General features: G+C 41.8%; 79 protein-coding genes and 5 tRNA genes. 50 read left to right on the top strand and 34 right to left on the bottom strand.

Annotated features, from left to right (window positions below; all coding sequences use genetic code 11):
• Window positions 1–1,276 precede the first annotated feature (1,276 nt).
• The 10 genes from FXV77_RS11080 to FXV77_RS11035 all read right to left on the bottom strand — a co-directional run bounded on the left by FXV77_RS11080 (window position 1,277) and on the right by FXV77_RS11035 (window position 19,438).
• A complete protein-coding gene (locus FXV77_RS11080; protein WP_148919294.1) occupies window positions 1,277–3,121 on the bottom strand; it encodes an ABC transporter permease in 1,845 nt (614 codons plus the stop codon).
• A 24-nt stretch (window positions 3,122–3,145) separates the two neighbouring features.
• Window positions 3,146–3,649, bottom strand: coding sequence for an ABC transporter permease (locus FXV77_RS11075; RefSeq protein WP_148919293.1), 504 nt, complete (start codon window positions 3,647–3,649; stop codon window positions 3,146–3,148).
• 160 nt (window positions 3,650–3,809) lie between these two features.
• Complete coding sequence (locus tag FXV77_RS11070; RefSeq protein ID WP_148919292.1) at window positions 3,810–5,006, bottom strand: ATP-binding protein; 1,197 nt, start codon at window positions 5,004–5,006, stop codon at window positions 3,810–3,812.
• A 258-nt stretch (window positions 5,007–5,264) separates the two neighbouring features.
• Complete coding sequence (locus FXV77_RS11065; protein WP_148919291.1) at window positions 5,265–7,670, bottom strand: ABC transporter permease; 2,406 nt, start codon at window positions 7,668–7,670, stop codon at window positions 5,265–5,267.
• Between the two features lie 11 nt (window positions 7,671–7,681).
• The gene (locus FXV77_RS11060) at window positions 7,682–10,096 is read right to left on the bottom strand and encodes an ABC transporter permease (RefSeq protein ID WP_148919290.1); all 2,415 of its coding nucleotides are present in this window, start codon (window positions 10,094–10,096) and stop codon (window positions 7,682–7,684) included.
• A gap of 34 nt (window positions 10,097–10,130) precedes the next feature.
• Window positions 10,131–12,515: an ABC transporter permease gene (locus FXV77_RS11055; protein WP_148919289.1), complete on the bottom strand. Its 2,385-nt coding sequence runs from the start codon at window positions 12,513–12,515 to the stop codon at window positions 10,131–10,133.
• Window positions 12,516–12,549: 34 nt separating this feature from the next.
• Window positions 12,550–14,931: an ABC transporter permease gene (locus FXV77_RS11050; protein WP_148919288.1), complete on the bottom strand. Its 2,382-nt coding sequence runs from the start codon at window positions 14,929–14,931 to the stop codon at window positions 12,550–12,552.
• A gap of 46 nt (window positions 14,932–14,977) precedes the next feature.
• On the bottom strand, window positions 14,978–17,404 hold the full coding sequence (locus tag FXV77_RS11045) for an ABC transporter permease (RefSeq protein WP_148919287.1): 2,427 nt from the start codon (window positions 17,402–17,404) through the stop codon (window positions 14,978–14,980).
• A 47-nt stretch (window positions 17,405–17,451) separates the two neighbouring features.
• Window positions 17,452–18,129: an ABC transporter ATP-binding protein gene (locus FXV77_RS11040; protein ID WP_148919286.1), complete on the bottom strand. Its 678-nt coding sequence runs from the start codon at window positions 18,127–18,129 to the stop codon at window positions 17,452–17,454.
• 58 nt (window positions 18,130–18,187) lie between these two features.
• Window positions 18,188–19,438, bottom strand: a complete 1,251-nt coding sequence (locus FXV77_RS11035; RefSeq protein WP_148919285.1) for an efflux RND transporter periplasmic adaptor subunit — start codon at window positions 19,436–19,438, stop codon at window positions 18,188–18,190.
• 909 nt (window positions 19,439–20,347) lie between these two features.
• Here FXV77_RS11035 and FXV77_RS11030 point away from each other — a divergent pair.
• From FXV77_RS11030 to FXV77_RS11015, 4 genes are read left to right on the top strand one after another with little or no spacing between them, the layout of a single operon-like run.
• Window positions 20,348–21,673 (top strand): TolC family protein, encoded by a 1,326-nt coding sequence (locus tag FXV77_RS11030; RefSeq protein ID WP_187444099.1) that lies wholly within the window; start codon window positions 20,348–20,350, stop codon window positions 21,671–21,673.
• 30 nt (window positions 21,674–21,703) lie between these two features.
• The gene (locus tag FXV77_RS11025; RefSeq protein WP_148919360.1) at window positions 21,704–23,071 is read left to right on the top strand and encodes a sigma-54-dependent transcriptional regulator; all 1,368 of its coding nucleotides are present in this window, start codon (window positions 21,704–21,706) and stop codon (window positions 23,069–23,071) included.
• Window positions 23,072–23,074: 3 nt separating this feature from the next.
• Window positions 23,075–24,400 (top strand): sensor histidine kinase, encoded by a 1,326-nt coding sequence (locus FXV77_RS11020; RefSeq protein ID WP_148919283.1) that lies wholly within the window; start codon window positions 23,075–23,077, stop codon window positions 24,398–24,400.
• Window positions 24,401–24,427: 27 nt separating this feature from the next.
• Window positions 24,428–24,907: a hypothetical protein gene (locus FXV77_RS11015; protein ID WP_148919282.1), complete on the top strand. Its 480-nt coding sequence runs from the start codon at window positions 24,428–24,430 to the stop codon at window positions 24,905–24,907.
• A gap of 14 nt (window positions 24,908–24,921) precedes the next feature.
• Here FXV77_RS11015 and FXV77_RS11010 read toward each other — a convergent pair whose 3' ends face one another.
• Complete coding sequence (locus FXV77_RS11010) at window positions 24,922–26,088, bottom strand: BamA/TamA family outer membrane protein (protein ID WP_246162424.1); 1,167 nt, start codon at window positions 26,086–26,088, stop codon at window positions 24,922–24,924.
• 295 nt (window positions 26,089–26,383) lie between these two features.
• On the opposite strand from FXV77_RS11010, the gene FXV77_RS11005 reads away from it, so the two are divergent.
• From FXV77_RS11005 to nusG, 8 genes are all read left to right on the top strand, one after another.
• Window positions 26,384–26,456, top strand: a tRNA-Thr gene (locus FXV77_RS11005).
• 26 nt (window positions 26,457–26,482) lie between these two features.
• Window positions 26,483–26,566 (top strand) — tRNA-Tyr (locus FXV77_RS11000).
• Window positions 26,567–26,633: 67 nt separating this feature from the next.
• Window positions 26,634–26,706: transfer RNA gene (locus tag FXV77_RS10995), tRNA-Gly, on the top strand.
• Between the two features lie 90 nt (window positions 26,707–26,796).
• A tRNA-Thr gene (locus FXV77_RS10990) sits at window positions 26,797–26,868 on the top strand.
• A 76-nt stretch (window positions 26,869–26,944) separates the two neighbouring features.
• The gene (gene tuf, locus FXV77_RS10985) at window positions 26,945–28,132 is read left to right on the top strand and encodes an elongation factor Tu (RefSeq protein ID WP_148919281.1); all 1,188 of its coding nucleotides are present in this window, start codon (window positions 26,945–26,947) and stop codon (window positions 28,130–28,132) included.
• A 161-nt stretch (window positions 28,133–28,293) separates the two neighbouring features.
• Window positions 28,294–28,365, top strand: a tRNA-Trp gene (locus tag FXV77_RS10980).
• A gap of 26 nt (window positions 28,366–28,391) precedes the next feature.
• Entirely contained in the window at window positions 28,392–28,586 is a 195-nt protein-coding gene (gene secE / locus FXV77_RS10975; RefSeq protein ID WP_105717076.1) for a preprotein translocase subunit SecE, read from the top strand.
• Between the two features lie 19 nt (window positions 28,587–28,605).
• Window positions 28,606–29,151, top strand: a complete 546-nt coding sequence (gene nusG / locus FXV77_RS10970; RefSeq protein ID WP_130143186.1) for a transcription termination/antitermination protein NusG — start codon at window positions 28,606–28,608, stop codon at window positions 29,149–29,151.
• 59 nt (window positions 29,152–29,210) lie between these two features.
• Here nusG and katG read toward each other — a convergent pair whose 3' ends face one another.
• On the bottom strand, window positions 29,211–31,508 hold the full coding sequence (gene katG / locus FXV77_RS10965; RefSeq protein WP_148919280.1) for a catalase/peroxidase HPI: 2,298 nt from the start codon (window positions 31,506–31,508) through the stop codon (window positions 29,211–29,213).
• Window positions 31,509–31,785: 277 nt separating this feature from the next.
• Here katG and rplK point away from each other — a divergent pair, with 277 nt between their 5' ends.
• The 7 genes from rplK (at window position 31,786) to FXV77_RS10930 (ending at window position 43,565) form a co-directional block, all read left to right on the top strand.
• A complete protein-coding gene (rplK, locus tag FXV77_RS10960) occupies window positions 31,786–32,229 on the top strand; it encodes a 50S ribosomal protein L11 (RefSeq protein WP_105717079.1) in 444 nt (147 codons plus the stop codon).
• Between the two features lie 22 nt (window positions 32,230–32,251).
• Window positions 32,252–32,950: a 50S ribosomal protein L1 gene (rplA, locus tag FXV77_RS10955; protein WP_148919279.1), complete on the top strand. Its 699-nt coding sequence runs from the start codon at window positions 32,252–32,254 to the stop codon at window positions 32,948–32,950.
• Window positions 32,951–32,952: 2 nt separating this feature from the next.
• Window positions 32,953–33,471, top strand: a complete 519-nt coding sequence (rplJ, locus tag FXV77_RS10950) for a 50S ribosomal protein L10 (protein ID WP_148919278.1) — start codon at window positions 32,953–32,955, stop codon at window positions 33,469–33,471.
• Window positions 33,472–33,547: 76 nt separating this feature from the next.
• Complete coding sequence (rplL, locus tag FXV77_RS10945; protein ID WP_148919277.1) at window positions 33,548–33,925, top strand: 50S ribosomal protein L7/L12; 378 nt, start codon at window positions 33,548–33,550, stop codon at window positions 33,923–33,925.
• Window positions 33,926–34,087: 162 nt separating this feature from the next.
• On the top strand, window positions 34,088–37,897 hold the full coding sequence (gene rpoB / locus FXV77_RS10940) for a DNA-directed RNA polymerase subunit beta (protein ID WP_148919276.1): 3,810 nt from the start codon (window positions 34,088–34,090) through the stop codon (window positions 37,895–37,897).
• Window positions 37,898–37,963: 66 nt separating this feature from the next.
• A complete protein-coding gene (rpoC, locus tag FXV77_RS10935) occupies window positions 37,964–42,241 on the top strand; it encodes a DNA-directed RNA polymerase subunit beta' (RefSeq protein WP_148919275.1) in 4,278 nt (1,425 codons plus the stop codon).
• A gap of 88 nt (window positions 42,242–42,329) precedes the next feature.
• The gene (locus FXV77_RS10930; protein WP_148919274.1) at window positions 42,330–43,565 is read left to right on the top strand and encodes a dicarboxylate/amino acid:cation symporter; all 1,236 of its coding nucleotides are present in this window, start codon (window positions 42,330–42,332) and stop codon (window positions 43,563–43,565) included.
• A gap of 2 nt (window positions 43,566–43,567) precedes the next feature.
• Here the strand turns inward: FXV77_RS10930 and FXV77_RS10925 are convergent, their stop codons facing one another.
• Window positions 43,568–44,560, bottom strand: coding sequence for a sugar kinase (locus tag FXV77_RS10925; protein WP_148919273.1), 993 nt, complete (start codon window positions 44,558–44,560; stop codon window positions 43,568–43,570).
• A gap of 217 nt (window positions 44,561–44,777) precedes the next feature.
• On the opposite strand from FXV77_RS10925, the gene FXV77_RS10920 reads away from it, so the two are divergent.
• The 6 genes from FXV77_RS10920 to FXV77_RS10895 all read left to right on the top strand — a co-directional run bounded on the left by FXV77_RS10920 (window position 44,778) and on the right by FXV77_RS10895 (window position 53,835).
• A complete protein-coding gene (locus FXV77_RS10920) occupies window positions 44,778–45,383 on the top strand; it encodes an RNA polymerase sigma factor (RefSeq protein ID WP_148919272.1) in 606 nt (201 codons plus the stop codon).
• A 131-nt stretch (window positions 45,384–45,514) separates the two neighbouring features.
• A complete protein-coding gene (locus FXV77_RS10915) occupies window positions 45,515–46,594 on the top strand; it encodes a FecR family protein (protein WP_148919271.1) in 1,080 nt (359 codons plus the stop codon).
• Between the two features lie 97 nt (window positions 46,595–46,691).
• Window positions 46,692–49,784, top strand: a complete 3,093-nt coding sequence (locus tag FXV77_RS10910) for a SusC/RagA family TonB-linked outer membrane protein (protein WP_148919270.1) — start codon at window positions 46,692–46,694, stop codon at window positions 49,782–49,784.
• Between the two features lie 11 nt (window positions 49,785–49,795).
• Window positions 49,796–51,061: a RagB/SusD family nutrient uptake outer membrane protein gene (locus tag FXV77_RS10905; RefSeq protein WP_148919269.1), complete on the top strand. Its 1,266-nt coding sequence runs from the start codon at window positions 49,796–49,798 to the stop codon at window positions 51,059–51,061.
• 41 nt (window positions 51,062–51,102) lie between these two features.
• Window positions 51,103–52,041, top strand: coding sequence for a phosphodiester glycosidase family protein (locus FXV77_RS10900; protein WP_246162422.1), 939 nt, complete (start codon window positions 51,103–51,105; stop codon window positions 52,039–52,041).
• 21 nt (window positions 52,042–52,062) lie between these two features.
• Window positions 52,063–53,835 (top strand): BACON domain-containing protein, encoded by a 1,773-nt coding sequence (locus FXV77_RS10895; protein ID WP_148919268.1) that lies wholly within the window; start codon window positions 52,063–52,065, stop codon window positions 53,833–53,835.
• A 78-nt stretch (window positions 53,836–53,913) separates the two neighbouring features.
• Here FXV77_RS10895 and FXV77_RS10890 read toward each other — a convergent pair whose 3' ends face one another.
• From FXV77_RS10890 to FXV77_RS10830, 13 genes are all read right to left on the bottom strand, one after another.
• A complete protein-coding gene (locus tag FXV77_RS10890; RefSeq protein WP_148919267.1) occupies window positions 53,914–55,113 on the bottom strand; it encodes a polysaccharide lyase 6 family protein in 1,200 nt (399 codons plus the stop codon).
• A complete protein-coding gene (locus FXV77_RS10885; RefSeq protein ID WP_148919266.1) occupies window positions 55,100–57,289 on the bottom strand; it encodes a chondroitinase-B domain-containing protein in 2,190 nt (729 codons plus the stop codon). Before FXV77_RS10885 ends, FXV77_RS10890 begins: the two co-directional genes overlap by 14 nt.
• A gap of 27 nt (window positions 57,290–57,316) precedes the next feature.
• Window positions 57,317–58,021 (bottom strand): hypothetical protein, encoded by a 705-nt coding sequence (locus FXV77_RS10880; protein WP_148919265.1) that lies wholly within the window; start codon window positions 58,019–58,021, stop codon window positions 57,317–57,319.
• A 26-nt stretch (window positions 58,022–58,047) separates the two neighbouring features.
• Entirely contained in the window at window positions 58,048–59,334 is a 1,287-nt protein-coding gene (locus FXV77_RS10875; RefSeq protein WP_148919264.1) for a hypothetical protein, read from the bottom strand.
• A gap of 12 nt (window positions 59,335–59,346) precedes the next feature.
• A complete protein-coding gene (locus FXV77_RS10870; protein WP_148919263.1) occupies window positions 59,347–60,924 on the bottom strand; it encodes a RagB/SusD family nutrient uptake outer membrane protein in 1,578 nt (525 codons plus the stop codon).
• Between the two features lie 12 nt (window positions 60,925–60,936).
• Window positions 60,937–64,131: a SusC/RagA family TonB-linked outer membrane protein gene (locus tag FXV77_RS10865; RefSeq protein WP_148919262.1), complete on the bottom strand. Its 3,195-nt coding sequence runs from the start codon at window positions 64,129–64,131 to the stop codon at window positions 60,937–60,939.
• A gap of 73 nt (window positions 64,132–64,204) precedes the next feature.
• Window positions 64,205–64,957, bottom strand: a complete 753-nt coding sequence (locus FXV77_RS10860) for an SDR family NAD(P)-dependent oxidoreductase (protein ID WP_148919261.1) — start codon at window positions 64,955–64,957, stop codon at window positions 64,205–64,207.
• A gap of 9 nt (window positions 64,958–64,966) precedes the next feature.
• Entirely contained in the window at window positions 64,967–66,235 is a 1,269-nt protein-coding gene (locus FXV77_RS10855) for an MFS transporter (protein WP_148919260.1), read from the bottom strand.
• Between the two features lie 13 nt (window positions 66,236–66,248).
• On the bottom strand, window positions 66,249–67,277 hold the full coding sequence (locus tag FXV77_RS10850; protein WP_148919259.1) for a chondroitinase-B domain-containing protein: 1,029 nt from the start codon (window positions 67,275–67,277) through the stop codon (window positions 66,249–66,251).
• A gap of 10 nt (window positions 67,278–67,287) precedes the next feature.
• On the bottom strand, window positions 67,288–68,142 hold the full coding sequence (locus FXV77_RS10845) for an alpha/beta hydrolase (RefSeq protein WP_148919258.1): 855 nt from the start codon (window positions 68,140–68,142) through the stop codon (window positions 67,288–67,290).
• A gap of 4 nt (window positions 68,143–68,146) precedes the next feature.
• On the bottom strand, window positions 68,147–68,491 hold the full coding sequence (locus FXV77_RS10840; protein ID WP_148919257.1) for a cupin domain-containing protein: 345 nt from the start codon (window positions 68,489–68,491) through the stop codon (window positions 68,147–68,149).
• Entirely contained in the window at window positions 68,488–70,641 is a 2,154-nt protein-coding gene (locus tag FXV77_RS10835; RefSeq protein WP_148919256.1) for a heparinase II/III domain-containing protein, read from the bottom strand. Before FXV77_RS10835 ends, FXV77_RS10840 begins: the two co-directional genes overlap by 4 nt.
• A gap of 25 nt (window positions 70,642–70,666) precedes the next feature.
• Window positions 70,667–71,392: a FadR/GntR family transcriptional regulator gene (locus FXV77_RS10830; RefSeq protein ID WP_148919255.1), complete on the bottom strand. Its 726-nt coding sequence runs from the start codon at window positions 71,390–71,392 to the stop codon at window positions 70,667–70,669.
• A 200-nt stretch (window positions 71,393–71,592) separates the two neighbouring features.
• Between FXV77_RS10830 and FXV77_RS10825 the strand changes: the two genes are divergently transcribed.
• Both FXV77_RS10825 and uxuA read left to right on the top strand, forming a co-directional pair.
• Complete coding sequence (locus FXV77_RS10825; RefSeq protein WP_148919254.1) at window positions 71,593–72,414, top strand: SDR family oxidoreductase; 822 nt, start codon at window positions 71,593–71,595, stop codon at window positions 72,412–72,414.
• 12 nt (window positions 72,415–72,426) lie between these two features.
• Window positions 72,427–73,596 (top strand): mannonate dehydratase, encoded by a 1,170-nt coding sequence (gene uxuA, locus FXV77_RS10820; protein ID WP_148919253.1) that lies wholly within the window; start codon window positions 72,427–72,429, stop codon window positions 73,594–73,596.
• Window positions 73,597–73,600: 4 nt separating this feature from the next.
• On the opposite strand, the gene FXV77_RS10815 is transcribed toward uxuA, so the two are convergent.
• From FXV77_RS10815 to tyrS, 4 genes are all read right to left on the bottom strand, one after another.
• The gene (locus tag FXV77_RS10815) at window positions 73,601–74,626 is read right to left on the bottom strand and encodes a LacI family DNA-binding transcriptional regulator (RefSeq protein WP_148919252.1); all 1,026 of its coding nucleotides are present in this window, start codon (window positions 74,624–74,626) and stop codon (window positions 73,601–73,603) included.
• 7 nt (window positions 74,627–74,633) lie between these two features.
• Entirely contained in the window at window positions 74,634–75,278 is a 645-nt protein-coding gene (locus FXV77_RS10810; RefSeq protein WP_148919251.1) for a LolA family protein, read from the bottom strand.
• Between the two features lies 1 nt (window position 75,279).
• Complete coding sequence (locus FXV77_RS10805; protein ID WP_148919250.1) at window positions 75,280–77,883, bottom strand: FtsK/SpoIIIE family DNA translocase; 2,604 nt, start codon at window positions 77,881–77,883, stop codon at window positions 75,280–75,282.
• A 62-nt stretch (window positions 77,884–77,945) separates the two neighbouring features.
• On the bottom strand, window positions 77,946–79,229 hold the full coding sequence (gene tyrS, locus FXV77_RS10800; protein WP_148919249.1) for a tyrosine--tRNA ligase: 1,284 nt from the start codon (window positions 79,227–79,229) through the stop codon (window positions 77,946–77,948).
• A gap of 83 nt (window positions 79,230–79,312) precedes the next feature.
• On the opposite strand from tyrS, the gene FXV77_RS10795 reads away from it, so the two are divergent.
• From FXV77_RS10795 to FXV77_RS10730, 14 genes are all read left to right on the top strand, one after another.
• Window positions 79,313–79,987: a hypothetical protein gene (locus tag FXV77_RS10795; protein ID WP_148919248.1), complete on the top strand. Its 675-nt coding sequence runs from the start codon at window positions 79,313–79,315 to the stop codon at window positions 79,985–79,987.
• Window positions 79,988–80,065: 78 nt separating this feature from the next.
• Window positions 80,066–81,757 (top strand): amino acid permease, encoded by a 1,692-nt coding sequence (locus tag FXV77_RS10790; protein WP_148919247.1) that lies wholly within the window; start codon window positions 80,066–80,068, stop codon window positions 81,755–81,757.
• 633 nt (window positions 81,758–82,390) lie between these two features.
• Window positions 82,391–84,172 carry a DUF1800 domain-containing protein gene (locus tag FXV77_RS10785; RefSeq protein ID WP_148919246.1) on the top strand — a complete coding sequence of 594 codons (1,782 nt, stop codon included), beginning with the start codon at window positions 82,391–82,393 and terminating at the stop codon, window positions 84,170–84,172.
• A 2-nt stretch (window positions 84,173–84,174) separates the two neighbouring features.
• Window positions 84,175–85,440 (top strand): DUF1501 domain-containing protein, encoded by a 1,266-nt coding sequence (locus FXV77_RS10780; RefSeq protein WP_148919245.1) that lies wholly within the window; start codon window positions 84,175–84,177, stop codon window positions 85,438–85,440.
• Between the two features lie 90 nt (window positions 85,441–85,530).
• Window positions 85,531–85,968: a hypothetical protein gene (locus FXV77_RS10775; protein ID WP_148919244.1), complete on the top strand. Its 438-nt coding sequence runs from the start codon at window positions 85,531–85,533 to the stop codon at window positions 85,966–85,968.
• Window positions 85,969–86,226: 258 nt separating this feature from the next.
• Window positions 86,227–88,068: a glutamine--fructose-6-phosphate transaminase (isomerizing) gene (gene glmS / locus FXV77_RS10770; protein WP_148919243.1), complete on the top strand. Its 1,842-nt coding sequence runs from the start codon at window positions 86,227–86,229 to the stop codon at window positions 88,066–88,068.
• A gap of 6 nt (window positions 88,069–88,074) precedes the next feature.
• Window positions 88,075–90,258 carry a DUF4954 family protein gene (locus tag FXV77_RS10765; RefSeq protein WP_148919242.1) on the top strand — a complete coding sequence of 728 codons (2,184 nt, stop codon included), beginning with the start codon at window positions 88,075–88,077 and terminating at the stop codon, window positions 90,256–90,258.
• Between the two features lie 557 nt (window positions 90,259–90,815).
• On the top strand, window positions 90,816–92,192 hold the full coding sequence (locus tag FXV77_RS10760; protein ID WP_246162420.1) for an IPT/TIG domain-containing protein: 1,377 nt from the start codon (window positions 90,816–90,818) through the stop codon (window positions 92,190–92,192).
• A gap of 19 nt (window positions 92,193–92,211) precedes the next feature.
• Complete coding sequence (locus FXV77_RS10755; protein ID WP_148919241.1) at window positions 92,212–95,370, top strand: SusC/RagA family TonB-linked outer membrane protein; 3,159 nt, start codon at window positions 92,212–92,214, stop codon at window positions 95,368–95,370.
• 19 nt (window positions 95,371–95,389) lie between these two features.
• On the top strand, window positions 95,390–97,411 hold the full coding sequence (locus FXV77_RS10750) for a RagB/SusD family nutrient uptake outer membrane protein (protein ID WP_148919240.1): 2,022 nt from the start codon (window positions 95,390–95,392) through the stop codon (window positions 97,409–97,411).
• A 23-nt stretch (window positions 97,412–97,434) separates the two neighbouring features.
• Complete coding sequence (locus tag FXV77_RS10745) at window positions 97,435–98,343, top strand: BT_3044 domain-containing protein (RefSeq protein ID WP_148919239.1); 909 nt, start codon at window positions 97,435–97,437, stop codon at window positions 98,341–98,343.
• A gap of 3 nt (window positions 98,344–98,346) precedes the next feature.
• Window positions 98,347–99,597 (top strand): BACON domain-containing protein, encoded by a 1,251-nt coding sequence (locus FXV77_RS10740; RefSeq protein WP_148919238.1) that lies wholly within the window; start codon window positions 98,347–98,349, stop codon window positions 99,595–99,597.
• A gap of 84 nt (window positions 99,598–99,681) precedes the next feature.
• Complete coding sequence (locus FXV77_RS10735) at window positions 99,682–101,673, top strand: calcineurin-like phosphoesterase C-terminal domain-containing protein (protein WP_148919237.1); 1,992 nt, start codon at window positions 99,682–99,684, stop codon at window positions 101,671–101,673.
• 207 nt (window positions 101,674–101,880) lie between these two features.
• The gene (locus FXV77_RS10730; protein WP_148919236.1) at window positions 101,881–102,642 is read left to right on the top strand and encodes a hypothetical protein; all 762 of its coding nucleotides are present in this window, start codon (window positions 101,881–101,883) and stop codon (window positions 102,640–102,642) included.
• A gap of 249 nt (window positions 102,643–102,891) precedes the next feature.
• On the opposite strand, the gene FXV77_RS10725 is transcribed toward FXV77_RS10730, so the two are convergent.
• Window positions 102,892–103,755, bottom strand: coding sequence for a DUF4886 domain-containing protein (locus FXV77_RS10725; RefSeq protein ID WP_148919235.1), 864 nt, complete (start codon window positions 103,753–103,755; stop codon window positions 102,892–102,894).
• A gap of 153 nt (window positions 103,756–103,908) precedes the next feature.
• Here FXV77_RS10725 and FXV77_RS10720 point away from each other — a divergent pair, with 153 nt between their 5' ends.
• The 3 genes from FXV77_RS10720 to FXV77_RS10710 are packed head-to-tail and all read left to right on the top strand — an operon-like array spanning window position 103,909 to window position 106,825.
• On the top strand, window positions 103,909–104,565 hold the full coding sequence (locus FXV77_RS10720; protein ID WP_148919234.1) for a protein-L-isoaspartate(D-aspartate) O-methyltransferase: 657 nt from the start codon (window positions 103,909–103,911) through the stop codon (window positions 104,563–104,565).
• A 33-nt stretch (window positions 104,566–104,598) separates the two neighbouring features.
• A complete protein-coding gene (locus tag FXV77_RS10715; RefSeq protein WP_148919233.1) occupies window positions 104,599–106,407 on the top strand; it encodes a MutS-related protein in 1,809 nt (602 codons plus the stop codon).
• Between the two features lie 16 nt (window positions 106,408–106,423).
• Window positions 106,424–106,825 carry an acyl-CoA thioesterase gene (locus tag FXV77_RS10710; protein ID WP_148919232.1) on the top strand — a complete coding sequence of 134 codons (402 nt, stop codon included), beginning with the start codon at window positions 106,424–106,426 and terminating at the stop codon, window positions 106,823–106,825.
• 24 nt (window positions 106,826–106,849) lie between these two features.
• Here FXV77_RS10710 and FXV77_RS10705 read toward each other — a convergent pair whose 3' ends face one another.
• Window positions 106,850–107,224 (bottom strand): DUF779 domain-containing protein, encoded by a 375-nt coding sequence (locus FXV77_RS10705; protein ID WP_148919231.1) that lies wholly within the window; start codon window positions 107,222–107,224, stop codon window positions 106,850–106,852.
• Between the two features lie 141 nt (window positions 107,225–107,365).
• On the bottom strand, window positions 107,366–108,868 hold the full coding sequence (locus FXV77_RS10700; protein WP_148919230.1) for an aldehyde dehydrogenase family protein: 1,503 nt from the start codon (window positions 108,866–108,868) through the stop codon (window positions 107,366–107,368).
• Between the two features lie 228 nt (window positions 108,869–109,096).
• Between FXV77_RS10700 and FXV77_RS10695 the strand changes: the two genes are divergently transcribed.
• Window positions 109,097–110,002, top strand: a complete 906-nt coding sequence (locus FXV77_RS10695) for a helix-turn-helix domain-containing protein (RefSeq protein WP_246162418.1) — start codon at window positions 109,097–109,099, stop codon at window positions 110,000–110,002.
• 12 nt (window positions 110,003–110,014) lie between these two features.
• Here the strand turns inward: FXV77_RS10695 and smpB are convergent, their stop codons facing one another.
• Window positions 110,015–110,470 (bottom strand): SsrA-binding protein SmpB, encoded by a 456-nt coding sequence (smpB, locus tag FXV77_RS10690; protein WP_148919229.1) that lies wholly within the window; start codon window positions 110,468–110,470, stop codon window positions 110,015–110,017.
• A gap of 356 nt (window positions 110,471–110,826) precedes the next feature.
• Between smpB and spt the strand changes: the two genes are divergently transcribed.
• Genes spt through FXV77_RS10665 form a run of 5 tightly spaced genes read left to right on the top strand, consistent with a single transcriptional unit; the run spans window position 110,827 to window position 115,259 of the window.
• The gene (spt, locus tag FXV77_RS10685) at window positions 110,827–112,035 is read left to right on the top strand and encodes a serine palmitoyltransferase (RefSeq protein ID WP_148919228.1); all 1,209 of its coding nucleotides are present in this window, start codon (window positions 110,827–110,829) and stop codon (window positions 112,033–112,035) included.
• A gap of 4 nt (window positions 112,036–112,039) precedes the next feature.
• Entirely contained in the window at window positions 112,040–113,161 is a 1,122-nt protein-coding gene (locus FXV77_RS10680) for a hypothetical protein (RefSeq protein ID WP_148919227.1), read from the top strand.
• Window positions 113,158–114,156, top strand: a complete 999-nt coding sequence (locus FXV77_RS10675; RefSeq protein WP_148919226.1) for an NAD-dependent epimerase/dehydratase family protein — start codon at window positions 113,158–113,160, stop codon at window positions 114,154–114,156. Before FXV77_RS10680 ends, FXV77_RS10675 begins: the two co-directional genes overlap by 4 nt.
• A gap of 7 nt (window positions 114,157–114,163) precedes the next feature.
• The gene (locus tag FXV77_RS10670) at window positions 114,164–114,865 is read left to right on the top strand and encodes a CDP-alcohol phosphatidyltransferase family protein (RefSeq protein ID WP_148919225.1); all 702 of its coding nucleotides are present in this window, start codon (window positions 114,164–114,166) and stop codon (window positions 114,863–114,865) included.
• On the top strand, window positions 114,849–115,259 hold the full coding sequence (locus FXV77_RS10665) for a GtrA family protein (protein ID WP_148919224.1): 411 nt from the start codon (window positions 114,849–114,851) through the stop codon (window positions 115,257–115,259). Before FXV77_RS10670 ends, FXV77_RS10665 begins: the two co-directional genes overlap by 17 nt.
• Window positions 115,260–115,343: the final 84 nt, after the last annotated feature.

Raw genomic sequence — 115,343 nt, 5'->3', positions numbered from 1 at the left:
CACAAGGAGCCTCATTTTGATATTATGTCTTGCTTTCGCGTACTACCAGCGTGCTCTCTGAGCACAAAAAAATGTAACGGTATAATATTGCACAACTGCAAATATAATATACAGCATTAGCAAACAGGGGGTCAAATCGCGCCATTTTTTTGCGCTTTTGCCAATATTTTTGTCGCAATTTGACCCCTTCATCAACCAAAAAGAGTGATTTTGTGGCTTTAGAGCGCAGAAACGCAGATTTTAAAAGTTCGGCAAATTTACTTTTTTCACCACAAAAATTACTTTTTTCACTAACAAAACTTCTTTATTGTCCACAAAAATGTTCTTTTGCTTTAACAAATGAATGTGATGGCATGTAAAGTGAACCTTATGCCACAAACAAAAACGCAATGGGCTAACAAAACTTCTATTCCGCCTACAAACATATTCTTTTGGTTCAACAAATAAACGTAATGCCATATAAACAGCATTATATGCCAGAAATAGAAACAAAATGCCCTAACAAAATCTCTATTCCACCCACAAAAAGATCTTTTTGGTTTAATAGATAAATGTAATGGTTTATAAAACACCAATACGTCAAAGAACAAAGTGATTCCAGACCAAGCTTTTGCGTAAAGAAGCAAACCGGTACTACGCCACTTTATGCAGCAAGGGAATCGAAATAAATATGTTATGGAATCCTATATGTTTCTAATTGGTTTTCTACTACTTATATGCGCTTTGCAAGCATATAGGATAAAATGCTGAAACCGGCTGTTGTTATTAATCCGGAGACTTGATAATATTTCTGTAACTAAACTTAGCTGTCATACAATAAAGTTAGTTGGTTCATGGTCAAATATACAACAGTTTTTATTTTTAAACAAATAATACATTAATATTTTTATATATTTTGTTTGCGCAAATATCTATTTGGGTGTTATTTGCTATGCTCAATAAAGATTTTGATGCGGATAATAATAGTATCCCAAATTAATTTTGAAGCATCTCGGCAGGGCTATTCGATAATACGGGTATATTGCCTTATCCATGTGTCACTAGTGCTTCGCCTACAATAGAAGGTGTACGGATCATGCTGGGGAAATCTATCCACCTTGTTACATGTTGTGCGTGGACTCAACATGGATTAAAGATGGAGAGAACATGGACTCACCTGCTCTCATTATTTAAGCATGTGCGAATCACCTGTGAATCGTTGCCGATGTATAGCCGCATCGTCTGCTGGAGATATCACATACAAAAACGTATATAGGAGCTTTGTATTGTCGAGAGACTACTCATCCCTTAAACTATCCACCGGATTAGTTTTTGCCGCCCGGACGGTTTGAACACTGATGGTTATCAATGTAATGAATAGACCGATAAAGCCCGTAAGCGCAAACATCCACCATTGCAATTCTATTCGATAAACGAAACCATCCAGCCATCTACCCAGGAGATACCACCCTATGGGAATGGCAAAAAGAAACGCCAAACAAACCCACCTAACAAAATCTTTTGATAATAAAAGGGTAATACCCGTTATGCTAGCACCTAGTACTTTCCGGATACCTATTTCTTTGGTACGTTTCACAACCATAATGGATAATAATCCCAGAAAGCCTAAGAAACTTATGATAATGGAAATAGCCGCCGCTATCCATATCAATTTTTCCAATAAGGCTTCTTTTTGATACAGATTGCCGATCTGTTCATCATAAAATTTATCATCAAAAAGCTCGTTTGGATACCACTGCTTCCACTCGTTTTCCAAATCACGGAGCAATTGATCGGGATGATTTCCGCTATATTTTATTGCGAGATTTTTGATACGTATCTTATTATACCCTATAACGGTGGGTGATACACCTTCTTTTAGAGAATTGGTATTGAAATCCCGGACTACGCCAACGATTTTTCCCTGCGATTTATCATTTAGGCCGCCTGCAAGTAAATCTTTTCCGATGATTTCATGATAATCTTGATAGCCTAGGTTCTTTGCCATCTTTTCGTTCACTAAAAACTCTGGATGCTGTTCGTTGTCTTTAAAATTATGACCGGCTAACAATTGAATACCAAATGTTTTTATATAGGAGGAATCCCCGATAGCATAACGTGGCGCCCAAGTCTCCCATTCTGCCCTGTTGTCAAACTTAAAAGTTCCTCCCCAAACTTTATCGTATGATGGGGGATTATCACAAAATGTGAAAGCAAGTATATCATGGCGATGTTGGAGATAGGCGGTTATTTTTTCCGTGTTGTCCCGCATTTCGCTCTTCAGGGGAAAGATAAGTACCGTTTCCCTGTCAAAACCCATGTCGGTGTTTTTGAGATAACGAACCTGGCTAACGATAACAATGGTAGCGGCGATTAAGATTAACGCAAGTACATTTTGAAAGACAATCAATGTTTTCCGTCCTAATCCCCAGTTGTCCGCGACCTGTTTTTTTAGTGCAATCTGAATCCGCGTTTTATGAAGAAAAAATACGGGAAAGATGCTTGTTATCGCACAGATGGAAAACCAAATGGTAATCGAAGTGAAAAATAATTTCGGGATCGATAATACCTGTAAGGGTTCGTTGGTGAACAGATAATGGTTGCTCCAGTCAATTGCTATCCACAGAAAGAACCAGGCCAATAACAACGCCAAAAAGGAGACCAATAACGATTCGATCAGGAACTGCAGGAACATTTGTCGTTTTGAACCTCCCAGTACCTTTCTTATTCCCATTTCCTTGCTTCTATAGAGCTGTTGGGCGGACACCATATTTGTGTAGTTAATGGCGGCCATAAACAAGATGCCAATAGCGATCACGGTCAGGACCCCTAAAAGAGAAAATTGCGTAGCCTTTCCATAATCCATATCGAAATGGAAAGCCGTCAACGGCAGCAGTTTATAGGAGTAGTATTCCAGTACATCCTTATGCCAGTGCTGCGCTATCAGCTCCCGGATACTATTTTCTACACCCACTTTTTCATCGGCATGGTGTAAGGTCAGCAGGATATTATTGGCCGAGTTGGTATAACCCCAATTATGAAAGAAGGCGCTCTCCCGGAATTCATTTACAGAGGCGAGTGAAAAATATAGTTCTGACCGGAAATCGGAGTTCTTCCGGCTATCGTCAATAATACCGACCACCGTTACAGGGAATTTGCTTTCTACTCATATTGTTTGTCCGATGGCTTCCTCGTCACCAAAGAAATTTTTTGCCATGGTCTTTGTTAAAGCTACTGTTGCCGGCTCGTCCAGCTGCTGCGGACTCCCGGCTATCCATCGAAAATCCATGATTTCAAAATAATCAGCAGAGGTAAAACACGCTTTACCTTCTGTTTTTCGAAGTTTATCGCCAATTTTTAGTGTAAAATCCTGCTTGTCTATGTACAGCGCCGCTTTTTCCACTTGGGGGAGTTCTTGTCGGATAGCATCATACATTGCATAAGAACCACCCTTGTTGTGTTCCGTATGGTCGAGATGCAAATCTTCCACCACAATAAAGGTGCGCCCGGCGTGGGGATGAAAGCGGTCAAAACTCAGTTGGTAAGTATTGAACGCATAGATAAACAAGCAAGTAGCAATAGCCAGACCAAGACCCACTACATTGAGTATAGAATGAAACCGATATTTTGTGATTTGGCGCAGCGCTGTTTTAAAATATATCTTTATCATTTTTATTTATGATTATAGATGTCCTCCTTTTCTATCCCACATTGTTCCTTATACAATTGATAAGCCATAATTGCAAGTTATTGTTTTTTAATGATTTAGATCAATTGTTTTTTGTAGGTGTTCGATATTGAACAGTGATCGTTCGGTGGCGGACAGGCGGTTAGTACAAAAAACCAAAAAGCCAAAGCGGAATTTTGTTTTCAACTCCTACCTCAAGATCATCTGCCGCAATGAAAGCATTTTCAACTCCCTCGATTTGCTTTCGGCCTTTGGCTTTACCCCCGACTTCGATTGTTATCCTGCGGTCCACTAAAAAATCACCGGTAGCGGGTAGTGAAACTTCATGTTTGGCATTGCGAAGCTGATTGAGCAAAAACGATTCCCTACGACTACCTTGATTGGCTTCGCCGGAAGCGATAGCGCGGTGTAGGTTCGGATTTTCTAAATACACCTTTTCCGGTTTTTGTAAGGTGCTTATGCTCGCACCTGCGGCATTCAACAGATTAATCAGCCGAGCTTTTTCCAAATAATGTAAGTATTGGGTCACCGTTTGACGGCTGATGCCTATCTTGTCACTTAATTTGCTGATGTTGGGCTTGAAAGGAACATTTTCGGCGAGTATGGCAAGCAATTGCATTACTTTATTGCTGTTGTTAATATCAAATCCGTCAACAAAACGTAGTTCCGTTTCGACGATCAATCGGATAACCTGCTCGATGCGTAAGAAATAGGTACGAAGGTTTTCCTTAAAAAATGGATAATAACCGTGGTCGAGGTAAGCCTCGAAATGTAGGATCGGTTTGAAGGCTTTGCTTAATTTTAACGCGATTTGCGTATGATGATCTAGTATATCCGATAAACCTATTGTCTCTGCAGCATAAACATCCGCAAAACGTAAATATTCCCGAAAGGAAAGCCCTGTTAACTCGTAGAAAACCGTCCGTCGGCTAAGGTCGGCTTCTTGTTGGTAAATGTCAATGACGGAAGACCCCGTAAATACAATATAAATATCTTTATAAGTATCATAAATGTTCTTGATCTCCCTTGCCCAGCCGTTGTACTTATGTACCTCATCCATAAATAGTATTTTACCTCCTCGTAACCTAAAATTTTCTACTAACGCAATAAGGCTGTTGCTTGCGAAGTAGATGTCGTCTAGAGAGATATACAACGCAGCGTCATCGTCCGGGAAGTTCAACTTCAGCCGTTGAAGTAAAAGAGTTGTTTTTCCTGTTCCTCTTGCGCCTAATATCCCTACCAGCCGATCCGACCAATCAATTTGATAATAGAGGTGGCGAATGTGTATAGTTTCCACTTCTTCGCGAAGAAAGATGGATTTGATCTTTAATTTTTCCATTTTGTAAGCTCTTGTTTACAAAAATAATAAATAAATGTTAACTAAGCTTAACAAAACAATGTAAATTTTGCTAAATGAAGTTAGCATTTTATGTACGTCACCATGACCGAATTTTGTACAGTGGGTTTCATTTCCCCTGTTATGGTGAAATCATGCCACTCACCTGCAAAGTTACGGATAGTAAATCTTTTAGTGCTTTGCGAAAAGCTCCAACGGAAGTCAATTCTAACCCTATACCTTTATCATTTTGTTAGTTTTTTACTCATCCCTCAAACTATCCACCGGATTGGCGCGGGCGGCCTGTGCAGCTTTGAAGCTGACCGTAAGCAATGCGGTGATAACGGTTGCTACACCGGCTAATACCAGCATCCACCATTGCAAATCTATGTGATAGGCAAAATTTTGAAGCCAACGCTTCATCATCCACCAGGATAGTGGTGCGGCAACAACGAAAGCCAATATAACTAATTTCACAAAGTCTTTCGAAAGCAGTAGAACAATACTCGAAACGGAGGAACCGAGTACCTTTCGGATACCGATTTCTTTTACACGCTGGTTAATCGTTAGCAACGCCAAGGCAAAAAGTCCTAAACAGGATATGGCAATAGCAACCAAAGCACCACCAATAATGATCTGCGCAAAGCGCTTTTCATCCTTATACATGTTTTGCGTATTCTCATCGAGGTAAGATGCTGCGATGTCTGCTTTGGGGTTTATTTCCCTCCATATATTTTCCACCTGTGCCAGCGTTTCACGTAAATTGCTCGTCTTTACATGTACAAAAATATACTCCACGTTGAAGATACGCGGATTGATCGAAAGTGTCAATGGTCCTACTTTATTGCGTAGATCCTTAAAGTTAAAATCATCGATGATGCCGATGATTTGTGGGGCGCCATCCATCGATAAAGTCTTTCCCAACACCTTTTCTGGACCGCCAAGCTGTGCCGCCATCTGTTTATTAATTAATACAGCCGCGGTATCCGACGAAAACGAACGATCGAAATCACGGCCGGCAATTAATTTAATGTGCAAAGTTTTTAGGTAGTCGTAATCCACACGCATGAAGTTTGTCGATATCTGCCTCCCGTCATAATCAAAGCCAAATCTGCTGTTCGAGTTATTGCCATCCCGACCAAGACCCAAGTTGATATCTGAAGCACTTACGCCCTGCACCCAAGGTTGTGATGCTAATTTGACGCGCATTTTTTGTAAGGCGGACTCCGGATCGACACCGTCGCCAATCGGAATACTGATCACCTCCGACTTGTTGAAACCCAATGGACGTTCACTGATATAGTGTAATTGCGTACTGATGACGATGGTCGCTGTAATCAGGACGATGGCTATCGCAAATTGCACGACGGTTAAACTATTGCGTAAGCCACCGCCTTTGACGGTCGCTGTACCCTTCAAGCTATGGATAATATTAATGCGGGCCAGCCGCCATGCTGGATATCCGCCGGCAAAAAGCGTGAGCAGTACAAACATTAAGATGAAAAAGAGTAGATTGATTGGAGAAAACAGCTGCAATAGGCTCAGCTGAGCGTTCATAGCGGCATTGTATTCGGGTAGGAGTACGGCGGCTAGTCCAAGACCAACTACCAAGGCGATCACGCAAAGCATCAACGACTCTGTCCACAGTTGTCCGATGAGTTGAATGGTAGAACCTCCCAGTGTTTTCCGCGTACCGATCACCTTGGTGCGCGTGATGGAATTTGCCAGCGACAAGTTGATGAAATTAGAACAGGCGATAAATAGTATGAGTGCGGCGATTATTAATAATATCCAGGGGAATAGGGTGGATTTCGCTTGTCCCAATCCCAGATCATTTCGGTGATATTGGTCTAGGGGTAACAGGTGCAAGGAAATATAGGCACCATTTTTATCGACCTTTGCCCCGTCTCGTTTCAGCATATTGCTGTTGTCTTTATAATAACGATCTATAAACGATTTTGTCTGCTGCGTAAAAGCAGCATCGTTTATTTTGCCGGTCATTTTTACGAACACTGAATGATCCTCGTGCCCCCAATCGTCGATGCGACTTTGGTAATCTGCTTTTTGCTCAAAACGCTGTAAACTGGTAAACGTCAGGCTAGAATTAGAAGGAAGAGGCGCAATGACTGCCGTAATGGTTCGGGGTACCCACCCTTCTCCTCGGGAAATCTCTACTTGTTTACCCACAACATCCGTCGTCCCAAAGAGGTTATTCGCCATAGTTCCGTCTATCACGATTCCATTTAAATTTTCCAATGCTTTTTGATGCCCATGGAGTAGGGGAAAACTGAATATAGAGAGAAAATCGGCATCTACGTATTTATTACTGGATGCAAATTGTTTATCGCCATGACGCAGGATGACGCTGGTGTTGTAATAACGACTGATAAGCTCTATGCTTGGCAATTCCGACTTCAGCGATGTGGCGAAAGGTGCGGGCATGGTTGCACTATGCGTTATCCCTTCTTCCGGCTCACTTGTGGTATACGCTAAACCTATGCGCTCGCGCTCGGGATAAAAATTGTCGTATGACAGTTCGAACATGGCTGTGAGATAGAGCAATGTAGCCGTAGCGATGGCGAAGGACAATCCAAAAATATGGATCCCGCTTAATACTTTGCTTTTTCTAATATTCCGCCAAGCGATTTTTATATGGTTCTTGATCATGATGTTAGTTTTTACTCATCTCGTAAACTGTCTACTGGATTGGCACTTGCGGCCCTAAAAGCTTGTGTACATATAGTCAGAATAGCAATAGTAAAAGCGACTCCGCTTGCTAACGCAAACATCCACCATGCTAAATCGATACGATACGCAAAATTCTCGAGCCAGCTATTCATGGCCCACCACGCCACAGGAAATGCAATAACTGACGCAATTAAGATAGGTTTCAAAAAATCGTTGACCAACATTTGCGTAACCCGTATGGCAGAGGCCCCTAATACTTTTCTTATCCCGATTTCTTTAGTGCGCTGCTCTGCGGTATGGGTGGCTAAGCCGAATAGGCCAAGACAGGCAACAAGTATGGTCAGTACAGCGAAAATATGAAGGATAACGGATGTTTTTTGCTCTGCGGTATAAGCCTTGGTAAAAAGATCATCCATAAAGGCATATGTAAAGGGTTCCTCGGTTTGATAACTGTCCCAATGTTCTTTCATGGTTGATAGTAGACCCGCAACGTCTGTTGTTTTTATCTTAAATATTAGTCCACCTTCCGGGTGTAGGGTCATGTACAAAGGGCTGATCGTTTCATGTAACGATTTGAAATTAAAATTCTTTACAACGGCAATGACACGAAAAGGGACATGATCACCTTTAGCACTGTTTTGCCTGATAATCGTTTTACCTATTGCTGTCGATGCATTCCAACCAAATGCTTGGGTTGCCGTTTCGTTTAAAATAATAGCGGTGGAGTCCGTCGCAAAATCTTTCGAAAAGTTCCTGCCGCTAAGAATATGCATGCCCATGGTCGGTATATAATCCTCATCCACGTGGTAATCTACACCGTTTACAACATTTTTATCGTTGCCTTGCGCATAGGCTAGCGCATTGTTGTAGTGACTCGGTCCTGCCGGTTTATACCATGACGCCGTTGCATTTACGATTCTTGAATCTTGCAATAGTTGCTGCTTAAACACTTGCTCATTCCTACCTAATGCGTATGAATTTGGAATAGTGAGGAGTTGCTCCTTATCAAATCCAAGGTCTTTGTTTTGTATGTATTTCATCTGCTGATAGACGACAATCGTACCAATAATTAACACCACAGAAATGGTAAACTGGAAAACAACCAAGCGGCTTCTTAAATTAAAATTTTTGAAACGGGTTGTGGGCTTTCCTTTTAGAACGGCGATTGGTTTGAAGGAGGATAAGTAAAAAGCCGGATATATACCGGCGACAATGCCGACCAACATGCCCAAACCGATAAAGGCAAAAATAGGTTTAGCATCAAAACTTAAATCTTTTGCTGCGATATTGTTAAATATAGGTAAAGCCAGCTGTATCCAGACAAACGCAATGAACAGTGATAAACATGTAATGAAGATAGATTCTGATAAAAATTGTTTGACGAGCTGAAGTTTGTCTGAGCCTACGACTTTTCGTATGCCTATTTCTTTAGCCCTTTTAGATGCATTGGCGGTAGAAAGGTTAACAAAATTGACGCAGGCCACTACGACCATAAAAAGTGCAATCCCTCCAAAGATATACACATACATTTTATTGCCACCTGACTCAAATTCGGTCGTTGTGAAGGCGTTGAGATGAATATCGGTTAGGGGTTGCAAGGCGAATCCAAGCCTATTGCCTTTCGTCGTGAATTGTTCCAAGCTCAATCCCATCTGTTGTTGTATTTGTGGTCCCATGTATTTTCTTACCATTTCTGGGAATCGGGCTTCCATCTTTTTTATTTCACTGCCCGGTTTTAATAGGAGATAGGTGTGAAATCCACCATACATCCACGAATCGGATTTGGCATCTGCAAAACCCGTCATCGAGCCAAATAAGTCAAAATGAAAATGTGAATTGGAAGGTATGTCTTTTATAACACCCGTTACTTGATAGGGTTGGTCATCGTCTGCGGTCAATAAAATAGTTTTTCCTATCGCATTTTCCGCTCCAAAATATTTCTTCGCAGTCGATTGGGTGATAACGACGGTGTGCGGTTCGAGTAAAGCGGTTTCCGGATTTCCTTCTATCATGGGCAACGTGAAAATGTCAAAGATATTAGGATCAGCGAATGCAAGCCGAAGGTCTTTAAACACGATGTTTTTGTAAGATATTTTTGGATGACCATAGTCGAGTAGCCTCGTTGCATCGTTGACCTCAGGGAAATCATTCTTCAAAGTCTGCGCAACGGGTGCCATCGTTACGCTCTCGTTTATTTTGCCGCCATTTATATCTGCACGGAAGACTATTCTGACTATATTCGTTGCGTTCTCGTGAAACTTGTCGTAGCTCAGCTCGTCTTGCACATATAGCATAATGATGAAACATGTCGATATACCGAGAGATAAGCCCAAAATGTTAATCAATGAAAACAACTTGTTCCTTTTGAGGTTTCTCCAGGCGATTTTTATATAATTTCGTATCATCTTTTTAGTCTTAAGTATACATCGTTATATTATTTCACTCATCCCTTAAACTGTCTACTGGATTAGTTCGGGCGGCTTTCCAAGCCTGATAACTTGTTGTTACCATTGCGGTTGTGGTGGCTACGCCAGCAGCTAGTATAAAGATACTCCAGTGGACGTCTATTCTGTAGGCAAAGGATGCCAGCCACGTGTTGCCAGCATACCACGAAAGCGGTAGCGCAATACAGATTGCTATCGCCACTAAAGCCAAAAAGCTCTTAGATAATAAATAGAAAATGCTAACCGACGAAGAACCCATTATCTTTCGAATGCCAATTTCTTTAGCGCGTCGTTCGGCAATATAAGATGATAGGCCATATAGACCGAGACAGGAAACGAAAATCGCCAACATGGCAAAGAAATTGAACAAGTTGCTCAAGCGTTGTTCACCGAGATAGAGCCTTTCCAAATCCTGATTCACAAAGCCATAAGAGAATGGGAAGTTTGGATTTAACTTCGTGTTGATTTCTTCTAATGCGTTGCGTGTAGCCACTAGCTGTTGTGACGAGGTCTTCACGACCACCATTCCTCCCCAGTCGTTGTATTTGAGGACGATGGGCTCGATAACTTGACTCGCAGGTTTAAAATTAAAATCTTTCACCACCCCTATAATCATTCCTTTCTTGTCCCAAAGTGTAAAAGGTTTGCCTAAGGCTTCCTGAGGTGATAAGCCCATGATGTTTACCAAAGTTTCGTTAACCACATAATTGCTCGAATCGTTTCCAAATTGATGAGAAAAGCTGCGACCAGCTACTAATTTCATGTCGAAAACATCCAGAAAGTGCTCATCTACATCCATCGTTGGTAGAATAAGGGAAGAGTTAGGTTCTTTACCCTCAAAATGATAATCAATGGTGCCACTACGCAGATTGGTAGGCACATCGTCCGTCACGGAGAAATTTGCTGTTAGCGGATTATCGCGTAGTGCATTTCTGTAGGCTTGTTGCTGTCCCCAGATATTACCGACCATCGGAACGTATAGCAGGCCCGATTTATCGAATCCAAGATTTCTGTTCTTGAGGTAATTCAATTGCTGATAAGCCAATATGGTACCCATTAGTAGCGTGATGGAAACGACGAACTGCACAACGACAAGTGTATTGCGAAATACTAGATTCCCGTTTCCTGTACCGGAGAATACGCCTTTTAGCGCTTTTGCAGGTACAAATCCTGATAAATATACGGCGGGATAAATGCCGGCTACTAAACCAGTAATTGTGGCAACGCTCACAGCAAGAAAGAGGAATGTGGGATGAAAAAAAACAGCGTCAAGGGTGGTGTTTGCAAGTTCGTTAAATAGGGGAAGGGAGATCCATACCAAGCCGATAGCCAGGATAAAGGAAAAATAAACAATCATTAACGCTTCACCCAAGAACTGTAAAATAAGCTGCAGACGGTTCGCGCCGATGACTTTACGCAAGCCTACTTCTTTGGCGCGTCGGGCGGAACGGGCCGTCGCTAAATTCATGAAATTAATACAAGCTACGGCAAGTATGAAAATAGCGACAAAAAACAGGGTATTAACATATTGATAGTTTCCCCGTTCAGCCAATTCCACCTGCAAGTTTTGGGAATGAAGATGTATATCTTTTAAGGACTGTAATTGGTAGCTTGTTTTCAATAAAGAACCCTCTACATGTTCCCGGTAAATTTCGGTAATACGCTGTTCTAAAACTGGAAGCCCGGTATCCATGGCGGAACGATGTGGCTGGAGCCGAAGATAACTATAGTATATGAAATGCCCCCAATCGTCATTAGGATAGAGATAATGGTCTTTGTTTAGAAAAGTTAGCGGAAGAACATAATCAAATTGGAGATGAGAATGAGATGGGATGTCCGCTAATACACCTGTTACGGTGACTTGTTGTGTGTGATCAAATTTTAAGACTTTTCCAATAGGATTTTCCTTGTTGAAGTACTTTTTAGCAATACGTTCTGTAATGACAATCCCATCGGGGCGTTGCAAAGCAGCGGTTATATCGCCAGAAACAAACGGGAAAGTGAATACCTTAAAGAAATTGGTATCGGCGTAGATAACGGCTTTTTCTTCATATCGGTCATCGTTGTATTCGAAATAATGGGTTCGAGGCACGGTTATGCGTACGAAGTCCGCTACTTCGGATATTCTTTCTTTGAGTTCAGGTGCTAAAGGGGAAGGGGAGACAGCAGCCTTAAAATTTTCTCGATCCAGCTTTGCTGTTATACGGTATAGCTGATCTGCATGCACGTGGAAGCTGTCGTAACTGCGCTCATGCTGTACCCAAGATAATATGAGCATGCTCGCAGCGAGACCGACAGCAAGACCCACAATGTTTAAGAAGGCAAAAGATCGTTGCCGTATTATATTTCTCCAAGCGACTATTATATAATTTCGTATCATCTTTTTCATCTTAGTTATGCATCGTCATACTATTTTATTCGTCCCTCAACGAATCCACGGGATTCGCCCGTGCGGCCTTAATGGCTAACGTACTCACCGTAAATAAGGCAATTAAAATAGCTAGAGCTCCGGCAAAGAAAAATGTCCACCATTGTATGTCTATCCGATAAACAAAATCCTGCAACCATTGATGCATAATCCACCAGGCAATAGGGGAGGCGACGACGATGGCCAAGACAACCAACTTTAAGAAGTCTTTCGACAGCATCGCGGCAATCGCGGCGACCGAAGCACCCAATACTTTTCGAATGCCAATTTCCTTTTGCCGCTGTATTGTAGCAAAAGAAACCAACCCGAACAATCCCAAACAAGCAATAAAAATGGCCAATCCCGAAAATAACGCAGTTAAAGTCGCGGTACGTTTTTGTTGTTTAAATTTCAGCGCATATGCTTCATCGGCGAAATGGATGTCTACCGGATAATCCGGATTGTATTTTTTTAATATCGCTTGGAGCTGATCCATATTGGAAAGTAAACTGTTTGCCGTATTTAACCGGATATGTATATGGCTAAAGTAACTGGCGGGGCCTTTTACCATCATCGGCTCAATATCCTGATAGGGTGATTGCAGTATAAAATCGGCTATGATACCAACCACGTTCCAAGTCGTCTCGTATATAGTCCCTTTACCTTCTATAATGGATGTGCCTAGCGGATTGGTAAGTTTCATACGCTTTACAGCCGCTTCATTTAATAAGACGGCATTGGAGTCAGAGGGGTGTGCGTAAATATCAATATCCCTTCCCGCCAGTAACTTAATCCCCATTGTTTGTGTGAAACCGGCATCTGTACTCATGGTGTTGAAAGTTACATCGTAGTCTTCTGGTTGCGCATTTGGCCAATAATAACCCCAGCTATTGCTATTATAAGATGTAATACGTCCTGCTGATTTAACGACACTGCTGGCAATTCCCTGTTGTATGAGCTCATGACGTACGATCTCATAATTTTTCCCTAAACCTCCCTCCAAAGCGGTATAAACGAGATTTTTTTGATCATAGCCACTTGCGCGATTTTGCCCATAATGTATCTGCTGGCCGATAATAATAGTGCAGATGCCTAAACAGATAGAAACGGTAAACTGTAATGTCACTAATATTTTTCGGGGTTTGAAATTTCCTTTCGGAGATAATAGATTCCCCTTTAAGCTTCTAATCGGTTCGAAAGCTGACAGTACGAAAGCGGGGTATGTACCAGCACCTAGGGTGGCGATACCTATAACCGTAATCAAAAGCCCCCAAAATACAAAGGGTTGATCGCCAATACTGATGTTGCTATTGATAAGGCTGTTAAAGAAAGGAAGTCCTATCATGGTGAGCAACCAGGCGATGATACCCGCAAGACCTGTTGTCAGGAACGATTCTAATAAAAATTGCTGAATAAGCGTTTTCTTCGGGGCACCGACGACTTTGCGTACGCCGACTTCTTTAGCGCGTCTTTCAGCTCCTGCGGTGCTTAGATTGATAAAGTTAATGCACGCGATGAGGAGAATGAAAAGCCCGATTAAGGCGAACATGCGTAAGGTAATAATATTGCCAGCAACCATTTTTCCATTTTCCGATTTATCATACAAGTGCCACCGGCTTGCTGGATAAAGATAAATGCTCGCTTTTACCTGATTGTTGGTGTGGTTCTTGACAAGATTGGCGATATTTTGATTGGTAGCAGATAGGGAAGAACCCTCTTTCAATAAGGCATATGTTTGATGATTGTAGCTCGTCCAGGAATCATTGAAGGTCCAGCCGGCTGTTTTTAAAAAATCCCAAGAACAAAAAAAATCATTGTCGTGGAAAGTAGAATTACGGGGAATGTCCTCGATAACACCTTGCACGGTCATGGAAGCAAATTTCTCTATGCTCAATGTTCGGCCTATTACATCCGTGTGTCCAAACAACTTCTTGGCGAACGATTCGGTCAAGACGATCGCGTCCGGTTTGTTGAGCGCATTTTCCGGATTGCCTGCTAAAAAAGGGAAATCAAATAATTTGAAAAACCCAGGATCGCTAACGGTACCCGAGGCTTTAAAGCGTTTTTCTCCGTCATGTAGGAGATGGTTGACATCGGCAGTTCTAACCACTTCCTCGATTTCCGGATGCTCCTGTTTTAAGATCGGGCCCAAAATTGCAGGTGTACTTCCCCATGTATGGGATTTTCCCTCAAAGGTATCCAATGTGTACACTTGCGTTATGCGATCAGTTTTGGAATAAAAACGATCATATTTTATTTCCGAGTTGATCCATAATCCTATAATGAGCGCTATGCTCATACCCAATGCTAAACCGAGAATATTGATCGTGGAGTTTCCTTTGTTTTTCAAAAGGTTTCGCCAGGCTATTTTTATGTGGTTCTTGATCATCTTATTCGTTTCCTTACATTATTATCAATTCATCCTTCAAGCTATTTTATTCATCCCTTAAACTGTCTACTGGGTTAGCCCTTGCGGCTTTAATTGCCCGGTAGCTCACCGTGAGCAACGCAACGATTACGGCCAGCAAACCTGCCAGCGCAAACATCCACCATTGGATAGCAATGCGGTAGGCAAAATCGGCCAACCAATTGTTCATCGCATACCAGGCGATGGGCGATGCGATAACAATGGCGATAACCACCAGCTGGACAAAGTCTTTGGACAACAAGCCTACAATGCCCGTCACCGAAGCGCCCAGCACTTTACGGATACCGATTTCCTTGGTACGTTGAAATGCGGTAAGTGTCGCTAGACCAAACAAACCGAGGCAACTGATAAAAATCGTAACCCCGGTAGCCAGATCAATCAGCTTCGCGGTGCGGTGTTCGGTTTCATAGAGGTTTTTTATATTTTCGTCGGCAAACTTGTACTCGAACGGTGCATTCGGATAAAAGGTTTTCCATTCTTTTTCCATCGTCGCCAGCGTCTTTTTCCATTGTCTTCGGTCATTCGGCATTTTGATGTGGAATATTTGGAGTTCCCCTGGATCTTGGGAAGAACCCAATAGCAAAGGCTCTATTTCGGTGCGCAAGGATTTTTGATGGAAATCCTTGAACACACCTACCACGCGGAGACTGGCGCCTTCGTGCTGTATAAGGTACTGCCCGATGATCTGTTCCGGCGACGGCAAGCCCATTGCTTTAAGAGCAGTCTCGTTGACCATGACATTGCGCATGGTATCGGTCTGTTGGATATTGCGTCCCGCCAACAACTCTATTTGGTAAAGATTGAGGTAATCGTTGTCGATGTATTTTCGTGGGATATGCAATTGGATACGCCCAGTGTCTGCTGTGTAATAATACAAATTGCCCCAATGATTATCGCTCTGTGGTTCGTGTCCCATGGCGATACCCGCTATTTCGGGATATTTCTTCAGGGCCTGTTTGTACAGAAAAGGATCGACATCGTTATTTTGATACGATTTATAAGGCATCCGGATATTCACAATGGCATCATGTACAAATCCCAGGTCCGACCTCAACGTGTAATCCAATTGTTGCTCGATGATCAACGCACTCACGATAAAAAACTGTGCAATGATAAACTGAAACACAATCAAGGATCTACGCAAGGTAAGACGGGTTCCCTTGATTTTCGTCTCTACCTTACCTTTTAAGGTTTCTATCGAACGTACCTTGTTGATCAGATAGGCGGGGTAGAGACCGGCGAAAAATGAAATTAATAGGATCAATCCGAGAAGGAATATCCCCACTGGGAGACTGTTGTCGAAGTGCTCTATTCCGTTGGGCATGAGCTCCGGAAATGCCCGTTGAAAAAAGAGTACTAATGGTCCCGACAGCAACAAGGCGCAAAATGTTATGCACAGGGTCTCTACTATAAAATTTGCCGTTAGCGAAACCGGTCTTGCGCCCAATGTTTTGCGGATGCCGATTTCCTTGGCACGTTGTGGCACCTGTGCGGTGCTGAGGTTAATGTAATTGATACACGCCAGAATAAGTAGGAATCCGCCAATGGCGATAAGGCCGTAAATCACCTTTTTGTCGGTGCTGATTCCCTCGGGATCGTATTGCCTTTCAAAGTGTTTATCCACTAATGGGAATGCCCCGAATTGTATTTTAACGCCCAATGTAGCATGCTCTTCGTATGCCGTTTCCTTATAGCGTTTATGCACCACATCCAATAAGCGTTGGAGGGATGCTTGGTTTTTCGCTTTCACATAGAGAGTATGATTGGAATTCATCCCCAACCAGTCGTGGTTGCTCCATTCTTTTTCGGGAATGGGCATAAAGACCTGAGCGTTAAAACTACTAGGAAAAGGAAGACTTTTGACCACGCCTGATACAACCAATTGTGTCGTATCACGTATGATTACCTTGCCAATAAGATCGGTCGGATGGCTTTTGGGGAAATACAGCTTTGCTCTGTCGGTCGTCAGCACGATATTGTTGGGTGCAGCAAAAGCTGTTTTGGCGTTGCCAGCAAGCCACTCATAAGGAAGCAGGTCAAAATAAGTCGTCCGCGTACCTATAATTCCGGTTTGCTCTTCCAGTATCAAAGGCTCTTCTTCGTCTTCTTGCTGTATAGATAAACGCTCGATATATTGGCTATAAATTGGTACGACCAATGTGCCATCCAGGGATTCATCCGCCAATAAAGGTGCCATGCCCAAGGGGATGCCCGCGAAGCCACCTTTTTTGCCCTCAAATTCATTTTCGGATACGATTTGATAAATATCTATTGCATCCGGTATATCCTTATCGAAGTTAAATTCGTAATGCACGATGCTGAATATCATCCAACAGGCGCTGATGCCGATGGAAAGTCCGACGATATTCAAGACGGTGAAGAGCTTGTTGCGCCAAAGGTATCGCCATGTGGTTTTAAAATAGTTCTTTATCATTTCTTAGTATTTATCTTCTCCCCAGACAATCGTCCTCATCTATGAATCTAAACTTCTGTTGTTTCCATAATGACCTGTCCATCCAACATACGGATGACGCGGTCTGCAAATTTTGCATCATGTTCACTGTGTGTTACCATGACGATAGTCGTGCCCGCCTCGTTCAGTTCGGTCAATAGCTGCATGACTTCGTTGCCGTTGTTTGAGTCCAGATTACCAGTCGGTTCATCGGCTAAGATGAGTTTTGGATTGTTGACAACCGCCCGCGCAACCGCGACACGTTGTTGTTGACCTCCTGATAGCTGCTGTGGAAAGTGGTTGCGCCGATGCATAATCTGTACTTTTTCCAATACCTCTTCTACACGCCGTTTGCGTTCCACAGCTGGTACTTTCGTGTAAACTAAAGGAAGTTCTACATTTTCAAATACGGTCAGTTCATCGATCAGGTTAAAGCTTTGGAATACGAAACCAATGTTATGTTTACGCAGGTTAGAACGATTACTCTCCTTGAATTTAGCGACCTCGGTACCGTTGAATAAATAACTTCCTTCGTCCAGATCATCTAATAACCCAACAATATTCAAGAGGGTTGATTTGCCACAACCCGAAGGCCCCATGACAGCCACAAATTCACCTTTTTTTACGTGAATGTTTACGTTATTCAACGCAACTGTTTCTACTTCTTCGGTGCGGTAATATTTTTGTAGGTTTGTTATTTTTATCATGATGTTTATGATTTACTTTGTAGCCCGCTATGGGTTTATCTTTACAGTTTTTATAGTCCTATCTAACATTCAATTCCTGTATCTTGTCGTATGTTTCGTAACTCGATACAATAACTTTGTCGCCGGGTTGTAAACCTCCAATTATTTCGTAATATTCTGGATTCTGTCGGCCGAGCTGTATATCGGCCCGATAAGCGGTATTCCCGTTCTTATCCAGTTTGAAAATCCAATTTCCACCTGTCTGTTGATAAAAACCTCCTTTTGCCAGCAGCAATGCTTTTGTTTCATCGCTCAAAGCCAGTCGGATTTGCAAAGTCTGTCCGCGACGTACACTGGAAGGTGTTTCTCCATCAAACTCCATATCGACTTGAAAGCGTCCATTCGTAACTTGTGTGTACACTTTTTTGATTTTCAGCTTATAGACTTTCCCACTCAAGGTAAATTCACCTATTTGTTCGGTAAAGATACGATTGATGTAATGTTCATCAATGTCAGCACGTACTTTAAAACCCGTCAAGACATCTATCTGCCCGAGTCGCTCGCCAACATTTTTATTTTGACCGATTTCAGCGTCAAAAGATGTTAGCTGCCCGTCTACCGGTGCGCGCACAATAAGATCGTCTACTTTCTTACGCATGAGATCCAATGCGCTTTGCGTACGTTCGTATGTCTTTTGATCTTGAAGCGCTTTCTGGTTGTTGGAAATGGAATCTTGTCGGAGGATTTGTTTGGTCAATGTTACACGTTGCTTTTGATAATTATATTCGTTAACCGATTTTTCGTATTCCTGCGAACCAATAGCTTTCTCATTAAATAACTTCTGGTTTAGATTATACACGCGCTCCGCTTCACGGAATGCTTGCTGCACATCTGCCATTTGGTTACGGTTATTAATAGACATTTGTTCTGCATTAGTACGCGCAATTTGTGCTTGCGTTAATAAGTTGAGGACCTGTGTTTCTTGTTGTACCAAACTCAGCTCTTGATCCGTATTCGCCAAACGCATGATCGGATCTCCTTTTTTAAGTACGGCCCCGTCTTCCACATATTTTTCTTCTACGCGTCCACCAACAGAAGCATCTAAATAGATACTGCTAATAGGTAACACCGTTCCGTTAATAGGGATAAATTCTTGAAAGGTGCCTTCTTTGACCTCGACAATACTGATGCGGTCGGCATCAACATTCAAACGGCTATTTCCACTGGTGAAATAGTAGCTTGCACCGATTAAGGTGATGATTCCAACAATACCGGCGAGCGTTAAAATTCGCTTGCTATTCCATTTCTTCTGTTGTATTGGTCTGTCCATTAAAAAATTAGAAATTTATGTTTGTATACTTTCACTTATACAAAGCTATGCCAATATTGTAAGTTGCTTATATGTAGATGTTTATTTTAAATGTTGCTTGAAAGGTGTTCGTATTCGGACAGTCAGCTGTTCGGTGATGAACAGGGATATAAGGCTAGATAAAAAAAAGAATTTCTACGGCTCCCATGCTAATTGAGGAGAGCAGGGAAGCCAGTAGAAATAGAGAGAGAAATAGAAAAGTGTATTTTTATTTATGACCTTATTTAGAATCATTTTAAACTGATGTAAAGATGCGGTTTATTTAGAAAGATTCCAAACAGAATGTGACGCATAAGGAAATTCTTCTTTAAGAATTGGAAATAATGCTTTCTGTTTTCTTTTTCTCCGCGAAAAAGAAACAAAACCGAACGAAGTGAGCTCATGGACACTAAAATTAACACTTGTCCATAAAGCTCGTCGCTTCGGATGTTTGACAGGGAGGGAAAGTGCAAGGAGAGGATTTCTACAGTTGTCAAAAATCCGGATGCGACATTTAGGGTTAAGGAGGGGATAGTACATTGCGTAGATGAACGCGTTCAATAATTGATACCGATGCCGCGAATTAAAATGACCTTATATTGTTCTGCGACCATTTTTCTGAAGGCTATTCCGCATAGGACAAAATACTGTCTGAGCGGAGCGAGTTTATTTTGTTTAGGAATAGACGAAGAAAAATAGCAGAACCATATTCAGTCTTGATCTTTTGTTTCTTTTCCATCAAGGGAAAAGAAAGGCAAGCATATTGTACGCTGGTGAACAGCAACTGTTCGATAACGGACACGTCGTTACATTTCTCTTTTATATTTTATTCTATTTTAGGTTGTTATGTTTTTGGCACGTGCTATGGAAAGGATGGTGAAAACATTGTGGATGAAAAATTTTGTTATCGTTACTGTTGTGTTTATAATCAGTTATAGCAGCACCATTTCGGTGATGGGACAAACTTCTGCGCGTTTGTCCCTTACCGAATGTGTACGATTGGCGGTTGAGCATAACCCAACATTGAAGCAAACGGAATTGAACTTATATCGAAATGAAGTAAATTACAAGCAAGCACACTATAATCGATTGCCATCTTTGGAAGGAAATATAGAACATGGATATAACGAAGGGCGTAGTGTTAATGCCACGACCAATCAATTTGTGAACACGAGTTACTATTCCGGGGGACAATCACTTTTTCTCAGTGCGCCGATATTCAATGGATTCCAAATTTTGCATGACATCCGGCGCAGGGCGAGTGCCCGGGAAGCAGGAAAGTTTGAATTTGAAAGTGCTGTGAATGAATTGAAACTGGATGTTATCGAAGCTTACGTATTGGTGTTAACGGCGCAGGATATGTTGCAGCAGATGGAGGGACAATTGGCGGTAACGCAAGAAAATGTGGATCGGATGGAGGTCATGCAGTGGGAGGGAGCGGCAGATCCGGGAGATTTCTACGACCTAAAAGGGCAATTACGTACCGATCAGAATCTGTTGGAAACAAACAAACAAGTGTTGTACGATCGACAATTGCGTTTAGCGGCTCTACTGAATAGGACTATGGAGGAATTGCCGGAACTTGAACCATTGCCATTTTCAATTGATCAGAAACGTTATTCCAGCGATGAGCTATATAGCACAGCGATGAACGTCTTACCGCAATTTAAGGCGTTGGATTGGCGTATCAAGGAAGCCCAGCAGCAAATAAAAGTGACTAAATCGGATTATTATCCATCGTTATCACTGGCTGCTTCTATTCAGTCCCGTTTTTCGAGTATTGATGAATCTGGTTTTAATTATTGGCAACAGTTTAGGAATTATCCTGCAAAAGGCGTTTCGCTGAACTTACGTATTCCGATTTTTAATAAAATGAGGGTAAGGACGCAAGTGAAGCTGGCGAAATTGGACTTGGATGAGGTAAGATGGGAGCGGGAGATCCGGGAAAATGCATTACGGGAAGAGACTGCGAAAGCCGTGTTTAGTATGAAAACACTTCGGGAAAATGTCAATAACCTGCGTGAGCAAGAACAAAGCTATCAAGAGGCTTTCCGTATTGCACAAGTGCATTTTGATGCCGGAAATAGTAACTCTGTTATATTTCTGACAGCAAAAAACAAGTTGGACAATACCCGAAATGCATTGGTGATTAAACAATACGAATGGATAATGCAAAAATATATTAATGATTATTACGCAGGAACATTAGATTTGTAATTTAAAAAGATAGGTTACCTTAGTTTTGTGATGAAAAAAGCTTCCATTTTAGTCGTTGATGATGACCAGGATTTACTAACGGCCGTCCGCATTTTATTAAGGCCGAAAGTAAAACAGATAATAGTTGAACCTAATCCCGAAAATATCCTTCGTACGTTGGAACGGAACGCTATTGATATGGTATTGTTGGATATGAATTTTAAGAGTGCTATCAATACGGGTAACGAAGGTCTGTTTTGGTTAGGTAAAATCAAAAGTCAGTATTCACATATCAAGGTGATTATGATTACGGCGTATGGCGCGGTCGATCTTGCGGTGCGTTCACTCAAGCAGGGAGCATCTGATTTTATCGTAAAGCCCTGGCAAAATGAACATCTGTTGCACACATTGGGGACCGTTTTCGAAGAAACCAAACAAACGAAAGGGCAAGACAAAACAATAATACCGGCACTTCGACAAGATAACGACTTGATAGGTCGTTCGGCGGTGATGGAAGACCTGCAATATAAAATGGATAAAGTTGCACCGACCGAAGCAAATATTTTAATATTGGGAGAGAACGGAACGGGAAAAGACTTGATTGCACAGGCTATGCACCGACGCTCCTTGCGAGCAAGGGAGACCTATATTAAAGTGGATGTAGGAGCATTGACCGAAACACTTTTTGAAAGCGAGCTATTTGGTTATAAAAAAGGTGCTTTCACGGACGCGAGAGAAGACAGACAAGGGCGTTTTGAGGCAGCAAACAGAGGTACTTTATTTTTGGACGAAATAGGCAATATAAGCCTGCAACAACAAGCGAAACTATTGAGTGTTTTGCAAAACCGGCAAGTCGTACCGTTAGGCTCTTATCAACCTGTCCCGGTGGATATCCGATTGTTGAGTGCGACCAATGTGCCTTTAAAAGCACTAGCCGATGAAAGTAGATTTCGTAAGGATCTTATATATCGTATCAATACAGTAGAAATACAGGTACCTCCTTTACGAGAAAGAGGAGAGGATATTGTGTTATTAGCAAATCATTTTTTAGAGTTCTACAACCGGAAGTATCATAAACATATGGAGGGGCTCGAGCGTGATGCCCTGCAAAAATTAAAAGCTTATCATTTTCCGGGGAATGTTCGTGAACTCCAATACAGTATTGAGCGCGCAGTTATTATGGCGGAGCAACAAAGTGTACGGGATATTGATATTTTGTTTTCACCAATTGAACAAGCCATACAGGAGAGCAGTAAATTGCATGAACCCACTTATGCTAATCAGAGCTTGGAGGAAATGGAGCGTCATGCCATTCAATCTGCAATCGAACGTTATAATGGCAATATCAGTAAAGCAGCACGCGAGTTGGGATTAACGCGAGCGGCATTGTATCGGCGGATGGAGAAATATAATATTTGATAAATGGGGCGATTGCGGGATTTTTTCTTCTGGAAAGTATTGTTCTTATTATTCGTTGCGGTGGGAATAGCCTATTTATGCTTTCTGAAATGGTATTTACCGGCAATGGTAAGTTTTATAGTGCTTCTTCTGCTTGGCTTTCGATGGTTAGGTAAGCAGCGAAAACTAATCAAGGAACTACTCGATTTCTCCGAAGCAGTACGCTACCGTGATTTTACCCGACGGTTTGTTATCAGAAACCCGAAATCCGCTGAAGGGAGATTGTTTGCAGCATTCAATGCTATTAACGAGGTATATAAGCGTATCAGCATGGATAAGGAAATCCAGCATCAATACCTCAATAAGGTTCTTAATATGTTGGATTCGGCTATCATTTTCTACCAGGAGGATACCGGAAAAGTGATGTGGATTAATGATGCTTTTAAGCAGCTCTTTCGAACGCCGCACATCGGAAATATCCATGGCTTGACAAAACGCCACCCCGAATTGTATGAGAAAACAATTCACATGAAACTAGGAAAGCAGCAGGTGGAATCGGTGAGCTTCGCCATGGGAAAAATTAAGTTACTCATGCATGGTTCCACGTTTTCCACGCAGGAAGGAACGTTTCGGATTGTCGTTTACCAAAATATCAGCGAGGCAATAGACGAAACGGAAACCAGGGCTTGGCACAAATTACTACGGGTATTGACACATGAGATTATGAATTCCATTGCGCCGATCAGCTCGTTGGCGGAGACATTGCACGCCCGTTTAGAACAAGGATACGGCGAAGAAGATATAGAAGATCTTAAACTTGGCATCTATACGATCAAGCGACGCAGTGAAGGGCTTTTACAGTTCGCCAAGAGTTATCGGTTGATTAATAAAGTAGACGAACCTAATTTTGTAGATATACAATTAAAGGTGCTTTTCGAAAGTATCTATCAGTTACTTGAACCTACGCTATTACAAAAGAACATCGATTTGGATATCATTTTGAAGGATACACGTTTGGTTCTTCGTGCGGATATTAACTTAGTGGAACAGGCTTTGATTAATCTGTTGCTCAACGCCATGGAAGCGGTTAAGGATTGTGCTGAACCTTATATCAGTATAGCGGGATTGAAAAGAGACGACCACGTGTTTATCAAAATCCAAGATAATGGGCGAGGGATGTCTCCCGATATTCAGGAGCAAATATTCACGCCGTTTTTCACGACCAAAAAATCGGGCAGTGGGGTAGGACTGACCCTCAGTAAGCAGATTATGCTCCTGCATAAAGGGAACCTTTTTGTGGAAAGTGAAGAGGGAAAAGGGAGTACATTTTCGTTGCAGTTCATGCCGTAACTTCATACTAAATACTACCTTTGTAGCATGCGTTACTACTGGGATCTGATACGGCATTTTTTTGTCTCCAATAGCCGACACGGCACCCATTCTCCTTTCGTGTATGGTTTGGCTTCCCATGTTATTTATCACGTTTCACGTGTGCAGCCGCACACGATAGCAGTTCCGTCAGATTTCAATCCCAAATATAGAAACTTGCTTTTAGCTATATTGACCTATATGCATGTAGAGGAACTGGATTATTTAGGACAGTCGGGCCAGGCTGAGGCCCTGTTTGCAGATTTAAGGAGCAATACTGTTGATGAGATAACAGAAGCTGTTCGTCAAGGAAAGGTGATTATCGTACATGAACCTTTTCGGAGCCGCAAAACAAAATGGATATGGCAGCAACTGGTGCAAAGCACGGACGTTGTGGTATCTATTAATCTATTCCATTTCGGCCTGTTGATGTATCGTACAGAACAACGGAAAGAGAATTTCCGCTTACGCTATCCGTTTTGGAAGTGAGTGAAAACACGGAATTAAAAAGCCTCACTGATACTTAAATAAAATCCTGTTTGTCTCTTTTCGCCGGGTCTTTTTTCGCCAAAGGCGTAGTCAAAACGGATGGTACTGTTATGTTCTAAGCTAAAGAAATAGCGGAGGCCGCCGCCAAAGCTGGGTACGAATCGAAAATCGTGTTGTTGGGAGAAGGTGCCACCTGTTCCACCAAACCCAACCACACCAAGCCGAGGTATGAAACGATACCGCAATTCAAGTTGCGCGGTGGCATAGTTCTTATCTTTATATCGTCCCAGATAATACCCACGCATCGTCATGTCGCCTCCTAAATCGCGATAGGCGTAAAAGGGAACGTTTTCCCCGAAGGTACCGCGGTAAAGCACTTGTCCGGCAAGCGTTATTTCTGGTGAAAGGGCATGAAACCCTCTGACATCAGCTTCTAGTTGACTTCCTACGAAATTCCCCCCCCCCCAGAAACGTGGGGCGTAAGCATATTTTAGTCGGGAATAGAAGCCATCGGTCGTGTAAGTGGTATTGTTTCTTGTGTCGTATAGAGATGATACACCGAAGGCTAAATATTGGCCACCTTTTCTTCCTAACACGTCGGGGTGTTCAAAAACGCCTCCGGGTTCACGATCGTTAAACCTAAAATTTTCATATTCCACATTTACACCGGCATACCATCTGGAGACAATTTTCTTTTCTACATCGACCTTCGCCCGCGTGAGTTGATGTTCCAAAAAATCCTCATCGGCCAACCACGTATCTGACCCGAGACCATAGAAATTAAAGGGCCAATCCCGATACCGTAGCTCGCTTAAAATATGGTAATCATTGTCTTTGGTCCATATATCGGTAAGCAGTTTGATGTTTTTCTGTTTTTTAGTGGTGAGTGTCCCCATAAGCGTTATGTTGGACGTTCGGCTGTGTGGATCAGCTTTATCTAAGTAGAAATTATATGTTCCAGCAATACCGTACTCCACGCCGGTTTCCTGAGCATATCCCAAGGCGGGCAAAACAATTAAACTGGCACTTCGGGTAGAATCTTTTTCCGCAGAAACGAATTTTTTTACGATTCTCTTTACAAATGTTTGTTCTTGAGCATAAGTCGGTGAAAAAAGTGAGGTCATGAACAATGAAGTCAATAACAAGATATTTCCGAAATATGGATTTAGTTTTATCAACATAAGTAACAGTCTTGAAAATGCGGTGCAAGATGTAAATTATTTCCTTGCGTATCAAGTATATGGTATAAACAGCCGTTTTTTTTTGTAAAATATTTTTGTAGTTTGGATGTAGTCGCTATCTTTGCCTCATCAAAATCAAATGCATTAAAGGTTGTTTGTGGTTGATCATTAGCGTTCTTTAACACAGTAAAAAAGTTTTTAAAAAACTTGCAAATATCAAAATTAAATTGGATTTTTGCACTCGCTATCTGAAAAGGTAGATGTTCTTTGGAGAGTTTTTTAAAATTAAAATATTGCCTCTTTAGCTCAGCTGGTAGAGCAACTGACTTGTAATCAGTAGGTCATTGGTTCGATCCCGATAAGAGGCTCTAAATGCAATTTATTTTGCAGGTTTGGAGGGGTTCCAGAGCGGTCAAATGGGACGGACTGTAAATCCGTTGCTTCGGCTTCGAAGGTTCGAATCCTTCTCCCTCCACCACCCGATTTTAGAACGTAACATGGCGATTTGGAAATTGTTTTCAAATCGAGCAATCTAAAATCAATCAGCGGAAGTAGCTCAATTGGTAGAGCGATAGCCTTCCAAGCTATAGGTTGCGGGTTCGAGGCCCGTCTTCCGCTCTTTTTTTAACGTTTGATTTAAGTCTCTGTCTTTTTGATGAATTTGTCTGATAAGGTAGAGGCTATCATCTGTAGATAGGCTTTTGATAAGCCGAAGTAGCTCAGGGGTAGAGCACTTCCTTGGTAAGGAAGAGGTCGTGGGTTCAAATCCCATCTTTGGCTCAAAAAATATGAAAGTTTATTACTTTTGTAAAGGATTTAATAGAGAAACATTTTATAATTACTAATTCGCATAAACATGGCAAAAGAGAAATTTGACCGTAGTAAACCACACTTAAACATTGGTACGATCGGTCACGTTGACCACGGTAAAACAACTACTACAGCTGCTATCACTAAAGTATTGGCTGATAAAGGTTTTTCAGAAGCTCGTTCATTTGATTCAATTGACTCAGCTCCTGAAGAAAAAGAGCGTGGTATCACAATTAACACGGCACACGTAGAATACCAAACACAAAACCGTCACTATGCGCACGTTGACTGTCCAGGTCACGCTGACTATGTGAAAAACATGGTTACTGGTGCTGCACAGATGGACGGAGCTATCATCGTGGTTGCTGCGACTGATGGTCCTATGCCTCAAACTCGTGAGCACATCTTGTTGGCTCGTCAGGTAGGTGTTCCTGCGTTAGTAGTGTTCTTGAACAAAGTTGACTTAGTTGATGACCCTGAGTTGTTAGAACTTGTTGAAATGGAAGTTCGTGAACTATTATCATTCTATGAATTCCCTGGTGACGATATTCCGGTTATCCAAGGATCTGCTTTGGGCGCATTGAATGGTGAGCCTCAGTGGGTTGATAAAATCATGGAATTGATGGATGCTGTAGATAATTACATTCCAATCCCTCCACGTTTGACTGAGCTTCCTTTCTTGATGCCGATCGAGGATGTATTCTCTATCACAGGTCGTGGTACAGTTGCTACTGGTCGTATCGAAAGAGGTGTAATCAACTCTGGTGATCCGGTTGAAATCTTAGGTATGGGTGCTGAAGATTTGAAATCTACTGTAACAGGTGTTGAGATGTTCCGTAAGATTTTGGATTATGGTGAAGCTGGTGACAACGTAGGTTTATTGTTGCGTGGTATTGAGAAAACTGATATCCGTCGTGGTATGGTTATCGTAAAACCAGGAACAGTAACTCCTCACACAGATTTCAAAGCTGAGGTTTACGTATTGTCAAAAGCTGAAGGTGGTCGTCACACACCATTCTTCAACAAATACCGCCCTCAATTCTATTTCCGTACAACTGACGTAACAGGAGAAATCTCTTTACCAGAAGGTACTGAAATGGTTATGCCTGGTGATAACGTTACCATCACAGTAAAATTGATTAACGCTATCGCTATGGAAAAAGGTCTACGTTTCGCTATCCGTGAAGGTGGTCGTACTGTAGGTGCTGGTCAGGTAACTGAAATCTTAGCGTAATCTTTTAAGATTATCCTAGCATAATAAAAACAAGCTAATTGGCTTAGGCTGGTTAGCTTGTTTTTTTCTACTTGTACTACGTGTCAATTAAGTAGAAAAAAAGTAAATAATATTTGCGCTAATAGCGTTGAAACGCTATATTTGCGTCATCAAAAAAACCAAGGGGTATAGTATAATGGTTAGTATAGCGGTCTCCAAAACCGTTGGTCTGGGTTCGAATCCTGGTACCCCTGCTAAAATAATTTAGGTAAACTAAAAAATGGCTAAAGTACTTGATTTTTTAAAAAGCTCCTATGTCGAAGTTACAGAGAAGGTAACTTGGCCTACTTGGGCGCAATTACAAAACTCGGCGGTAGTAGTACTTGTAGCGTCTGTCATTATTGCTTTGTTGATATTTGTGATGGATAAAGCTTCAAGTAATCTATTGGAGTTGTTGTACGGAATTACTTCCTAAATTTATCATTAAAAATTTTATGGCAGATCAATCGTTAAAATGGTATGTAGTTCGTGCCGTTAGTGGAAAAGAGAAGAAAGTGAAGCAGTACGTCGAGGCTGAGGTAAACCGCTTAGGTATCCAACACTTAGTGCCTCAGGTATTGATTCCAATGGAAAAATATTACCAGATGCGTGATGGGAAGAAGGTTGCAAAAGAGCGTAACTACTATCCTGGATATGTGTTGATCGAGGCTGCATTGGACGGTGAGATTGAGCACGCAATTAAGAATCTGAATAGCGTAATTGGTTTCCTTGGTGATAAAGCGGGAAATGCTATTCCTTTGCGTCCTGCTGAAGTAAACCGGATTCTAGGTAAGGTAGATGAAATGGCGGAACAGGGCGAAAGCATGAATGTTCCATACTATGTAGGTGAAACAGTGAAAGTAAACGATGGACCGTTTAACGGTTTTACCGGAGAAATAGAAGAGGTCCACGAAGACAAGAAGAAATTGACCGTGATGGTGAAGGTCTTCGGTCGGAAGACTCCACTGGAGTTAAACTACATGCAGGTAGAAAAAGAATAAATAGAAGTTACTATATGGGAAAAGGGGTTAATCGGATAGCGATTAACCCCTTTTCTATTTTACTTTAAGTCAAACCGATCTAAGTGCATGACTTTATCCCAGGCGGCTACAAAATCGTGAACAAACTTGTGCTGCGCATCAGCACTTGCGTATACTTCGGCAACCGCTCTTAGTTCAGCATTGGAGCCGAATACCAAATCGGCCCGGGTAGCTGTCCATTTCAGGTCATTGCTGCTTCGGTCATAACCTTCATATATTTCTTTCTCGTCAGATTGAGCTTTCCATTGTGTGTGCATATCCAACAGATTGATAAAGAAGTCATTAGTGAGCACTGCTGGTCGTGTTGTAAACACACCGTGTTTAGAGCCGTCATAATTCGTATCTAATACACGTAGCCCGCCAATAAGGACAGTTAGTTCTGGAGCAGTTAGTGTCAATAGTTGTGCTTTGTCAATTAAGAAGGCTTCCGTAGGAGTTGCATACTTGGTTTTTACGTAGTTGCGGAATCCGTCTGCTTTCGGCTCAAGATACGCGAACGATTCTGCATCTGTTTGCTCTTGTGTTGCATCCGTTCTCCCCGGAGAAAAAGGAACAGTGATGTTCACGCCGGCCGCCTGTGCAGCCTTTTCAACGGCCGCATTGCCGCCCAAAACGATTAGATCTGCAAGCGATACTTTTTTGTTGTCACTTTGTGTATTGTTAAATGCTGTCTGGATATTTTCTAATACATCCAATACCTTAGCTAGCTGTGCCGGGTTGTTTACTTCCCAGTCTCTTTGTGGAGCTAGACGGACACGGGCTCCGTTGGCACCACCGCGCTTGTCGCCACCGCGGAATGTAGAAGCGGACGCCCATGCAGTCGATACCAGTTCGGAAACGGTGAGACCGGAGCTTAGAATTTGGGATTTGAGTGTTGCGGTGTCATCTTCATGAATAAGTTCATGGTCGATTTCCGGAACAGGGTCTTGCCAGATAAGAATTTCTTCAGGCACTTCAGGGCCTAAATAACGAGATCTTGGTCCTAAATCACGGTGCGTCAACTTGAACCATGCACGTGCAAAAGCATCTGCAAACTGATCTGGATTTTCTAAAAACCGTCTAGCTATTTTCTCATATTCTGGATCAAAACGTAAGGCGAGGTCAGTTGTCAGCATAGATGGAACATGTTTTTTATTGGGATCATGCGCATCCGGTACTGTGTTGGCACCCATTCCATGTTTAGGTATCCATTGATGTGCACCTGCGGGGCTTTTCGTAAGTTCCCATTCGTATCCAAATAGATTCCATAGGAAGTTGTTCGTCCACCTAGTCGGCGAAGAAGTCCAGGTCACTTCCAGACCGCTAGTGATCGTGTCACCACCTTTGCCTGTACCATAGCTGTTGTGCCAACCGAGTCCCTGCGATTCTAAATCTGACGCTTCTGGCTCCGGTCCCACATTGTCCGCCGGAGCAGCGCCATGTGTTTTCCCAAAGGTATGTCCGCCCGCAATCAGTGCGACGGTTTCCTCGTCATTCATCGCCATCCGCTTGAAGGTGTCTCGAACGTCGTAGGCAGCGGCTATCGGATCCGGATTACCATCAGGTCCTTCGGGATTCACGTAGATAAGTCCCATCTGCACGGCTGCAAGCGGATTTTCTAAGTCGCGACTATGGATTTTCCCATCAGCATCGTCATCAGATACTAATACACCGTGATTTTCTTCTGCCCCCTCGGAACCACGTGCATAACGCGCATCACCACCTAACCAAGTCGTTTCCTTGCCCCAGTAAACATCCTCATCCACTTCCCATACGTCCTCACGTCCACCTGCGAATCCAAATGTTTTGAAGCCCATAGATTCTAAGGCAACGTTGCCCGTTAGGATTAACAAATCCGCCCAAGAAATTTTATTGCCATATTTCTGCTTAATAGGCCAAAGTAGTCTCCGCGCTTTATCCAAGCTTACATTATCCGGCCAGCTATTCAACGGGGCAAAACGTTGCTGTCCGCGACCACCACCGCCACGGCCGTCCTGTATACGGTAGGTGCCGGCACTGTGCCAGGCCATGCGGATGAAAAGTGGCCCGTAATGTCCAAAATCCGCCGGCCACCAGTCCTGGGAATCCGTCATAAGGGCTTGGATATCCTTTTTCAATCCTTCGTAATCTAAGCTTTTAAATGCTTCAGCATAATTGAATTCTTTATCCATTGGATTTGTTAATGACGAATGCTGTCGCAAAAGATTAAGCTTTAATCTATTCGGCCACCAATCATTGTTGCGGGTTCCGTCGCCTCCAATAGGAGCAACTTTCTCCTCCTTAGATTGTCCTCCATTGTGGAAAGGGCATTTGCCGATGTCGTTTGTGTTGTTCTCCATTTTCTCTATTTTTATTTATTTGTTTTCGGTTATACATAACACCCCGTTGGGTATATCCAAATATACGTTTAAAAGAAATTGGGTGTTTATTTATAATTTCAATGTCGTATTGGTTTTATTTATATTTTCTTTTTTGTCTTTTTTATTTCAAAACTTCTTATTATCTTTGCACCTCGTTTGGTTATATAGTTTTATTATAGCTTTCGAAAACAATAAATGTTACGTTATAATGCTTCCACCTTACTAACAAACATTTAACAATTAAATTCAAAACAAAATGGCAAAAGAAGTCAGTGCGTTAGTAAAATTACAAGTAAAGGGCGGTGCTGCGAATCCATCTCCTCCTGTAGGGCCTGCGTTGGGTGCTAAAGGGGTGAATATCATGGATTTCTGTAAGCAATTTAACGCTCGCACGCAAGACAAACCAGGTCAAGTACTGCCTGTTGTCATTACAGTTTACAGCGACAAATCATTTGATTTTATCATCAAGACTCCACCAGTAGCTGTTCAGTTAAAAGATGCAGCTAAACTGAAAAGTGGGTCGGGTGAACCTAACCGTAAAAAAGTGGCTTCCATTACTTGGGAGCAGGTTGAGGTTATCGCCAAAGATAAAATGCCTGATTTGAATGCATTTACTGTAGAGTCCGCTATGAAAATGGTGGCTGGAACAGCACGTAGTATGGGCATTACCGTTTCTGGTAGCGCTCCTTGGAACAATTAATTAACGAAATCAGTTTAAGAAAGTGGCTAGATTAACAAAAAATCAAAAAGCGGCACTATCCAAAATTGAAGCTGGTAAAGCGTATTCTTTACAAGAAGCAGCAGCTTTGGTTAAAGAGATTACTGCGACGAAATTTGATGCTTCTGTGGATATCGACGTTCGTTTAGGCGTGGATCCCCGTAAAGCAAACCAAATGGTTCGTGGTATCGCTACATTACCTCACGGAACTGGTAAGACCGTACGTGTTTTAGTATTGTGTACTCCTGATAAGGAAGAAGAAGCTAAGGCAGCAGGGGCGGATTACGTAGGTCTTGATGACTATATCAGCAAAATCGAAGGTGGTTGGACTGACGTTGATATCATTATTACTATGCCTAGCGTTATGGCTAAAGTGGGTAAATTAGGACGTATTTTAGGTCCTAGAAACTTGATGCCTAACCCTAAAACTGGAACAGTAACTACAGAAGTAGGTAAAGCTGTAACGGAAGTTAAAGGTGGTAAAATTGATTTCAAAGTCGACAAGACAGGTATCATCCATACTTCAGTGGGTAAAGCGTCGTTCGAGGCAGATAAGATTTATGACAATGCATTAGAAGTATTACAAACTATTGCGCGTCTTAAACCTTCCGCTGCTAAGGGAACATACTTTAGGAGTATTCATATCTCTTCAACCATGAGTCCTAGTATTCATGTGGAGACTAAATCAGTAGCAGGAATTTAATCATGAGAAAAGAAGAAAAACAAGCAATTGTTCAAGCTTTGGCCGAACAGATTAAATCTTACGGTAATTTCTATATTACTGACACTGCTGATTTAACTGTTGAAAAAGTAAATAACATTCGCCGCAAAGGTTACGAACAAGGTATAGCAATCCAGGTTGCTAAAAACTCGTTGATCGAGAAAGCCCTTGTTGAAGCGGGGATTGATTCAGAAGAATTGCGTAGTGTACTTAAAGGTGCTTCTACGTTGATGTTCTCTGAAATAGGAAATGCGCCAGCGAAATTGATCAAACAATTGCGTAAGGAAGGTGATAAGCCCGTGTTGAAAGCGGCTTACATCCAAGAGACTGCTTTTGTTGGTGATGATCAGTTGAATGCTTTAGTTTCTCTTAAATCTAAGGAAGAACTTATCGCAGACGTTATCGCATTACTTCAATCTCCTGCAAAGAATGTTATTTCCGCACTTCAATCAGGTGGGAATACAATTTCAGGTTTGGTAAAAGCTTTAGAAGAAAGAGGTTAACGAACACCTCCTATAGAATGTTCGTGTATTTTTAATTAACAATTTTTATTAAGTACATTCAAAAATTCAAAATAAAATGGCAGATTTAAAACAACTTGCTGAACAGTTGGTTAACTTAACAGTAAAAGAAGTTAAAGAATTAGCTGATATCCTAAAAGACGAGTATGGTATCGAGCCTGCTGCTGCAGCTGTTGCAGTTGCTGGTCCTGCTGCTGGTGGCGATGCTCCTGCTGCTGAAGAGAAAACTTCATTTGACGTTATCTTGAAAGAAGCTGGTGGTCAAAAATTAGCAGTCGTTAAGTTGGTTAAAGACTTAGCTGGTTTAGGATTAAAAGAAGCTAAAGATTTAGTGGACGGTGCTCCTAAGGAATTGAAAACTGGTGTTTCAAAAGACGAAGCTGAAGCTTTGAAAAAACAATTAGAAGAAGCTGGAGCTGTTGTTGAGATCAAGTAATCTCACTATAAAAAGCACCTTAAAGGTTTAGACTCTGTCATTATATTGACAGAGTCTATTCCTGTTTATATTATTACATGTATCAAATGGATGCTGACATTTGATATAAATATGATTACAGCATAGTTGGCTCAGTTTTTTTAAACTAAAATACTTATTCCCTTGGCAAACAATAATATTCAAAACGAAAGAGTAAATTTTGCTATAAGTAAGAAGGTGATCGATTATCCGGATTTCTTAAATGTGCAATTGCAATCTTTCAAGGAGTTTTTTCAACTGGAAACTACTTCTGACAACCGCCATCAGGAAGGGCTGTTCAAGGTTTTCTCGGAAAACTTCCCTATTTCTGATTCAAGAAACATCTTCGTGCTCGAGTTTTTGGATTATTTCATCGATCCACCTCGTTACGATATACAAGAGTGTATCGAACGTGGATTGACTTATAGTGTCCCGCTCAAGGCAAAGTTAAAGTTATCTTGTAATGATGAAGAACATGAGGATTTCGAAACCATTGTACAGGATGTATATTTGGGTACGATTCCTTACATGACGCCGAAAGGTACCTTTGTTATCAATGGTGCTGAGCGTGTCATCGTGTCCCAGTTGCACCGTTCTCCTGGTGTGTTCTTTGGTCAGAGTAGACACACAAATGGTACGAAACTTTATTCTGCAAGGGTAATTCCTTTTAAAGGATCTTGGATCGAATTTGCAACGGACGTAAACAACGTGATGTATGCTTATATCGACCGTAAAAAGAAATTCCCAGTTACTACTTTGTTACGCGCGATCGGCTACGATTCCGACAAGGATATCCTTGAGCTATTTGATCTTGCAGATGAGGTTAAAGTAAGTAAATCTGGTCTTAAAAAATATGTTGGCCGTCGTTTGGCGGCTAGGGTATTGAAAAAATGGATAGAAGATTTCGTGGATGAGGATACGGGTGAAGTCGTATCTATTGACCGTAATGAAATCATCTTAGAACGTGAAACTGTTTTAGAGGAAGATCACATTGAAATGATCATCGATGCGGGGGTAAAATCTATTATCCTTGCTAGAGAAGATGGCGTAAATAATGCGGACTACTCGATTATATATAACACTTTACAGAAAGATACCTCAAACTCTGAAAAAGAGGCTGTAGAACACATCTATCGTCAGCTGCGTAACGCAGAACCGCCAGATGAGGAAACAGCACGTGGTATCATTGATCGTTTGTTCTTCTCGGATAAACGTTATGATTTAGGGGATGTAGGACGTTACCGCATCAACCGTAAATTGGGAATGGATACAGCGGACGATACAAAAGTATTGACACGCGAGGATATTATTGCCATCGTGAAGTATCTCATTAATTTGATTAACTCCAAAGCGGAAGTGGATGATATTGATCACCTATCCAATCGTCGTGTACGTACGGTAGGTGAGCAGTTGTATGCTCAATTTGGAGTTGGCCTTTCCCGTATGGCACGCACCATTCGCGAGCGGATGAATATTCGAGATAACGAAGTGTTTACGCCAACAGACTTGATTAACGCACGTACATTGTCGTCTGTTATCAACTCTTTCTTTGGTACGAACCAGTTGTCTCAATTTATGGACCAAACCAACCCATTAGCGGAGATTACGCACAAGCGTCGTTTATCAGCTTTAGGACCTGGTGGTCTATCGCGTGAACGTGCAGGTTTCGAAGTACGTGACGTTCACTATACACACTATGGTCGTTTGTGTACGATTGAAACCCCAGAAGGTCCGAACATCGGTTTGATTTCTTCTTTGGCTGTACACGCGAAAATCAACAACTTAGGTTTTATTGAGACCCCTTACCGCCAAGTTAGAGATGGTAAAGTCGTGGTTGATGAACCCGTAGTATACTTGTCAGCAGAAGATGAAGATGATAAAACGATTGCGCAGGCAAATGCACAATATGATGATCAAGGTAACTTTGAAGATCCTAAAGTAAAAGCGAGATACGAAGGTGACTTCCCGATTATCGAGCCGGAGAAATTGGATTATATGGACGTTGCACCAAACCAGATTACGTCGATCGCCGCCTCATTGATTCCATTCTTGGAGCATGATGATGCAAACCGTGCGTTGATGGGATCGAACATGCAACGTCAAGCTGTTCCATTATTGAAACCACAGGCACCTATCGTAGGTACCGGTCTAGAGGCTCGCGTAGCATCTGACTCGCGTACGTTGATCAATGCCGAAGGCGAAGGAGTGGTTGAATATGTCGATGCAAACGAGATTAAAATTCGTTACGAGCGTACAGATAGTGATCGGTTGGTATCATTTGATAATGATGTAAAGACATATACACTTACAAAATTCAAGAAAACCAATCAGAATACCTGTATCAACTTGAAGCCGATCGTTACTAAAGGTCAGAAAGTAAACAAAGGTCAGGTGTTGTGTGAAGGTTATGCAACAGAAAATGGGGAATTGGCACTTGGTCGTAACTTAAAAGTTGCATTCATGCCTTGGCAGGGATATAACTTTGAGGATGCGATCGTAATCTCCGAACGTGTTGTATCGGAAGACTTGTTCACTTCTCTGCATATTGAGGAGTTTGAATTAGAGGTTCGTGATACGAAACGAGGTGAAGAGGAATTGACATCCGATATCCCGAATGTTTCGGAAGAAGCAACGAAAGATTTGGATGAAAATGGTATTATCCGTGTTGGTGCTGAGGTTAATGGGGGTGATATCTTAATTGGTAAAATCACACCTAAAGGCGAATCTGACCCTTCACCGGAAGAGAAGTTATTACGTGCTATCTTTGGAGATAAAGCTGGTGATGTGAAAGACGCTTCATTGAAAGCATCACCTTCTTTGAAAGGTGTGGTTATCGATACGAAGCTATTCTCCCGTGCGAAAAAAATGTCTAAAGAAGCGGAAAGAAAAGCATTAGACAAATTAGAAGTTGCACACGATAAAGCAGTAAAAATACTGAAAGATCGTTTGGTAGAGAAATTGTTCACTGTTGTGAATGGCAAAACCAGCCAAGGGGTATATAATGTGTATAAAGAATTGCTCGTACCAAAAGGAGCTAAATTCACACAGAAAATCTTAATGGATTTGGATTATGCGCATATTAATCCAACGGGATGGACGACGGATGAAGATAAGAACGAGTTGATCAAGTTAGCCCTTCACTTTTATAACATCAAGATCAATGAAGAACTTGGTGCTTTCAAAAGAGAGAAGTTCGCTATTTCTGTCGGAGACGAATTACCATCCGGTATCGTTCAAATGGCGAAAGTTTACGTGGCTAAGAAACGTAAATTGAAAGTGGGAGATAAGATGGCAGGGCGCCACGGTAACAAAGGTATCGTTGCCCGTATCGTTCGTGATGAGGATATGCCATTCTTAGAAGACGGTACGCCAGTAGACATCGTGTTGAATCCATTAGGGGTACCTTCACGGATGAACTTAGGACAGATTTACGAAACTGTTCTGGGGTGGGCTGGTCAAAAACTCGGAACCAAGTTTGCAACGCCAATCTTTGACGGAGCAGAAATGGATGAGGTGGAAGAGTGGATCGCTAAAGCTAAATTACCAATGTCGGGTAGAACTTACCTATACAATGGTTTGACAGGCGAGCGTTTTGACCAACCGACTACGGTGGGTGTTATCTACATGTTGAAATTAGGACACATGGTAGATGATAAAATGCACGCGCGTTCTATCGGACCGTACTCGTTGATTACACAACAACCATTAGGTGGTAAAGCACAATTTGGTGGTCAGCGTTTTGGTGAGATGGAGGTATGGGCATTGGAAGCATTTGGTGCGTCAAATATCCTACAAGAGATCTTAACCGTGAAATCAGATGATGTCGTTGGCCGGGCGAAAACTTACGAGGCTATCGTGAAAGGTAACAACCTTCCAACACCATCCGTACCGGAATCGTTCAACGTATTGGTACATGAATTACGTGGTTTAGGATTAGATATCACATTGGATTAATAAAATTTAGACCTATCTGTTTTTTAACGTGATAGGTCTTACATACATCTTTAAGTTATACAACGTATGTCTTATAAAAAAGATAATAAAATTAAAAGTAACTTCACATCGATCACGATCAGCTTGGCTTCTCCAGAAACGATTTTGGAGCGTTCTAGCGGTGAGGTTACGAAGCCAGAAACGATCAACTATCGTACCTACAAACCTGAGCGTGATGGTTTATTCTGTGAGCGTATTTTTGGTCCGGTAAAGGACTACGAATGTCACTGTGGTAAATACAAACGTATTCGTTATAAGGGTATCGTATGTGACCGTTGTGGTGTGGAAGTAACGGAGAAAAAAGTACGTCGTGAACGCATGGGACACATCAATTTGGTTGTTCCTGTAGCACACATTTGGTATTTCCGCTCTCTTCCTAATAAAATTGGTTATTTGTTGGGGCTTCCCACCAAGAAATTGGATATGATCATCTATTACGAAAGATATGTGGTTATTCAACCGGGTATCAAAGAAGAAGATGGTATTTCCTATATGGATTTCTTGACGGAGGAAGAGTATCTGGATATTTTGGATACCTTACCAAAAGAAAACCAATATTTGGATGATACCGACCCTCAGAAATTCATTGCTAAGATGGGCGCTGAGGCGATGGAGGAACTTTTAAAACGTATTGACTTAGACCAATTATCGTACGATTTACGTCACCAAGCTGCTAATGAAACTTCGCAACAACGTAAAAATGAAGCGTTGAAACGTCTTCATGTCGTAGAAGCTTTCCGTGGCGCGAACACCCGGATTGAAAACCGTCCGGAATGGATGATCGTGAAAATTGTTCCGATTATTCCACCGGAATTACGCCCATTGGTACCGTTGGACGGTGGACGCTTTGCGACGTCTGATTTGAACGACTTATATCGTCGTGTGATCATCCGTAACAACCGTCTAAAACGTTTGATTGAAATCAAAGCGCCGGAAGTAATCTTACGTAATGAAAAACGTATGCTTCAAGAGGCAGTAGACTCTTTGTTCGATAACTCGCGTAAAGTGAATGCTGTGAAAACGGAAGGTAACCGCGCATTGAAATCGTTATCTGATATTTTGAAAGGTAAACAAGGACGTTTCCGTCAAAACTTATTGGGTAAGCGTGTCGATTACTCGGCTCGTTCGGTAATTGTCGTTGGTCCGCACTTGAAATTACATGAGTGTGGTCTTCCTAAAGATATGGCTGCGGAACTTTATAAACCATTCATCATTCGCAAGATGATTGAAAGAGGTATTGTAAAGACGGTTAAATCGGCGAAAAAAATCGTTGACCGCAAGGATCCAGTCGTATGGGATATTCTAGAAAATGTATTGAAAGGACACCCTGTATTGCTTAACCGTGCACCTACACTTCACCGTTTGGGTATCCAAGCTTTCCAACCTACGTTGGTAGAGGGTAAAGCGATCCAATTACACCCCTTAGTGTGTACAGCGTTCAACGCCGATTTTGACGGTGACCAGATGGCGGTTCACTTACCTTTAGGTAACGCGGCGATCTTGGAAGCCCAAATCTTGATGTTGGCATCGCACAACATTCTTAACCCGGCAAACGGATCTCCCGTAACGGTACCATCTCAAGATATGGTATTGGGTCTTTATTATATTACAAAAGGCCGGAAGTCTACAGAGGATCATAAAGTAAGAGGTGAAGGAATGACATTTTATTCGCCAGAAGAGGTTATTATTGCCTTGAATGAGAACAAAGTTGACTTGCACGCTTTTATTAAAGTAAAAACGAGAAACAGAAATAAAGAAGGTCAAATTGTTGAAGGTATCATTGAAACTACGGTTGGTCGGGTTATTTTTAACCAGATCGTACCTGAGGAAACGGGATATGTCAACGAACTTTTGACAAAGAAATCATTGCGTAATATCATTGGTGACATTGTGAAGACTACGGGTATGGCTCGGGCAGCACAATTCCTGGATGATATGAAAGAGTTAGGATTCCAAACAGCCTTCAAAGGTGGTTTGTCATTCAACTTGCAAGATTTGAATATCCCTGCTGCGAAAGCTGATTTGATTGAGCAAGCGACGAATGAAGTTGAAGAAGTAATGAACAATTATAACATGGGTTTCATTACCAACAACGAACGCTACAATCAGATTATCGATATCTGGACACGTATCAACAATAGATTAACGGCATACGTGATGGATATTCTTTCGAACGATAACCAAGGATTTAACTCTGTTTATATGATGTTGGATTCTGGTGCCCGCGGTTCTAAAGAACAGATTCGTCAGTTGTGCGGTATGCGTGGTCTGATGGCGAAACCACAGAAGTCTGGTACATCGGGAGGTGAGATTATCGAGAACCCAATTCTATCAAACTTTAAAGAAGGTCTATCGGTATTGGAATACTTTATCTCTACCCACGGTGCGCGTAAAGGTCTTGCCGATACGGCGTTGAAAACAGCCGATGCGGGTTACTTGACTCGTCGTCTGCACGACGTTGCGCAAGATATGATCGTGGTGGAAGAAGATTGTAATACGCTGCGTGGTCTATACAAGACTGCACTTAAAGAAAACGATGATATCGTAGAGCCATTGTACGATCGTATCCTGGGACGTACACCGTTGAATGATGTGTACCATCCGGAAACCGGAGAGTTGATCGCTGCGGCAAACGAAGATATTACCGAAGATATAGCAACAGCGATTGAAGAAGCTGGTATCGAAGGTGTTGAGATTCGTTCCGTATTAACTTGTGAGGCTAAACGTGGCGTCTGTGCCGCTTGTTATGGACGGAACCTTGCTTCCGGTAAGCGTGTTCAAATGGGTGAAGCTGTAGGGGTTATCGCAGCACAGTCTGTAGGTGAGCCTGGTACACAGCTGACACTTCGTACATTCCACGTCGGTGGTACAGCGTCGAATATTGCGGCAGAATCTAGTATCGTTGCAAAATACGATGGTAAGATCGAGTTTGAAAATGTTCGCTCCGTAGCCAAAGAAGGTGAAGAAGGACCTTACCAAATAGCTATCGGTCGTTCTGGAGAGCTTCGTATCGTAAGTGATGATAGAAAAGTACTATATACCCAGATTATTCCTTACGGTGCTAATGTATACGTGAATGAAGGCGATAAGGTAGAAAAAGGGAAAGTGTTGGCAGACTGGGATCCGTATAACGCGGTAATCATCTCTGAATTCCCAGGTAAAATTGAGTTCGAAGCTATTATTGAAGGGGTTACTTTCCGTGATGAATCGGATGAACAAACCGGGCACAAAGAGAAAGTTATTATCGAGACACGTGATAAAACGAAAAACCCGACGATTAAGATTACGGATTTAGCGGGTGATGTATTGCGTTCGTATAACATTCCTGTAGGAGCTCACGTTTCGGTATTGGACGGTAAAAAAATAAAAGAAGGTACGATCTTAGCGAAGATTCCTCGTGCTACAGGTAAAACACGCGATATTACGGGAGGTCTTCCTCGTGTAACCGAGTTGTTCGAAGCACGTAATCCTTCTAACCCGGCCGTTGTTACGGAGATTGATGGTGTTGTTACGCTAGGTGGTGTGAAACGTGGTAATCGTGAGATTTCGATTGAATCCAGAGATGGACAGATCAAGAAATACTTAGTGCCACTTTCTAAGCATATCCTGGTACAGGATAATGACTTTGTAAAAGCAGGTATGCCACTGTCAGATGGTTCTATCTCCCCAGCGGATATTCTTTCCATCAAAGGTCCTGCAGCGGTTCAAGAATATATCGTAAACGGTATCCAAGAGGTTTACCGCCTGCAAGGGGTGAAAATCAACGATAAACACTTCGAAACCATCGTTCACCAGATGATGCAGAAAGTGAATATCGAGGATCCAGGTGATACACGCTTCTTGGAAAAAGAGGCTGCTAATAAATGGGACTTCATGGAAGAAAACGACTCGTTGTTTGATAAGAAAGTTGTCGTTGATGCGGGAGATTCGAAGGAATTGAAAGCTGGTCAAATTGTGACCATGCGTAAACTTCGTGAAGAAAACTCGAGCTTACGTCGTCAAGATTTGAAAACAGTAGAGGTTCGTGATGCTATTCCAGCAACTTCAAGCCCATTATTGCAAGGTATTACCCGTGCGTCATTAGGTACGAAGTCGTTCATTTCGGCTGCGTCTTTCCAGGAAACGACAAAAGTCTTGAACGAAGCTGCTATCGCAGGTAAACGTGACGACTTGTTAGGTTTGAAAGAAAACGTAATTGTAGGTCACTTAATTCCATCAGGAACTGGTTTACGTGAGTATAGCAATATTATTGTTGGTTCGCGTGAAGAATACGATCAACTATTGGCTTCTAAAGAAGAAGACTAGTTTTTGATTGTATCGTAATATAAATACAGCGAAATCCCGGACTAAAAAGGTTCGGGATTTTTTTTATTTTAGTACAGCGAAACTTGTGATGAATAAGATACTAACAAACTACAGCAGCATTATACTTCTTCTCGTTGGTATTACTTGTGGAAGCCTGATTGGTTTATTGCTGCCGGATATCGTGCCGGTTATTAAGCCGCTGGGCGATATTTTTCTCCATCTGCTGTTTGTGTCTGTTATTCCGCTTTTGTTTTTTGCGATAGCTTCGTCGATAGCAAATATTGGACAGCATAACAAATTAGGGCGCATATTATCTGTAATGATTGCTGTTTTCGTGCTGACGATCATCATCGCTGCCATACTCACGATCATGGTTTTATGGTTGTTTCCGGTCACGGCATCGCAAGATGCATCCACCTTATCAATGGCTTTACCCGATAGTCCGACAATAAGTTGGGGGGATAGAATCGTGCAGTTTTTGACCGTAGAGGAATTCGCCCATTTGCTCTCCCGGCAGCATATCCTAGCCTTTATCCTGTTTTCTTTTTTAATCGGTATCGCTGTGCGCAGGAGCGGTGATGTGGCAAAGCCTTTTCTGCAATTTCTGATCGCCGGAAATGAAGTCATGAAAAATATGTTGAATATCCTCATGAGGGCGGCACCTCTAGGTTTAGGGGCTTACTTTGCCTATCAAGTACAGACACTAGGTCCGGAATTATTTGGTTTTTATGCGAAACCACTTGGTTTTTACTACATTTTCGGAACAGTTTTCTTCTTTGTCGTTTTTTCCTGCTATGCTTTTGCAGCGCATGGTCGGCGAGGGGTAAAGGTCTTCTGGAAATATAACATTACACCATCCCTTACGGCATTGAGTACCTGCAGCAGCCTGGCTACGTTACCTTCCAACCTCCTTGCCGCCAAAAGCATGGGTATCCCGGATGCTGTCGCGAATGTCGTGGTTACGTTAGGCAATACTTTGTACAAAAATGGTTCTGCCATATCTTCCATTCTCAAAATATATGTTGCCTTTGCTATTTTGGGCTGGAATTTTTTTGAACCGATGACGATGGTCACAGCGGTCGGTATCACGATATTGGTCAGTATGGTTGCTGGCGGTATTCCTAATGGGGGATTTATCGGCGAGATGCTGATGATATCGGTATATGGTATTCCGAATGAAGCGGTTCCGGCGGTCATGATTATCGGTGCGCTGGTTGACCCGCTGGCTACGGTACTGAATGCTACTGGCGATACTGTTGCCGCAATGCTGGTCGCACGGTTCTCTCCTCCGGAGGAGAGAACCGCAGTTTCCTCTAAATACTGATTTTACTTTATTTTCCCGTCCCCAAAATCACCCTTTACAAATAGCTTCTGGTAGCCGGCACCTGTTGCAGTGTTGATAACCTCCTGCGGTGTCATGTTGTTGACCAAGGCATGAATGTATCCCCCCATAAACGCATCTCCGCTTCCGATACGGTCAATGACCTCGAACGTTTCCATAATATCAGAACTGACGTGCTCCGTAGGTGTATGGTATGTTCCGTAAAACAGGTTGTGATTCGGGTTATCCATAAAGCGAAAGGTATAAGCGACGTGTTTACATTTTGGATATCTCTGAAAAATTTCTTTAGCAGATTTTTCTGCAGCAGCTAGATATGTGGCTTGCGGTGTATTTCTATCAAAAGATTCGTCAACAGTGGTACCTAGCATTTTATTTGCAGCCCAGATATTGCCCATAACAACATCGCAATGAGCCGCGAGTTGAGGCATAATATCTACGGGTTCTTTACCATATTGCCATAAGCGGTTCCTGTAATTCAAGTCGACAGAGATGGTGATATTTCGGTTGGAAGCTTCTTGAAGTAACACCAACATAAGATCTGCCATGTTTTGGTTAAGGGCTGGCGTAAGTGCTGTCCAGTGCAGCCAGGATACTCCGTCAAATAGTTTGTCGACATCAATATCGGCAACAGTCAATTGACTGAAACTGGAATACTTTCTATCGTAGATTACTTCTCCTTTAGAAAGGCCATTGGCCGACATCAGGATATACGAGCCTAACCGGTCGCCAATGCGGAGCGCTTTCGTCGTGTCAACTTGAAGGTCTTCTAAAATGTTCAAAATTTCATCTGATAGCGCATTTTGTGGGAATGCACTACAATACGCGACGTTATTGTCCATTTGTGCTAACGAAGCTGCCACATTGGCTTCCGAGCCACCAGGGAAAATCTCTAAACGATTGTTGTTTTTATCAAAGAATGTGTTCCCAAGACTTTGCTGTCTGATCAATATCTCCCCAAAGGATAATACAAGGTTCATGAATGTTCTATTTTGGAGGTTAAATTAGCGTTTTTTTTTAAACTTTATAGTGTTGTTTACGAAATCGTTGCCATTTCATCACGATACCCAATAGCTAGGCACTAGTCAAAATTCATAATTTCATAACATCGTTTTGGGGTGAAGCGTAAAGGCTTTTAAATACTTTTGTGACTATTGTTGGATTTTGTACATTTGTTTAGTACACCTGTTAACTTTTATGATGCGTTCAAAGCTGTCTGATGAAAAACTAGTCAGTACCCTTAACAAAGGGTCCGTAGAAGCATTTCGTTCGCTATACGATCGATACAACAGGCCGGTCTATGCCAATGTTCTGAAAATGGTAAGACAGCCAGAATATGCGGAGGATATTCTGCAGGAAGTGTTTGTTGCTTTGTGGGAACATCGATCCACGATCAAATCGAACCAATCGGTCGGCGGATGGTTATTTGTCGTAAGTTTTAATAAAGCGACAACTTTCTTGAAAAGGAAGTTGAAAGAATCGCTTGATTATGTAGAAGAATATACCGATTATGAACATATCTTGCCGGAGGAAACTGTCAATGAAGAAGAATACCTCGCGCAGTGGACGATTGTTGAAGAAGCGGTCAATGCGCTTCCCTCCCGAAAAAAGGAAGTATTCAAACTTTGTCGTTTTGAAGGAAAGGCAAAGGAGGAGGTCGCTTCCATGATGGGGATATCCACGGTCTCTGTAAAGGATTATCTAAAACAATCCAACCGTGCCATTAAAGATTATATCACACTTAAATACCCACATCTTTATACTGCAATCGTGATAACCAGCGTCTTTTCAGATAAAATTTAATTTTCTTTCTTAAAAACTATCCCCTTTTTTGCGAATCGGAGTATTTATTGTATAGAGCCGGATATACCTTGCTCCTTAATACGGAAATGTATCCCTAAACCGGAAACGTGTGTATTTAAGAATAGAGATCCATGGATAGAATAACATATTTGATAGAAAAATTTTGGCAAGGAAAAGCTACTGAAAAGGAGAGAAAGGAGATGCTTCGGTATCTGGAACAGCACAATCCCGAATGGAGAGCTCATATGGAGCAGGCGTTTTTGGCAGAAGAGCCTTCCGAGAATGACCTGAAAGTTGAACGTGCTGCACAGATTTTTACCGAAATAAAATCGGTTGCAGGTATTGACGAAGAAGTACATCTTCCACTTATACACCGTATCCGACCTTTGGTGCGGATTGCCGTCGCAGCAGTAGTATTGGTACTCTTTGGTTGGGGAATCTCCATGTATCTAAAGAATAATGAGCCGTCACATACGATGGTCTCTACGATAGTTTCGATGCCAGACACGATCGTACATAAAAATATGGATCAAGAAGATCTTATTGTTTTATTGGAAGACGGCTCTAAGGCATCGTTGACATCGGGGAGTTCTATTACTTATGTGTCCCATTTTGATGTAAATAAACGTGATGTTTTTCTGGAAGGGGAAGCGACGTTTGAAGTGGCAAAAGATACATTAAGACCATTTTCCGTTTGGGCAGAAGGATATTCTACGACGGCATTGGGAACGACGTTTTCTGTCAGTGCTCATCATGCAGAAATGTTTAAAGTGAATCTATTTTCGGGAAAAGTTGTTGTACGTTCTTCCCGCAACAGTTCGGTAACCCTGTCGGATGTCTATTTGGAACCGGGAGAAGAACTTCGTGTTAATCCGTTCAGTGGGCTTTGGGCAGTTTCCGGCCGGACTTCGCCGTCTATGTCGGTTGCTAAAAAGAAAGTGCGACCCGAGAAGAGGGAGAAGGCACCGACAGATGCAGAAAGCGATCTATTGGTGTTTGATAAGACCTCTCTGGGTGAAGTCTTTCGTCGTGTTGCGCGAAAATATGATGTACGCGTAGACCTATCCGGTGTTGATGTGGGTCAGTTGTCATTTACAGGTGATTTTCAGCCTACAGATTCCCTACATGTGGTGGTAGATATTATATGTAATATGAATGATTTGATTTATCATAAAGAGGAACGTACGATTCGGATAGAGAAAAATAACTAATAAACGATGATATGAATAAAAAATGTGAATCGGCCCGAGAGGGTCGGAAGGAACCGTTTTGTCCAATTTTTAATGTTGAAAAAATGAAATAGATATTATGAAGCAAAAGAACAAATTATTATGTGTGATGAAGGAATATGCGGTCATGCTATTGTTAATGGTGCCTTTGATATCTTTCGCTCAACAATCTACTGTCATCCGGGGAACGGTAGTAGACAGCAGAGGGAAACCGTTGGCGGGAGTTACAGTAGAAGCTGTGGATGATGTCCAGAACAGACGTTTTCAGGCTTCTGCCAACGATAAGGGAATCTTTTCCCTAACAGGTTTGACGGCCGGTAAATCTTACGATGTGGCATTCAACAGGCTCGGATATGAACGATATGTCGAACGCGGTTTTTTGGTTCGGGCAGGTGATAACAATTCCTTGCTTGTTCGTATGTCAGAAGTTAGTGAAAAGGTAGAAGAAGTTGTGGTCGTCGGGTACGGAACACAGCGAAGAGCGCTTGTAACAAGTGCCATTAGTAAAATGAATGTAGATGAATCTACGATGCGTCCTGTAAATAGCCCTGCTCAATTGTTGGATGGTCGAATCGCTGGGGTTTCTACGGCAACAGGATCGGGCAACTTGGGAAGTGGGGAACGGGTCAGTATCCGGGGGATATCTTCGTTAAGTGCAAGCAATGAGCCGTTATATGTCATTGATGGTGTGCCGATCACCAATTCAAACAGTAACCTGTACGACTTTGGCGAATCCATGAGCTCATTAGCAACATTGAATATAGCAGATATTGAATCCATAGAGATATTGAAAGATGCCGCTTCAGCAGCCATCTACGGCTCCAGGGGAACCAATGGGGTGGTTGTGATTACGACCCGGTCTGGAAAAGAAGGGCGTGCGGATATACGTCTCAATGTGAATGGCGGTATGACACAATTCCCTTATTTGAATAAAATTAAAATGGCGGATTCCGAACTGTATGTAAAAAGTATGAATGAAGGGATTGCCAATTACAATGAACAGTACGGGCTACAGATCGGTAACTCCGGATACAAATTACCTATTTCTAACCCATTTGGCAACCTACCTGACACGGATTGGATGGATGTTATTACGCAAACAGGTTCTTTTTTTACAGTAGATGCAGCGGTTTCGGGCGGAACACAGAAGATGAAAAACTACTTCGCCGCAGCGTATACCACACAGGAGGGCGTTATCAAGACCAACTCCATGGACAAAATCAACCTGCGGGGGAAGATGAGTTATGAAGTAGCACCTTGGTTGGAAATTGGAACGAATAATTCAGCGAATTATGTGCGGAATAATCAAATTCCCGGAGCTTCTCTTGGAACGACTATTATAGGTCGATCTATACAACAGCGTCCGTTTGACAGACCTTACAAACCAAATGGTGATTATTACGTTGGCGGTACGAACGAGCTGGTATATCACAATCCGATGCAGATCCTTAACGAGCAAACAGTATATATCGAAGATTTACGCTATTTGGGGAATTTCTATACCACATTGAAATGGAAAGATAAGCTATCTTGGAAATCGTCGTTTAATGCGGATGTGACACAGACCTACGACCATACCTATTACAACGAGAACCATCCTTATGGGATGGGAGTGGGAAGATTGTTGGACCGTAACAGGTTGATTAGAAACTATTTGTTTGAGAATGTTTTGACTTACAATGATAAGTTTGGTGATTTTTCGCTGAATGCTATTGCGGGGCATTCTTTCCAGAAAATTGATACGCGTACCACCTATATCGATGCCCGAGGATTTCCTTCTCCATCTTTCGTCGTAGCGAGTGCCGCTGCAGAGACGATATCTTCTTCCGGACGTGGTATTTATACCCTGGAATCTTATTTTGGTCGCGCGACGCTTTCGTACTTGGATCGTTATATATTGACAGGTACGCTGCGAACCGACGGGTCTTCTCGTTTTCATCGAGACAATCGCTGGGGCTGGTTTCCGTCGATATCTGCGGGCTGGAATATTTCGGAAGAGGAATTTATGCAGGGAAGTGGTACAGATCTTAAGTTCAGAATGAGCTACGGTCGTACCGGTAATCAAGACGGCTTAGGCAGCTACGTTTACCAAGCCTTAATGCAGGGTGGGTATAATTATCTTGGTAACAGCGGTATTGCCGTCAATACTTTTGGAAACGAAACATTGACATGGGAGAAGGCCGGACAGTATGATGTCGGGTTTGATCTCGGACTGTTGAACGGTAAAGTAAACGTCATGGTCGATTGGTATCAGAAGAATACAACCGATCTGATCTACTCTATGCCAGTACATGCGACGACAGGTGTCACTTCCATTACTTCCAATATTGGTTCAATGCGAAATCGCGGTGCTGAATTCACGCTCAACACGCATTTTAATTTCGGTCAGTTCCAATGGCTGTCCCAATTTAATATTGCAACGAACAAAAATAAGATCACCTCGCTTATTGGGGATGACGAACCGATCAGTATCGGGGGTAATAGGGCATTGCAGGTCGGCAAAGAGATCGGTGCGTACTACCTGTTCAAAATGGAAGGAATCTATCAATATGATGGAGAGGTCCCAAAATCGCAATACGATATTGGCATACGGGCCGGCGATGTCAAGTGGCAGGATTTGGATGGCAATGGTCTTATCAATGACAACGATCGAGTGGTCATGGGATCATCTAACCCGGATTTCTCCGGGGGATGGAATAATACCTTCCGGTATAAAGGATTTTCCTTAGATGTGTTTTTGTCTTATGTCTATGGCAATGATGTCTTTGCACAATGGCAGGGCGAGGTGGCGCGATTAGGCCATAATAGCGCAGTTATGGCAGAACATGCTGAAAATCGATGGACTGGCCCAGGTTCTACGAATAAATATCCACGCGCATTAAACGGCGACATTAATAATACACGTAACTCCGACCGTTGGTTGGAAGACGGGTCTTTTATACGGTTGAGAACGCTTATGTTAAGCTATAATTTTCCAACACCTACATTGAACAAATATCACATCAAAGGCTTGCGGACTTTCCTCCAAGCAGACAATCTGTTTCTGATTAGTAATTATCCGGGATGGGATCCACAGGTTAGCAACAATATGGACCCACGTTTCTTTAGTGTAGATACGTTTAATGTACCCCAACCTCGAACATTTACGGTAGGACTCAATGCAAACTTTTAAAGATGAAAGTGATGAAGAAATATATAATAGCCATGATGGCCATAGCACTATTTGGATCTTGTGCTGACCAGTTAGAGCAGTTTTCGTTCGCGGCCATTTCGCCGGATGCGGTAGATATACGCGATGTCCCTGCGGTACGGAATGGTATGTACAATAGCGTGCAAAATGACCCGACTGTCCGCTCATTTATCCTGTTTGATATGCTCGGTGGAACGATACAGACTAATTCGGGCACCTCTAGAGATTTGATTAACGCGACATTGAGTCCGTTGAACGCTACTGTCGGGGCAAGCTGGAACGGTTACTTTAGCGCGCTGTATCAAGTGAATAATATGCTTGCGGTGGCGGAGCGTTTCCCGGAAGCGGAATTGGCTTCCTTATCTAAAGGAGAGGCTCATTATTTTCGGGCGTACATCTATTTTTGCTTAGCAACTCGATGGGGCGATGTGCCGATTTTACGGAACAATACGATGGAGCGTGTTCATCGGGACCCTATAGCGAATGTCTGGACGTTTATCGAAGAAGAATTAGATGCAGCGGTGGCGTTGCTCGGTAGTTCTTCAAGTTATTACTACGTTTCCCGCGGTGCGGCTATTGCCCTAAAAGCACGGGTAATGCTCAGCCAAGGGAAAATGGAACAAGCGGCTACCTTGGCTGAAAGCTTAATTACCGATGGAGCCTATCGGTTGGATACCTTTGAACGTATTTTCCGTGATGCCAGCGATACAGAAACCATTTTTGCGTTCGCGAACCGTACGGAAGAATCAAGTATCAATATCAGTGATCTATTCTATACTTATGGGCACCCGAACAGAGGGCAGGGCGCTTATAAGCCTACACCGGAAACCATCGCATTGTTTGCTGATGACGATAAGAGAAAAGCTATTTCATTGATCAATATCGCTGGTACGGAATGTATCAATAAGTACCCCAGTGGACAAACCGGCCGCGACCCTTTTATCGTTTCTAGAATAGCCGAAATGTACCTCATTAGTGCAGAAGCACAAGGAAGATCGTTAGGCGTTGAACGGCTGAATGAGCTGCGTCGATTCCGAGGTTTAGGGGATATCTTTCCTGCTAATGATAATGAATACCTGACAGCTATATTAAACGAGAGAAAACGCGAATTGTTGGGAGAAAACTTTATGTATCACGATCTGGTAAGAACAGAACGGGCGAAGGAGGAATTGCAGTTACTCGATCATCAGCACGTGTTGCCTATTCCCGGTAGAGAGTTACAGCTCAACCCTAATCTCGTGCCTAACCCAGGTTATTAATGTGTATAAGTTTGATTGGAAATCAAATAAAATATAAGCAGATGAATAAGATTAAAAATATATGCTGGATGATGATAGCGTTGTCGTTTGTCGTCGTTCAATATGGTTGTGATAAGAACGAGTATCATTTCGAATATAAGGCAGAGCCTAAAACGGAATTTGGTAAAAAACTGGTAGAAGGAACGGACCTTTTTGCCCAGATATTTACAGATACGCTGTATAAGGTGACGGACGGCATTGTCGCTAGCGAAATAGAATATCTATCGCAGAAAGGGTTAGCCATGAAGATTTTTATTTTTGAGGTTGACCTTAGTCATCCCAATATCGATATCGTCGCTTCTTCCCCAAATGATGCGAATACCTTTGGCATGCAACGCATGACAGTACAGGCAACTCATGTAGATTCCGAAGCTAAACGTGTGTGGGCAGGGGTTAACGGAGATTTTTACAATATGGATAACGGTACGCCGCGGGGTGTGTTTTATAAGCAGGGCGTTGCGCTACGGACAACGTTTGATAGTGGGGAAAGAAGCTTTTTTGCTATTGGTCACGACGGAAACGCGTTCGTGGCTACCCGAGATGAATATCCTAGTATCGCTGCGACCGGTGTGATCAAAGAAGCTGTCGGCGGTAGCGTAACGCTGGTGCGCGATGGAGCTGTGCTCACACACATGGATACTACGGTGGAACCTCGTACCTGTATCGGCGTTTCTGCCGACGGTCAGAAGGTATTCATATTGGCCGTTGACGGCAGAAATTTCTGGTATTCCAATGGCATGTTGTTCGAAGAGTTGGGACATTGTTTGAAGGCATTGGGAGCGGAAAATGGGATTAATCTCGATGGGGGAGGTTCTACCACATTCTTCATCCGCAATACACCCGATTTTTCTGCGGATCGTTTTGAAATACGCAACTGGCCGACAGATAATGGCGGTCAGGAGCGTTCTGTGGCCAACGGTTTATTAATCACTTCTGAATAAGGACATTTTAAAGAAAATAATATGAACAGATATTTGAATCAGTGGACTGGCATACTCTTCGTGTTACTACTTGGTGTTTGCTTTTCCTGTTCGAAAGTTGAAGATTTGGGTAGTTTTACGCCGCAAGAGCCAGCGTTTTCATTGGAGACCGATGCTATCGAAGTGAGTAAAGAGGGTGGAGAATTTACAATCAATGTAGAATCGAATTTACCTTGGCGTGTAAAAAGTAATGCAGACTGGGTTAGTTTTTCTTCTGAAAATGCTTTGGCAGATGGAAAGATTACATTTAGTATCGCTCGCAATAGAAGTACCACTCCAAGGAATGCGGAATTGACCGTTTGGATTACGAAAGATAATGAAAAGAAAATACAGGTTATCCAAGCAGCTGCAGAACCAAGTGATTTGGTTACACATTTCTATGTGAAAACTACGGGAACTGAAGAAAATTCGGGGCTTTCGTGGAATGAGGCTACTACTTTAGACAAAGCATTGGATGCGGTAGTTCCTGGGGATGTTATCCATATTGCGGCTGGTACGTATATACCAACAAAAGTTCTCACAGGTGGGAGTGCTAGTAACGCCGCTGATAGGACATTTGAGATACATAGTAATATAGGTCTAATAGGTGGATATCCGGATGATGCGGTGGAAGGAGCCGTATCTGATCCTACCTCGTATGAAACTATTCTGAGTGGCAATACGTCTTCAGGAAAGGTCTATCACACCGTGGCTATTACTGCGCCACCTCAGAAGGGACAGAAAGTTGTTTTGCAAGGTCTTTCAATTAAGCACGGACAGGCGGCTAACAGTGGAACAGGGCATATCACGCTAAACGGCGCCCAATATTATCGTTTCTATGGAGGTGGGTTGATCGTGGCCCGCTCGACGGTCGATATTTTTGATTGTGAGATATCCGAAAATACAACGGGCTTTCATGCTGCGGGCGTATTTGCCTTTTCGGGGGCTACGGTGCGATTTGAACGAAGCACAATCAAAGAGAATAAGGGAACACATAATGGCGGTAATGGAGGAGGTATCTTTAACGAGGCAGCGACGGTTTATTTTAATGATTGTGAGATATCAAATAATACCATCAGCGGTGTAGGTGCGGGAATTTATGCTTTTAGCGGCTCGCAGCCCACTTATACTTATATTTATAACAGTACTATCGCATATAACAATAACAACGGTGCCGGTTTAAGTGAAACACGTCGTGGGGGCGGTTTTTATGGAAGGGAACGTTCGGTAACAGTGATCGTAAACTCTACGTTCTACGAAAATATCGGTGGCCATGGAGCGGGTATTAGTCTCTATGGAACAGCAGCGGCTCCCTCTCGATTAGATGTGATCAGCACATCTATTACTGGAAATAAGGGCTATAACAATGGAGGAGGCATTGAACTAACATCCAATACCACACTCCGTATCTATAATTCCATTTTATCAGGTAATACGGCTGTTAGTGGTGGGGATATATTTACTGGCTCAGGAGCCAATCCGGTATTTTCTTCAAGTGTCCGCGGGAATCAATTGTTGGATGGAAACGGTACTGTCATCTCCGGTTCGTCGTTTGATTTTGAAACGATGTTAGGGAATTTCACAAATCATGGAGGGCATACCAAGACTGTACTGTTATCTTCGGGTTCAGCCGCTGCGACATTGGGAATGTCCGCAGCTCAACTGAAAAATCTAGGCAATACGTATACTCCCGCCATTCCTGCCGAAGTCATCACATATGACCAGAACGGCAAATCGCGTAGTAATAGCGCTGCGATGGGAGCAGCTATCCCGTAATGAGAGATCTTTTTTGCAGACAAAATCCCCTGTACACAGTGAAGTACAGGGGATTTTTTTGAGGATTTCGTAGAGATTCTACGGTATATTTTGAAAATTATCTTTTATCTCCAAACCGATGGGCTCGCTCATAAACGTAAGAGGAGTGGTCACATGGAGAAACGTATTGGATGTAACGGATAGGTTTTTAGGTGGAAGTACTCTGGTGGTATTTGCTCCGCTTCCGAAAACGATTCCCTCCGTGCAATCTAAGATTACATTGTGATCAATCTGCACATCGATGACTTGGAAATATTCGTTCAGTTCGGGGTTTTTCACCGTATTCATAACAGATATGGGAGCTCTTAACGATGTGCCTTTCAATTTATACAGATGATTGTTGCTTACTTGATGCCTTTCGCCAATGATGCGGATACCTCCGGTATTTGCTTTGTTATTTCCGATGAAATGGTTATTCCGAACGATATTGTCGTTGCCATGTCGGAGGGTTAGGGTTCCTGCACATTCGAAGAATAAATTGTTTTCCAGTATGTTGTGACAGGATTTAACAGAAATAATTTCAATTTCACCATCGCAATTGTCAAAGGTATTGCCTTTTACGAGAGTTTTTGAGGAGTGCATAGACCAATGGCTGGTGCCAATGCGAATGGTCTCACCGCCGTTTTTTCCAAGGTCTGGGCGATGCCCGAAGTAGTTATGCAGGATTTGATGATGATTCGGATTTTCGTTTAGCCACACAACGAGCGTTGTTCCCGAATGCGTCTTTCCTGTGAACTCGCAGTTTATAACGGTGTTGTGTGTGCCATGCAAGGAAACCCATTTGTAATCGATATCCTTGTTGTTGGGATTGTAATGCAGAATCCCTGAATTCATCAAGGTGCAATGCGATGATTTTTTAGAAAATGTGATTACGTCTTTACCCATTGAAAATCCATCCTTAAACACAAAACCGTCTGCTATAAGCCAGGTACCGTCTATGATCAAGTTTGAATTTTTCGAAAATTTTGTTTTCTTCGGATCAGCAACTTGAAAAACAATAGGTGCATCTTTGGTGCCTGAGCCTTTTAATTGAAGCACGCTATTTTGCCAATCGCTACCTATCAGGATAATCGTATCACCTGCTTGAGGTTTGAGTACATGCAATTCTTCCGCATTTTTTACCTTATATGTTGTGTTAGAAATGTTAAAAGGAGATGCTCCCCATATATTCCCCCAGCTATTTTTACTTCCCAATAGGATAAAGAGCAATATGATCGCCATGTTTTTATATAAGTTCATAACTTCCTATCGTTTGTTTTAGTTTAAAAGATTTTGGTAATTGCTTGTCCAGTTTTTTGTAATTTATCAAAACGGGTTTTTCTTGTGTATTGTCGCCGATGTTTTGGGGGTAGAATGTATCTATTTTCCCAGATTCGAAGAAATTGGAATGTTGTATACGTATATCGTGATATCGAAACTCCCGACATTCAATACTTCTTCCTCCCTGACCGGATCTATAAATCTGATTGTTGGCAAAGCGGATATATTGAGGACCTATCAATCTGACCGCTGCACCTTGTTCTTTATTATCAACTTCGTTGAATGTGCAATGGTATATCTCCACAAAAGGGCCAGTTGTACTTTCGTCATTTCCACCTCTATAAATATCAATTGCACTATTTAATATATTGGAAAATATACAGTTGTTAATCCATACATTTTCTACGTTGTAAATCCCTTTATCATCTCTCTCGGCGTTGAATGCTATTCCATTACCCGATATATTGTGGAACAAACAGTTCTCGACATACAGGGAATCTGCAAAAGACGCCTTTTCCGCTTTTATCCCCGCAAAACTACTTTCGTTAAAATCGGTAAATGTACAGTTTTTGACTTTTAAGGTGTAACACTGTAGTACACCGTCCATATCTGTATTGATTCCCGCACGAACATTTCCATAGCTTTCATATGTGCCTAAAAAATGAATGTTTTCTACCTGGAGAGAACCGTTATTGGCGATAACAATAAATGCCGGTAGTGTCTTGTCTGCGTTACTGACAAAGATATATTGTTGATTACCGGTGAGGATCAATGGTTTGGTAATAAGGAGTGGTTTCTCCAAACCAAAGATCAATTGGTCGGATTGAAGAAAAAGGGTATCATATGCATGTGCCTGTTGGAGGACGTTGTATAGTTCGTCTGCGTTTTCGATAATATATTTTGTAGAAGCATGAGCATCTGTTTGTACATTTTTGGAAACTAAAGTAGAACCAAAGCTATTGCTGTTCACCTTTACATCCTGGAAAACATCTGACGCATTGTTATTGGCAAATAGTATTCCTTTTTTATTGTTGTCCATGTACCATTCGTCGCTGTATTGTACGAAGGTGTTGTTCTCGAAACGGATGTTTTCAGGTGCGACAGTCCGTTCATTGTCTTTTCCCCCACCAAATACCAAACTTCCGGATTGGACGAAAGTATTATGATGGATCTTGACATCCTTCACCGGCATGTAACGGTTTATCAGCGAATTAGGAACACCGTTCATAATCGTTAATGGTGATCTGAATCCTTCACCACGAAGATTTTTAAACATGTTGTTTTTGATGACATGGCCGGAATTAACCATTCGGACGCCTCCGGTTTCCTTTTGGAAGTTACCATCAAATATATTCCCGTCCACCACATTGTTATCGCCATGACGCAATACCAAAGAACCTTCGCATTCGAAAAAGTAATTTCCCGCGATGTAATTGGCACCAGATTTTATCGAAACGATTTCCGTCTCTCCTGAACAGTGTTCAAAAAAGTTATTGGTCAATTGTGTGTTGGAATCGTGCATGGAGTAGCGGGAAACGCCTATTCGTATCGTTTCTCCTCCATTGGAGCCTAAACGATATCGGTTTTTAAAGTGGTTTTTTTCGATAAGATGAAAATTCTTTTGGCTTCTTTCATCATTTAACTCGACAATAAGTACCGGGCCTGCATTGATTTTTCCGTCAAAAGTACAGTGGATAATACGATTGTGCTGTCCCCAAAGTACAACCCAATTGTCGCTGTCAAAGCGATTCAGCTTATTGTAATGGTCAATAACAAAATTTTCAATCGTACAGTGGTTGGCCAGATCATCACTTATTCGAAATGTAATCACGGAATTTTTAGCCGCATGCCCTTTCCGGAAGTAGAAGTTTTTGAGATGGAGATGTTCACCGGCTATGGATAGGGACGATGTACCCTCTATGAATAAAGGAGCGTCATCGCTAGTGGTGATAACGATGCGCTGCTGTGTTGTTCCATGTCCACGTATCTTCAAGTTGACGTCTTTCCATATACCAGCATCCGTAATGATGATCCGGTCTCCCGGATCTGCTTTCTTTGCTGCTTGCTCAAGCTCCTGCGGTGTTGCTACGGATATATCGTTGCCAAAGATAACTAACGGTAGCAGGAGTAAGATGCTGCCAATTATTTTTTTCATATTTTTCTCTTATTGCTCCCTAATAAATTAATCTTTCGGTACAGCCAAGTCAAACTTCAATGTTGATAAATTTTCGTTTTCTGTTACTTTTTTCATGCGTATCAATACGTTCATACTTCCCTGCTCCGTAGGAATTTTTGCCCAAATTAGATAGGTATCTATCGTATTGAATACATTCGATGCAGGTGTTTCGGTTGTTGAATATCGTATTGCCGAACTCGATGGTTCTGGGATTCCCTTGAAGAGATCGTCGGATAGCTGAGTGATATCTCCGGAATTAAATGCTTCATAAACAGCGCGCTGCTTTTTGTTCGAAGGAAGTAGTACCCGAAAACGGGTTGCTGTCCACTCTGCCGGTGTGATTAGTGCTTCGTATGGAACTCCATTGCACCTGTAATTTTTGATGATATTCGTTGCGTTATTGGGCGAATAAATAGATACACCTTTGCTTGTATAGTAGGCGAGCAGTGCTATTTTCTTTTCATTATTGTTCAAAGTACACGGACCGATCAATTGGAACTCTGGTAATATAACCGCACTATTATCGAAAGTAGTTTTACTGTTGCCCTGTGTATTCATCGTAATATCTTGGAGGATTTCATAACTTTTAGTATGCACCACCTCTTCCACTATCTCTTTTGTGTTAAACAAATCGGATATAGAAGTAGACACGCCTCCGGATAATGACAATAGAGGCAATGTAATCAGTAAGCTATTCATGAATGTTTTCATACTATTTTTGTTTAATATATCTATACTTAATTTTTGGGTACTATCAGATCAAATCGTATTGACGATTCATTGCCATTTTCTAGCACGTCACGGATACGAAGCAAAACATTGATGGTTCCTTGAGGATTTGGTATGGTTGCCCAGATTAAATAGGCTTCCTGAGTGAATATACTCGCCGATGCTTCCGCTGTAGACGAATACCGCGGAGCAGAGCTGGAAGGAACTGAGATACCATCAAAGAAATCATCCGATAAATCGGGGATACTGTTGGTATTGTAGGCATCATATACCTCTTGTTGCCTTGAATTTGATGGCAGCAATACGCGGAAACGTGTCGCGACCCAGTTCGACGGGGGTGTAATAGGTGTGTACGGTGAGCCGTTGCATCTATAATTTCCAATAATATTTGTGGTGTTGGTAGGCGCATATAAGGATACACCGCTGCTGGTAGCATAGGTAAAGAAAGATATAGCTTCCTCTTTATTGGCGAAATTACAAGGGCCTATCAATTCAAAACTCGGCAAGAGCATGGCGCTATTATTAAAGGTTACAGCGTTGGTGCCCTGTGCGCTCATGATTACATTGGTGTATATCTCGTAGGGAAGAATAGGAATAGCTATTAAGGCTTCCGATGACAGCCCATAGGAGTCGTACATGATGAGTTTTAGATTCGCTGCATTTGGTCGATATGTATAAGCATAATTAAACGCGTATGCTGTTTCACCGTTTAAATCCATTTCGTGCACTTTTACAAAAGCCCCTTGATAATCATCATACAGTTCGATTTTTGTAATTCCATTTTCCGATTTCGCAGTAGCGGTGACTTGGATTACGTTCGCATCATCGGGAACCAATGATGCGGGAACATTCTCCCAAAAAGGAAGCGGGGGAGTAAAGCTTTGGATGTTGATAACAGCTTCGTCTGAGCTATTATCTGTTCGTTTAATCATCAGTTTTAATCCGGAAACATCCTGCATGGGTATATGCTCAAATAAATCAGCTTCCATCACAAATTGGATACTTCGTTTGCTGTCGAGGTCTTGTGTATAGGTGATATCTACTAATGAATCACTCACGCCTTCTCTGATAAGATAGGTATATATAAAGTTGATATCTTTTTGGGAAGTAATTTGTGCTTCAATATTATTCTGGGGCGTAAATGTTTTCGTTGCGGTGTTAAAAGTATAATCTTGTGCTTCGACAACATCTTTTGCTCCCTTATCGTTGAGAATCACGTCCTCACTTTTTTTAGAACAAGCCAGTATGCCGAAAATACATACGGTTATGGCTATGATATGAACTATAGTTTTCATCACGTTTATGGTTTAATATCCAGGATTTTGTTCAAGTTCTAATTCATTGTTTGTGGTAATCTCCCGAAGCGGGATAGGCAAAAGCAATCGCTGCTCCGTCACTTTTGCTTTTAAATCTTCCAGGGAAATTGCTGGAACAATTCGGCTGTAATGCTCGGGATATTCGTTCTCGAAATGTTGTTTCAAAGTTTCTATCGCTTTGCCAAATCGTACGAGATCGAAGAAACGTTGGTTTTCAAATGCCAATTCTAACTTGCGTTCGTTCAGCAAAGCGTCGATAAATCGCGACTCGCTATCGATACTGTTTGTACCTGTGGTCGGGTAGGTGAAGAATTGGGCGGAAAAAGCAGAAGAACCATCGTATTCTACGGCGCCTGCTCTTTCTCGAACGGTGTTGATGAGCTGTACAGACTCTCCATTTGGCCCGTCATACCCAAGTGCTTCGGCTTTCATAAGCAATATATCTGCATATCGTAGAACAGGAAAATCGTTTTCCGCGTCATAACGTGTCATTATAGGCGAAACGTACTTCTTTACATAAGGCTTCGTAGGACTATAAATGGCGAGATTGGCAGCATATCGGGTATCCTTGTTGGTTGCATGTGAAGTATAATACATGGACATGGCTTCATAGGTCGGGAAATTTAGACCATCACCATCATTGTTTACAACAGCCGATCCTGAGCCAGTGGGAGCGAAAAGATTAGCAAATGGAGAGCCCAAACCAAAACCGCCGGCCTTGTATCGAACAGCGAATAGGATTTCTGCATTCATTTCATTTCCAATCGAGAAAACATCGCTATAACTCGTTGCTAATTCATGTCCGCTTTTGCTGATTATTTCATTCAATTCTGATAAGGCATCGTTTTTTCTGTCGAGTGTCAGGAATACCTTAGCTAACATTGCTCGAGAAGCCCAATGGGTGACGCGCCCTAAATCGTCCGACGGAATGTTCTGATATTGTATTGCGGGAAGAACTTCGATGGACCTTTGTAAGTCAGCGATGATTAAATTATAGACATCTTCTTTGGTATCGTAATTTTTTGATTTTGATGTGTTGGGGTTTACGGGTTCTGTTACCATAAAGATATTCCCAAATAACCTGACCATATTAAAATAGTGATAAGCCCGAATGAACAATGCCTCTCCCACAATATGTTGCCATTCCGTTTCCGTCATATTGGCATTTCGTTGGATTTGGTGATCGCCGTCTATATACTGAACACCCATATTGTTTAATAGGTAGTTTACTGCACGGATGTTTCGGTATGTATTTATCCAGTAATCATACACTTGGAGATGATCGGCATTTAGGGTGAACATATCCAATTCGTTTTGTTCTATTCTAGGTGCAGCACTGCTATTTGCCACGCCTTGTAAGGAGAGATCAGAACGTAACTCCGTCATCATCCACTCATTATATAGTGGTGCATGCATCCCATTGTAGCAACCCGTAAGTGCCGTATTAGCTTCTTTGTAGTCACGATAGAATGCACCAACGCCGACATTGGATATAGGGTCTATATCAATTATTCGTTCGCAAGAACTTAGCGCAACGACTAACATGCTGTATAACAATATTCTTTTCATGATTTTGTCAGTTTAAAAATTGAAATCTAGACCAAACGTGTATGTACGCATCAGGGGGAAGGCACCACGTTGATAGCCATTTACTAATGGATTATTATAGTTACCCGAGGTGGTACGGGCTTCTGGATTAATACCCCTGTAGTTGTTACCCATAAAATAAAGTAGGTTTTCTCCGGAGGCGTACAGTCGTAGCGCTTTGACCCCGAGCTTGTTTAGTATTTTTTGTTTGAATGTGTAACCGAATATAACGGATCGTAGGGAAGCATAAGAGGCACTTTCCACAACATAGTCCGTTAACATCCAATTGACGCCGTTGGTGAGATAGGGCGTTTTGCCATCGCCGGGATACATTTCACTTATCCATCTGTTTTCGACTACGTTGCGGTTAAAACGCTTAGACTCATTATAGTTATGATCGCCATTGACTAGCTGGCCACCTTGTACCCCTTGTACCAAAAAACTCAGATCTAAATCTTTGTATTTAAACGTGTTTGTGATGCCCCAAGTGAAATCAGGGAAAGGAGAGCCGATAACGGTACGGTCATTTTGATCGATCATGTTATCGTTATTCACATCCACGATTTTAAGTCCGCCGGCCATGAGATAATTACTGATGTTGGTTGTCAATCCATTAGCCACAGCTTCGTCTATTTGAGATTGTGAAAGCCAAACGCCATCTGTTTTGTAACCGAAGAACTGAATAGAAGGTTGACCTATAGTGGCCGCATAAACCTCATTTCTTTCCCCAAAACTATATTGGAAAGGCTCACCGCCTAAATCAATAAGCGTATTTTTATTGTGGCTGATGTTTAAATTAGTTGTCCATTCAAAATGAGGTTTTGTCATATTTTTGGTCGTCAATTCGATCTCTATACCTTTATTTTGAACTTTTCCGGCATTATTAATATATTCATCGGAACCACTAAATGCCATAGTGGCTTGATTGTAAAGTAGCCGATCCGTTTTTGAATTGTAATATTCAACCGTTAGCGCGATACGGTTCTTTAAAAAAGCGACGTCAAGACCGGTGTTGGATTCAAATGTTCTTTCCCAGGTGATATTCGGATTTGCCAACAATGCTCCATTGGGAGAGAGGCCTAAATTTATATTGCCCGTACCCGAACCAAAAGCATAGTTTGCGGGATACATTAGATCTTGGAAGGCAAAGCTATTAATCCTGTTGTTTCCTGTAGCACCGTAGCTTGAACGAACTTTTAATGAACTCAACCATGATATATCCTTCATAAAGTTTTCTTCCGAAAGCATCCACCCTGCGGAGATGGAAGGAAAACTACCGTATTTGTTTCCTTTAGCAAAATAGGAGCTACCGTCAATACGATAAGATGCTGCCAACATATATTTATTATCAAAATCGTATGTAATCCGGCCGAGATAGGATATCAATCCAATTTGATCTTTCAGCGTATTTGTTAAACTTTGATCGATCTGTCCGGCTTGATTTAATGTTTTAAAATCTTCGGTTGGGAAATCTCTACCGACCATATTGGCATCATCGATCCAGGTTTGTTGCGTGGTGAAACCTAATAAACCTGTAAAGTTGTGCTTTTTAATATTCTTTGTGTAATTTAATGTGTTTTCCCACAGCAAGTCCTTGTAGTGGCGGGTGAAAATCGTTGCTTGATTAACTGCACCGTCTTGTCTGGCATCACTCTGTGTAAATACCTGGTGTTGGTCAATGTTATAATATCCACCCACAGAGGTTTTGAAGATTAGATTTTTGATGATTTCATAATTAAGATCCATGCTTCCGAGTAGACGATACCGCACGCGTGTATCGTCTACTCGGTTGGCGATAGACAATGGTGTATTGTTTGCGGTATTCCATGGGTCTAAAGCGCCAGAACTCGTCCATAAAGTGCCATCAGGCATATAACCCGAATAGCGTAAACTATTAAAATGTCTTGCTTGTGCGTAATCGCCAGGTTTAACATCGGCCCATTGTAGATTTTGATTCACATATGCGGCCGAAAATTCGGTGTGATAGGCAGGTACTGAAGAGTACCAACGGTAATAATCTGTGTAATTTACACCTGGTCTTTGTGTTTTGTTATAAGACGGATTGATATTTAAGTTTAGTTTCAGCTTTGGGCTGAGTGTTGTATTAATTTTTGCGCGGATAGACATGCGGTCATTTTCATTGTAACGCATTGCTCCTTGATCTGTCTGTGCGTTGGCAGTCAAGAAGTACTTTATTTCTTTTTTACCTCCCGAAAGACCAACCTGTAGATTGCTGATGGTAGCCGGTTGTAAAGCAAGTTCCTGCCAGTTTGTTGATTGCCCAATAATTTGATTTTCGATAACGTATTGCGCTCGCTCATTATTATTGATTAAATTTCTTCTATTTTCCGGTACGGAGGGATCGTTTTCGCGCAGCGCGGCTTCATCGTATAGTTTGGTGACATACGCAGACATGGTCATAATAGGATGCAGCTCCAAGGTATTTCGTACACCGGTATATGCTTTTACCGAGTATTGCGGACGATCTGCTACACCTTCTTTTGTGGTAATCAAAATAACGCCATTCGCGGCCCTCGAACCGTAAATAGCAGCAGATGCAGCGTCTTTCAGTACCTCTATGGATTCTACATCTTGTGGGTTTACAAAAGATAGACCATCTGGTACAGGGTAACCATCTATGACGACCAAAGGAGAGGTATTCGAACTGATGGAGTTAAACCCTCGTACACGTACGACGGGTTCCGCGCCTACCTCCGAAGAAACGTTTTGGATAGAGACACCCGCTATTTTCCCGATTAGCGCATTATCTAGGCGAGAGGAGGGTATTTCGTCGAGATTAGTATTGACCAGTTTGCTGACGGAACCTGTTACCGAGGATTTCTTTTGTATACCATATCCGATTACGACGACCTCTTCAATTTCTTTTTCTTCAGGATTCAAGGATATTTTTATGTTTTCTGTGTTGTTAATCTGTTTTGCATAACGTTGATGCCCTATTGCAGATATAAGTAATATTCCCCCTTTTTCTACCCGTATTTCAAATTTACCCTGTTCATCTGTTTTTGTTGCTTGCTTGCTGTTCTGTATAGAAATGCTTGCTCCCGATATAGGGCTGCCTAGTGCATCTCGCACTTCTCCAGTGACTTTTACCCTCGATTGTCCATAAAGATTTACAGATGATATGGAAAATAAGAGGGTGAATAACATGATGTAAATCGATGTTTTCATGATCATATGGTTTATAATGTATTTGAATAGCAAATGGACACACATGGGTTCGATGTCCATTTGCTTGTATTTTTTACGAGAAACTTAATCCTCCGTTGATATCCACGTTTGTTCCGCTCACAAAGCTCGATTCTTCTGATACCAAGTATGCGACCAGATCGGCTACTTCCGATGCTTGCCCTTCCCGTCTGAGCGGAGTAGCATTCGCTGTATTTTGGCGTGCTTCTGGCTTTGTAAATGTATCATGAAAAGTTGTAGCAATCATACCCGGAGCGACACCATTTACCCGAATGCCTTTGGGGCCTAGTTCTTTTGCCAAGGAACGGGTATAGGTCATCAATGCTCCTTTTGAAGTAGCATAAGCACTTGCTCCTGGACCACCGCCATCTCGTCCGGCCAGCGAGGTAAAGTTGACTATTGCACCTCCGTGAGGCATATAGGGTAGCGTGTTTTTTACAGCAAGGAAAACACTCTTTAAGTTGAGGTTGAGTACATAGTCCCAAAATTCCTCCTCCATTTCTTCGGTTGTTTTCCTGGCGACCAGTCCGCCAGCTACATTCACCAAAATGTTGATTTCATTGCCATATTTGTCAGCAGCAGTCTGCACGATCTTTTCGATATCTTCGGGTTTCGTCACATCAGCATAGACCAACGTTGCTTCTCCACCAAACGCTTGAATGAGGTCTAGGGTTTCTTTTGCTTTTTCTTCATTACCGAAATAGTTTATAACGACTTTCGCACCTTCTTTTGCCAATTTGATCGATACTTCTCTACCGATGTCTCTTCCTCCTCCTGTCACAATCGCGACTTTGTTTTTTAATTTCATATCTGTTTTTTATTTTTTTGAGTAAATATATTTTATGCTAATCCATGATAAGGGTACCAGCGCGGCCGCCAATGCGAAAAACGATATATAGCTTGTCTGTGTGATAATGGGCACAGCCCAGGTTGTAATAAGTGTTCCCAATACAGCTGCGGTTCCCCCCATTCCCGATACGGTACCTACATTTTTGCCATTGAAATAATCACTTGGTAACGTTTGGATGTTGTTGATTAAAAACTGGAAACCAAATAAGGTCATGCCGATCAGGCACATAGCGAAGACAGGAGACTCCTGTAAACTATCCAAACGTAACAATATGATGATTAAAGAAATAATCATAATGACGGCACCGATGGTTACCGCTTCTTTTCGTGCTTCTACAGCTGGTAAATTTTTCCGGATGCGGTAAGAAGAATAGTAACCTCCGCTCAGGGAACCCAAAGCCGCAAATAAATAGGGAACCCATGCAAAAGCTCCGATTTGCTTGATGTCAAAATGGAATTGTTCCTTTAAAAATGTGGGAAGCCATGTGACGAACAGCCACCATACGGGATCAATAAAAAAACGTGAGAGTATAATTCCCCATGTGTTTTTGATTTTCAATAATGCTTTCCAATGTAGTTTCTCCACTGTGGGTGATACTATATTATCTTGAACCTGCACAATATGCTGTTTCTCTTCTTCTGTAATAAACGGATGCTTTTCGGGCACGTTTCGATTGAAGTAAAGCCAAGGTATGAGCCAAATTATACCTAAAAAACCAATAAGGACAAATGTTGCTTTCCAACCAAAAGCAAGGTATAATAAAACGATAATTGGGGCTGAAATCACGGACCCTAAGCTCGCGCCTGCACCAAAAATCCCTTGGGCGATTGCCCGTTCCCTTGGAGGAAACCATTCCGCATTGCTTTTTGTTGCGCCCGGCCAATTACCGGCCTCAAAAAATCCTAGAAAAAGTCGGAAAATGCTAAAACTCATGATAGATCTGGCGAACGCATGTAATGCTATGGATAAGCTCCATCCTAGTATGGAAATAGTCATTCCCAGCCGAGTGCCTATAGCGTCCATCATTTTGCCAGTAGCCGTTTGACCAATAGCGTAGGCGATCATAAAGAATGTCGTAATAGCCGCTAGCGCATTTTTCGAATCAGCGGCATCAATTCCAAAATCTTCGTGTATATAGGGCCAAAGGATATTAATAGCACTCCTATCGATGTAGTTGATAACCGTTGCAATCGCGATTAACGTGATGATATACCATCTTAAACCTTTTATTTTCATTTGAATATTTTGTTTATTTATTCGTTATGGTAATGTTGGTTAAGCCTTTTTGGGCACCTTCCTGTTCGTTTGTGCCGTCGATAATATTACCTACTGCTTCGCCTTTACTGCTTTTGAGCCGTACGTTGATGGCATAACCTGCTGCATTAACTTGAAAGCTGTTGTTGCTGAATATGTTATAGCTGCCCCACCCCTCATAAGCGCAATTAATCTGTATGCCGTCCAGAAAGTTTGTATTAGAACCATCGTGATATCCTTGGTTGTGCGCTATCTTGTAGCTGTTCCCCTTAACATCTAACCAGCTATCTGCACTGTTTTCGCCGGAAATTCCATCAGCGTAAAATGTATTATGGGCAATCAGGCCGTAGGATGTACCTTCTTTTATATCGATACATTCTGCTGTGATACCCGGTCCGATTTTATTGTGTATAACCGTGTTGTAATCACATTTGTCCGGTTCTCCATCCGTGTATCTTGCCCAATTGCTGTTCGCCGTTCCGATATAGATGCCTTCGCCGTAGCCTGGTCTTTTTAGGCCAGTAGCCGAGATATCGCAATGTTGTACCACATTATGGCTGCTGAACTTCCGTAGATGTATAGCTTCCTCGCCGATGTTGTTAACAGTAAGGTAGGCTAAGGTATTGAAAGAGGCATTATCAGCCATGAAACCTTTTAGCCCATTTTGTAGCATCATCTTTTTAATTTTACAATGGTTACCTTGTAAATGAAATACATATCCGGTATGGGTATCACCTGCATCTAAAATAGTCGCTGTCCCGGCACCCTCTACCACGATAGGCTGTGTTTCGGTTCCACTTTTGGAGAGTATAAATCTGCCCTCATACGTACCTGGAGCAATTACAATAGAGTCTCCCGGCTGTGCCTCCGCCAATGCCTTTTTCAGCTGAGCAGTACTTTCTACTTTAATGAGTGTATAAACGTGGGGATTTTGAGGTTGACTTTCGTCTGTCGGCAGTGGGACGAGCGATGTTGCCCCACAGGAAACCCCTGTTAAGAAAATCAAAAAGATGAGCTGTTTCATTCGGATAGATTTAAATAATGTTGAGTTTCTTTATAAATAGCATAATCCGTTTGCTGATCTCCCGATTCTCCTCTTGCGGAAATTTACCATGAAGGCCGTCTTTAACGATATATAGCTCATGATATACTCTTGCTTTGTCCAACTTCTTTTGTAGATCGTAAGACATTTCGATCGGTACAATGGGATCTGCATCCCCGTGTACAATAAAGGTAGGAGGGGTGCTTTCGGTGATATAACTGATGGGAGAGACGGATGCGATAAACTTGTTGCTTTGGTGATTTTCTCCCAACCATTGTTGTGCAGATTTGCTTTTCCATGCCTTCACCTCGGTAATACCATACTTATCGATGACGGCGGCTACGCGCATGTCTTCAACAGGAAGACAGTTTTTGTCAAACCTCTTATCATTGCCCAGTAATCCGCCCATGAGGGCTAGATGTCCACCGGCTGAACCACCCATAATAACAACCTTGTTAGGGTCGATGTTAAGTTCTTTGGCATGATACTTCACATAAGCGATCACGGCACGGACATCCTCGATGGCGGCGGGTGCCGCTGCAATTTGCGATAAACGATAACCCATATTGGCAACGGCAATACCATTTTTGAACCAAGACCCAAACCCACGTTGTGTCTCTTTCGTGCCTTTGTTCCAGCCACCACCGTGGATGTTGATAACGATAGGTGTAGGATTTGGATTTGTTGCGTTGAAATAGATGTCGACTAACCCCACCCAATCGTTAACTTTGGCGTATTCGACATTCAGTTTCTTGGAAAAGTTGGTCGGATAAACAACGGTATCCACTTGGGCATTACTATGTGCCCAAACCATTATCGATAGTATTATAAAAGTTATCCTTTTCATCTGGTTATTGTTTTGGTAAAAAATCTTCCCGTAATGGAGAAAATACATCGATGAGCAGACCTGGTTCGATGCAGACACATCCATGGACGGCATGTGGTGGTACGTAATATCCATCGCCTGTAGTTATAATTTTTTCCTCACCGTCTATAGTCATTTTAAAAGTGCCACTCGCTACATATGTTACTTGTGCATGAAAGTGACTATGCAGGTCACCCACGGCACCCTCCTCAAATTTTGCTTTTACAAGCATAATGGTATCATCATAACCATACACTTGGCGCTTTATTCCATTTCCAAGGTCTTCCCACTGGATGTTGTCGTTGAACTGAAAATTTTCGCTTTGTATCATAATTGTTCTATTTGTATGTTAGAAATTATATTGTTTGTCAAATCTGTTTGAAGTTGAAATACATTCTCGCCGGCTTCGAAACTTATGTTGACGTTGTTTTTTTCTTTCGGTGTGATTTTGAAGTTTTTTACAATAGGATTTGCATCACTTATCGTCTCGTCTGTTGGATTGATATCACCATAAGTTTCTATTAATTGGGCGAATATCGCTTCATGTAAATTTTCTTGTCTTAATACGATACCCCGTGTGGGTAACAGATTGAGCTCGGGATCATTGGCACCTAGAAGCACGTGATTTAGTGTATTATTTGGACTTTCACTGGCAAAATGAACTTTATAAAATTTATAATTGCTCAGTAAAGTAATATAATCACCGTGGGGTTGGAGAGGATACGTGCTATTGAGCCATAAGTGTTCGTAGCCGTTTTTCTCACCAAAGGAGTGTAGGGAAGTGTTCGCTTCTACATTTTTTTTACTTTGATCGACCACTTGTCCGATGTAATAATAAGGAAGGTCAACGGTTTTTAGCGCTTTTCCACTGTATATGTAGCTGACATCGACAATAAGCGGTTTCTTAAATTCGTTTATCTGGATCGTTACAAGAGCTCGTGAAATCTTTATCTGTGGATAAGAATGGCTGTCAGAAGCAATGACGTATTTCAATGTATCGTGATCGTATAAAGTGATATGAGTTGGGGAGGCTTGCTCTGCCTTAGCGACATTTCCTTGAAATTGTGAGGCCTCATTGATGACGATGGTATTATGGGCTATACTTTGTTTTGCCCAGGTATTGTTTTCTTTTAGATAATGGCCACCGGATTTGCTTTCGATATTTAAGAAGCGAGCTGCACCATAATCCGGAAATACTTCGAAGCCATTGTCATAGAGAAGGAAGTTTAGGCGATCAAAATGCCCATGCCCCATTCCATGGGTTGTGTTTTTAAGAACGAGTGTTTGTTGTGTATCTTCGTCACCAGAACGAATAATACCTATTCCACCTTTTTTTCCATCCTTACCGTCTCTTATGAGTATGGTTTTGTAATCGAATTCCTTTGATTTACCCAAAAATATATCCCGAGCGACCTTTAATCCCGCATCCGATATAGTTACGTTGTTTTGTTTTTTTGCTATTCCTAGCAGAGTAGGGTTCGTATCGATGTCGCTATAAGCGATATTGTTGGACAGTACCAATTCGTTACTCTTTATAGACTTATCCTTGATAGCATCATTTAATGGAAAAAGAAGGCCATTGGTATAGCTGGTCTGAAATACGGTTTCTATGGCTTTAGCAAGAAGACGATTCCGATATTCGAATATGTGGAGTTCGGGTTTATGGTTATGTAATGCCTTCGCAAATAAAATAAATGGCGACAAGGCATAACGTTGATAATAGGGACCCTCCGCATAATATCCGTCGGGCGAGAATAATTCGTCAAGCTGTTTCAGAAAACCTGTTTGTTTGTCCAGTGCACTGCCGTAAAGGGATTTGTTTACCCATTCGGGCTTATTTAATACGAGCCCTGTGATACCTACAGCGGCGATACTCCACGTACCGTGATTATGGATTTTATCGAATACTGCTTTATGCGTAATCATAAGGTATTCTCCCATAGGAATAAAAAGATCTTTTTCAATAATCTCCCGTTCTTGTGAGGAGAGTTCTGAAACAATTAGATCGTACGCTTGAATGGCATTTACGAGCCATACACAGTCATTTAGATTCTGCCAAAAGATACGTCCACTGGGATGATTCTCTTTTCTTTTAGGATGTTCCGGCCAGCTTTGATATTTGTTGGCATAGGCTATTAATATGCTCTTGCTTAAATCAAAATATTGAACGTCTTGCGTAATTTGAAAACAGATGGCACTATTCAAAAGTAATTGGTAGTTCTTTTTGTGTAATTCGTGTGTATATCCGCCACCCGCATCTTTCGGTGTCGGGACAATTAATTTATGAACTAGCTCGGCATCTACAGATCGCTGGATATCCAAAAAACTACTTTCCAGCAATGGGAATTCTTTCACACCTTCTCTTAACGCAGGGAGATTAGCTTTTGTTATCAATAAGCTGGGATACTCCTGTGCAGAAACAATCAGCGGAAAAAATAGGGCAAAAAATATCCTGACCACATATTTTATGTAGTTTTTCATGGTTTATTTGGTTTATGGAATTAAATTACTGTCTGTTTTTTATCTCTTGTTGGCTTAGCTCCCAGATATCGTTTAAATGCGTTCGCATTGCTTCTTCTGCAAGGCTTGCGTTCTGTTTTTCTATAGCTTCGTATATAGCGCGATGCTCGTCGATTGCTTTATACACTTGATTTTCTCCACATACTTTTTTCTCCGTAATGTTCTTTACCAAATCTGGTATGAGATGAAGAATCATGGATGATATAACATTGTTTTGTGTCGCTTGCGCAATTTTGGTATGAAAAAGCATGTCTTCTTCGACGCTCGATTGATCATTTTTCGTTTTTATCTCAAAACTTAGCATTGTTTCCTTTAAGATTTTTAGATCTTCTTCGGTGCGTCGAATTGCAGCCAATTGTACGGCGGTAAGTTCTAAGTGGTAACGCGCTTCAATTAAAGCATAGAAATCATCTTGGTTGAAATTAATGAGATCACCTATCATGCTATCGATGATGTTAATACCCATGCCCGCTACATAGGTTCCACTTTGAGGGTTTGTTTTTAATAATCCGTAGAATTGTAATTTTAGGATGGCTTCTCTAACATAGCTTCTGCTCGTTTGAAACCTTTCGCTCAATATGCGTTCAGAAGGCAGTTTGTCTCCAGGTTTCAATTGTCCTGAAACAATGAGATTCCTAATCTGGTGGATGATAATGTCCACCGGTGATTGTCGTTGTATTGCAGAGATACTTTCAATAATACTATTGTTCATGTAACACATGTTTAAATTGGTAAACCAGTTATTGGTTGACCAATTTAGGAATAAATATGATATAAACAAAAAAATAGTAAATATTTATCTTGCAAGTAAGCGTATACGAAATCGTTATCGTGAATAAACCTGTGGTAAATACTTAAGAATGAATAAAAAATAGCTATCATTGAATGTTATAAACTTACGACTATAATAACATGAATATTTTAGAGAGATTCTCATTAAAAGGAAAAGTTATCGTGGTAACCGGCGGCACCGGCATTTTGGGGAAAGCTTTTGTCAAAGCTTTAGCTGAAGCAGGAGCTAAAGTCTGCATTATCGGAAGAAGCCAGGAGAAAGCAGACGAGCGGGTGAAAATGGTGCAGACATTAGGTGCTGAAGCATTGGCAGTCGTCGCAGATGTCATGGATGAAGATTCTGTTCGTAAAGCTAAAGAACAGATTTTGAACAAATGGAATACGATAGACGGGTTGGTGAATGCAGCGGGAGGAAATATTCCAGGCGCTACCATTGGGCCAGATGATGATCTATTTGGAAACAAAATAGGAGATACCATTAAGGCAATCGAATTAAATCTATATGGTACCATTATCCCGACACTTGTCTTTGGAGAGGTTATTGCCAAGCAAGGGAAAGGTTCCATTATCAATATATCATCGTTAGCCGCGAGTTTGCCTATTACACGTGTTTTAGGCTATACCGTAGCAAAACATGGCGTAGACGGTTTTACGAAATGGATGGCAACAGAATTGGCGTTGCGTTATGGTGACAAGGTGCGTGTAAATGCAATAGCACCCGGCGTATTTCTTACGGAACAAAACCGTAATTTGCTGACCAATTCTGATGGTAGTTATACGGACAGAGCAGATAAATTTGTAAAAGGCACGCCTTTCTCCCGCCTAGGGGATCCATCAGAATTGGAAGGTACTTTGGTGTATCTGCTAAGCGATGCCTCGGCTTTTGTTTCTGGCGAAACCATCTTTGTAGACGGAGGTTTTAATAGTTGGTGTGGAGTTTAGGTTTTTTGTAATATGAATAAGCGATTTTTAGAACAAACGTGGCGTTGGTACGGACCCAATGACCCGGTATCCTTACAGGATGTAAAGCAGGCAGGAGCAACAGGTATTGTGTCAGCATTACACCATATTCCGCATGGTGATGTGTGGCCTAAGGAGGATATTTTGGAGCGGAAGAGAATAATAGAGGAAGCAGGACTTGTGTGGTCGGTAGTGGAAAGTGTCACAGTGCACGAAGCTATAAAGACACATTCCGAGCAGGTCGATTTTTATTTAGATAATTATCGTCAAACACTGACAAATTTGGCTGAATGTGGAATCAAAACGGTATGTTATAACTTTATGCCCGTACTGGATTGGACGCGTACACAATTAGATAAAGTAATGCATGATGGATCTAAAGCACTTTATTTTGATTGGATTGATTTGGCCATCTTTGATATTTTTATTTTGGAACGCCCTAATGCGAGGGCATCGTATTCGACAGAAATTGTGGGACAGGCAGAGAGCCGTTACGCTACTTTCGATGATGAGGCGAAGAAATTTTTGCTTTCCAATGTATTAATGGGTATTCCTGGGGAGAAAGACCCTTCGTTGGAGGATTTGCAAAGTAGTATTGATATTTATGCACAGATTGGATTTGATGGTTTACGGAAGAATCTGACCTATTTTCTTTCTTCTATTGCGGATGTTTGTGAAAAGCACGGTATAAAAATGACCATCCATCCGGATGATCCACCGTATCCTATTTTAGGGCTTCCGAGAATTGCTGGCAATTTGGCAGATTTTGAATATATTATTAAAACGGTAGACAAACCATTTAATGGTATTTGTTTTTGCACGGGCTCATTAGGTGCAGGACCGGATAATGATTTGGTACAAATATTTAAACATGTACAGCATCGGGTTAATTTCGTGCATTTGCGTAATGTTAAAAAAGACGTTCTAGGGAGCTTCTATGAAGCAGATCATTTGGATGGCGACGTTGATATGTATGCCGTTATGAAAGAACTAGTCGCCGAAAACCAGCAGCGGGAAAAACCTATTCCATTTCGACCAGATCATGGACATCAAATGCTGGACGATTTGAATAAAGTTACCAATCCGGGATATTCGGCAATCGGCCGGTTACGAGGATTGGCAGAGTTGCGAGGACTGGAATTGGGGGTAATACGTAGTAGATAAGTGACTATCCTATCGTAGAGCGTCGAAGCTGAATAGAAGTGGGGAGTTTAATGTCTTCCCATTCGATTTGGCTTCGATTCTTTTTTTGCATAATTTCTACCAATTTATTTACTGAAATTTCTCCTATCTCCGTCGTCGGTTGTCGAATAGCACTTAACGAAGGGTTTAGCGAAAGAACCAGGTCCGTGTTAGCAAAGCCGATAACGGCAAGGGTTTCCGGTACTTTTATTTCTAATTTAGCTAAAATACCCAATAAATGGGTGGTGATGGTATCGGCGACACCAATAATAGCATCTGGTGGATTCGGTAATTGTAGCAAGCTTTTCACATGCTTTTCCATGTCGTTTTGCAAATCTGACAGGCTTTTTACATTACAATGGACGATGTATTCCGGCGTGACAGGTATCTGAAAATGGTTATGTGCTTCAATGTATCCCGATAGTCTTTTGGTCGTAATGCCCTGACGTGCACCGCAGAATATAGCTATCTTCCTTCGTCCGATGTCCACGAGATGTTTACACGCATTATAGGTTCCTTCCGCATTGAGCACACCTACTTTATGGGTTTCTATGGGATAATGCGTCCGGTCAAAGATAACAACAGGCGTCGTTTTAAGGATTTGTTTTGCCAGATTTATATTTGATTCTTCATGAATGGGACAAAAGAGAATTCCATCTGCCGATTTGTCCAACATAGATTGAAGAGCCAATTTTTCGAGCTCTTCATTTTCCATAGTGTTCATGATGATAATTCTGTAATGGTGGGTTGCGGCAGCTTTCTGCATTCCCGCAATAATCTGTGCTTCAAAGGGTCCAGTCATTTTGGGAAGAACGACACCAATCGTGTTCGTTTTTCCTGTTTTAAGGAATTTGGCGAGAACATTGGGTTGATAGTTGTGCTTTTTGGCAAATTCCTGTACCATTCTTTTGGTCACTTCGCTGATTTCGTGACTATCATTCAATGCCTTTGATACCGTTGAAACAGACATATTTAATGCCTGGGCTAAACTTTTAAGTGTCGTCTTCGCCATCGCTATCTTATCTAAGATCAACTATCTCATAATTGGGATAATTTGACGTATTGAATGTAAACTTTGTTGTCGGAAGTCGATGATTCACGTATAATGTGTGAATCGTATAGGTATATCGGGTTCCCGATTTATCAAGTACCGCAACATCATGGATATGTTTGTTCTTATTTACCCGCAGTTTGATTTTTGCATAATTTGTTTTCGTGTCTGTAGGCGTTAATTCTATGACATTCAACATGTCTTTGCCTAACGATTCGTCGTTCACACTCTTATATGCAAATCCCTTTTTATAGAAGGTAAATAGATTATTGGGGCCAATGCTTTCGGTGTTGTTGTCCGACTCACTGACTTGTACCTCTTGATCTTCTTTTAGGATAGACCAAGTGCTTTTGCCGTCACTGATGATGTCTTGCTCACTCAACTCGATACGGAACTGGTTCTTGGATTTGTTCAAGAATAAGCTTCCTTTGTCTATATGGTTTTCTCCTTGTGCTTGCTGCACCGAAAAACTAAAGTCAGATTGTATGGTCTGATAGGCATCATATTTTGCAGACACTTCGTCCAGCAATTTTTTTGCTTTGGTATCTGTTTGCGCGAATGCTATCATAGATGCGCAAATGAATACCACCAGAGCCATCATTTTTTTCTCCATCTTATTCGTTGTTTCTTAACGTTTCTAAATACTGTTCTAGCGAATACTCGTCGGGATAAAGTACTTCGCGTGCTTTACTCCCCTCAAACGGGCCTACAATACCTGCAGCCTCCAATTGGTCGATTATCCGTCCCGCTCTGTTATATCCTAGTTTTAGTTTACGTTGAATCAACGATGTTGAGCCTTGTTGGTGCATGACAATCAACCGTGCAGCTTCTTCGAACAGTTGGTCACGGTCACTCGAATCAAACTCCATACCGCCGCTTCCTTCTCCGTTTTCGTCGACATATTCCGGCAGCATAAAAGCGGATGGATATCCACGCTGACTTCCGATAAACTCCGATATTTGCTCTACTTCCGGGGTGTCAACAAAAGCACATTGGATACGTGTCAAATCACTTCCTGTTGCTAAAAGCATGTCTCCACGACCGATAAGTTGGTCAGCACCTCCAGCGTCCAATATTGTGCGGGAATCAACTTTAGACAGCACCCTAAACGCTAAGCGTGCGGGGAAGTTCGCTTTAATAGTACCTGTAATAATATTCACCGATGGCCTTTGTGTCGCAATGACCAAATGTATTCCCACAGCTCGTGCCAACTGAGCAAGTCGTGCAATCGGTGTTTCTACTTCTTTACCTGCCGTCATCATCAAATCCGCAAACTCATCAACTACCAGAACGATATAAGGTAAGAATCGATGACCCTCCTCAGGGTTTAATCGGCGGTTAACAAATTTTACATTATATTCTTTCAAGTTACGTACCGCTGCATTCTTCAACAGGTCGTAACGTTGATCCATCTCGATACAAAGGGAGTTGAGCGTGTTGATTACTTTTTTTGTGTCGGTGATGATCGCTTCATCTTCATTTGGTAGTTTCGCCAAGAAATGACGTTCTATCGTTTTGAAAAGAGAAAGTTCCACCTTTTTGGGGTCAACCATGACAAATTTCAACTCGGCGGGATGTTTCTTATATAATAAAGACGTCAGGATTGCATTGATACCCACAGATTTACCCTGTCCTGTAGCTCCTGCGACTAATAGGTGAGGCATTTTTGCCAGATCCGCTATATATACCTCATTTGATATGGTCTTACCCAGTGCGATCGGTAAATCCATGTCCGTTTTCTGGAACTTTTCCGTTGCCAGAACGGAGCGCATCGATACCATCTCCGGTGAACTGTTAGGAACTTCGATACCAATAGTTCCTTTACCAGGCATCGGCGCGATGATACGTATACCTAGTGCTGCTAGGCTCAAAGCAATATCATCTTCTAGGTTTTTGATTTTGGAAATACGTACGCCCGGTTTCGGGATGATTTCATATAGCGTTACTGTTGGTCCGATTGTCGCTTTAATATGTTCAATCTCAATACTGTAGTTACGCAACGTTTCTACGATACGGTTTTTGTTGGCTTCCAATTCCTGCTGGTTAATAGTGATCTTGCCGCTTCCGTATTCTTTTAGCAAATCAAGGGTAGGATATTGATATCCAGATAGGTCTAATTTGGGATCATATTCACCGAACTCTGCAACAAGGTCGTTGGCTGTAATCGCTTTTTCTTCTACCACTTTCTCCACACGAAGTACAGGGCCGTTAGTAACCGGCTCTTGTTTACTATCTACCGGTCTATCAATAATCTCAGGCGTATCTACCGTAAAAGTAATTTCATGCTCATTGTCCTTTTTGCTTTCCGTTTGCACATTAACGGTTGTAGGTGTATACGGAATAAGATCTTCTTGTAGGGCATTTTCCTCATCTTCCTCATCTTCCCCTTTCTCAACTTCCACTTGGTGATGAGGCGTGTTACGTGAAATATTTGAAGTGGAATTTAGCTTGTTCGTGAACGTTTCAAAATTATCTTCTTCCTCGTCTTCTACGTCTTCATCTACCTTTTTTGAAGACCATGTCCATTTCAAATCCAGATTATAAATAAGGATGAGTATGGCTAAATAGGCGAAAGCAAGGAGAGCTGCAATGCCGGTACTCCCTATTTGAACTTTTAATAACTGATTTGTCCAATAGCCAAACTTTCCCTCCAATATATGGGGGGAATCTGTTAGAAAATCCTGAAAGAACCCCAGTGTTACCGATAGATAAATGATGGCCGTAGAGGAATAGATAATTGTTTTCCACACGGGTAAAAGGGATTTTCTGTATAGAAACTTATACCCAATGATAAAGAGGATAAATGTGAAAAGGAAGGAAGCTACACCGAACCATTCGTAAATGAATTGATTGGCGAGTAAGGCTCCCAGTTTTCCCAGCTTATTTTCAACAACGGGAAGCTCGACAGCTTCATCAGCGATTTCATCAGCACTCCGAAATAGGGTAGACCATCCTCCATTGGTCTCCGTTATATAACTTTGGTCCTGTTTCCATGTGAAAAGATAAGAAACAAATGAAACAGCCATAATGAAAGAAAAAAACAGCAAGAAGATACCCAATATCTTCAAGGCTTTGCGCTGTCCTTCTGAAAAATTAATGTTTTCAAACGAATTAAACCGCTTTTTCTTACTATATGATACATTCCCTTTGACACGCGGAGCACGTTTAACACTGCTTGCATTGCCGGAATTTCTAAATGTATTTCCTTTGTTTGACATGAAAATTAGATAACTTTCTTAGTTACAAACTTAGGAAAAATAAAGGAAATGTTACCCCCCTCTTATTTTACAATAATTAGAAAGTAATTTTTCTTTCCACGTTGTGCGACGATGTACCTGTCGCTGATTAGGTGTGTAGTATTAACCACTAATTCGATGTCATTTATTTTTTCTTTGTTGATAGCGACACCACCTCCCTGCAACATTTTGCGTGCTTCGCCCTTTGATGGAAAAACTTGAGTATGGACAGCAAGCAAATCCAATACATTGACGCCCTCCGTAAGTTGGTTTCTGTTTATTTCAAACTGTGGAACACCGTCGAAAACTTCTAATACACTATCATGTTCCAATTCCGTTAAGAACTCTAAAGATCCATTACCAAATAAAAATTCAGAAGTTTTTACTGCGGTTTCGTAATCTTTCTCCGAGTGTGTGCGTATAGTGATATCCTTTGCTAATGCTTTTTGCACAGTTCGAGTATGCGGTGCCGCATCATGCTCGGCAACGATGGCATCGATCTCCTCTTTTGTCTTTAGTGTAAAGATTTTAATCCAGTTTTTGGCATCGTCATCAGTTGTGTTTAGCCAAAATTGATAAAATTTGTAAGGCGATGTTTTTTTCGGATCTAACCAAACTGCTCCAGATTCCGTTTTACCAAACTTTTGTCCGTCTGCTTTTTTGATCAATTGGGTGGTAATAGCGTACGCTGTTCCTTGATCTTGACGTCGGATGATCTCACTACCCGTTACAATATTTCCCCATTGATCGGAACCACCCATTTGTACCTTACAATTGTGGTGCTTCCATAGGTAATAAAAATCGTAACCTTGTATCAGTTGATAGGTAAATTCAGTAAAGGAAAGACCATTGTCGCCCTCCAGGCGTTTTTTTACAGAGTCTTTCGCCATCATGTAATTCACCGTAATCAGCTTGCCGACGTCGCGGATAAAGTCCAGAAATTTAAAATCCTTGAACCAATCATAGTTATTAACCATCTTAGCGTCGTTGTCACCATCCCCAAAATGCAGGAATTTGGAAAGTTGTGTTTTTAAACTAGTGACATTGTGTTGTAATGTGGCTTCATCTAATAGATTACGCTCGGCAGACTTAAAAGAAGGATCTCCGATCATCCCGGTAGCCCCACCCACCAACGCAACAGGTTTGTGCCCGGCATTTTGAAAGTGGATAAGAGTCATAATCTGTGTTAAATGTCCTACATGCAGCGAATCTCCTGTTGGGTCGAAGCCGATATAGCCGGAAACGTTTTCTTTATTCAGCAATTCTTCTGTTCCGGGCATGATATCTTGTAACATCCCTCTCCAACGTAGTTCTTCTACAAAGCTCATCTTTTTGTGGTTAAATTTTTTTAATTAAGATTGCAAAGATACGAGATTAAGCCGTATCTTACGATAAATAAGAAGTTTGGACAGTGAATTTTTTGTCGCATTATTATTTTGAACGTTATAGTCCGAATTCGGAAAGGGTTTTGGGCTCGTTGCTTCCCGATTTGCTCAAGAATGTGGATAAACGATATAATTTTCATCCTCAACGGTTTGAAGAAACGCTTTTTGCCCATCCAAAAACGATGTGGATATCAGAAGGTTGGTACAGACATATAGAGGTTGACAGGCTTTTCCACACATCAGGCTTTTTCGTCAATCATACACATGCATTACGAAAGAAGCTAGAACCTGTCGTCGTGCATCTCCCTATTCGCGCATCATTTTTAGCACATATTGCGCTGGAGCTTTTACTAGATCATTTGTTGTTAGACCATGGACTTGTCAATCCGAATAGGTTATATGAACACTTGAGGAACGTTCAGACAGCGACTATAGGAAAATACCTGCTAACCATAGGGGAGGTGGATGTGGAACGCTTTTTAGTGTTTTATGAACGTTTCCTGGTTTCCCGATATATCCTGGAGTATGCCGATATCCGCAATCTTGCTTATGCACTTTTTAACATCTGTAAACGTGTTTGGACATTTGAAAATACAGATAAAGACCGCGAACGACTGACCGAATGTCTGCAACAATATAGAGAACAATATCTCTCGGATTATATGGATATCTTTCACGAGATACAAGATAAACTCGTTTAGTTTAGGTTATTTTTATCATTTTTGCAACGATAAATTTTTAAAGGGGCTTTTGCTTACAGCCTATTGCCTGATTAATATATGATGAATAAACTGTTCCGTAAGAAGAGTGTCGATCAGATCATCGCAGATGCTCAAAAAGGGACCGGACTTGCCAAAGTGTTGGGTGTTCGTGATTTGGTTTCGCTTGGGATTGCAGCGATCGTGGGTGCCGGAATCTTCAGTACTATCGGACTTGCCAGTTATGAAGGAGGCCCTGCAATTTCTTTACTCTTTATTTTTGTGGCTTTTGCCTGTGTGTTTACCGCACTTGCATATGCACAATTTGCCAGTACTGTTCCTGTATCGGGAAGTGCCTATACGTATGCCTACGTTGCTTTCGGCGAACTCTTTGCCTGGATTATCGGATGGGCATTGGTTTTAGAATATGCCGTGTCCAATACGGTCGTTGCTATTTCGTGGTCTCAATATTTTGTTTCGATGCTGGAGGGCTTCGGGATGCACATTCCGAAGTGGCTGGCTATGGCCCCTGGATACGCCATTGATGCCCATGAAAAGTTTCTCTCAGCGGGAATGAACGCTCTTAGTGCTTCGGATAAGGTAGGGCTGCATGCTTATCTATCCGCTCCTCGAGTGGGTGGTGTGCCGATCATTTTTGATTTACCTGCTGGATTAATTACGGTGCTTGTCACCTGGTTGGTATATATAGGTATTAAAGAATCGCAACGGGCAAGTAATATTATGGTTGCTGTTAAAATCGGGATTATTTTGCTGGTGATAGCAGGTGGGATGTTCTTTGTGAAGCCGGAGAATTGGACACCGTTTATGCCTAACGGTGTTCCTGGTGTCATGGGTTCAGTAGCTGCTGTGTTCTTTGCTTTTATTGGGTTTGATTCCATATCCACTACCGCTGAAGAATGTAAACATCCACAACGAGATTTGCCGAGGGCGATGATTTTATGTTTGATTATCTGTACGATATTGTATGTGGCGATTACATTAGTGCTCACGGGAATGGTAAATTATACCGAGCTGAACGTGAAGGATCCATTGGCATTTGTGTTTAAATACGTCGGTTTCGACGAAATGGCAGGTATAGTGTCGGTTACGTCGGTTGTCGCCATTACGAGTGCATTGGTGGTATATCAGCTGGCGCAACCGCGAATATGGATGACCATGAGTCGTGATGGTTTGCTATGGAAAAAATTTGCTCGTGTACATCCGAAGTATAAGACGCCTTCTTTCGCGACCATCGTAACGGGAGTAGTCGTTGCGGTACCTTCGTTGTTCTTTAAAATGGATTTTTTCGTTGATTTAACTAGTGTGGGAACCTTCTTCGCTTTTATCCTTGTATGCGCCGGTGTGCTGTATATGGATTATTCCGGTTTATCTGCGAAATCCAAGTTTAGAGTACCTTATATTAACGGGAAATATTTAATCGGCTTAGGTTTTATCATCGCATGGATAATCCTATATCGTTATGGGCAAGATACATTACAAGAATGGAGAAAGATGCCTTGGCTGGAGATAGCAGAGCACAAATCCCTCATCTTGATTTTTTGGTTGGTTTGGGTAATACTCGCTGTGATGGGATATAAATATAAATTTTCCCTGTTGCCTGTTACGGGGATTTTAATTAATCTTTACCTAATGAGCCAGCTCGGAGCAAGCAATTGGATTATATTTTTGGTGTGGTTGGCAGTGGGGCTGGTACTCTATTTTATATACGGGTATAAACACTCGAGATTGAACGTTAGGGAAAATAAAAAGTAAATATACAACACGTCCTGCCTAAATTTGGGGTCTCTCTGTGCATATTTTTCCGCACAAGTGCACTTTTTGTTGGCAGTTTTAGTCACCTTTGCCTAAAATTGGATAAAAACATTGGTTTAATTCGCTTAAAGGCTCTTTTTGTGGTGAGTGTATACTTGCCGAAAGGTATACGTAATGAACCAAATGTTATACCTGATGAGCCAAAGTGTATATGTGATGTAACTAACGGTATACCTGATGAGCCCAAACGAATACCTTATGTGCTAAAATATATACGTGATGTAACAAACGGTATACCGAATGCGTTAAAAATAATACATTAGGCAGTAAAGTGTATACTGGCTGAGTTAACTCGTATAGCAGATGAACCAAAACCTATATCATATGCGTCAAAACCAATGCCTTACGCGCTAAAGTGCATACGTGATAAGGTAAATAGTATACCGTATGGACCACAAGTAATACGTTATGTGAAAAAGTGTATACGGGATGGCACGACAGCATAGCGAATGTGTCAAAAATAAAAACGGATTACTATTCCTAATTTTAAAAAAAACACTAACTTTAATACAATATAGAAGGTTGAATGCTAGGTTGTTGGGTGGATTCCTCTATAAACGGGCAAATGATGTTATGTTATATCAAGGAAAAAAAATAAGCGTATTTTTTCTATTCTTTTTAGGATTGTGTTTTTCTTATGCGCAAAAAAATCCGGAGGTTTTTCCATATAAGGCAGCGGGCTTAAGTGAAGAGGAAGCCGCGATACACCTGCTGAGCAGATTTACCTATGGCTATAATGTCAACGACGTAGGGCAAATTCAAAAGGAGGGATTGGAAAGATGGTTTTTTAGACAATTGCGGGGAAAAGCAACGGATAAGGAATTAGCTGAGATGCTGGAACCGTATGCAGATGCTATGCTGGATAATAAAACACTGGCTGAGAAGTATCCTCGAAATACACGCGTCAGAAGAATGATGATTAATGACGGGTATATTCCGAAAGATTCGGTCATCAATGGAAGTGTTTTTTTTAAAGAAGCATATAAAAATTATCTAGCGGAAAAAGGGTTTAAACCGGAACAAGAACTCTATAGAAAATTTATTGCTGCAAAAGTACTTCGAGCAGCATTCTCCGCTAATCAATTGCAAGAAGTCATGACAGACTTCTGGTTCAACCATTTCAACGTATCGTTTACCAAGCCGCAATCAGCCCCTTTTATCCCTTCCTATGAGAATCATGTTATTCGTCCGAGGGCTTTGGGTAAATTTGATGAACTTTTGTTGGCAACAGCTAAATCACCAGCGATGCTGCTTTACTTAGACAATGCCTCTAGTGTAGCCGAACGGCCTAATGCAAAAAATAAAATAGGGATTAATGAAAACTATGCGCGGGAACTTCTGGAGTTACATACATTGGGCGTAGACGGTGGTTATACACAAAAAGATGTTTCGGAAGCGGCGCGTATATTGACGGGCTGGACCATCTATCCTTTGAATGGATATGGAAATCAAAATTTGATTAAGCAAATCACAAAGGGAAATGAAGTACAACGTCAAAGTTTAATTGAAGAAGATTTTGTCTTTGCAGCAAATAAGCATGATAAGCGACAGAAAACGGTGCTGGGAAAAGATTTTGAAAACAACGGGTATGACGAGGGAGTTGAGCTGATCTTCTATCTGTCTTCTAGACCACAGACCGCCCGTTTTGTTTCCAAGAAGATAGCCGTTCGTTTTGTCAGCGATACACCTCAAGAAGCGTTGATAGATAACATGGCGAATGCTTTTTTAGCATCTGAAGGCGATATTAAGAAAATTTTGACGGCAATGGTTTATTCTCCGGCGTTTTGGCATCGGGATAATATATATAGTAAGGTGAAAACCCCTTTTGAATTGGCCATTAGCAGCGTTAGGGCTTTAGATGCTCAAGTTGAAAATCCCAATCGTTTGATTAACTGGGTTACCAGAATGGGGGAAAAGAAATACTATTATATCGCCCCTACAGGTTTTCCTGATAAGTCAAGTTATTGGATCAATACGGGCTCGCTATTGAACAGAATGAATTTTGGATTGTCCTTTACTTCCAATAAAGCGTCAGGTATAAATATAGACCTTTTGGAACTGACAAGGCATCATGAACCGGAAAGCCCGGAACACGCATTGGATATGTATGCGAAGCTACTGTTGCCCACAACAGATATTGTCACATTGAAAAATAGACTTTCGCCGCTCTTGACAGCGCAAAATTTGCAGAAAAAAGTAGCCAAGTCGTCTGGTGCTGATCTTCATAGGCAAGACGAGGACATGCTGGCTGTCAACACCAGGAAAATAAACAACAGAAACAGGAAATCAAACAATGCGATGCTGGCACAGGTGGTTGGTCTCATTATTGGATCTCCGGAATTTCAAAGACGTTAACGATGTATACACGCAGAGCATTTTTAAAATCTTCCGGATTAGGCTTGTTGGGAATAGGTCTGATGGGCGGAGTCCCTACTTTTGTAGCGGAGGCGGTGGCAAGGGAAAAGAATAATCCACTTTATAGCAAAAGAAGGGTGATTGTCTGTATATTCCAACGAGGAGCGATGGATGGTTTGATGGCTGTGAGTCCTTTTGAAGATGTGTACTTCAGAGAAGCTAGACCTACGTTGTTTATGGACGTGGTGCAAAAAGCATCGGAGAATCCATTGATAGATTTAGATGGACGCTTCGGTTTACATCCGAGCATGAAAGCGTTTGAACGGGTGTTTAGAGATAAACGATTGGCTATTGTCCATGGGATTGGATCTCCTAATACAACAAGATCTCATTTCGATGCGCAAGACTATATGGAATCGGGCACACCCTTTCAGAAAAATACAAGTAGCGGTTGGTTAAATCGAGCGGTGGGGTTGTTAGGACACGACAATATCAGAACACCGTTTTCCGCCGTAAGTGTAACACCTGCACTTCCACGATCGTTGTATGGAGAAGAAGAAGCTTTAGCCATCAGTGACTTAAAAACATTTAAAATCCAAGGAAATACCGCCTTAGTCAATCAAAATGCCAAAAGTTTTGAAGACCTGTACGACAAAGCAACCAATGACTTATTGCGCGATACAGGAAAAGAAAGTTTTGAAGCGATGAAGCTATTGCAAAGTAATTTGGCTAAGCATTACAAACCTGCTAATAATGCAGTGTATCCGAATAGTGGTTTGGGAAATTCACTGAAACAGATAGCCCAACTTATTAAGATGGATGTCGGATTGGAAGTTGCCTTCACAGAATCTAATGGATGGGACACACATTTTAATCAAGGTAAGGAGACAGGGATATTTGCCCGAAATGTAGGAGACCTGTCGAATGCTATTATGGCTTTTTGGAACGATATAGAAGCTTATCAGGATGATGTATTGGTGATGACCATGACGGAATTTGGTCGGACGGTACATCAGAACGGCACCAACGGTACAGATCATGGAAGAGCTTCCTGCAATTTTATCTTAGGTAATCATGTAGATGGAGGTAAAGTGCATGGTATAGTTGACGCTTTGGCAAAAGAGAATTTGGAAGATGGACGGGATTTACCTGTTACGACAGACTTTAGAACGGTGTTTTCGGAAGTTGCCGATAAACATCTCCGGATAAAAAATAAAAATGAGCTTTTCCCGGATTGGAATGGTGAGGGAATGGGTGTTTTGCGGTAAACAAATCCTTTTCATAATCATGGTTTTCGAGGATTGATATGATTTCTGCAGAATATTAATTTTGAATAGGAACATTTAATATGCATTGTTATGAAAAAGAATCTATTCATTCTCGTTATTATTCTTCTAATATTACCCTATATAGGAGTTTCACAGTCAGCGTTAACAACCCCAGAAAAAAGTAGCAAAATTTACGTAGCAGGCGTATCGAAAAACGAAGATGCGATTAACGCAGTAGACAAACTTGTTGATGATTTAAAAGATTGGTCCTATTGGGAGGTAAAGTCAGCTAAAGACGAAGCAGACTTTATACTTAAAATCGATATTGAAACGTCAAAAGGGGTGACACTTACCTCATGGGGTGGTACATCTTATAGTTTGATCGCTCAAATTATCGATAAAAGTGGAGATATTCTGTGGGAATCCTCACAGTATAAAGCAAGCCCGAATGGAACAAACGGTTTCAATGCCGCCAATGCGGTAGTGAAAAAGTTTATGCGGGCGCTAAAGAAAAAATTTAAAGAATAAACGGTAGCATACAACAACACAGAAGCAAAGGAATTAAAATCTATCTCGTTTCTTAACGGAAGTGGTAATACTACATTCTGTATATTTTCCTGTTAAAAAATCGTTAATCAATCGATTGCGTTCGTAATTTTTTTATATTTACGACCGATTTAAAATAAAACTATTGAAACCTGCATGAATTGTCCATATTCTTTTGTGAATGTGGCAATTCATGCAAGCTTCATTGCCATTAAAGGGAAATTAAATAAATGAAAAATTATGTGTGGAATCGTTGGTTACGTAGGTAGCAACCTAGCATATCCGGTACTTATTGACGGATTAAAAAAATTGGAATATAGAGGCTACGATAGTGCAGGTGTGGCGCTACATACCGGAAATTCAATTGAAGTTTACAAAAAAGAGGGAAAGGTTGCTGCGTTGGAAGAATCCGTTTACGGAAAAAACATCCAGGCAACGATAGGGATTGGACATACCCGTTGGGCAACGCACGGTGAACCGTCTGACAGGAATGCCCACCCACATTCCTCCAATTCTGGAAATATTGCCATGATACATAATGGTATTATTGAAAACTACGCACAATTAAAAAGCGAGCTTCTTCAGAAAGGTTATACATTCAAAAGCGATACCGATTCGGAAGTCCTTGTGAATTTCATTGAAGATATTAAAATCAACAACCAGTGTTCATTGGAGGAGGCGGTAAGAATTGCATTGAAAAGGGTCGTAGGAGCTTATGTGATTTTATTGTTGGATAACGATTTGCCAGATACCATTATTGCGGCTCGAAAAGGAAGCCCATTGGTTATAGGCATAGGAGAGAATGCGCACTATCTGGGATCCGATGCATCGCCTATGTTGGCTTATACAAAAGAGGTCGTCTATATTAATGATTACGAGCTAGCGATTGTACGTCCGGATGAGTTGATCTTAAAAAATCTCGGAAACGAGCGTATTACGCCGTTTGTGCAAAAACTGGACATAGAGCTAGCAGCAATTGAGAAAGGCGGGTTCGATCATTTTATGCTAAAAGAAATCTTCGAACAACCACAAACTATTTTTGATTCTTTACGTGGCCGTATGGATGCGGAGCAGCAATCGATTACGCTAAGTGGAGTGGACAAGATCGCCGACAAATTATTGCACGCAAATCGTATTATTATTGTCGCTTGTGGAACAAGTTGGCATGCCGGTTTATTGGCAGAATATGTAATTGAAGAATTATGCCGTACTAATGTAGAGGTGGAATATGCTTCTGAGTTTCGATACAGAAACCCCATTATAACCGATCAGGATGTTATTATTGCGATTTCACAAAGCGGAGAAACAGCCGATACGCTTGTTGCATTGGAAAATGCCAAAAAGCAAGGTGCCACTATTTTTGGACTGGTAAACGTTGTGGGTTCGTCCATCGCTCGGATATCCGATGCAGGGGCTTATACACACGCGGGGCCGGAAATAGGCGTGGCAAGTACAAAAGCATTTACCGCACAATTAGCTGTACTCTATTTGATCGCATTGAAAGTTGCTCAATTAAAGGGAACTATTGATACTATACTGTTTAGTAGATTATTGGCAGATCTGGCAAAAGTTCCGGAATATGTAAAAGAAATTCTAGACGATCAGGTTGAGGTCATTCAAGAAATTGCAAACAAATATAGCGATGCAAGAGATTTTCTTTATCTAGGAAGGGGATATAACTTTCCGATCGCGTTGGAAGGAGCATTAAAGCTGAAAGAAGTTTCTTACATCCATGCAGAAGGATATCCAGCGGCGGAGATGAAACATGGACCCATTGCATTGGTAGATGAACAATTACCCGTTGTTTTTGTTGCGACAAAAGACAGCTATCACGAAAAGATAGTTAGCAATATTCAGGAAATCAAAGCAAGGAAAGGAAAAGTAATCGCTGTGGTATCCCAAGGAGACGACGTTGCTGCAGCGTTAGCGGACGATGTGATGTTTGTGCCGCAAGTGCATGAAATAATCGCTCCTATTTTATCGGTCATTCCATTACAGCTGTTGTCATATTATATTGGTATAAATAGAGAATTAGATGTAGATAAGCCAAGAAACTTGGCAAAATCGGTAACCGTTGAGTAGGAAGGCATGTCGAAGATAATAAAAGAAAAACTGACCGACTTAGGATACCATTTTATACCCGAGACCTATCTGCAAAATGGCGACGAATATTATTTCCGTAATCAACAATTTCCCGATTATGGAAAATTTCGAAAGCTGACACCAGAAGAAATTAAGGTTCTAGTCAAGAATGACAACTATTCCAATAATTGGGATCATGTTTTGGTGACCGATAAATTTCTTCCGGAGCAGATTCAACATTCTAAATTTTATGGACTCGTTCGCATAGGTGATATGGATGATGTTTATCTCAATTTCCGAGATCTCCGTTTACCCTGTGGTATTTATAATTCTACCATTGTCAGTAGTGATTTTGGAAGTACTGTTGCTATTCATAACGTACGCTATATGGCCCATTTTATTATTGGTGAGGAAGTAATGTTAGCCAATATCAGTGAAATGGAGACTAGCAGTAGCGCTAAATTTGGGAATGGTATTCTAAAAACGGATGACGTCGAAGAACGTAGGATTCGCCTCGAGCTTTGTAATGAAAATGGGGGGCGTTCGGTATTACCCTTTGATGGCATGCAGGCAGGCGATGTTTATTTATGGTCCCGTTATCGGAATGACGAGGAACTGCAACATCGTTTTCAGGAAATGATGGAAGCGCAATTCTCTCCTCATCATGGTTTTTATAGTGAAATTGGTCATCATTCTGTGGTTAAAAATACCCATACTATTAAAGATATAAAAATGGGTTCACATGCTTATGTGAAGGGGGTAAATAAACTGAAGAATTTGACCATCAACTCTTCGGCGGAGTCGTATACACAAATAGGAGAAGGGTGTGAGCTAGTCAATGGTATTATCGGGTATGGATGTCGGATTTTCTATGGCGTAAAGGCTGTTCGTTTTATCTTGTCCTCCAACTCTCAGCTGAAATATGGTGCCCGGTTGATTAATTCCTTTTTAGGGGATAACTCTACCATTTCTTGTTGCGAGGTTTTAAATTCATTGATTTTTCCGGCACACGAACAACATCATAACAATTCATTCCTGTGCGCCTCACTAGTGAAGGGACAGAGTAATATGGCTGCAGGCGCTACGGTGGGGTCTAACCATAACTCGCGGGCGGCAGATGGAGAAATTATTGCCGGACGCGGGTTTTGGCCGGGTTTATGCGTCAGTCTTAAACATAATTCCCGTTTTGCGTCCTATACGCTTATCGTGAAGGGAGATTTCCTACATGAATTGAATATCCGATTTCCTTTCTGTCTGGTCAGCAATGAAGCCGCTACTAATCGTTTGATTGTATTGCCAGCATACTGGTTTTTGTATAATATGTATGCCATGATGCGCAATACATCGAAGTTCCAATCACGTGACAAGCGGAAATTCAAGAACCAATATATTGAGTATGATGTATTGGCGCCAGATACCGTGAATGAGATGTTCGATGCGTTAGCGGAAATCGAAAAGGCAGTAGGTAAAGCATATTGCGACGAGAATACGGCATCAGATATACAGATCTTGGGCAAAAATATCTTGTTCTCTGATGAAAAATTTGCAGGAAAAGATATCTTATTAGATAACGTCGAATTTTCCAGACGAAAAGTGGTATTGGCTAAACCCAAGGAGGCGTATGTGACCTATCAGCGCATGATTCGCTACTATGCTGTGACGCAAATAATCACTTTTCTGGAAAAGCAATCGTTTGCCGAGTTACAAACGCTTATCTCTTCCTTGCCAGCGACACGCAGCTTGTTTGAAAACATCGGCGGACAGTTGGTGCCGAAAACAAAATTGGATACTTTATTAGTGGATATTCGCGAGAATACGATTTCGTCGTGGAGAGATGCGCATGCTCGTTATCATGCTTGGAGCGACCTGTATATAGAAGATAAGTTTAAACATGCAGTTGTTTCTTTAGCGGAGGTTACCGGCACAAGCCTGTCCTCTTGGAATGGGCAGTTTATGCGAAAACTTGTTGAGGAAGCATTAGAAACCCGTCGTTGGATTTTTGCGGAGATTGAGGGGTCGCGTTCTAAGGATTACCAAAATCCGTTTAAACAGATGGTTTATGATTCCTATGAAGAGATGGAAGAGGTAGTTGGCCGTTTGGAAGATAACGATTTTATTAATAGAGAACGTAAAGGACTCCTTGATTTTGAACAATCTGTAAAAAAAGCACTGGATTCCTTGCCCGCTTAATTAATTCATAGTTTCGTTTTGTTTTGTATTGCTTTGTAATCTCATGTTTTCTAAATGCTATTTTAAAAAGAATTCGGATTGAAATCGCCAATTTGTTAAAATGACATTCTATTATAACCTGATAGAATTCTGAAGATTAGTTGTTTTTTATATTCATTAATTTTTGTTTCACACCATTTCTTTTGTCGACAAACTCTCCTGTCGGACCTATTTTGCTTTAATTTTACCTTTTTCTAATCAATAATTAATGTTTCGTTTTGTGTTTTTTAAAGTTTCGTTTTTATAGCTTTATTTTTTTTGAAAAAGTAAAGCTGATGTAAAGCGCAGTATACTAAGCTTTAGGCTTCGTTTTTAAAGATAAAATATTCGAAAAATTATTTTTTTATTTCTTTTTGTTTCGTTTTATAAAAAAGATTCCTATTTTTACCTTGTACATTAAAAGTAGTAAAAGCTAACTAATCGTTGATGCAACGTTAACCTTAAATTAATAGCACAGCTCTACTTTTGCACGGAAGAAAATTATAGAGTTTTAAATACTGACAAATTAAATAGATGTTATGAAAATTATGAAAGGATACTCTTTACGAAGAGTACGAATTTTAGCCTTCCTCGTCTCGCTAATTCTATTTTCCTCCTCATGTAAAGACGACGACAAAGCTTCGGTAGGTAAGGAATATGATCCTTCCAGACCGATTACTTTAACGTCCTTTTATCCGTTAGAAGGTGGGGCGCGTGATAAAATTCTTTTGGACGGAGAGAATTTTGGAACCGATGCTTCCAAAATCAAAGTTTATTTCAATAACGCTAGGGCTTCGGTCGTTTCCTCCAGTGGGGAACGAATCTACGCTATTGTTCCACGCCTGCCGGGAGACGATCCGCGCATTTCCGTGGTTATCGGGGAAGACTCGGTGATCTACGACAATTCGTTTACATACCACGTCCAAGCGCAGGTGAGTACAGTCACGGGTAATGGGGAGCCCGCTTTTCAGGCAGGTACCCTTAGTGCTGCCCAGGTTAGTGCCAAATATTTGGAGTTGGATGCTGAAGGCAATATCTTTATGTCCTGGCGGGATGGTGGTTCATTTGGCGTGGCACGGATTAACGAGCAGCAAAATATCGTGACGCCTCTTTACTACGTAGAAAATACCGCTGACCGTGTTTTATATGCCAATGGCTTGACCGTAGACCGCGAGACTGGTATTCTCACCGCTTCTCACGAATCCGTTGTAGATGTGTTTTTCTCCTTTGACCCACGGGAGGCTTGGTATCCGCGTCAGCGCAATACGCAATTTTCTACGCCCCATGGAATTCCAAACGGCGACCAATATATGAACTTTGTTTCTTTTTCTCCATATGATAACATGCTCTATACCCGATCCCGCGATGGCAGTGTGGTCAGGATAAATCCAGATACGTACGAAGCATCCGTTGTACATAATGGATCGAGAGATGCCGGATCAAAATGGCCGTATGGATCGCAATATGGGCAGGCTATTAATCCGGCCAGGCCATGGGAACTCTGGATGACGCTCCATTCGAATGCCGTTCCGAATGAATATAGACAAGGTCTCATGATGCTGGATCTGCGTCCGGAACATATAAATGAGGGTTTCAAACGGATGAATGCTGTCGGTGGGTCAGCTTTTCGAGACGGTTCCCTGTCAGAAGCACTGTTTAACTTACCGAAAGATATTAAATTTGACAACGATGGAAATATGTTTGTTGCGGACTATAGTAACCATTGCATCCGTATGGTATCACCTGATGGTATTGTCACGACAGTAGCCGGACAACCGAATAACGCCGGTTACAGAGATGGAGGTCCTATAGAATCCCAATTTAGAGAACCTTGGGGGGTGGCCGTCAACGAGCAAGGCGATATCTACATCGCTGACTTTGGTAATAAACGGATCCGTAAATTAGTTATTGAATAATAAAATAAACCTATTTATAATGAAGATCATTCAGATTTTGTGCATGTTGCCGTTCCTATGGTTTACGACGGCGTTTGCACAGCAAACGAAAGAAGTAACGATTGCCGGTACCGTGGTTAATGAAAATGGCGAACCTTTATCCAGTGTATCCATTTACGTTAAAGACAAAGCTACCGCCGGTACATCTACCGATAATGATGGGAAATTTAGTATTAACGCCGTTTATGGTGATAGGATTGTATTCAGTTATGTAGGATACGAATCGGTAGAACACCTGGCCATCGAAACGAACATCAATTTAACTATCTCCTTTACGCAAAAAAGTGACGCAATAGAAGAAGTCGTTGTGGTCGGTTTAGGTGCCGCACAACGGAAGATTAGTTCGGTAGGCGCGATTACGACCGTAGACGTAAAGGACCTGCAGTCTCCGGCGCCATCCATTGCCAATCTGTTGGGAGGCAGGGCCGCGGGGGTTATTTCCTTGCAAAGCAGCGGTGAACCGGGGCAGAACCTTGCGGAGTTCTGGGTGCGCGGTATTGGGACATTCGGTGCCAATAGCAGTGCCCTGGTACTTATCGACGGACTGGAAGGCGACTTGAATACCATCGATCCTGCGGATGTCGAGAGCTTCTCGATATTGAAAGATGCGTCGGCTACTGCCGTATACGGGGTACGTGGTGCGAATGGTGTGGTATTAGTGACGACTAAGAGAGGTCTTGTGGATCGTATTCAGATTACCGGACGTGCAAATTCAACGTTATCCCGGCTCAATCGATTACCTGAATATCTACGTGCATATGATTATGCGCAATTAGCTAACGAGGCGAATATTGTCCGAGGTGCCGGGCCATTGTACGACCAGACCGAGATGGGGATTATCCGGGACGGTCTGGATCCGGATATGTACCCGGATGTAAGCTGGCAGGATGAGATCCTCAATAAAAATTTCTGGAGGCAAAGTTATTATGTAAGTGGCCGCGGCGGAAGTGACATTGCCCGCTATTTCCTAAGTTTGGGTGGTAAAAGTGAGACTGCAGCCTACAAGGTAGATGAAAACAGTGTGTATAGCTCGAATGTCGGCTTTAATACGTACAACTACCGGATCAACCTCGACCTCAACCTGACACCTACAACGAATGTCTTTTTGGGATCGGATGGTTTTTTATCCGAATTGGCTCAACCTGGTGTAGCTAATACCGATTATATTTGGGGAGCACAATCACGGCTCTCTCCATTGGCCATTCCCACACAATATTCCAATGGCTTGCTGCCGGGTCGTGGAGGTGACGATAGATCATCACCTTATGTAATGATCAACCGCACAGGGCAAGCCTCCGAACAAATATATAAAGGCAAAGTGACTCTTGCGCTCAACCAGAATTTGTCAAGTGTACTAGACGGCCTGAAGTTCCGGGTGCAGGGTGCTTATGATATCCATACTTACTTTAAAGAGCGAAGATCAGTACAACCTGCGCTTTATTATGCTATGGGTAGAAATTACAACGGTGATCTCATGATGCAGGAAGTCGTGCAGGAAAGAGCAGCATGGTATGAACAACGGACACGCCAATATCGCAAATTTTTTATGGAATCTGTCGTCAACTATGATCAGGTTTTCAATGAAGATCACCGGACATCGGCGTTGCTATATTATTATATCCAGGATGCGAAAGATACCAAAGACGCTTTGAACAACCTATCTGCCATTCCTTTGCGTTATCAAGGGGTGTCTAGTCGGTTTACCTATGGTTTTCGCGACACTTACTTGTTGGATGTGAATTTTGGATATACCGGCTCGGAAAACTTTCAGCCGGGCAGACAGTACGGTTTCTTCCCCTCGGTCGCGTTGGGTTGGGTACCGTCGAGCTATAAATCAGTCCAAGAGAAAATGCCTTGGCTTAATTATTTCAAGATCAGAGGATCTTATGGAACGGTCGGTAATGACAGAATCACCAACGCCGTCCGGTTTCCATACTTGACAAAAGTTGAACAAGGTTTTGGAAACGCTTGGGGTGTTGGAGGCATTGAAATGATTACGGAAACCCGGATCGGGGCGGATAACCTCGCTTGGGAGCGCGCCATAAAATCCAATATCGGTATAGAGGGAAGGCTCTTTGACGATAAGATCGATTTTGTGATCGACTTTTTTGAGGACCAGCGTAACGGTATATTCCAACAACGGGTGCAGGTGCCGAGCTACGTCGGGGTAATAACAAACCCTTTTGCCAATGTAGGACGGATGAAAAGCTCGGGAGCTGACGGAAATATTAGTTATAACAAGCAACTTACGCCTGATTTCGGTTTTACATTGCGAGGTAACTTTACTTACTCGAAAAACGTGGTTCAGAACTGGGAACAAGCTTACCTGGAATACCCTTATCTAGAATATAATGGTTATCCACATAATTCTATACGGGGGTATCAATCTGTTGGACTCTTTAAAGACGAAAATGATATCCGGTACAGTCCGCAGCAGACTTTCGGCGTCGTGATGCCCGGTGACATCAAGTATAAAGATGTAAATGGGGATGGTATCATAGATCAGTTAGACAAAGTACCGCTGACGCATAGCAACTATCCGTTAACGATGTATGGTTTTGGAGGGGAATTCCGATACAAAAACCTAAGTTTAGGTGTGCTTTTCAAGGGTACCGGGAAAACGTCCTTTTTCTATGTAGGACAGTCTATAAAGCATAGAGATAGAAGTGATTGGGCGCCTTGGGACGGTGTAGAGCGAGAGATCACAAATGGAATGGGCTATATGCCATTCTTTGAAGGCGAGCTGGGTAATGTGCTGACTATGGTGGCTGATCCGAAAAACCGCTGGATTCCCCGTGATTATGCCGTAGAGAATGGTATTGATCTGTCTTTGGCCGAAAATCCCGATGCCCGCTTTCCGCGTCTGCAATACGGTAACAACCTCAATAACTCCCAACTATCTACATTTTGGGAAGGAGATGCGCGCTATATAAGGTTGCAGGAAGTTACCTTAAGTTACCATGTAAGTCCGACATTTCTCAGGCGGTATGGTCTTAAATCGATGGACCTTCAATTTGTAGGCAATAACCTCTACATATGGGATAACGTGAAGATTTTTGATCCAGAACAAGCTGCATGGAACGGTCGTAAATACCCGATACCGTCTACCTATTCACTGCAAGTGTATGTTAACTTTTAATACAGATAGAAAGAAGGATATGAGAACATCAATCATAAAAAGAATAACGAGAGCAGCGATTATCGTCCAGCTGATTGTCATGGCGTCATCCTGCAAGGATTATCTGAATATTGATAATTACTTTGACGATGAATTTAATATCGACGAGGTGTTTAACAATGTCCGGTATATGGAGGCTTATATGTGGGGGGCAGCAGAAATGTTCCCCGATGAATCAAATACCATCCGTTTGGGCTTTACACCGGGACCCATGGCCACCGACGAGGCGATTAATGGGCTCACCGGTGGCGGTTCAAACAATGTCTATTATGGAATGGACTTTGCCAGCGGACGTATCACGCCGGACTTCTTCGGAGATTCTAGCCCAAACCTTAATCAATGGGGCAATTACTATAAAATTATTCGAAAATGCAATCTCATCTTGGAGAATCTTGAACGCCCGGAAGATATGACCAACAACGACCGGATTCGGATTGAAGGATACACGCGTTTTATCCGTGCGTACGCTTACTACAATATATTGGTCGATTATGGCCCAGCCATCTTACTGGGAGACGAAGTGGTCAATACCAACGAACCCATCGAATATTACGATCGTCCGAGAGGTACCTATGATGAGACGATGGACTACACCTGTGAGGAGCTCGAAAAAGCAGCTCAATTGCTTCCTGCTGAAGGAAATATCCTAGATTTCGGACGTCCTACCAAAGGAGCAGCATATGGACTGATAGCACGTTTACGACTGATCCACGCCAGTCCGCTGTTCAATGGTGGACCTGTTGCCGCATCCTATTTTGGGAATTGGAGACGGAAAACAGATAATGTGCATTATGTGTCCCAGCAATATGATGAAAGACGTTGGGCAGTAGCTGCTGCGGCTGCAAAAAGAGTGATGGATATGGGACGATACAGGCTCTATACTGTACTATCTGATGACAGAACACCCGTTCTTCCGTCGGGCGTAACGTCAGATCCTAATTTTTACAACCCCTATCCGAATGGCGCTAGTGGCATTGACGCGTTTAGATCCTATTCGGATGTGTTTACAGGAGAGGCGGTGCCCGCAGTGAATCAAGAATTGATTTGGGGAAGGAATACATCGTATATGGTTACCGCCATTAGCCGTGGATCCATGCCGCCTTCGCTTGGTGGCTGGGGACGTTTTAGTGTTACCCAGAAAGTTGTGGATGCCTACCTAATGGACGATGGCCGTACCAAAGAAGAGGCGGCCAATGATGGCTATTATTCCGAATCGGGCTTCACAACGGCGCCCCGGAACTTTTCCGGATATCCGCTCAATTCGGGTGTATATAATATGTATGCTAATCGTGAAATGCGATTTTACGCATCCATCGGTTTCAACGAAGCCGTGTGGCAGGCTGGATCCAGCCAGTCGCCTAATAATCATACGGCTAAATACTACTACCAGGATTTGGATGGTAGGGGCGGTGTAACGGCTACTTCGCCGAACTATCCGCTTACCGGATACGTGATCAAGAAATTCAACCATTATATGGATGCGTTCAACGGTACAGGTGCCCGGCACATGGATAAAGCTTACCCCATCATCCGGTATGCAGAAATCCTCTTGTCGTATGCGGAAGCGCTTAACAACTTGACTGGTAGCCATACGGTGCAACTGGGTAATGAACAGTTTACCCTTAGTAGAGACATAGAAGAGATTAAAGCTTCTTTCAACCTCGTGCGTTACCGTGCAGGGCTACCCGGATTAACCACTAACCAGCTCAACAGTACGACGGAGTTGCAAAAACAGATTGAACGGGAGCGCATGGTTGAATTTTTGTATGAAAACAGACGTTTCTACGATGTGCGCCGCTGGGGGATTTATGAGGAAACCGAGCGTGAGCCAATACGCGGTATGAACCCAGATGGAGCTAACAGAGAGACATACTACCAGCGCGTTATCCCCGGTACTTCCTCTTTCCTCACGAGGTTAGTCAATAAACGGTCCGTTTGGGTACCGATACCACGTGCAGAAATGAGAAGATTGCCCTCCCTCGATCAGAATCCGGGCTACTAGGTTAAACCATAAAGAAGAAAAAAATGAAAAGGAGTTATATAGCGATGTTTGCCCTTGGCACGATGTTCTCTTCGTGCAAAGACAATGAATTGTTTGAAAAAGAAATGTATAAAAATGAGGTTGCTTTGATCAGCAGTGACTATCATAATACGTTTGCGGAAATTGTCTCGTTGACAGGCGAAGAGGTGATCGGATATATCGCCGCTTCTGCCGGAGGAACGCATGCCACAGGAAGCAATCTGGTTATCGGACTGGAAGAAGATCCCGAACCACTGCAGAACTACAACTGGGCACTTTTTGATGCCGATGAAAGTTTATATGCGAGGGCGTTGTCTGCGGACAGATATGAGATTCCGGAATACAAAATCCAGATTAATGCAGGAGAACGCACTGGGCGTACAATAGTGAAGCTACACCCTGATGGCTTGTCGCCGGATTCGACTTATTTTATCGGACTAAAAGCAACCGATCTCTCTTCCGGCGTTGAAATTAACCCGAAAAAAAATACCATTCTGTATCAGGTCATCCTTAAGAATGATTATGCCACGCAGGCAAATGAAAATACCTACGCCATGATCGGAACGGCAGATGGTATGCCGGCTGCGGCAAACAAAAGGTTATTCCCGCTTACTCGCAACAGCGTGCGGGTAATAGCTGGTACGGAAACATTCGAGTCCGAAGTAGAAGATATCAACAAAACAGCGATCATTTTGGAAGTTAGCGATGACAATTCTGTGATAATAAAACCCTATAAGGATATTCAGGTTAATCAACTAGATAACGATCCGACTTACCCCAATCTATTCAGAACAGAGACAATTTTTGGAAGAACATACAATGTCTTTTTGCTTTCTTATACGTATACCATAAACGGGACCACTCGGTTGATGAAAGAAGAATTGCGAATAGAGACTCACGATTTAGATAATTAAGTTATGAAAACGAACAATTATAAACCAGTGGCGCTGTCGAATGTAATTTATGCCTTTTGTCTACTTTTTGTCACGTTATTTTTGTCATGTGACAAAGATAATGATGAAAAAGGTGGTTATTTTGAGCTGACAGATAGCGTTTCGGAGCTAGAAGCATCTGCACAAGGGACTTCCGAAACCTATACTTTCCGATCCAGCGGAAATTGGAAAATCGAAGCCCTGCGCAAGGAGACGTGGGTGAAGATCAGTCCCGCAGAAGGCACCGGAGACGGAACGTTTACGCTGACCGTTGCTAGGAATATCACACCGGAAGACCGTTCGGTCGTGTTGACTTTTATGGTGGACGGAAGGTTGCAAAGCAACGTGTTCAAAATCGAACAAAAGTCAAGTACAAGTAATGGAGAGGAAAAAGATCCCTATCTTATGCTGGACGATTTGACGAGCTTGGAAATTCCGGAGACCGGTGTCACATCGCGCCATACCATACGTTCTACAGGGGCATGGAAGGTTGAGCTCTCGGATCAAGAAGCCGATTGGGTCACGATAGAACCAATGGAAGGAACAGGCGATACACCTGTTGTGCTGACCGTCGGTAAAAATTCGGGTGCTGCCCGAAGTGTTAGTTTAAACTTTTATCTGGATGACGTATTGCAAGCCAATTCGTTGCCCATCAATCAGGCGGAAGCAAGTGCAATTCTTAATGAAGATTTTAACTGGCTGACCTATGGAAGTCCTATTTTCTATACCACAGGCGGTGAGACCAGAATAGACAACTGGACTATCGAAGAAAAGGCAAGGGGCTGGACAACTTCACCATCTGCAGATAAGATTACCTCGACGTATGCACGCCAGGGGTTTGTGAAGCTTGGCAAAACGAATTATGGATCTGATTTTATTTCGCCTAAACTATCAGCCGTGCAAGGCACGCAGAATCTATTGGTTAAGTTTAAAGCGGTGCCGTATATGACAGAAGGAGGTGCAAAAGATGATACTCGTCTTTACGTGAATGTGATTGGTCCGGGTACTGTCAGTGTGAGTGAGTTTACGATCGACAACTGGCCTGATTATAATGCGGATCCAACCTGTACGCTAATTTGGACAGCCGCCGGCACCGAGCGATCATTCGTTATCACTGGTTCTACAGCGGAAACGCAAATTCGCTTCCTAGGGGGGGCTTTAGATTTACGTGGTCTGGAACCTCTAAATAAAAACCGTATATTCCTAGATGATATTGTTGTTACCGTTCAAGAGTAATTCCAATATTGTATAACTTAACAGCCCGCGGTTCAAACCGCGGGCTGTTAAGTTATATCGAGAAATCCATTATAATATTTAAAAATGAAAAAGAACCTCCATTATACCCGACGTACTTTTATCCAAAACTCTTTTATTACCGGTCTTGGATTAACATTTAGTTTATATAGTTGTTCAAAATCTTCGCCGCAACCTGATCCCGATCCGACTCCTGATCCGGATGGAAAAGATGATGGCAAGCTGGCTATTATCGGTGCCGTTATACCTTCGCGTATTGACACGAATAAGGGAGCGGATCTGATTATCCAGGGCAAGGGGTTCGCGGTAGGAGATCAGATCATATTCGAATATTTGACCAACAGATATACTGTTGATGCTAAGGTAGTAACGGATAATAACATTACCGTTGTCTTGCCGGAAGATTTAATATCGGGCAGCACGTATAGGGTGACTGTAAAGCGTGGCACGCAGTCGTCCATGTTGGGCTCGACAGTGATCAATATATATTTCAATGCCCATATTCCCGACAGAGAAGGTATGACCATAAAAGGCTCTGTATATGCAGCCGGTGTCGGTCTTGCCAATGTCGTCGTGTCGGATGGTTTTGAAGTAACGAAAACCGACGAAAACGGTATTTATTATCTGCCTTCGGCAAAAAAAGGAAAATATGTTTTCGTGTCTATTCCGGGTAACTATGAAGTATCTACATCAGGAAAGGCTCCACAATTTTTCCAGCGGCTCGGCCAAGCGGCGAATGTGGTAGAAATCAAAGATTTTGAGTTGACGGCCGTCAATAACGACAAGCACGTCGTTATGGTATTGGGCGATATGCACTTGGCCAATCGTAACGGTGATATTAACCAGTTTCAACAGGGTTTTCTAGCGGATGTCAACCAATCCATCCAAGCCTATAAAAATACTGGCACAAAGGTATATGCCTTGACCTTGGGCGACATGACCTGGGAGACCTACTGGTATCAAAACAATTATGGTCTTCCACAATACCTTACGGAGATGAATAAGATTGACGCTATGGTATTCAATACGATGGGTAATCATGATAATGACCCCAACTTTGTCGCCGACTGGGGTGCCGAAGATAGATTCCGGGATGTCATCGGACCTACTTATTATTCGTTTAATATCGGAAAAGTACACTACATCGTGCTGGACAACATCGAATACCTCAATACCAATAACAGAAACTACAATGCGAAGATCGTTGCCGATCAAATTGCCTGGTTAAAAAAAGATTTAGCGACGATCACAGACAAGAATGCACCACTGGTGATTTCGATGCACATACAGCTTCATACAAATCCGGGATTGTCCGGTGGAAACGAGACGACTGGCTACCGCCTTAGCAATGCGCAGGAATTTGTCGATGCACTGAACGGATTTACGAAAGTACATATGCTGACCGGACACACGCACATCAATTATAATATCGAACGGGATGCTACCCCTGCTATCATGGAACATAATACGGCTGCTGTCTGTGCGACTTGGTGGTGGACAGGACATCCTAGTTATGCAGCCCAAAATCACATCTGCAAAGACGGCGCACCGGGAGGCTATGCTATATGGGAGATGGATGGAAACGATTTAAAATGGACATACAAAGGGATTGGTCATCCAACGGATTATCAATTCAGAGCATACGACCTAAACAAGTGCCATATCACGAAAGAGATCTTTGCACCAAATTATACAGGCTCCGCATGGAATACCTACGCTGCAGAATACGCTACGGCAAACACAAACAATGAGGTGTTAATCAATGTATGGAACTATGACAAAAACTGGCAAATAGAAGTGACGGAAAATGGGCAAACATTGGCAGTTACGCGCGTGTCTGTTCTGGATCCGTTACACATTGTTTCCTATTCGGCGCAGCGACTCAACGTGAATGCTGTACCAACAGCTGATTTTGTGACGAGCAGGACAGCGCACATGTTTAAAGTAAAAGCATCTTCGCCCACCAGTACGTTAGAAATAAAAGTCACCGACCGTTTCGGTAAGGTGTATCGCGAAACGATGATTAGACCGAAAGCACTCGGATATCAGATGACATAATACGGGGGAGTGTACCCGAAAAGTTTGAATGTTACCCTTTTTGTCATCTTGACGATAGGAAGGGTCTGTTAACTATAATAGTTTTTAGATTCTTCTACAAGCCTCAGAATGACAATTTATTAAAGTAGCAAAAGATATGTGTACAGGGCAACTGCCGGAGAGCAGGAACTAACTGTGAGTGAAGTCGACGGATATAAGAAGAAAAAAATGAAAAAGACGATAAAAAAAAGTACGTCGATTTTTGTGGGTATCATCGGCGTCATATTGACAGTTGTCGCTTGTGGCAAAGATGATCCACAAGAGGAGAACCCCAACAAAAGATTGGTGATGACGAAGAGTTATTACAAAGATATCCCGACAGATGTAGACGTGATGCGTTATAAATATGATGCAAAAGGACGTGTCATAAGCATGATTTATTCAGATGGAACAGTTGGGTATGAGATTGATTTCATATATAATGATGCTGGAAACGTGGATAAAATTAAGCTAATGAGAGGTTATAGGAATTTTGATTTTACCTTTACTTATAACAATGACGATATCCCAATGAAGATGGTAGTCACTGGAGATGAATCGTATGAAAGTAGTATTTCATTTTCCGACGATGTACTACGATTTATAGCGTCAAGCGGTTTTTCCTTAGATATCGTTTCTCCGGATTTTGCGACAGGAATGTTTAGCAAGTTTGATCGATCTACCCTTACATACGACCATAACCTTAAAAATGGTTTTCCGGATGGAAATAATATAGGCATCCCCTTGGCGATAACGATGGAGCATTCATTTATTGCCCAAATTCAATTATATGGAATGGTTTATTCTCAAAAAGTCCCTGCGAGTATAGAAAATGAAAATGGAAATATTTTGGTTTTTCAATATGAAAAAGATAAACACAATTATATAATTAAGAGATCATTAGAAGATAGTAGAGGAAGTGAAAGGATTGCAGAGTATTTTTACGAATAGGAAGTGACAATAGGAAGATTACTTGATTTCCTGCTTTTCGTCTATTAAAACGGTAATAAAAAAAGAGTGTAATAGTATGGTATTACACTCTTTTGCCGTCCTGAAGGATCTGAAAACGGCATAGATTTTCAGGTGTTTAGATACAATGTTGCATCAGCCCCCAAGAATCCCGTATTCGACCCTGATGCCCGCTTCGCAGTCGGCAATCACTATGACAAAATAAACGGTTTAACAATCCTTTTCGGATACCTACAATTTTACTTTAGAAACTTTATACGGCTTCTTAACCGCCGCATGAGCCGCTTCTTTCGCTATTTTTGCCTGTAATTCTGTTACTTTCTCTGGTCTATACGGGTTCTTGCGAACATCTTCGCTGAAGATTTTTTCATACCATGTACACGCAGCTGTAAAACGACCGTAATCTAATTGCAGATGATAACCATCACGGGTAAAAGTGTCTCCCATAGAGCTGGTCCGTGCGTTCTGGATCGCCGTGCCGGCGGGAATAATATATTTAAAATCGCCCAGTTTGGATACTTTCTTGGAAACATCGACAATCGCATTATACATTGTGATTTGGTCACGATTATAGTTTGCAAAACCTTTATGGGTTGAATCATGTTGATAAGCCCATGTCTGGTGATAAACAAATTGTGCTTCGGGATTTACCGTTTCACGCACATAGTGCACCAGTCCAGGTAAGCTTTCCATAACCGCATCATACTTTCCCGAAAGGGGGCTAGCTTGTTGAAAGCTGATATAATCCCAATGCTCATCCTTGAGCGCCTGTGAGATACTGACGTCCTGTGTGGTGTTTTTCTTGCCATCGAGTCCAGTTTTCCGATAACGATATTTGTTCGCATCCTCGTTGGCATTCTTTAGATGTAACGACAACGGGGCTCCGCCGATATACAGATTGGCAATGATTGTTTTTTTATCTGTACTGATTGCCAGATCGTACAGGTAATTTTCGATAGCATCTTCGGAGAAACTATTGCCTATCGCTAAAATTTTGACAATACCGTCACCGTTGCGGTCGCCTTTTACGCTTTGAGCAAAAGTAATAGATACCGCACTGATGGATAAAAGAATAAAGAAATACAGTTTTTTCATTTTTAATTGTGTTTTTAAAGTATTTAAGTGTTAAGGACATCGGCCCACCCTTAACAAATGCAATATAGCGAAACTTTTTTTATCGTATTGAACTTAAATATTTTGCATTTTAATAGATGAAATGTCTATTAACAATGGTATTTTTGGGATATAATGGCGTATAAGTTTGTAGACAACTATCGGGAAAGAGGAGCAAGAAAGCAACTCGTCAAGCATTTGGAAAAACGAGGTATAGAAGATAAGCGCGTATTACAGGCTATCGGAAAAGTGCCTCGTCATTTTTTCTTTGATGAGACATTCTGGAATCAGGCCTATCGAGATATTGCGTTTCCCATTGGTGATGGACAAACTATTTCGCAACCTTATACTGTCGCCTACCAATCCGAATTGCTCCACGTAAAAAAAGGAGATAAAATATTGGAAATCGGAACAGGATCGGGTTATCAGACTTGCATCTTGATAGAATTGGGTGCGGAAGTATTCACCATTGAGCGACAGGAAAGTTTATACCGTCGAACCATTCAAGTGTTACCTTATATGGGATATAAGCCACATTTTTTTCTCGGAGATGGTTCACGGGGCGTTCCTAAACATGCACCATATGATAAAATTATCGTTACCGCAGGAGCTCCTTTCGTACCCGAAGTGATGCTGAAGCAATTAAGATACGGGGGAATACTGGTCATTCCTGTTGGAGATGAGAAATCCCAAAAAATGGTGACCATCTTGCGTGTAGGAGAAAATGATTTTGAACGTATAGAGCTCGATACGTTTCGTTTTGTTCCGTTAGTAGGAGACCAGGCGTGGTAGGCTTCCGGAATTTAAAACACTAAATATTAGCACATGATTTATTATCAAAAATATCAAGAGCATATTCAAAAGACGAAAGAAGAAATTCAGCGTCTGCATAAATCGATAAACCAAAACAGTTTTGCCCGTTTATTCGTCATCATCGGAGGGGGCGCTTTATTGTTCTATCTGGTTCAACAGGAAAACATATTGCACTTATTATTGACTGTTTTAACTATTGTGTTGGTATTTGCGTTTTTAGTAAGACGGCAGAGCAAATTGGAAAAACAACATGCCGATGCAGAGGCTTTCTTACAGATTAATGAAAATGAGATAACGGTACGGGATAGCCGTCAGACCCTTTACAATGACGGAGTAGAATTTGAAGATGGTCGACATCCCTATACATCAGATTTAGATATTTTCGGCCAATTCTCCTTGTTTTCATTAATCAATCGATGTGCAACGGCTTTAGGGATAGCAAAATTAGCCGATTGGTTGCAACGTGCAGCTACGAAACAGGAAATAGAAGACAGGCAAAGAGCAATAGCGGAGATAGCGGATGATTTAAAATGGAGCCAAAACTTCCAAGCTAGACTGTTATTTAATATCCATCAGAATATAGAAGTCAAGTCTTTTTTGGTACGTTATTTCCAAGGATCAAACTTGGCATTTGGAAGCGCATTTATGCGGTTGTATGTACCTATCGCTCCTTTTGTTTTGTTAGCGTTGCTGTTGTTCTCGTTGTTTGTAACGCCTATATGGACAGGATTGTTGCTGTTGGGATTAGCACATTTATTCTGGACATTGGGGTTGGCTGGAAAAGTAGGTTTGTTTTCGAGTAGGATAGACAAGGTAGGACAAATTTTAGCAGCTTATGCGGAAGGACTCGCCCTGGTAGAAGAGAAGACCTTTACATCATCAGAAAACCAGCGTTTGCAGGAACAGCTGAGCGCCGGAGGAAAACCACTATCCAGTGCCTTTCAAGAATTATCAAAGCTTATCAATAACCTGGATGCACGAAACAATATGCTGATGGGCGCTATCCTCAATATTATCTTTCTTTGGGATTTTAAATACGTGATAAAGATTGTGAAGTGGAAATCAAAGTATGAAGGAGACATTTTAGAAGCCTTTGATGTTATCGCGGAATTTGAAGCATTAAATTCGTTGGCTATATTAAAGCGTAACCATCCTACTTGGACTACTCCCGAACTGCTGCGTAATACAGCGGACGATAAAATCTTGGCAAAGGAGATTGCACACCCACTGATTCCCGTGTCACAATCTGTGGCGAATGATTACAGCAACGAACATCATCGTATTGCCTTGGTTACCGGATCCAATATGGCCGGGAAAAGTACATTTCTTCGAACCATTGGTATTAATGCCATATTGGCTTATGCCGGTGCAGTGGTCTGTGCTGCTGTATTCAAATTGCCAATATATAACCTTATTTCCTATATGCGGATTAAAGATTCTTTAAACGAGAGTACATCCACCTTTAAAGCAGAATTGGATAGGATGAAGTTCATATTGGACACGGTGAAACAGGATAAAGATAGTTTTTTTCTTATTGATGAAATGTTGCGCGGGACAAACTCGGTGGATAAGTATTTAGGTTCTCGTGCTATCATTCGTAAATTAATCGTTATGGAGGGCAAAGGGATGGTGGCTACACATGATTTACAACTGGCATCACTTGAAGAGGAAAATGTAGGTAAGGTGCAAAATTACCATTTTGATATTCGCGTAGAAGAGGGAGAAATGCTTTTTGATTATAAATTGAAAGATGGACGCTGTACGATTTTCAATGCATCGCTATTATTGAAAGGTATCGGAATTGATGTGGAATCGACTTAATTATTCACCACTAAAAATGACACTAGAAGAAAAAATTAACGAATCAGAAACACGGGTATGTACCACAGTGTTCCCCTTTTTGACCAACCATCACGATACATTATTTGGTGGGAAGGCTATGGCCATTATGGACGAAGTATCGTTTATGGCTGCAACCCGATTTTGTCGTAAGCGTCTCGTAACGGTTTCCACAGATCGGATTGACTTTGAGAAAGCTATACCGAATGGCAGTATCATAGAGGCTATCGCACGGGTGCATAGTGTGGGGAGAACAAGCATCAAAGTGAAGGTAGAAGTCTTTTTGGAAAAGATGTATGAAGAGGGAAGGGAATTGGCTATTCAAGGGATGTTTACCTTTGTGGCGTTGGACGAGAAAAAACAACCTATTCCCGTAGTTCAAGGATTGGATTTGGAGTAGGAATCGATCGACGTTAGACAAACTTTATTCACTTCGGACAACGGGCTCTAAGTCATTTAACTCTTCTTCGGTGAATAGCCGATAATGTACTTTAAACGTCTTTCCTAGCGGTGTTTCCAAGGAGAACCCGCCTGGCCCAAAACCATCCAGCACGTCCAATGTGAAATGTGAGTATTTCCAGTATTCAAATAAATCACGGTCTATCCAAAACTCAAATCCTTCCACCAGTCCAATCATCGCGTCGTTCATTCGGGGGAAAAAACCACCTTTTTCAAAACATTGTGGCTGTGTGCCCTCGCAACATCCCCCTGCTTGATAGAACATCAACTCACCATGCTTTTCGGTTAATTCATGAATCAGTTTCTTTGCTTTATCTGTAACATCTAATCGTTTTATCATGACTATATCCGTTTATGAAGTATAAAGATACGTTAGGAGGCGCAAATGCTTTCCCCCCTAACGATCTTAATTTGTTGTTTAGTATTTACAATGAACGCTTTTAAAGTTGCCATGCGTGAACGCACCAACTTTCTCCGTAATTTAAAAGAAACCTAACTTCTCCTTACTGTATGAAATCAACATGTTCTTTGCTTGACGGTAATGTGCGAGCATCATTTTGTGATTCTCACGGCCTATACCGGATTGTTTGTAGCCACCAAATGGCGCTCCTGCAGGATAAGCATGGTACTGATTCACCCATACACGTCCAGCTTTGATAGCACGTGGAATTTGATAGAGCTGGTGGGCATCCCTTGTCCACACACCAGCACCCAAACCATAGAGCGTATCGTTCGCAATTTCAATCGCTTCTTTTTCATCTTTGAACGTCGTTACGGCAAGTACTGGGCCGAAAATCTCTTCTTGGAAAATACGCATCTTGTTATGACCTTTAAAAAGAGTAGGTTGGATGTAGTAACCCTCTTCAAAGCCGTTTCCAATATCATTGGCATCTCCGCCGGTCAGCACCTCAGCGCCCTCTTCTTTACCCAATTTAAGGTAAGACATGATTTTGTCCTGTTGTATTTTAGACGCCTGAGCGCCCATCATGGTAGTGGGGTCTAACGGATTGCCAACTTTTATCTGATTGACGCGATCAATCACTTTGGCAATAAACCGATCATAAATATCCTCTTGGATTAATAAACGGGATGGACAGGTGCAAATCTCTCCTTGATTAAAGGCAAACAGTACCGCACCTTCAACGGCTTTGTCTAAAAAGGAATCGTCTTCGTCCATAACCGAACTGAAGAAGATATTGGGAGATTTACCGCCCAGTTCCAGCGTAACTGGAATAATGTTTTCGGTAGCATATTGCATCACCAGACGTCCAGTAGCCGTAGATCCCGTAAAGGCAGCTTTGGCCACTTTTGGATTGGTAACAAGTGCCCGTCCTAACTCCGAACCAAAACCATTGACGACATTCACTACCCCATCCGGTATCAAATCGCCGATCAGTTCCATAAGCACCATAATGGAAGTAGGTGTGCTTTCTGCGGGTTTAAGTACAACAGAACAGCCGGCAGCTAATGCTGGAGCGAGTTTCCAAACCGCCATTAAGATAGGGAAGTTCCACGGGATAATTTGTGCTACGACACCGATAGGTTCGTGTACAATAAGTGATACCGTGTTTGCGTCAAGCTCGTTTACTGATCCCTCTTCTGCGCGGATAACACCTGCAAAATAACGGAAATGATCAATAGCTAAAGGTATATCGGCGTTCAAAGTTTCCCGGACAGCCTTACCATTGTCAATCGTTTCTACGGCAGCGAGGTATTCCAGATTTTCCTCCATACGGTCCGCGATCTTATTCAGGATAATACTCCGCTCCGTAGCGGAGGTTTTACTCCAGCTTTCGAAAGCTTTTGCGGCTGCGTCTACAGCTATATCCAAGTCTTCCTTGGTGGAATGGGCGACTTGGGTAAAAGCTTTGCCATCCACAGGCGAAATGTTATCAAAATATTTGCCTAAAACGGGAGCGACGAATTTGCCGCCGACGTAATTGTCATAACGTTCTTTGAACGTGGGTCTTTTAATTGTACTCATGTCATTTCCTTTTTAACGCGGTTTGTTAGCTAAACAAATGTACTTATGGATATCTGTTTTTGATAGCATTATTCTGTCAAACAGTAGCATAATTAATCCCTGTATTCGTTATAATAACCAGTCTATTCGATGTGACAGTACCATTTCATATAAGATAAGAGCTAAAGTAATTCTTGCATTGTTTTTTTGTTATATTTGGCTATAATTGATTCGTTAATAGGAGGATATATGGCCAAAAACCATCAACTGAAAATGCTGCCTTTTTCCGGTAGGAAAGAACTTCACAGTTTAATAGAAAACCGAAGAGCTTACACATTGCCTAATTTTGAGTTGAACATTTTTGAAACGTATGAAGCAAGTGCGTTAGTTCCTCTTCGATTTAGTGATTTGGTCATTATTAATATGATAAAAGGGAAGAAAGTGATGCATCTTCAGGACAAAGTTTCGTTCGATTACTATCCGGGGGAAACTCTTTTGTTACCGGAGCAAACACAGATGCTCATCGATTTTCCCGATGCGGGTATGGAAGCACCGACCCAATGTACAGCTATTACCGTAGCTGACGAAAAAATAACAGAGGTTATCAATTACCTTAACGAGTTCTATCCGAAAAAAGGATACGGTTCAAACTGGACATTCCAACTGGATAAATTTCATTTCAGTAATAACGAGGAGCTTGTACGCCTAACAAATCGCCTTTTTCAAGTGACGTTAAGCGGTGATATACATAAAGAAGCGCTGGCAGACCTGGTATTTAAAGAACTGTTGATTCGAATTATGCAGATGCAGGGGCTTTTGGTTCTTGAGGAGTCGACAGCAAAAAATAGTTCTGTTTTTACCTGTATCAAACAATATATAAAGGAAAATATGACGGAGAGATTGTCCGTTGATAAGCTCTGTGTACATGTAGGGATGAGCAAAAGTAAGCTTTCTAGGGATTTTAAAGCAGAGTTTGGTATTAGCCCCATGGAGTTTGTTATACGAGAGCGACTGGCATACGCTAAAAAGATATTGAAGCAATCCGGTAGCGTTAAAGAAGCTTGTTTTTCTTCGGGTTTTTCCGATGTAAATTATTTTGTCCGTCTGTTTAGGCAGCGTGAGGGGATTACCCCCGGACAATATGCAAGCATGTAAAAAAAGGAACCGCTACCTTTTCATCGCTCGATCGAGTTCCCTTTTGCTTTCCCGTTCTTTGATAGTCTCCCGTTTATCGAAATCTTTTTTACCTTGTGCTAAGGCTATCTCTATTTTAGCGTAACCCCTTTCGTTGATAAAAATACGTAAAGGAACAATGGTGAAACCCTTTTCTTCTCCCTTTTCTTTTAATTTTTTCAGTTCTTTTTTGGTCAATAAAAGCTGACGGTCCCTCTTTGCCTCGTGGTTATAGAAGGAGCCAAATGAATATTCGGCAATATGCATGTTGCGAATGTATAAACCATCCTCAAAAAAAGCACAGAAACTATCGTTGATATTTGCTTTTCCTTGTCGGATAGACTTGATTTCAGTACCCAGCAGACAGATCCCTGCGGTATACCTATCCAGCAGATGATATTCAAAAGATGCACGTTTATTCTTGATATTTATATTTGCCGATATCGCCATTTCAAATTGATTTAAACGCAAAAATAAGGATTTTGTAGGTTTATCTAACTTTTCGTGATAAACTGTTGGTAATATCTTAACAATAATTTAATTTTATGATATTTATATGGTTTTTAAATGCCATTCAATCGGGAGAATTTTGTATGTTTGCTCCGGTTTTTTTGGACTGCAAATATGCAAGACGAGTCCTATAGGGTTGTCAATTAATAACATAATATGGTTAACGACTTGATTGGGAGGGGAATTGTATATTTTTGTTTTTTTAATTTATTTTTGACGATTAATTAAAAAAAGTCAAAAGTTAAATTAACTTGCATTATAGAAATTATGTCACATAGAATACAAACACCTACAGCATGAGTAAGGGAAAGTTAAGTGAAAGAACATCTAAGTTCCTAAAGAGTGAACTAGAGCCAATTAAGTCTAATAATCTTTACGCTTATTTTAGACCTATTCAATCTAAACAGGATACGGAGGTTTTGATTGATGGCAAACGTGTGTTGATGTTCGGTTCAAACTCTTATTTAGGGTTGACAACAGATACGAGAATCATAAAAGCTTCGCAAGATGCGTTGGAGAAATATGGTACCGGGTGTGCGGGGTCTCGTTTTCTAAATGGAACATTAGATATCCATGTAGAATTGGAAGAAAAATTAGCAAGCTATGTAGGTAAAGAGGCGGCGATATTGTTCAGTACAGGTTTTCAATCTAATTTGGGGCCGTTATCTTGTCTAACTGGACGTAATGACTATATATTATTAGATGAAAGGGATCATGCTTCCATTATTGACGGAAGTAGATTGTCGTTTTCCAAAGTCATCAAATACGCACACAATGACATGGATGATTTGCGCTCTAAGATTGCTAGACTTCCGGAAGACAGCTTTAAGCTAATTGCTACAGATGGTATTTTCAGTATGGAAGGCGATATTGTAAAGCTTCCTGAATTAGTTGCTGTAGCTGATGAGTACGATGCGGCAATTTTGTGTGATGATGCCCATAGTTTAGGCGTGATAGGCGACAAAGGAGCCGGTACGGCTTCTCATTTCGGCTTGACTGATAAAGTCGATTTGATTATGGGAACGTTCAGCAAATCGTTGGCGTCGTTGGGTGGTTTTGTAGCGGCAGACGCGGATACCATTGAATATCTAAAACATCGTGCGCGTTCATTGATGTTCAGCGCCAGCATGACGCCGGCTTCAGTAGCTTCAACATTAAAAGCATTGGAAATTATTCAAACCGAGCCGGAACATATAGAGAAATTGTGGGCAAATACAAATTATGCAAAAGGGCTTTTGCTCGAACAAGGTTTCGATTTAGGGTTTACTGAAAGTCCAATCTTACCGATTTTTATCCGTAACAACGACAAAACATATTATGTTACGAAAATGCTGCAGGACAATGGTGTTTTCGTTAATCCGGTCGTCGCTCCGGCGGTGCCTGCCGAAGAATCGCTTATACGCTTTTCGTTGATGGCAACCCATACTTTTGAACAAATAGACGAGGCCGTAGACAAAATGTCCAAAGTATTCAAAACCTTGGAAGTAGAGTCTTTCATAAGTTAAGAAAATGATAGAGATAATTCCTGTTCAAACAAAGAAGCAAATCGCTCAATTTATCGATTTGCCACATAATTTGTATGCGAAGGATCCAAATTATGTGCCTGAATTGTTTTTAGGGCAACAGGACTTACTCTCTCCACATAAACATCCATTTTATAAGCATTCGTCAGCGCAACCTTTCCTTGCTTATAAGGACGGGCGTATCGTTGGACGTGTTTTGGCCATATGGAATACCAATCACAATACTTTTAACAAAGTATCTGAGGGGCAATTTGGTTTCTTTGAATCCATTAATGATCAAGCGGTAGCGAATAAACTGCTCGATACGGCTGCGGAATGGGTGAAGTCCAAAGGAGGGACATGTATCGTAGGACCTATTAACCTCACCACGAATGACACTTGTGGGCTTCTGGTGGACGGCTTTGATAAGCCACCTATGGTGATGATGCCCTATAACCCTCGTTATTATCTGGATCTGATTGAGCATGCTGGCTACAACAAAAAAGTAGATCTACGTGCTTATCTTGTTACGACGGAAACAGCCAATCGGCGTTCCGTGCTTCTGTTGGAGAGATTAGAGGAAAGATTGCGGAGATCGGGCATCGTCCTGCGTCAGATCAATTTAAAAGATTTTGCGAACGAAGCGAAGAAAATAAAAGCGGTGTATAATAAAGCTTGGGACAAAAATCTAGGTTTTGTTCCCATGACGGATGAAGAGTTTGATTATACCGCTAAAGAGTTGAAGATGATTGTGGACCCAAAATATTGTATTGTGGCAGAGCGGGGAGAGGAGATTGTCGGTTTTGCGTTGGGAATTCCAAATATTAACGAAATTTTAGTTCATATAAAAAAAGGTAGGCTATTGCCGTTTGGTATATTCAAATTGCTTTTTGGCTTGAAAAAGATCAAAATGATTCGAGTTTTGATGCTAGGAGTGTTAGAGGGATATCGAAAATTGGGTATAGAGGCTTGTCTGTACGGTCTTATTATAAAAAATGCAATTCCATCGGGAATTGAGGGTGCAGAATGTTCCTGGATGTTGGACGACAATTATATGATGAACCACGCCATCGAACAAATTAACGCTGAATTCTATAAGCGCTATCGTCTGTATGAGAAAGCGATATGACGAAAAAGATTTTAATAACCGGAGCGAGTGGTTTTGTGGGCTTTCATTTAGTTTCTGCAGCATTTGAAGCCGGTTACGAAGTGCATGCCGCTGTGCGCCCGTCCAGTCCGATTGCCGATATTGAGCCATTTGTCAAAAAATTCGTTTATCCTGACTTTAATCAAATAAGTTCATTAGCGGCATTATTCGTCGCCGAAAAATACGATTATATTATTCACGCGGCGGCGATGACAAAAGCGAAATCGGAAGCGGAAATGATGAACACGAATGTTGGTGTGACCGAGCGATTATTGGAAGCAGCTTTTCGAGCTCCAGAACCACCCAAACGTTTTGTTTTTGTGAGTAGTCTCGCTGCTATTGGGCCATTGCGTTATCTTGATGGGCCGATAACAGAATCCACACCGTATAATCCCGTGACGATGTATGGGCGTAGTAAGCGAGAAGCGGAAAAGATGGTTTTTGCAAAATTTGCAGATAAGCCGATTTCCATTATTAGGCCTACGGCAGTATACGGTCCACGTGAAAAAGATATTTTTATCTTGTTCAATACCATGAACAAGGGGCTGGATGCGTACGTGGGGAGAGCACCTCAGAAGCTTTCTTTTGTATACGTGAAGGACTTGGTGGATGTTTTGTTACGTGCTGCTTATCTCTCTCCTCAAATGGGACTGGATATTTTTAATATTTCGGATGGGCGCGTTTATTCCCGTTATGAAATGGCGGAAATTTTTAAAAAAACATTTCATAGAAAGCTTATTCGGATTCATGTGCCCTATGCTATCGTCAAAACAGTGGCGCAGATTTCCCAATGGTTGTATCGAAAATCACCGAGGACCCCAGTAATTTACCCCGAACGTTTAGGGGAATTAACCGCGGAGAATTGGAGTTGCGATATCACACATGCTGAGCAAAGACTAGAATACCATCCACAATATGATTTAAATAGTGGATTGGTTGACAGCCTGCTATGGTACAAAAAAAATAATTGGTTTTAAAGGCTATATGATGAGTCAAAAAATAAATAAAAAGCTTTTCCAGGACCGGAAGAGGACAAATATTTTAAGTTCTTCAGAACAAAAATTAATTTCTTATCTGGTACCACGTATTCCAGATTGGATTTCGTCTGATGGTTTGACGGCTATCGGGCTGTTTGGTTCATTTATGATATTGGGAAGCTTCCTCTTAGCAGAGTATGTGGCGCGACCTTGGTTATTATTGGGGATTGTAGGTTTTTTTGTGCAGTGGTTCGGAGATTCACTGGACGGGCGTATTGCTTACTATCGTAATAAGTCGCGTAAGTGGTATGGCTTTGCATTGGATATCGTCATGGACTGGATCAGTACCGTGATGATAGGGTTGGGATATGTGTTTTATGCGACGGGTGATTTTAAATATTCTGGTTTTGCGTTAGTCGCATTGTACGGCTGGGCAATGATTATTTCGCAACTCCGTTACCGAATAACGGATAAGTATACTATTGATGCGGGCTTGTTGGGCCCTACAGAAATTCGGGTGATTATATGTGCAGTATTGTTATTTGAAGTCCTTTTTACAGGAAGTATTAATTATTTGGTTATTATTATTTGTATAGCTTTGTTCGTAATCAATTGCGTAGACACCAAGAAATTGTTGAATATGGGTGATCAGCGGGATTGGGAAGAAAAGAAGAACAAGGAGGTTACCGCTAATGAAAAAGAAGCGTAAAGCAAAAATACGTGACTTTTTTCTTTCCTTCGGGAAGGCACAGTTGTCCGCTTTTCTGGGTGGACTATTTGATTTTGCTATTTATTCTATTGGTATACAGGTCTTAGGTTTCACGGCGTATATATCGAATATTGTTAGTGGTTCATTAGGGGCCGTCGTTAATTTTACGATTAATAGGTATTGGACTTTTGATAGTACGAGCACCCCGGTAGGTGAGCAGCTAGGGAAATTTGTTGTGGTCGTTGTAGGTAGCATATTTTTAAAATCAATAGGTATATTCTTTTTAGTTGATCACCTTTCGTTGAATCCGTATTATTCGAAAATTATTGTGGAAATTCTCGTTTCACTTGGTTTTAATTTTTTGATGCAGAAATATTGGGTGTTTAAAAAATAGATGACAAAAAAATATCTACCAGTTTTCCAGTGATTTGTATTTTTTGGGATGTTAAAAGGGAGGTATGTGTTGGATTATGTGTTT

It is taken from the genome of Sphingobacterium phlebotomi, from assembly GCF_008180195.1.
Taxonomy (GTDB): domain Bacteria; phylum Bacteroidota; class Bacteroidia; order Sphingobacteriales; family Sphingobacteriaceae; genus Sphingobacterium; species Sphingobacterium phlebotomi.
The sequence above is the reverse complement of the archived record's forward strand: the minus strand, read 5'-3'. Positions and strand labels throughout refer to the sequence as shown.

Excerpts from the sequence above, each read along its gene's own strand:
- FXV77_RS11040 (WP_148919286.1), bottom strand. The coding sequence starts at position 18,129 with ATGATAAAAATAACAAACCTACAAAAATATTACCGCACCGAAGAAGTA.
- smpB (WP_148919229.1), bottom strand. The coding sequence starts at position 110,470 with ATGGCGATATCGGCAAATATAAATATCAAGAATAAACGTGCATCTTTT.
- FXV77_RS10895 (WP_148919268.1), top strand. The coding sequence starts at position 52,063 with ATGAACAGATATTTGAATCAGTGGACTGGCATACTCTTCGTGTTACTA.
- FXV77_RS11010 (WP_246162424.1), bottom strand. The coding sequence starts at position 26,088 with ATGTTGATAAAACTAAATCCATATTTCGGAAATATCTTGTTATTGACT.
- FXV77_RS10680 (WP_148919227.1), top strand. The coding sequence starts at position 112,040 with ATGATAGAGATAATTCCTGTTCAAACAAAGAAGCAAATCGCTCAATTT.
- FXV77_RS10920 (WP_148919272.1), top strand. The coding sequence starts at position 44,778 with ATGATGCGTTCAAAGCTGTCTGATGAAAAACTAGTCAGTACCCTTAAC.
- FXV77_RS11015 (WP_148919282.1), top strand. The coding sequence starts at position 24,428 with ATGCGTTACTACTGGGATCTGATACGGCATTTTTTTGTCTCCAATAGC.
- FXV77_RS10760 (WP_246162420.1), top strand. The coding sequence starts at position 90,816 with ATGAAAATTATGAAAGGATACTCTTTACGAAGAGTACGAATTTTAGCC.
- FXV77_RS10825 (WP_148919254.1), top strand. The coding sequence starts at position 71,593 with ATGAATATTTTAGAGAGATTCTCATTAAAAGGAAAAGTTATCGTGGTA.
- rpoC (WP_148919275.1), top strand. The coding sequence starts at position 37,964 with ATGTCTTATAAAAAAGATAATAAAATTAAAAGTAACTTCACATCGATC.
- rplL (WP_148919277.1), top strand. The coding sequence starts at position 33,548 with ATGGCAGATTTAAAACAACTTGCTGAACAGTTGGTTAACTTAACAGTA.
- FXV77_RS10865 (WP_148919262.1), bottom strand. The coding sequence starts at position 64,131 with ATGAAAACATCGATTTACATCATGTTATTCACCCTCTTATTTTCCATA.
- spt (WP_148919228.1), top strand. The coding sequence starts at position 110,827 with ATGAGTAAGGGAAAGTTAAGTGAAAGAACATCTAAGTTCCTAAAGAGT.
- FXV77_RS10735 (WP_148919237.1), top strand. The coding sequence starts at position 99,682 with ATGAAAAAGAACCTCCATTATACCCGACGTACTTTTATCCAAAACTCT.
- FXV77_RS10710 (WP_148919232.1), top strand. The coding sequence starts at position 106,424 with ATGACACTAGAAGAAAAAATTAACGAATCAGAAACACGGGTATGTACC.
- FXV77_RS11030 (WP_187444099.1), top strand. The coding sequence starts at position 20,348 with ATGAAAAATTTTGTTATCGTTACTGTTGTGTTTATAATCAGTTATAGC.
- FXV77_RS10900 (WP_246162422.1), top strand. The coding sequence starts at position 51,103 with ATGAATAAGATTAAAAATATATGCTGGATGATGATAGCGTTGTCGTTT.
- FXV77_RS10930 (WP_148919274.1), top strand. The coding sequence starts at position 42,330 with ATGAATAAGATACTAACAAACTACAGCAGCATTATACTTCTTCTCGTT.
- FXV77_RS11060 (WP_148919290.1), bottom strand. The coding sequence starts at position 10,096 with ATGATACGAAATTATATAAAAATCGCCTGGAGAAACCTCAAAAGGAAC.
- tyrS (WP_148919249.1), bottom strand. The coding sequence starts at position 79,229 with ATGAGCTTTGTAGAAGAACTACGTTGGAGAGGGATGTTACAAGATATC.
- FXV77_RS11045 (WP_148919287.1), bottom strand. The coding sequence starts at position 17,404 with ATGATAAAGAACTATTTTAAAACCACATGGCGATACCTTTGGCGCAAC.
- FXV77_RS10875 (WP_148919264.1), bottom strand. The coding sequence starts at position 59,334 with ATGAAAACTATAGTTCATATCATAGCCATAACCGTATGTATTTTCGGC.
- FXV77_RS10810 (WP_148919251.1), bottom strand. The coding sequence starts at position 75,278 with ATGGAGAAAAAAATGATGGCTCTGGTGGTATTCATTTGCGCATCTATG.
- rplK (WP_105717079.1), top strand. The coding sequence starts at position 31,786 with ATGGCAAAAGAAGTCAGTGCGTTAGTAAAATTACAAGTAAAGGGCGGT.
- nusG (WP_130143186.1), top strand. The coding sequence starts at position 28,606 with ATGGCAGATCAATCGTTAAAATGGTATGTAGTTCGTGCCGTTAGTGGA.
- secE (WP_105717076.1), top strand. The coding sequence starts at position 28,392 with ATGGCTAAAGTACTTGATTTTTTAAAAAGCTCCTATGTCGAAGTTACA.
- FXV77_RS10700 (WP_148919230.1), bottom strand. The coding sequence starts at position 108,868 with ATGAGTACAATTAAAAGACCCACGTTCAAAGAACGTTATGACAATTAC.
- FXV77_RS10665 (WP_148919224.1), top strand. The coding sequence starts at position 114,849 with ATGAAAAAGAAGCGTAAAGCAAAAATACGTGACTTTTTTCTTTCCTTC.
- FXV77_RS10885 (WP_148919266.1), bottom strand. The coding sequence starts at position 57,289 with ATGAAAAAAATAATTGGCAGCATCTTACTCCTGCTACCGTTAGTTATC.
- tuf (WP_148919281.1), top strand. The coding sequence starts at position 26,945 with ATGGCAAAAGAGAAATTTGACCGTAGTAAACCACACTTAAACATTGGT.
- FXV77_RS10695 (WP_246162418.1), top strand. The coding sequence starts at position 109,097 with ATGGCCAAAAACCATCAACTGAAAATGCTGCCTTTTTCCGGTAGGAAA.
- FXV77_RS11025 (WP_148919360.1), top strand. The coding sequence starts at position 21,704 with ATGAAAAAAGCTTCCATTTTAGTCGTTGATGATGACCAGGATTTACTA.
- FXV77_RS10855 (WP_148919260.1), bottom strand. The coding sequence starts at position 66,235 with ATGAAAATAAAAGGTTTAAGATGGTATATCATCACGTTAATCGCGATT.
- FXV77_RS10725 (WP_148919235.1), bottom strand. The coding sequence starts at position 103,755 with ATGAAAAAACTGTATTTCTTTATTCTTTTATCCATCAGTGCGGTATCT.
- glmS (WP_148919243.1), top strand. The coding sequence starts at position 86,227 with ATGTGTGGAATCGTTGGTTACGTAGGTAGCAACCTAGCATATCCGGTA.
- FXV77_RS10910 (WP_148919270.1), top strand. The coding sequence starts at position 46,692 with ATGAAGCAAAAGAACAAATTATTATGTGTGATGAAGGAATATGCGGTC.
- uxuA (WP_148919253.1), top strand. The coding sequence starts at position 72,427 with ATGAATAAGCGATTTTTAGAACAAACGTGGCGTTGGTACGGACCCAAT.
- FXV77_RS10880 (WP_148919265.1), bottom strand. The coding sequence starts at position 58,021 with ATGAAAACATTCATGAATAGCTTACTGATTACATTGCCTCTATTGTCA.
- FXV77_RS10730 (WP_148919236.1), top strand. The coding sequence starts at position 101,881 with ATGAAAAAGACGATAAAAAAAAGTACGTCGATTTTTGTGGGTATCATC.
- FXV77_RS10780 (WP_148919245.1), top strand. The coding sequence starts at position 84,175 with ATGTATACACGCAGAGCATTTTTAAAATCTTCCGGATTAGGCTTGTTG.
- FXV77_RS11050 (WP_148919288.1), bottom strand. The coding sequence starts at position 14,931 with ATGATCAAGAACCACATAAAAATAGCCTGGCGAAACCTTTTGAAAAAC.
- FXV77_RS11035 (WP_148919285.1), bottom strand. The coding sequence starts at position 19,438 with ATGGACAGACCAATACAACAGAAGAAATGGAATAGCAAGCGAATTTTA.
- FXV77_RS10830 (WP_148919255.1), bottom strand. The coding sequence starts at position 71,392 with ATGAACAATAGTATTATTGAAAGTATCTCTGCAATACAACGACAATCA.
- FXV77_RS11055 (WP_148919289.1), bottom strand. The coding sequence starts at position 12,515 with ATGATACGAAATTATATAATAGTCGCTTGGAGAAATATAATACGGCAA.
- katG (WP_148919280.1), bottom strand. The coding sequence starts at position 31,508 with ATGGAGAACAACACAAACGACATCGGCAAATGCCCTTTCCACAATGGA.
- FXV77_RS10890 (WP_148919267.1), bottom strand. The coding sequence starts at position 55,113 with ATGAACTTATATAAAAACATGGCGATCATATTGCTCTTTATCCTATTG.
- FXV77_RS10745 (WP_148919239.1), top strand. The coding sequence starts at position 97,435 with ATGAAAAGGAGTTATATAGCGATGTTTGCCCTTGGCACGATGTTCTCT.
- FXV77_RS10850 (WP_148919259.1), bottom strand. The coding sequence starts at position 67,277 with ATGAAACAGCTCATCTTTTTGATTTTCTTAACAGGGGTTTCCTGTGGG.
- FXV77_RS10740 (WP_148919238.1), top strand. The coding sequence starts at position 98,347 with ATGAAAACGAACAATTATAAACCAGTGGCGCTGTCGAATGTAATTTAT.
- rplJ (WP_148919278.1), top strand. The coding sequence starts at position 32,953 with ATGAGAAAAGAAGAAAAACAAGCAATTGTTCAAGCTTTGGCCGAACAG.
- FXV77_RS10805 (WP_148919250.1), bottom strand. The coding sequence starts at position 77,883 with ATGTCAAACAAAGGAAATACATTTAGAAATTCCGGCAATGCAAGCAGT.
- FXV77_RS10705 (WP_148919231.1), bottom strand. The coding sequence starts at position 107,224 with ATGATAAAACGATTAGATGTTACAGATAAAGCAAAGAAACTGATTCAT.
- FXV77_RS10815 (WP_148919252.1), bottom strand. The coding sequence starts at position 74,626 with ATGGCGAAGACGACACTTAAAAGTTTAGCCCAGGCATTAAATATGTCT.
- FXV77_RS10765 (WP_148919242.1), top strand. The coding sequence starts at position 88,075 with ATGTCGAAGATAATAAAAGAAAAACTGACCGACTTAGGATACCATTTT.
- FXV77_RS10915 (WP_148919271.1), top strand. The coding sequence starts at position 45,515 with ATGGATAGAATAACATATTTGATAGAAAAATTTTGGCAAGGAAAAGCT.
- FXV77_RS10785 (WP_148919246.1), top strand. The coding sequence starts at position 82,391 with ATGTTATATCAAGGAAAAAAAATAAGCGTATTTTTTCTATTCTTTTTA.
- FXV77_RS10750 (WP_148919240.1), top strand. The coding sequence starts at position 95,390 with ATGAGAACATCAATCATAAAAAGAATAACGAGAGCAGCGATTATCGTC.
- FXV77_RS10925 (WP_148919273.1), bottom strand. The coding sequence starts at position 44,560 with ATGAACCTTGTATTATCCTTTGGGGAGATATTGATCAGACAGCAAAGT.
- FXV77_RS10835 (WP_148919256.1), bottom strand. The coding sequence starts at position 70,641 with ATGAAAAACTACATAAAATATGTGGTCAGGATATTTTTTGCCCTATTT.
- FXV77_RS10755 (WP_148919241.1), top strand. The coding sequence starts at position 92,212 with ATGAAGATCATTCAGATTTTGTGCATGTTGCCGTTCCTATGGTTTACG.
- FXV77_RS10715 (WP_148919233.1), top strand. The coding sequence starts at position 104,599 with ATGATTTATTATCAAAAATATCAAGAGCATATTCAAAAGACGAAAGAA.
- FXV77_RS11020 (WP_148919283.1), top strand. The coding sequence starts at position 23,075 with ATGGGGCGATTGCGGGATTTTTTCTTCTGGAAAGTATTGTTCTTATTA.
- FXV77_RS10845 (WP_148919258.1), bottom strand. The coding sequence starts at position 68,142 with ATGAAAAGGATAACTTTTATAATACTATCGATAATGGTTTGGGCACAT.
- FXV77_RS10720 (WP_148919234.1), top strand. The coding sequence starts at position 103,909 with ATGGCGTATAAGTTTGTAGACAACTATCGGGAAAGAGGAGCAAGAAAG.
- FXV77_RS11065 (WP_148919291.1), bottom strand. The coding sequence starts at position 7,670 with ATGATCAAGAACCATATAAAAATCGCTTGGCGGAATATTAGAAAAAGC.
- FXV77_RS10905 (WP_148919269.1), top strand. The coding sequence starts at position 49,796 with ATGAAGAAATATATAATAGCCATGATGGCCATAGCACTATTTGGATCT.
- FXV77_RS10840 (WP_148919257.1), bottom strand. The coding sequence starts at position 68,491 with ATGATACAAAGCGAAAATTTTCAGTTCAACGACAACATCCAGTGGGAA.
- FXV77_RS10790 (WP_148919247.1), top strand. The coding sequence starts at position 80,066 with ATGATGAATAAACTGTTCCGTAAGAAGAGTGTCGATCAGATCATCGCA.
- FXV77_RS10860 (WP_148919261.1), bottom strand. The coding sequence starts at position 64,957 with ATGAAATTAAAAAACAAAGTCGCGATTGTGACAGGAGGAGGAAGAGAC.
- FXV77_RS10675 (WP_148919226.1), top strand. The coding sequence starts at position 113,158 with ATGACGAAAAAGATTTTAATAACCGGAGCGAGTGGTTTTGTGGGCTTT.
- FXV77_RS11075 (WP_148919293.1), bottom strand. The coding sequence starts at position 3,649 with ATGATAAAGATATATTTTAAAACAGCGCTGCGCCAAATCACAAAATAT.
- FXV77_RS11070 (WP_148919292.1), bottom strand. The coding sequence starts at position 5,006 with ATGGAAAAATTAAAGATCAAATCCATCTTTCTTCGCGAAGAAGTGGAA.
- FXV77_RS10670 (WP_148919225.1), top strand. The coding sequence starts at position 114,164 with ATGATGAGTCAAAAAATAAATAAAAAGCTTTTCCAGGACCGGAAGAGG.
- FXV77_RS10870 (WP_148919263.1), bottom strand. The coding sequence starts at position 60,924 with ATGAAAAGAATATTGTTATACAGCATGTTAGTCGTTGCGCTAAGTTCT.
- FXV77_RS10775 (WP_148919244.1), top strand. The coding sequence starts at position 85,531 with ATGAAAAAGAATCTATTCATTCTCGTTATTATTCTTCTAATATTACCC.